Raw genomic sequence first — 115,343 nt, 5'->3', positions numbered from 1 at the left:
CGGTGCTGCTCGGCTCAGGCATGATTACCACCGTGCCTTTATTGATGTTTGCCGCCGGTGCGCGGCGGATTCCGCTTTCGATGCTCGGTATGCTGCAATATTTTTCGCCGGTGCTGCAATTGTTGGCGGGTTTGCTGCTGTTCGGCGAAGCCTTCGATGCCAACCGCCTGATCGGCTACGGCTGGGTGTGGCTGGGCGTGGTGCTGTATTTGCTGGCAGTATGGCGGCAGTATCGCGCGGCAGGGCATAAGGTTTAGACGCCCAATTCCGAATGAAAAGGCAACAGGCTGTCTGAAACTTTCAGACGGCCTGTCATGGTAAAACACTTATTCAAAAAAATTATATTTCAACCCAAACGGTATTTATACACGACTGCGGTTTGCCTCAGCCAATAACGCCAGCAATTCTTCGGTCTTGTCCCAACCGATGCAGGCGTCGGTGATGCTTTGGCCGTAAGTTTCGGGCTTGTCCTGACGGCCTTCCACCAAATGGCTTTCCACCATCACACCCATAATATTGTTTTCGCCGTTGCGGATTTGCTGCGCCACATCTTCAGCCACCTCCATTTGGCGTTTGTAGTCTTTACGGCTGTTGGCATGGCTGAAATCCACCATCAGTTTGGGCGACACGCCGGCTTTTTCGAGCTGGGCGGCGGCTTCTTTCACATGCCCGGCGCTGTAATTCGGCTCTTTGCCGCCGCGCAGAATCACATGGCAATCCGGGTTGCCGCTGGTATGCACGATGGCGGAATGGCCGGTTTTGGTAACCGACAAAAAGTGGTGCGGATGCGAAGCCGCGCCGATGGCATCGATGGCAATTTTCAGGTTGCCGTCGGTGCCGTTCTTAAAGCCAACCGGACACGACAAACCACTGGCCAGCTCGCGATGCACCTGGCTTTCGGTGGTGCGCGCACCGATGGCACCCCATGAAATCAAATCAGCATAATATTGCGGCGTAATCATGTCGAGAAACTCGGTAGAGGCCGGCATACCCATATCGTTCAGCGTGAGCAGCAGCTTGCGGGCTTGACGCAGGCCGAAATTGATGTCGAACGTACCGTCTAAATGCGGATCGTTAATCAGCCCTTTCCAGCCCACGGTAGTGCGCGGTTTTTCAAAATACACGCGCATCACAATCAACAATTCTTTTTCGTATTTTTTGCGCAGCGGCAGCAAACGTTCGGCGTATTCGAGCGCGGCTTTGGGGTCGTGAATCGAACAGGGGCCGATAATCACCAGCAAGCGGTTGTCTTCACCGTGAACCAACTTGGCAACTTCATGGCGGGTTTGGTAAACCAAATCGGCAGCAGTTTCACTAATAGGCAGCTCGTAAAGATGGGCAATCGGCGGCAGCAGTTCTTTAACTTCTTTGATTTTAACGTCGTCTGTTTGGTGGCGTGGCGGAGTCATGATTGTTCTTTTCTATATAAATGAATCAGGCTGCAAAGATTAGCGGCTCATACGGGCTATGGCAAGCATAAAAACCTTTTTTTAGCTATTTTATTGTGTAAATCTATGATTTTTGTTTTTATGAGAATTTAAATTTTTCAATTTAATAAATACTGGAATTTTATATCAATAAAATAAATATTAAAACTTACCGGCCAACATATATCCGATACACTCAGGCAGCGGTAACCGGATTTTTGCCTGTTTCTCTCGAAACGAAACCTTTACAAAACTACCTTAAGGTCGTCTGAAATATCCGATTATCGTCATTCCCGTGTAGGCGAGAATCCAGTCGTTTGTTTGTAAGTTGTTGAAATAAAATAATTGATGGTTTTAAGGCTGGATTTCTGCCTACGCGGGAATGACGGAATTTAAAAGCATTTCAGACGGCCTTAAGGTGGTTTTGTAAAGGTCTCAGTCTATACCCAATCAATTTAAGAAGAATTGCCCCATCATAACCAAACCTGATGAAATGGAGTTACTAAATAATTGGTTTAACTATAGAAATATAGGAATTTAATCGTAGTGAAAATACACAAAAGAAAAACCTAAACAATTATATTGTTTAGGTTTAAGAAATTTGGCTCCCCGACCTGGGCTCGAACCAGGGACCTGCGGATTAACAGTCCGTCGCTCTACCGACTGAGCTATCGGGGAAAATTTAAAGAATTAAATTATACTTGCTTTAGTAAAACTCTGTCAAATATTTTCATTAAGCAAGTCTACCACTGCGAACAATATTTTATCCGAAACCTTATTCAGACATGTTGGATTCACTTAACTTTCACTACGGAGTAGCCGAACCTTAGCTTGAAGAAAACGGTGTTACAAGCCGCTAAAGCGGTAACGAAATCACTTTCGTATGTATGCTGCCTCGTATCAAATGAGTGAATTCACTTCTTAAAATATAGATTACAACGGTAAAAACCCAGCGCAACCAAACAACAGGCGGATTGCAACAAAGCCGGCTCTTTCTTACAAAATATCGGCAATGTGTTTAGCCGCGCGTTTGGCATCCAGCAGAATCAAGCCCAATTTGCCGCTTTCCCGGGCCATCAAAGCCAAAACCGCATTGCTGCCTGCTTGGCTCAGTAAAACATAACCGTTCGAACCTTTCACCATCACCTGGTCAAGCTCGCCGCAAGCCAGCTCGTGCACGGCGCGGTTACCCAATGCCAGCAAAGTTGCAGACATGGCACCCACGCGGTCGGCATTCAGGTTGCTGGGCAACAGGGTCGCAATCGGCAAGCCGTCGGTTGAAATCACCGCAGAGGCGGTAATATCGGTAGATGTATTGTTCAAATCGCTTAACACAGAAATCAATAATTGTTCACGCATTTTTTATCCTATCTCACTAAAGTGGACAGGCCGTCTGAAAATCAGCCTGTCGGGTGAATGTTTACAGTATTGGTTTAATGCCGCCCGTAACGGTTATGCAATACTTTCACCAAAGTAACAAACTCTTCTTTGTTTAAATCGGGCAGGCCGCCGATAACCAAAATCAGTTTGCTCATGCCGATATAGAGGGGGAAGAAAGTTAATTCGCTTTGGCCGGAAGGGTCGCAAATACCCCACGCGCTGTGGTGGATATGCAGGTTGTTTTTAATCAGCAGCTGGTGTTTGTCAACAACGGCTGCAATTTCACCAGCCAGAATACCCACTTCTTCCGCCGCTTCGTGATGGAAACCGGCGTTGGCAAAATACAAACCGTTTTCGTCTGCCAACAAGGCCTTACCTGAATTCGACAACTTGGCCAACAGCTCGGGCAACTCTTCGTCGGTCAGGTTGGTGTCTTCACTGCCGACATTCTCGTCACCGTATAAAAACTCCAAACGCTGAAGGCGGTAAAGCAGGTTTAACGCGCTGTCGATATCGCTGGTATCTGCCCAAGCCAAAAGTTTTTCGCTGCTAATGGTTTCGGCAGGATTCGCCCGCAACAAACCGTATAATAGCGTCCGGCTGGCGCTGGGCGTATCTCCCGAAACCGCATAATATGCACCGGCCGGCGTGATTTTAGGGTACAAATTTGATTGTAAAGAAAGTGTGGATTCCATCTTATACCTCTAATCCCGGGTCAATTGAAAAGAGCATTGCACTAACCAATTGTTTGACATCGTCTTCTCGGCGTGCATCGATTTCAAATACCGGTACATTAAAATTATTCTGTGCCAAATATTTTTGATATACATCCACCCCCGGCAAGGAACGGATATCCATTTTGGTAACGCCTACAACCAGCGGAGCGGTTTTCAGCAATTCACGGAAAGCATCCAAGAAAAACTGCAAGTCTTTCAAAGGATTGGTTCGCGTGTTATCCAACAGCAAGATCAAGCCCATACTCCCTTGGCTCAAAATCTCCCACATAAAGTTGAAACGCTCCTGCCCCGGCGTGCCATATAGGTGGACTTTGGTTTCTTCGTCCAAACGGATAACACCATAATCCATAGCAACCGTTGTATAGCCTTTGCGTACCAAGGTCATATCGGAAGCATCGGCATCGGTTTGTACCGGCGGTTCGTCGGACAATGCGGAGATAGCCGTTGTTTTACCCACGCCTACGGGGCCGGTAAAAATAATTTTATTCTCTTTCATTTATAACCCCTTAAATTATTTCTTGCCGATAAGTTTGCGCATCAGGCGCTGCAACAGGCTGCGCGGCTGCTCGGCAGACGGGCTGACTGCTTTTTGGGCGTCTTTGCTCATTTGGTTGTCGGGAACTTCGCCGCCTACTTTCATGCCTTCCGCGGATACATTGGCCGGTTTGTCTTGATTGGTGAATTCGGCATCGGTAGCCAAAAAGCCGGTAACGTAGGTTGCGGCCAGATAGTTGAGGATATCCGGCATTTCCAAGGGCATAACTTTATAAAGAATGTTCAGGTTAACTGATGTTTTGGTCAAAAATGCCGATAGTCGCATAGACTCCGGCACCGGAGCCAAACGGGTCAGGTTGGGCCAGCGTTTGAGTGTAAATACGGTTTGCGGCGTCATCGGATAAATCAGGCGGCCTTGCGCCGTCCAAATAGCCATTTGCCACAGGCACGACATAATCGTTACTTTGGCTTTTTCTTTCCACTGGGGATTATCAGGCACCGCTTTGCAAACTACCGCAAGGTTGTCGTCTTTGCTCAGCTTTTCAAGTTCGGTTGCACTCACCGTCAGCAATACGCGCTGGATACTGGGGAACACTATCAATACCGGCTTGCCTTCATGCAAAACGGCAATATCCTGACTGCCTTGGCTGGCGAATCTTAAAGCACCCAGCAAGCCTTTTTGCGGATTAAAGCGGTGGATGGTTGCCTTGCGTGCGCCGTCTGCTCCTACGCCGCCCGAAGTTTCGTGCTGTTTCTGCTCGGAAAATTCAAAAATCCCGCCGCCTTGCGACAAACTTCTCAAAATCGGGAACAGGGTATCGAATTTAATCGGCTTGGCCAGATAGGGCGTGGTAACGTTTGGCTCTTTCGCCGAAAACATGGCCACCGGAACGTTGGGATAAGCTTCTTTTGCTTTTTTCCAGCTGGCAATACCCTGCTCGGTATCGGTATCCACCAAAACCAAATCCGGTTGTTCCGCCGATTCGGCAGTAACGATTTCGTAATTGGTGGTGTTGTGCATTTTAAATGCCATACGGAAAACGGCTTCTTGTTGCTCGCCCATCTCTTGCAGCATGATCCGTACGGTTTTTACTTTCGGTAACAGGTTGTCCATTATCGGCACTCTTTAAAAAAGTATTTACTATTTAGACTGTTGATTCACTCGGCGTAACAACCGGCTCATCGCCAAAACAACTTCCTCAGGCAGGCTTGCCACACGTTCGCGGAGCAGGCGCAAGAATTGTTCCAAACGGGACCAATCTTCTGCGCGCTCGTAAAGGTCGAACAGCATGACATACAGCTGGGATTCTTGCGGATATTGCAATACTGCCTGCTCCAAAGTGCCGATGGCCTGATCCAATTGGCCGTACATCAGCAAAGATTCCACTTCTTTGATTGCCTCTTCGGCCGGTGAGGAATTTGCGCTGATAAGCGAATCGTCTTTTTGCACCAAATCACGGTACTTGGATTTCAGTTGCAGGGAAGTTGGTTGTAAATAACCTCTTGCCAGTCCGATTTCACGAACTTTCTGTTCAGACGGCCCCTTTTCCAAATCGTCGAATACTTCGTGGTATCCCAGGCTGTAACCCCAGCCCAGCATACGCTCTTTTACCTGACGACCGTATTGCCCTAATGTGTAATACAATTTCCACAAGTGTTTTGCAAACTGGTTGACTTCTTCGTTTTGATAGTCGAGCTTCAACGCGTCGATAATCAGACTTGCGGGTTTAGCCGATTTTTGAATGGCTTTGTTATATTGGCGCAGAGCGGTTTCGTAATCCACTTTGCCCCTTAGAATCTTGGCGCTCTTTTCCGGCTTCACGAAACCGATAACCGCGCCCATTTCTTCTTCCGTTACGCTGTCCAAATCGGCATTGCGGCCGATAACGATCGGTGTGCGGGTGTCTGCGCCTGTTTCGCCGGCATGGCCTGCGTTAGCGGTATTGATGGTTAAAGTGGGTGCAGATACTGCGGATTGGATTTCGTCCAAGCCGGTTTTTTCACCGATTTGGCGCGACACTTCCTGCATGCTCCAACCCAAACGGCGTTCTGCCATAACGCGCAATTGCAGGTGCGTAGCATTGGCAACCAGGCCTGCTTTTACATATTCGGCCACACTTTCTTCAGGCAGAACGTTACCGTGCCGCTCCAGCGTGTCGGCCAGCAGATCGATGTCGCCGGTACGCAGGCTCAAGCCCACCAATTCGTGCACGAGTTTTTCGGGCGCGCCGTCGGTCAGCCCGTTCAGATAACCGGCCAAAGAGGCGGCCGCTTTGCTTTCATAGCCGAACTGTTTGTAAACTTGGTATTCCGTCAGCGGATCGACTTCTTGGGCGGATACGGCTGCGGTTGATGCTTCGGTTTGGCCTACGCTGTCCCAACCCCAATCGTTGTTTTCGGTTTCCGACACCGACTGGGAAACCTGGCTCATCCAATCCCCACCGTCCGAAGCGTGTTCCCCGCTTTCCGTGCGACGGCCGGATTCAGACGGCCTGCCTGTTTTTTGCTTTTTTTGCACCGCCCGTACTTTGTTTGTAGCGAACAAACAATAAAACGAGCAAAGCCGAAAGCATTACTATGATTAAAAGTGAATAATCCAAGGATATCTCCCGATACGTGTTGCAGCCCGAACAAATTAATTCAAAACGGATTTCGTATTAAAAGCGGGCATACATAAAGTAATACTGTCCCCTTAAGTGCATTATGATAACATGATTTAACCGATTATTACATCAAAACGTATCGGCACGTCATTAATGTGGGTATTAATGCAACTCAAACCAAGCTATCGATTCCACATGCGCTGTTTGGGCGAACATATTCATCACGCCTGCCGCTTTGAAGCGGTAGCCCTTGCCGGCTAATACAGCGGCATCTCTGGCCAACGTAGACGGATTGCAAGATACATAAACTATCCTTTTCGGTAAATAGGGTGCGTGTAAAGCCTGTACGACGGCATAAGCGCCGCTGCGGGGCGGATCGAGCAGCATTTTATCGAAATGCCCCCATTGCGCCACTGTGGCGGGCGTGGTGTCAAACAGGTCTGCCTGCCGGAACGTTGCATGGCGGCAACCGTTTGATGTTGCGTTCTCGCGGGCGCGGCTTACCAAATAATCCGCCCCTTCCAAGCCGACAACCGTGGCACCGCTTTTTGCAATGGGCAGGGTAAAATTACCCAACCCGCAAAACAAATCGGCCACGCGCTCGTTGGGCCGTACATCAAGCAGCCTTAAGGCGCGCGCCACCATCAGTGCGTTCATTTCGGCGTTGATTTGGGTGAAATCGCCGGGGCGGAAAGGCATTTCCACATCGAATTCGGGCAGACGGTAAGCCAGCTTCGGTGCACTTTCGGGGCAAAGCGGATAAGCTGCTTTGTTGCCGTGCTGTACCCATATCTGCCATTTTCTACTGCTTTGGTTAAGGCCGTCTGAAAACTCTTCAAGCAGTTTGCGGGCGGCTTTGTTCGGTATTTCCTGCATACAGACATTCAAAACCGTCAGCTGTTCCCCGACGGCGCATTCTATATAGTTAACCCGTCCGTTTATCTTAACAAAATCCTGCATCAGCCGGTTCAGGCCGGGCAGTATGCGGGAAACATGATCGGGCAGCACGGGGCAGCTTTCTACCGCCACCACATCATGGCTTTGCTTTGCCTGAAAACCCACGCCGATGCGCCCCTGTTTATCTGCGGCCACGCTGAAGCGTACCCTGTGGCGGTATGCCCATGCGCTGCCGTAAACCGGCGGCAGGATTTGTTCGGGCAACACTTTGCCTATCCGTAACAGTTGCTCTTCTAATATTCTCTGTTTAAAGGCAATTTGCGCACCGTGCGAAGCGTGTTGCAATACGCAGCCGCCGCATGTGTCGAAATAACAACACTTGGGTGCAACCCGTTCTTCAGACGGCCTGATAATGTTTGTTGCCACCGCTTCGTCAAACTGTTTTTTGCTGCGGGTAACGCGGAATGCCACCCGCTCGGTCGGCAGTGCGCCTTTAATAAAAACCGTTTTGCCGTTTACACGGGCAACTCCCCTGCCCTCGTAATCTATCGAAAACACGTCGGCCGTATTATTTAATTCAACTACTTGTTTCATTTTCTGAGCCGTAAAATACGGGCCGGAATGCCGTTTTCGGCGCGCCCTTATCCCAAAACGGTGTATTTTCTCACAAAAATCTGCGGATTACGGTATGATTCGTGCAAGTTTTACCCCTTGAATCATAACAACACAGCTACTTAACGATGAAAAAAATCAGTTTCGGCCTCGTTGCCGCGTCTTTTTGCGCCGCCGCTGCGGCCAACACACCGGTTCCCGACCACCAGCCTATGTCGGCAGGACAACACGTTGTTATTAACATTCCCCAGCAGCGCCTGTTCCTCTATACCGACGGCAAACTAACCAAAGTTTACCCCGTTGCAGTAGGCAAGGCGGCTACGCAAACGAATTTGGGCGAGCACAAAATCGGTGCAAAAGCATTCAACCCCACTTGGCATATTCCCAAAAGCATCCAAAAGGAGCGCAACGACGGTGTGAAAACCGTTCCGCCCGGCCCGAACAATCCGCTGGGGCCGGTGTTTGTGCGCATGGGTGACCCCAAGCTCGGTTTGGGCATTCACGGCACCAACGCCCCGGCCAGCGTGCCCGGGGTGCGCAGTCACGGCTGCGTGCGTATGAAATCACCCGACGCGCTGGAATTCGCCAAAACCATTACCAGCGGCTCGCCTGCTTCGGTTATCTATCAGATGGCCGCATTGAACACCGATGCCAACAACAACCTCTGGCTGGCCGCCTACCGCGACCCCTATAACCAAAAAAACCTCAACACCGAAGCCTTGCGCAAAAGCATCAACGCTTGGGCGAAAGCACACGGCAAAACCGTCAACCCCAAGCGGGTGGACGCGATTTTGAAAAACCGCACCGGCCAGATCAATTGTTTAACCTGTGCCAAAGGCGTGAAAGTGAAAGGCCCGCTGCAATCGCTGGCTTGGAACAGCGGCTCGGCCGCCCACACCAAACCGAAAGTGGCGCCGCCGCCCGCGCCGGTTAAAGACGAAGTGTTGCCGGCGGGAACCGAAATCGAAGTGGATGCCGGAACCGACAAACCCGTTACTCCTGCCGCTCCCACAGCACCCGCTTCCGCGCCGGCAACAGCGCCGCAGCCGCCGAAAGCGCCCGAGGCTCCCTACCAACCCGTGCGCCCCGCTCCCGAACAGTATCAGAAATATAAAGAACCGACGGATACGCTGTTTTAACCTTACACTGCGGCACAATCCGCTACCGGAAGGCCGTCTGAAACGTTTTCAGACGGCCTGTGTTTATTCATGGTTTCCGGTTGGGGCGTGCAGTCAGAAGGCTTTTTGTGTTTTATCTGTTTTTGTTAGAATGCAGGCGGTTGCCGCGGTTGCAGCCGCATCTTGAACTTTCCACCGTTTCAGACGGCCTCGTGTGCGCCATCGGGCCGGGGCCGTCTGAAATTGTTTGCCATGTATAAAATCATTCCCATTGTCCACATTCTATCCAAGCTCGGCGTATTGTTTTCGATATTGCTCTTGGTGCCCACGTTCGTATCGTATCTGTTTCTCGACGATGCCCTGCACGCGTTCGGCTCGACTGCGCTGGTTACCATTATCGCTTCGTGCGCCGTCTGGCTGCTAACGCTGCAATACCACCGCGAATTGCGCGTGCGCGACGGTTTTACGCTGGTGTGTATGCTGTGGGTGGGCTTCGCGCTGGTGGCGGCCATGCCGTTTTATCTGTATTTTCCGCACATGAGCTACACCGATGCGCTGTTTGAGGCCATGTCGGGCTTAACCACCACCGGCTCCACCGTTATCAACAGCCTGGACACGCTCGCCCCTTCCATCAACTTTTGGCGGCATATGCTCAACTGGCTGGGCGGCATGGGGATTATCGTGCTGGCCGTAGCCATTCTGCCCATGCTCGGCGTGGGCGGCACCCAGCTTTTCAAGGCCGAAATCCCGGGCATCGACAAAGACAGTAAAATGGCGCCGCGCATTTCCCAAGTGGCGAAGAAACTCTGGCTAACCTACGCCTGCGGCACCTGCGTGGTGCTTTTGGCGCTGCATTTTGCCGGCATGAACTGGTTCGATGCGTTCTGCCATGCCATGTCCACCATTTCGCTGGGCGGATTTTCCACCCACAACGACAGCATTGCATATTTCAATTCGCAAACCATCGAGCTGATCGTGATGGCGGGCACCCTGTTCGGCGCCGTGAATTTTGTTACCCATTTCTCGGCTTTCGGCGCCCGCTCGCCCCGCCGTTATTGGCAAGACGAAGAATTCCGCATCATCGTCGGCGTGCTTTTTGCCAGCATCGCCGCCGTGAGCCTCTATTTGTGGCACAAACAATATTACCCCTCTTTGGAAGAGGCGCTGCGCTACACGGCCTTCAATTTTATTTCGGTGAGCCTTTCCAGCGGCTTCACCAACACCGATTTCGGCACTTGGCCGCTGATTACCGCGCTGTGGATGTTTTTTCTCGCCAATATCCTGCCCAGCTCCGGCTCGATGGGCGGCGGCATTAAAAACGTGCGCGCCATTATTCTGGCCAAATTCAGCCTGCGCGAAATGCTGTTGCTGCTCCACCCCAACGCCGTGCGCAACGTTAAGGTAAACGGCCGCACCATCCCCGAACGCACCGCGCTCACGGTGATGGCTTTTATTTTCGTGTATTTTATGACGGTGGTGCTGTTTACCTTTTTCATGATGATTGCAGGCATGGACTTCATCTCGGCCTTCGGCGCCGTTATCGCCTGCATCACCAACTCCGGCCCGGGTTTGGGTTCGGTCGGCCCTGCATATAACTATGCGGCCTTAACCGACATTCAAAAATGGCTGTGCACCGCCGTGATGCTGCTTGGGCGTTTGGAAATTTTCACCGTTTTGATTTTGTTTACCCCGCCTTATTGGAAAAAATAAAGGGGCTGAAGTAGATTAACAGTCATGATAGACTGCCGAAATAAAGATAACTAACTGTAAATTAAAAGAGAATATCCAAAGAAAACTGCCTGAATATTTCATATTGGAAGTAACGGCACGTTCGGTAGCCGATATCTTGTATACAGTCCAATACCACCAACCCCTTTTACCGCAAAATCCGCCTTGTTATTCAGTCACCATTTAGCTTTGGAAGCAGATCACATCTTTGAAGGTTCTGTAAAGTTGGATGAAAGTTACTTTGGCGGAAAACGTAAGGGGAAACGCAGCAGGGACTCTGCCGGCAACGTAGTGTTTTTCGGCATTCTCAAACGCGGTGCAAAGTTTATACGGTTATGGTAGACAATACAAAAAGAGAAAGTTTACCCCCTGTTATGAAAAGAAAATTACGCCGGGCAGCGTGGTTTATACAGATCGTATGAGTAGCTATGATGTGCTGGCTGTTAGCGGTTTTCACCATCCAAGAATTAACCATGGCAAGCAATTTACCAACTGGCGGAACCACATTATAGTGGATTAAAATAAGAATGCCGAAGTAGGGTAAAACGATTCTTTAGCATATCGCCCAATTGCAAGTTTGAATGCAGTTATTTCATTTCGGAGTTTTTATTTGAATTCACTATAACAGCATAGAAAATTTTTGGAATCCGACGAAGCGTGTCTTACGGAAATACAACGGAATTGACCAGAAATCGTTACTCTTGTTCTTAAAAGAATGTGAGTTTCGTTTTAACTTTGGTGTACCAAAGCAACAGTTAAAAATCCTGCAGTGGGAAAAGGTCGGGTTGTTTACATCACAGATTGAGAATGAAGCCTGCAAAACCTCAAAAGGCGTATCGCCCTTCAGGCTTTTGTGCGGCTTAACCGTGTTATAAAAATTCACAAAGCGGCATAACTCTTTTCGCCGGTGTTCCGTATCTTGAAATGGTATTTTATCGTGCCACATCTCCATCAGGGTGCGGATCACCCGTTCGGCTTTGCCGTTGGTCTGCGGTCGGGCGATGCGGGTGAATTTTTGTTCTATATTGTTTTGTACGCAGGCCAAGCCAAAGGGATGTCCCGCATTGCCCCGGTATTCCGCACCGTTGTCAGAATAAGCGCATTCAACGGTATAAGGACAGCAATCTATAACGTCGTGCAACAGAAACTTAGCCGCACTGGCTACGGTACGATCCGGCAGAATGGCTGTATAAAGTTCCCGGGAAAAGTCGTCAATCGCAATAAACAGATAATCGCGTGGGTCGGTTACTTTTTGGTTTTGCAACAAAGGAAGGCGTTTGGTGTCGAAATGTACCATTTCGCCCTGATAGGACTTGTTGTAGCGCTTTGCCTGCTTCTTGAGCTTCTCTTCGATTGCGCGCTCGACTTTGGCCAGGCGCTTCATGCCGTATTTGGCTTGCTTGAAGCGGTTGTTGGTGCTTTTTTTTGCGGTACCAGCAACTGTACTCTTGCGGCTTTCAGAATGCGGTAATGGTTACCCTGCTGACCATATAACGCTGATTTTATCCTGAGTGTAAGCCCGCCAAATGGCTTGCCGGTGATGTGGAGTGAGCCAAGTATTTTTATGCATGTTCATATCAGTATTGTCCTTTAATACTGTAAACAACACGATCAATTCCTACATCTCAGGCTACTGATGCTGATGCTTCAGACATTGATTCCTGTCAGTTTGGCGGTAACGGAAGCGGTTCAATCGAAGGCGAAAAGCTGCAAGATCTGATGGAATTTAGGCTTAGTAATTTTACTGAACTTTTGATACGTATTTTTTAATCCTATTTTAGTAGCTTACATTATATTTGGTGATTTTGCTTCCTAAGCCCCAAACATATTTTTGGGATTTATGAGAATTGTCAAGAATTTTGAAAAACATGGACAAACCCCTTATATTATTGATAATAATAAAAAACATTAGCAATCATTTCAGCAAAAAATAAAAGCCGTTTAGCATATAAGGTGTAAACAATCCAACTTCTCACAACAGAAAGGCCTCAACACAAGTATGTTACCAACACACTCAGCTACAGGTTCATGCTGAAAAATCTTTGTTTATTAACTTTAAATTTTAAAATTTTAAGTTTTTGGCCGATATTTTGTTTTTGTGCCTGTTTATGGGTTAGAGTGCTTGCACTTTCAATTTAAATGAATTACATTCTGTTACATAAAGTGATTAACATCACCATGCCAAGTACACAAAGGCATATATTAAATAGAGAGAGAATTTCCGGCATTACCAAAAACAGGCTGCTTTGAAGGCAGCCTGTTTTATTTGCACTTTTGAAACCTTTCGCCCTAGCGGTGCAGAATGATCTCCAGCACGAATTTACTGCCCACATAAGCCAGCATCAGGCTGACGAAACCGATTATCGTCCACACGGCGGCTTTTTTGCCGCGCCATGCGGTCATGCCGTGTTTCAACAGCAGGCCGCCGTAAATCAGCCACGAGAGTATGCCGAACACTGATTTATGGGTGAACGCAAACGGTTTGCCGAACACGGTTTCGGCGAAAAACGTGCCGCTTATTACGGAATAGGTCAGCAGCAGAAAACCCGCCCATATGCCTTGGAACATCAGCTTTTCAAGGCTCAGCAGGGGTGGCAGAAAAGATACCAAAGGCGAAAATTTTTTCTTGTGCAGGTTGCGGTTCAACAGCAAAACCAGCACCGCCAGCAAAGTTACGATACCGAACAGCCCGTAGGCCAGCAGCGATGCGCCCACATGCAGCATAAACGGCCAATCGCTGATTTGGTAGCCGGTAAACTTACCGGGGAACACCGCCGCAAGCAGCAGCGACAACGCCGCACACGGGTAGAGCAGCAATTGCAGCCCGCGCAGGTTATAGAAGAAGCTGCCCAGGCAATACATCATCAGCATCAGCCACACAATCAGGCTCACCGAATAGCCGAAACCCATCACCAGCACCCTGTCGTGCAGCACGGGCAAAAACAGCACCGCGCCCTGCAACAGCAATGCGGGGGCGAGCACCGCCAATTCCGTTTTCAGCGGATAAGGCCGGCCGTCGCGCTTCTTGTGGTGCAGCCATACGAATACCGCCATTCCCGCATACAGCAGCATCAGGCAAATCAATACTATCGGCATGACAAACTTTCTTTTGCACGCATACTCACGAAGCTGCGTGTGGTGTAAAATAAACCGATTTTATCAAAAACGGCGGCGCCTATTGAAACTTTAATGCGGTTTTGCCGTTTTCAGACGGCCTCAAGCCCTGCCGCCCGCCCCGATTCTAAGGACACCCATGTTAGACAACTTAACCAGCCGCTTTGGCAATGTGCTGAAAAACATCCGCGGCCAAGCCAAGCTCACCGAAGACAATATTAAAGAAGCCCTGCGCGAAGTGCGCCTCGCCCTGCTCGAGGCCGACGTTGCCCTGCCCGTGGTGAAAGAGTTCATCAACAACGTTAAAGAAAAAGCACTCGGCCACGAAATCACCGGCAGCCTCACGCCCGACCAAGCCTTTATCGGCGTGGTAAACGATGCCCTTATCGAATTGATGGGCAAAGAAAACAGCACGCTCAACCTCGCCGTTTCGCCGCCCGCCGTGGTGCTGATGGCCGGTTTGCAGGGCGCGGGCAAAACCACCACCGTGGGCAAACTTTCGCGCCTGCTGAAAAACGACCACAAAAAGAAAATCCTTGTGGTTTCCGCCGACGTTTACCGCCCTGCCGCCATCGAGCAGCTGAAGCTTTTGGCCGAACAAGTGGGCGTGGATTTCTTTCCTTCCGAAACCAGCCAGCAACCCGTCGATATCGCCAAGGCGGCCGTGGACTATGCCAAAAAGCATTTCTACGACGTATTGATGGTCGATACCGCCGGCCGCCTGGCAATCGACGAAGAAATGATGAACGAAATCAAAGCCCTCCACGCAGCGGTCAACCCTATCGAAACCCTGTTTGTGGTGGACGCCATGCTCGGCCAAGACGCGGTGAATACCGCCCAGGCCTTTAACGAAGCCCTGCCGCTGACCGGCGTGATTCTCACCAAGATGGACGGCGATTCGCGCGGCGGCGCGGCCTTGTCGGTGCGGCAGGTAACCGGCAAGCCGATTAAATTCATCGGTATCGGCGAAAAAGTAACCGGCCTTGAGCCGTTCCACCCCGACCGCATCGCCAGCCGCATTCTCGGCATGGGCGACGTGTTGAGCCTGATCGAAGACGTGCAGAAAGGCATCGACGAAGAAGCCGCCGCCAAAATGGCGAAAAAGCTGCACAAAGGCAAGGGCTTCGATTTGAACGATTTCAAAGAACAAATCCAGCAGATGCGTAATATGGGCGGCTTGGAAAACCTGATGTCAAAAATGCCGGGCGAACTCGGCCAGCTTTCCAAACAGATTCCCGAAGGCACCGCCGAAAAAGCCATGGGGCATGTGGAAGCCATCATCAACTCCATGACGCCGAAAGAACGTGCCAACCCGGCCTTAATCAAGGCCAGCCGCAAGCGCCGCATCGCGGCCGGCTCGGGCACTTCGGTGCAGGAGGTAAACAAAATGCTCAAGCAGTTCGAGCAGTCGCAGCAGATGATAAAGATGTTCAGCGGCAAAGGCATGGCCAAGCTGATGCGCATGGCCAAAGGCATGAAGGGCATGAAAGGGATGTTTCCGGGTATGTAGCCGAAGACCTTTGCAAAAAAGCCGTTTTAATCTTAAATGTATGATATTTCGTCATACTCGGGCTTGACCCGAGTATCTGTTATTTCTTTTGAAACAAAAAGATGCTCGGGTCAAGCCCGAGCATGACGCAAGTGTTTTAAGGTGTCTAAACAAATTTTGCAAAGGTCTCAGCCGGTTTTGATGCCCCGGCCGTTGAGGCCGTCTGAAAACCAAAAAGCCGTTCCTTTTTTTCGGGAACGGCTTTTTCTTTTTAGTTTTAACAGGCACTTACGCTTACAAATCCGTCATCGCCATCAGGCTGGCATTACCGCCCGCGGCGGTAGTGTTGGTGCTGCACGAAACTTCTTCAAACACTTGGTAAATATCCAAACCGTTTTCAGACGGCAGCACTTTAATCAACGCGCCGTCTGAAGCGGCCAGCGACTGTTTGTATTCCGCCGGCAGCGGCGAGAGTGCGGCCACATGGCGGATGCCGCTTTGCTCGGGGCGGGTGTGCACTTCCAGCAGGCCGCCAAGCTGCTCCGCATGGGCGGCCAGCGGATGGCCGGATTCGACCACGGAACGGATACCGTTGGCAGCCAGCGCAATCAGCGCGGCGAAACCTTGCGCCAAATCGCCGCCATACAGCCACACACGGCCAGGCGCATGCCAGCTTAAAACGTTGCGTTCGCCGGTGGGGCCGGCCAGCACGGCTTCGGCACCGCGCAGGCTGAGGATTCGGGCGGTGCCGAGGTCGGCGGCCAGCCTCACTTTCAGCTCTTGCGGCAGCGGCAGGTTGTGCAGCAGGCTTTCCAAGCGTTTGAGCGCGGTTTCGTCGGCTTGGCCGATGCGGCTCAGATGCGGCACTTTCCACTGCGGCAGGCGGGTGAGGCGTTGCAGGTAGAAGGGGCCGCCCGCTTTCGGGCCGGTGCCGGACAAGCCGTGGCCGCCGAAAGGCTGCACGCCGACCACCGCGCCGACGATATTGCGGTTGACATACACGTTGCCCGCTTCGATACGGCTCTTGATGTGCTCGATGGTGCCGTCGATGCGGCTGTGGATGCCGTGGGTTAAGGCATAGCCTTTGGCATTGATTTGGCTGATTAAATCGTCGAGGCCGTCTGAACGGTAGCGGACAACGTGCAATACTGGGCCGAACACTTCGCGCTGCAATTGGTCGAGATTGTCCAGCTCGAACAGGGTGGGCGGCACAAACGTGCCGTTGCCGGCGTTTTCAGACGGCCTGATTTGATGGCAGGCGCGCGCGCTGCCTTTCATTTTTTCGATATGCGCCAACAGGTTGGCCTGCGCTTCGGCATCAATCACGGGGCCGGTGTCGGTGTTTAGCTGCTGCGGGTTGCCCACGCACAGCTCGTTCATCGCGCCTTTAATCATGCCCACCATGCGGTCGGCCACTTCTTCCTGCACGCACAAAATGCGCAGCGCCGAGCAGCGTTGGCCGGCCGAATCGAAAGCGGAATTGAGCACATCGGCGCATACTTGCTCGGCCAGCGCGGTGCTGTCGGCAATCATGGCGTTTTGGCCTCCGGTTTCGGCAATCAGCACGGGGTTGTCGCTGCGTTTGGCCAAAGTTTGGTTAATCAGGCGCGCCACTTCGGTGGAGCCGGTGAAAATCACGCCGTTGATGCGCGTATCCTGCGTGAGCGCCGCGCCGACATCCCCCGCGCCCAACACCAGTTGCAGGGCTTCGGGCGGCACGCCCGCCTCGTGCAGCAGGCGCACGGCATAATGGGCAATCAGGCCGGTTTGCTCGGCGGGTTTGGCCACAACGGTATTGCCTGCGGCCAGCGCCGCCGCCACTTCGCCCACGAAAATCGCTAGCGGGAAGTTCCACGGGCTGATAGCCGCCACCGTGCCCAGAGGTTTGGCGTCTTGTGGCAGGGTTTGCTCGGCTTCGTCGGCATAGTAGCGGCAGAAATCCACCGCTTCGCGCACTTCGGCGACGGCGTTGTTCAGCGTTTTGCCCGCTTCGCGCACGGCCAGCATCATCAGCGCGGCGGTATTCGCTTCGAGCAGGTCGGCAAAACGGCGCAGGCAGGCGGCGCGCTGGGCGGCGGAAGTGCCGTCCCAAAGGCTTTGTGCGGCCACGGCGGCGCCCACCGCTTCCTGCACCAGCGCGGCATCGGCAAACGATACGCTGCCGACCACGTCGCTATGGTCGGCGGGGTTTTGCACGGGGCGGGCGGGCTGCACTTCGCGGCTTTGGCCGTTGATTAAAGAGGCCGTCTGAAAACTTTGGCCGGCGGCCTGGTTCATTAAGGTTTGCAATTGCTGCAACACGTTTTCGTTGCTCAAATCCACGCCGTAGGAATTCAGACGGCCTGAGCCGTACAGCTCGCGCGGCAGCGGCAAGGCGCTGTGGCGGCGCACGCCCTGCTCGGCCACCGTGTCGAACGGGCTGCGGATTAATTCTTCGATGCTGATTTTTTCATCGACGATTTGGTTCACAAACGACGAATTGGCGCCGTTTTCGAGCAGGCGGCGCACCAGATAGGCCAGCAGGGTTTCGTGCGTGCCCACCGGCGCGTAAATGCGCACGCGGCGGCCGAGGTTCTGCGCGCCGACCACTTGGTCGTACAGCGTTTCGCCCATGCCGTGCAGACATTGGAATTCAAACTCTTTGCCCTCGCCCATCTGGTAAACCGCCGCCAGCGTGTAGGCGTTGTGGGTGGCAAACTGCGGGAACACGGCATCTTGCGCCTCAAGCAGCTTGCGCGCGCAGGCCAGGTAGGAAATATCGGTGTGCACTTTGCGGGTGTAAACAGGATAGCCGTCGAGGCCGTCCACCTGCGCCCATTTGATTTCGCTGTCCCAATACGCGCCTTTTACCAAGCGTATCATCAGTCTTTGCTTGTTGCGCCGCGCCAAATCCACCAGATAATCAATCACAAACGGGCAGCGCTTCTGATAAGCCTGCACCACGAAACCGATGCCGTTGAAACCCGCCAAATCGGGGTCGGACACCAGCGCTTCCATCAAATCCAGCGACAGCTCCAAACGGTTGGCTTCTTCGGCGTCGATATTCAGGCCGATGTTGTAAGACTTCGCCAGCATAAACAGCTGCTTGAGCTTGGGCAGCAGCTCGCCCGTCACGCGATCGTGTTGGGCGCGCACATAACGCGGGTGGATGGCGGAAAGTTTCACCGAAATGCCGTTGCCTTCATACACGCCCGCGTTTTGCGCGTCTTTGCCGATGGCGTGGATGGCGTTCACATAATCCTGATAATAGCGGTCGGCATCGGCCTCGGTCATCGCCGCCTCACCCAGCATATCGAATGAAAAACGGTAGCCCGATTTTTCGCGCTCTTTGCCGTTTTGCAGCGCCTCTTCGATGGTTTGGCCGGTAACAAACTGCTTGCCCAGCATACGCATGGCGTAATCCACGCCCTTGCGGATAAGCGGCTCGCCGCCCTTGCCCAGCATACGGGTTAAGGCCGCGCCCAAACCCTGCTCGCTGGTGGGCGTGGTGAGTTTGCCGGTAATCAGCAGGCCCCATGCGGCAGCGTTAACGAATAACGACGGGCTGTTGTTGAGGTGGCTTTTCCAATCGCCGTCTGCAAGCTTGTCTTGGATTAATTTGTTGCGGGTGGCGTTGTCGGGAATGCGCAGCAGCGCTTCGGCCAAACACATCAGCGCCACGCCCTCTTCGCTGGAAAGGGAAAATTCGTGCATCAGCGCATCCACACCGCTGGCTTTTTTGCGGTTTTCGCGCACTTGGGCAACAAGGCGGCGCGCCAGTTGCGAAGCACCGTTTTGCTCGGCGGCACTCATCTGCGCACGCTGGAGCATATCCTGCACCGCCTCGGCTTCATCGCGGCGGTAGGCTTGGGTAACGGCTTGGCGCAGGGCGGTTTGCTGCGGGAGGGCAAAGCGGAACATATTTTTCTCCATTTTTTTTGGTTTCAGACGGCCTTTAAAGCAAAGGCCGTCTGAAAAAAGCGGTAGGCAAAATGATGATTATCTTGAATCAATAGTTTACCAAAGCTTACAAAAAGGCGGTAGCAGGATATGCAAACCGCCGTCATCGCAAAAAAGCCTGCCTGCGGGGCATTTGCAGACAGGCCGGGTTGTATATCCGCAAGCATTGTGCCGCCGTTTGCGCCCGTGGGGAAACAACGGCGGATGCGTATTTTCAGACGGCCTCCGATGCCCGGCCGGAAGCGGCAACGCATTGCGGCATCCGAACCTTTTCCGTTTACGGTTCGGCCTTCACCGCTTTCAGCACCACTTTGCCGTTATCGTCGAGCCATTCCAGCTGCGTGCCGCTGATGCGGTAGGTTCGGTGTGAATCGATGGCGGCACCGAGGCGGCTGTCGATCTCCATATATTGCTTGTCCACACAAGCTTTCAGAGTGCTGGCGGCATCTGAAAAAATCAGGCGGTTGCCGCTTTGGCGGTAGCGCCCGAAAAGGTTGTTGCAGCCGCCGTCGGTGCGGAAATGCCCGTCGGCCAGCAAAGTGATGCTTACCCCTTCGGGCATGGCGGCGGAACCGGCTTCCTGCACCCGCCATTTACCCGCCAAATCGGCGGAAGGCGCGGCGGCGCAGGCTGCCAGCAGCAAAGCTGCTAATAAAGTAATAGGTTTCATTGAACAGTCCTTTCTCGTATCGGCCATGTTCTGCCGGCACAAGAGCCGTATGGCCAAACAACGCGGCAGGCAACAAGTTTCTGTCAGGCCCAAGCGGGGTCGCATTAATCGGCAACCGCTTGTTTATCCGCATTTTCCGCCCTGCGTGCCTTGAGCACCGTGTTGCCGTTTTCATCCAGCCATTCCAACTGCGTGCCGCTGATGCGGTAAGACACGGTTTGCCGAACGGCGGCGGCCAAGCGGTCGTCCAGCCTCATCAGCGGTGCGGCACAGGCTTTTTCGGTAAAGCCGGCACTCATCGAAAGCCGCCCGCCGCTCTGCCGGTATCAGCCCGAAGCGTGGTTGCAGCCGCCGTCTGCAACAAACAGGCCGTCCTGCTGAAATTCTATCGTTATCCGTCCGGCAACGGCGGCGGAACCGGCTTCCTGTACCCGCCATTTGCCCGCCAAACCGGCGGAAGGCGCGGCACAGGCGGCAAGCAGCAGCAAAGCAAACGGCAGCAGGGGGTTCACGGTTATCCTTTCCGGTTCGGGCGGGTTTCAGACGGCCTGTTGCGGCAGGCCGCAGGCTTTATATCGGTTTGACCCCGCAAACCGCGCAGGGTTCGCCCGCCTGCTCATTCCAGCGCCGCCACGGTAATCTTAGACAGGCCGTCTGAAAAGCCTTTGGCATAGCGGTGCGGAATCAGGCCGCCCACTTTGCCGTTCTGCACCACGGCCTCATAAGCGCAAACCTGCCGCTCTTCGGGCAGAATGTTCAGCGAATAATCGGCGTTCAAAAGCGGAGAGATGCGGCTGAACAGACGCCACAACACGCGGCTGCCGTCGGGCAGGTTGAAGGCCGCCTGAAAACGGGTGTTGCCTTCGTTGCAGCCGACATGGAAGCGCTCGTAGTCGAACGGCGCGTCGTCGGGAAACGGCGCCGCGCTGGCGAAACCGAAAATACGGTCGTGCGCGCACAGGCTCTGGCGGGCATAAGGCCACACGTTTTCACGCAGAAACAACTGGTCGGCGAAATGGCGGGAAACCAAAGGCTTATTGAGATAGGCTTCGATTTTGCCGCGCATATCGGGCACGCTGCCCGCCGCCGCGCCCCACAGCCCGGCCAGTATCAGCTCGGTGTGGGTGCCGGCGTCGCGCAGGGTGTGGAACAGCTTGCCGCTGTTTATCCATTCTTGCACCGCGCGCGCTTCGCGCTGCGAAATCACCGAATCGGCATCGCGGAAAATCACCCGTTCGGCTTCGGAGTCGTCCATCGCCAGAAAACGCCACATCGCGCCCGGCCATGATTGGGCAGCACCGTCTATCCGCACAATTTCGGCGCCGTTTGCCCGCAGGCGCTGCACGGCCGTTTCGGGCACGCTGCCGTCGATATAGAAGCGGCACGTCCAGCACGGGTAGATTTCGCCCGCCAATTCGGTGTTCATCACCGCCGGTTCGATATATTCGGAACTCGCGCCGAACAGCGAAAAAGCGATGATGTTTTTGCCGCCGCGGTTTTCGCGGGTTTGCGGCGGCTCGGGCTGTGCGGCTATGCTTTTGTCGCGCAGCTGCAAGGCTTGCAGGCCGTAGGTGCGGCAGTTCGCCCAATCGCCGAGGCCGCCATAGGCGTGGGCGAGCGCATCGAGCGAATTGATGTGCTGCGGGTTGCGCTGCAAAGCCCTTTTGGCATAGTCGATGCCCTCCTGCCACAGACCGCCTTTTACCGCTGCGGTGGCGGCATCGCTCAGCGGCGCAACGGCTTTGGGAATCAGCGCATGGGCCTTGGCGGCTTCGCGCACGGCCTCGGGGTAGCGTCCGGCGGCCATATGCTGTTTGAACGCGGCGGAAATCCGGTCTAACTGCTGCTGGGTTTTCTGCAATTTGGGCGGCAGCGGTTTGCTCATAATGTGTTTTCCCTTTTTCAGACGGCCTGAAGACAGTTTTTCAAAGGTTCCGGCCTGTTATTTAAAGGCGTAATGATAATGTAGCCGGCGCCGTTAACGGCAGGCCGTCTGAAAAATTCGCTGCAAACGGCGCGGTGCCTGTTGCGGCAGGCCGACAACCGCGCTTTCCTCCGGCTCCGCAAGTTTTTATAAACATGTAAACCGTGCGCCATAAGCTTCTTTAGAATAAATGCTCGCCTGCCTTTCCGGCCGTTCGCCCGCCCGGCCGGCAATCCGAACATTCGCATCAAAAACGGCCTTTTTTTGATATTTTGCTGGACATTTAGCAGCAAGTTGGTAAAAATAGCCGGATATATTTTTTTGTTACCGCCTGTAAAACGGTGCCGCATTCCCGCCGTGCAGCGCGGCGGTTTTTTCCGCTGCACGGCTTTAAAGTCACAAGCAGGTTAACGCTTATCCGGTTTTTGTTAACCCGCTATCACGAGCAAAAGGAACCACGATGGACTTACGCAAACTGAAAAAATTAATCGACCTGGTTGAAGAATCGGGCATCGCCGAAATCGAAGTAACCGAAGGCGAAGAAAAAGTGCGCATCACCCGCTCCGCACCGCAGCAGGCCGTTTACGCCGCGCCCGCGCCTGTGCACCATGCCGCACCCGCCGCCGCGCCCGCACCCGCTGCTGCCGCGCCTGCCGCTGCGGCAGCCCCCGCCGCACGCGATTTGTCGGCCGCCCAAAAATCGCCGATGGTCGGCACGTTCTACCGCGCACCCAGCCCCTCGTCTCCCCCGTTTGTGGAAGTGGGCCAAAGCGTTAAAGCGGGCGAAACCCTGTGCATCATCGAAGCGATGAAGCTGATGAACGAAATCGAAGCCGAAAAATCCGGCGTAATCAAAGAAATTCTGGTTGAAAACGGCCAGCCGGTAGAATACGGCGAACCGCTGTTTATCATCGAATAACCTTTTCAGACGGCCTTAACCCGGCTTAAGGCCGTCTGAAACGCTTGCTATATTCAGAACAAAGCCGCGCGCTTGGAAACCTCTTCTGAAAGAATCCCTATGCTGAAAAAAGTATTGATTGCCAACCGTGGCGAAATCGCGCTCCGCGTGTTACGCGCCTGCCGCGAAATGGGCATCGCCACCGTTGCCGTGCACTCCGAAGCGGATAAAGACAGCCTGCACGTGAAGCTGGCCGACGAATCCGTGTGCATCGGCCCCGCCCCTTCCCCGCAAAGCTATCTCAACATTCCCGCCCTCATCGCCGCCGCCGAAGTAACCGGTGCCGACGCCATCCACCCCGGCTACGGTTTTCTGGCCGAAAACGCCAATTTCGCCGAACAGGTGGAACAGTCCGGCTTCGTGTTCATCGGCCCGCGCCCCGACACCATCCGCCTGATGGGCGACAAAGTATCGGCCAAACACGCCATGATCGAAGCGGGCGTGCCCTGCGTGCCCGGCTCCGACGGCGCCCTGCCCGACGATGACGCCGAAATTCTCAAAATCGCCGACAAAGTGGGCTTTCCCGTGATTATCAAAGCATCAGGCGGCGGCGGCGGACGCGGTATGCGCGTGGTCGAGAAAAAAGAAGACCTGCTCAAATCGGTGGAAATGACCAAAACCGAAGCCGGCATGGCCTTCGGCAACCCCATGGTTTACATGGAACGCTACCTGCAAAAACCGCGCCACGTCGAAATCCAGGTTTTGGCCGACGAACACGGCAACGCCATTTATCTGGGCGAGCGCGACTGCTCCATGCAGCGCCGCCACCAGAAAGTTATCGAAGAAGCCCCCGCTCCCGGCATCACCGACAAAGAGCGCAAAAAAATCGGCGAAGCCTGCGTGGCCGCCTGCAAACGCATCGGCTACCGCGGCGCAGGCACGTTTGAGTTTCTGTATGAAGACGGCGAATTTTTCTTTATCGAAATGAACACCCGCGTGCAGGTGGAACACCCCGTTACCGAGCTGATTACCGGCGTGGACATCGTGCAGGAACAAATCCGCGTTGCCAGCGGCCTGCCCCTGCAATACAAGCAGAAAGACATCGTGCTCGAAGGCCATGCGTTCGAGTGCCGCATCAACGCCGAAGACCCCTACAACTTCATCCCCAGCCCCGGCCTGATAGAAAGCTGCCACCTGCCCGGCGGCTTGGGCATCCGTGTCGACAGCCACATCTATCAGGGCTACCGCATCCCGCCCAACTACGACAGCTTAATCGGCAAAATCTGCGTACACGGCAAAACCCGCGAGCAGGCCATGGCCAAAATGCGCGTGGCACTGGCCGAGCTGGCCGTAACCGGCATCAAAACCAATACCCCGCTGCACCGCGATCTGTTTGTCGACCCCGGCTTCCAAGAAGGCGGCGTGAGCATCCATTATCTGGAGCATTGGCTGGAGGCCAGAAAAGCCAAACAGCAATCCTAGCCGCAAATGCAAACCGCCCGGACATCCGGGCGGTTTTTTCATCATGCCGCCAAGAAAACAGGCCGTCTGAAATATTTTCAGACGGCCTGCCGTGCCTTAAACGGCTAAACATCAATCATCATCGCGATCGTGTTTATAGCGTTTGTGGTGGTAGCCTTTTTTACCGTATTTTTTATAACTTGCATGATGAGGGCGGTATTTGCGTTTTCTGTCGTCGTCATCATTGTCGTCATAATAATAATGGTTGTGCGTGTTGCGGTAAACCACGCGGCGCTGTTTTTCACGCTCGGCCGCTTCACGCTTCTGGTTGCGCTTGGCGTAAAGATTACCCGCCGTGCCGCCTACTGCGGCGCCGATCAGCGTGCTTTCCATATTATTGCCGGCAGCACTGCCGATTACGCCGCCCACGGCAGCGCCCACAATCGTAGCCGTTGTGCGGTCGGTCATGCGTGCCTGCGCCACCGGCGCCAGCACCAGCGCCGAAGCAGCCAACACGGTTATCATAGATTTGCGGACCATATTCATAGAAAATCTCCGTATTATTTCGGGAAAAACGGTTGCCTTTTACCACAAAATGCAGCGATTGCCGATAAAATGCAGACAAACGGCTTATTAAAGTAACCGATTACATCATACCCGCACGCCGTTTAAAGATATGCACTCACAATGTAATATTATGCAGCCCTTTGTCATGCTCGAGCCGTTTTCAGACGGCCTGAGACCTTTCAGGAACCCAAACCATGCCCTACCGCTACTGCCGCCCCCTGCCCGAAACCCCGCTCGACATCGTCGGCGACGTTCACGGCGAAATCGACGCCCTGCAAGCCCTGCTGCACCACCTCGGCTACCGCGAAAACGGCAGCCATCCGCAAGGCAGAAAGCTCGTGTTCGTAGGCGATTTGTGCGATCGCGGCCCAAACAGCCCTGCCGTGCTCGCATGGTTTCTGCAGATGCACGACGCAGGCAATGCCTTTGCCGTTTTGGGCAACCACGAACTCAACGCCCTGATGCACGACCCCAAAGACGGCTCCGGCTGGTTTTTTCCCGAACGCGAAGCCAAAGACGCCGCCCTTTACGCCCCGTGGCACACCCTGCCGCCTTCCGAACGCCCCGCCCTTGAAAGCCGTTTGGCAGAGCTGCCGCTGATATTGGAACGCAGCGATGTGCGCATCGTGCACGCCGCCTGGCTGCCCTACACCTTTGCGCGGCTCGAAGAAGCCTGCGGCGAAAGCCTCACCGAACAATACCATCGTTTCGACCGCGAACTGAACACGCAACTTCAAACCGCCCCTTGGTATGCCGACTATCTGCACGAACAGCAACGCTACGCCGAAGCCGCCGAAAACCCGCAACAAACACCGCCGCCCATGCCCGCCACCGCACAATACGAACTCAACCGCAGCCGCCTGCACCCGATACGCGCACTCACCAGCGGCGTCGAACAAATCGCCCCACAACCGTTTTACGCCGGCGGCCGCTGGCGTTACACCGCCCGCAGCAGCTGGTGGAACGATTACCGCGAACCCGTTCCCGTGCTGATCGGCCACTACTGGCGCAGCTGGCAGCCCCAACCGCCCGCGCCCGACCGCGAAAACATTCTGCCCGCGGCAGGCAACGCATGGCACGGCGCCGAACGCAACGTGTTCTGCACCGACTTTTCCGCCGGTGCGCGCTGGCGCGACCGCAAACAGCAAATCCCGCCCGCACAATCCTGCTTCAGGCTCGCCGCCATGCGCTGGCCGGAGCGGGTGTTGGTGTTCGACAACGGCGACATCGAAAAAACAGTATAAGCATCATGAACAGGCCGTCTAAAACATTTTTTCAGACGGCCTGCCGTTTTTCGGTTAACGCCGGAAAACCAACTTAACGGCATACCCCGCATTAGACAAAACGCGATACCTTATGCATAATCGGCACAACATTCCGCAAACATAAACCGCCCGCAAAAACCGAAAGGAAAAACATGAGGATAACCACCTTAGCTGTTACCGTTGCCGCCATCGGCCTGAGCGCCTGCGGCACCTTAAACGGCAAATCGGCACACGAAATGGTGCAGCATTCCATCGAGCGCAGCCTCACCAAAGATTACAGCTACAACTACCACGGCGAAATCAAAGCCTACATCAGCCCGCCCGACAAAGGCGAAGCGCCCGATACCGCAGCCGCAGTTGCAGCCGCGTCTGCCCCGCCCGTTGCGGCAGCTTCCGAGACCGCCGCGCAAACCGGTGAAGACGAAACACCGGAAACCCCCGCCCTGCTCGGCAGCAAAGCGGCCGATTGGTTGCAGGCCAACCCCGCCCTCGCCCGCTATCTGGAAAACGGCTGTCTGAAATACACCGGTGCGGTGGATTTGCGCCGCAAGCAGATCGAATTCATTCCCGAGCTAACCTTCAACAACCACAACGAAAGCAGCAGCATGCGCATGCCCATGCTGTTTGACGGCAACGATATGAGCCTCACTGCGGATATGCCCGCCAGCATTCCCGTGATTCTGAATTTCTTTGTCGAGCCCAAACTGCGCGAGCGCCTGATAAACGAACCGCTGCGCATCACGTTAACCGACGCGGCCGAGAGCTTCGACACAGACGGCAAAATCAAACAACTTCCCGTCAAATCAGCCGTAAAAGCCGCCTATATTGCCATTTTGCGCGCCTACGGCGATATTCCCGCACAATACTACACCGCCCTGCCGCCGGACAGCTACGCCAAACAGGCAGGTGCGAAATACCGCATCCGCTATGTGGAAGACGCCGCATTTGAGAAACTGTATCTTCAGGCGGCAGCCAAACACTTCCGCCGGGAACTCGACCGCCTGCAAAAAGAAACCCCTGAAAAAGGCATCGGCGCCGAAAAATACGAAGAGTTGAAACAATGGGCCGATTCTTTGGCCGATACCGAAGAACTCCCGTCAAACGCATCGCTGCTGGGCACACCGATACTGACCGACTGGTATCTCGACCGCAAAGGCCGCATGGTGGGCATGCGCTCTTTCCTGCAAGCCAACGGCAAAGAAAAAGCCTTAAACATCAGCTCGGTGTTTTATATGCATGATTTCAACCGGCCTAAATTCACCTTCAAGCCCAAGCAGGGCAAAACCATCAGCTGGAAAGAATTGGCCGACGCCGTTACCGCGCAGAAAAACGCCCGCTACGGCAAAGATGAAAACGAAGACGGCGGCGAAATCGGCGAACCCAACCGGATTTACGAAAAAACGGTGCGCTGATGCGCGTTGGAACAAACGGCAGGGCAACCAACCGCCCCGCCGTTTCTAAAATGGCAAAGGCCGAAACCTTTGCAAAAAAGTCGTTTTAATCCTGAATTTATTTACATTTCGTCATACTCGGGCTTGACCCGAGTATCTCTTTTTCTTCTAAAACAAACAGATGATCGGGTTGAGCATGAGCATGACGCAAGTGTTTTAAGGTATCGAAAAGAATTTTACAAAGGTTTCAGGCCGAGACCTTTGCAAAAAACCAAGTCAAACCTGAAAACGTTTGTATCTCGTCATTAGCTTCGCAAGTCCGCTGCGCGGGGGTGAGCGCAGCGGACTTGCGAAGCTAATGACGATAACTGGGTGTTTCAGACGGCCTAAACTAATTTTGCAAAAGTCTCAGGCCGTCTGAAAAATATTTTTCAGACGGCCTGAAATACATCACCTGCCTTATACCACGGTAAAGTTGGCTTGGTTGATTTCCAAATCTTTATCGAGCGTGGCAAAGTGGATGCCGTCGGCCTTGCCGCTGCCGTCGCTGTCGTAGGTGAGATGGCCGGTGTCGGCGTGGTAGCGGACGTATTGTTCCCATTCTTCCATCGTGTTGGCGGTAAGGCTCTCGAAAATGCTGCTGTGCAGTTCGATGATGTCGAAGCCTGCGGCAAAGTCGGTGATGGTGTCGGTGCTGCCGTTTAAAACGCTGTCGAACACGAATGTGTCGCGCCCGTCGCCGCCGGTGAGGGTGTCGCTGCCCGCCCCGCCGATGATGCGGTCGTCGCCCGCACCGCCGTTAAGCAGGTTGTCTGCGCCGTTGCCGGTGAGGGTGTTGTTCAGGCCGTTGCCGTTGCCGGTGATGGCGGTGGTGCCTATCAGGGTGAGGGCTTCGAGGTGGTTGCCGAGGGTGTGGTCGGTGCTGCTGTACACATGATCCTCGCCTTCGTTTTCGGCTTCGATAACGGTGTCGCCGATGTCGTCGGTTACGTAGGTGTCGTTGCCCGAGCCGCCGGTTAGGGTGTCGGCGCCGCTGCCGCCGTCGAGATAGTCGTTACCTGCCCCGCCGTTTAAGGTGTCGTTGCCCGCACCGCCGGCAATATTGTTGTCGGCGTTGTTACCGGTGAGTACGTCGTCGTGTTCGGAGCCGATCAGGTTTTCTATCTGCGTGCCGTAGCCGATGAAGGCTTGGCCTTCGGTGTAGGTGTTCAGCGTAACGGTGGCGCTGCTGTTGCCACTGAGCGCGGCATCGGCGTCCAGCCCGAAATAGCTGCGCATATCGTAGGTGTTGCTGCCGGTTACGGCGAAGGTTTTTTCCAGATTGCCGCCGGTGTAAATCCACGAGCCGGGTGTGAGATTGACGTTTACGCCCTGTTTTTCGGCGGAAGCGTCGAAAGTGTCGACACCGCCTGCATCCCAGATGTAGCGGTCGGCATCTTGGCTGTACATATTGTAGTTTTTGAAGGTGTAGGTGTCGTCGCCGGTGCGCACGTTTTGGTTGATGCCGAAGGCGTAATGCAGATAGGCCAAATCGTAGGTGCGCAATTCGCCTTTGACTAAAAACAGGGCGTTGTTGACATAGGCGTTATACGACATATTGGAAAACTCGAGGGTTTCTTCTTTTTTGTAATCGCCGGTAAAGCCGGCGGAAGTGTGCGCCATGCCGAGGGTGTGGGTTACTTCGTGCAGCACGGTGTAGTGGACGAACTCCTTGCCCCACGACATATAGTTGTGGCGGCTGTTCCACGCGATCAGGCCGCCGTTGTAGGCGATGGCCGACGCACCTTCGAAGCCGTTGGTCAGGTTGCCCATAAAATAGTTGGTGTTGGCTTCGGCCATGCTGCCCACTTCAACGAATTCGATGTTGGTTACGGCGCTGATTTCTTTATAAGCATTGCGCACGATTGCCTGCAAATCCGACGAATAGGTGCTCATCGTGCTGCGGTCGATATAGTTATTGTAATTCTCAGGCAGACCGGCAACTTCGTCGAGCGTCATAAAGTGGTATTTGACCACGGCGGGGCCGTCGGTGTTGCCGCCGAAAGCGATGCCGTAGCTGCCGCCGTTGAGGCTGCCGGTTTTCTGAATGAAATACGGGAAGTTATACCCTTCGGCGGTGTGGTCGCTGTTGACCGCCGAACCGTTCATTTTGCCGTGCGCGCTGACGAACGCACCGCTGTTTTGATTCGGCGCGGCGTAGGTTTCTCTGTCGGCAACGGTGATGCTGCCGCCTGCGCCATCGGTGGCGCCCAACACGGCGCGCACGGTGTGGGTTTCGGCGTTTGCCAGGTCTTCCGTGAGCACTTTGGTGCTGAAGGTGAGGTCGTCGCCAACGCGTGTGGTGTAGATTTTGCCGCCCGCCTCCAGCGTTACGGTATCGCCCGCTTTGGCGCTGCCGCCCACCGTGCCGCTGATCAGGGTTTGTCCGGCTTCGGCTCCGGCCACCACATACAGGCCGTCTGAATTCTGTTCGATATAGGGGCTGTCGAACGTAACCGATTTCACCTGCACTTGCGCGTAACGCGAAAGCGTGTTGATGCGGTAGGCATTGCTGCCGGTTTCCACCAAATCAAGCAGATTCGGGTCGGCATCCACTTTAAAAGCCAGCGTTTGGCCGTTTAACGCCGCCAATTCTCGGGTGGGGATATCCAGATAAAAACTGCGGTCGGCCTTAACGCCTGCGGTATAGCTTTTTTCGCCTATGGTTACGGTGATTTGGCGCAGCCGCTCGCTGTTCATGCCTTCGGCAAACACGCCGTCAACCTCGATTATGCCGCCGATGCGGGTGGTTTCGGCCTGCGGCAGGCCGGCGGTGAAATTGTTGCCGATATGGGTGATGTCGATGTTGGCGGCGGCTTCGGCGGCCACTTCGTAGCTGCGCGCGGCCGAGGCTTGGGAGCCGTTTAATCCGCTCACGGCAGCCAGCACGGTGTAGCCGTTGTTGGAAAGCAGTTTTCCGGCGGCAACCGATGTGCTGAAGCTGTAATCGCTGTTTACTTCGGTGCGTAAGGTTTCTCCGCCCACCGTTAAGGTTACGGTTTGGCCGGGCCGGGCATCCGCGCCCGACACGCGGCCGGAAATTTCGATTGGCTGCCCGGCTTCGGTTACGTTGATGAAGTCGTCGGCAGTTACCGCATTGAGGCTGATGCCGATGTCGCCCGATTTCACGCTGTAACCGAGGCTGGCTCGGGCGGAACCGGTGCTGCCGGCATCATCGGCTGTGTTAACGGAGGCGTGAATCACGGGCACGGCGGCGGCCAGCAGCGCACCGGACACGTTAACGGCAAATGTGCCGCTGCCGTCAACATTGGCTTGGTAATGCGCGCCGTTAACGGTTAGGGTAACGGTGTCGCCCGCCTTGAATTCGCCGCTCACCTTGCCTGAAACGCTTACTTCGCCGCTTTTTTCGCTCTCACCGATGATGTTGCCGGCGGCGATGTCGTTTAATTCGATGGTCGGCGCGGGGGCTACGGTGTCCACATCATAGCTGCCGCTTGCCGTGTGCTCGGCGGCATTGCCGTAAACATCAGTTGCGCGGACGTGGGCGCTGATGTTCAGACGGCCTTCATTAACGGCCAGCGTGGTAGCGGGCAGTTGCAAGGCCCAATGGCCGTCTGAAACCACGGGTGTGTAGGTGGTGCCGTTGATGGTGATGCCGACGGCGATGCTGTCTTTAGAAACGGTTGCGCCTGCGGTGAGCGTGCCTTCAATCAACACGGCTTCAGGCAGTTTTGCCGCATTGACGGCGTTGCCGCCGTTGATGCTGCCGATGGCGATTTCGATTTCGGGCGGCGTGGTTTGATAGGTGTAGCCCTGCGTGGCGGCGGCAACTTCGGCAGTGCGCCCGGCCTTATCTTTAACCGCACCTGTTGCGCTCACTTCGGTGTTGGCCGCCATCACTTCGGCCGGCACTTCCACGCTGAACGTTACGCCTTTCAGCTCGGCGCGGTATTCGTTGCCGCCCACGGTAACGGTTACCGACTGCACGTCGTCGCCGTCGGCCAGGCGGGTAACCCTGCCGGAAACGGTAACCGCCGCCTGCGCCGCCTCGCTGCCGTTGAGCACGTTGTCGCCCGTTATCGCGTCGAACACAATCACGCCTGCGGGCGGGGTTTTGTCGAGAACGATCATGCGGGAAGCGCTGGCGTTGCCGCTGCCTTCGTTGCCTGCTTCGTCTATGCGCTGCACGCTGGCAATAACGGCATAGCGGCCTTCTTTTCCGTCGGGGAACACGCGGGCGGTTTCCACTTCGACGCTGTACGTGCCGTCGACCTCTAGGGTGGCGGTGTATTCGATTTTGTTAACGGTTACGGTTACGGGGGCTCCCGTTTTGCCGTCGGTTACTTTGCCAGAAACCGTGAGGGTGGGCTTCGCCAGATCGTCGCCGTCCACCACGTTGTCGCCCGTTACTGCGTCGATGGTAATCGCGGTGTTGTTCGTAAAATCGACGCTGTATGCCTGCGAATCGGAAACCGTTACCGCCATTCCGTCGTCGCCCGTGGCGCTAACCGATGCGGTGAGCGTGCCGGTGGCGCTGCGGGTGTTGCTGTTGATGCCGAAAAAGGCTGCGCCCACATTCGTGCTGAACAGGCCGTCTGAAACCACGGCGGTGGTGCGCTGCGTGCCCACACTCAAGGTAACTTCGGCACCGTTTTCCACGTTTTCCACGCGGCCGGAAAGGGTAATGGCGTTGCTGTCGGCTTCGGCTTTGCCGATGATGCCGTCGCCGGCAACCTTATCGAGCGTGATCACGGGCGCAGGCACGGCATTGAGATAGCTGCGGGTGTGTTCCGCCGTGCCGACATTGCCGGCCGCATCAATCACTTCGGCGCGCACGGCCACTTCGCTTGCCGCCGCCAGCTGTCCGGCCGGAATATCGGCGCGGTAGCCGTTGCCGTTCACTTCGGCGGCATAATCCACACCGTTCACGCTCACGGTAACGCTGCTGATCCGCTCGTCGGGTTGCACGCCCGTTACCGTGCCCAAAACCGTGTGGGTGGTTTGCGCGCGCTCGGTGCGGTTGAGCACATCATCGCCCGCAATCACATCAATCGAAACCGCCACGTCGGGCGCCTGCAAATCGCGGGTATAGCTTTGGCTGGTTTCGGCGGTGGCGGTGTTGCCCGCATCGTCGGCAGAGGTTACGCTGGCTTTCACAATATTGTAATTGCCGGTTTTCATATCGGCGCCGGAAAAATCCACCGAGAAGCCGCCGTCTTTCACCTTCGCCCAAATATCGATCCAGTTAACCGTGCCGCAGCTTTCGCAGCCGCACGACACCAGCACGCTTTCGCCGTCGGCCACGTCGGTTACTTTGCCGCTCACCGTTACCGTGCCTTCCGCTTCGCTGATGTTGAGCACATTATCACCGGCGATTTTGTCCAAACTGATGGCGGGGCGGTATTCGGTATCGACACGGTAGGCGCGCTCCGCCGTGGCGGTGGCGCTGTTTTGCGCGTTGTCGGAAGTGGTGAGCGCAGCCGACACCTTGCCGTGGTTGAGCAGGGTTTTGGTGTCCACCGCCACTGCAAACGCGCCGCCCGCAACCGTGCCGCGATAAAGTGCCTCACCCACCGCCAACACGATTTCATCGTTTTCGCGGGCGTTTTCCACTTTGCCCGAAACCACCGTGGTTTCGGTTTGCGATTCGGCCAGGTTGATGATGTCGTCTTGCGCGATGGCATCGAAACGGATAACGGGGGCGGTGATTTCGGTGTCCACCGCATAAGTTTTCACCGCCTCTGCTTTGGCGGTGTTACCCGCCGCATCGGCTGTTTCAACAGATACGCGGACTTCGCCTGCCGCGGCCAAAACCGCGCCGTCAACTGGCACGCTGAATGTGCCGTTTCGAACGGTTGAGGTGTAATTTTTATCGCCAACGGCAACCGTTACCGTGTCGCCTTCACGGGCGTTTTCTACCGCGCCGGAAACCGTTACCGGGGCTTGCGATTCGGCGGCGTTGATGATGTCGTCGCCCGCCAGCGTATGCAAAGTAATCACCGGCTGCGGCAAGGTAACCGCAGGAGTGGAGGGCGTTTCTGTTTTTCCGTCTGTTTCAGACGGCTGTTCGGGCGTAACCGCAGGCGCAGAGGGTTCTTCCGTGTTTCCAACTGTTTCAGACGGCTGCTCGGGCGTAACCGCAGGCGCAGAGGGTTCTTCTGTTTTTCCAACCGTTTCAGACGGCTGTTCGGGCGTAACCGCAGGTGCGGAGGGGTCTTCCGTGTTTCCGGCCGTTTCAGACGGCTGTTCGGGCGTAACCGCAGGTGCGGAGGGGTCTTCCGTGTTTCCAACCGTTTCAGACGGCTGTTCGGATTCGGTTGCGGGCGTGGACGGCTCTACTGGTTGGGAAGCGGCTTCCGAAGATGTTTCCGAAGGGTTCTGCACGGCGGCAGGTTGCGCTTGTGCAACCCCGTCTGCCGTGTCGCCGCCGCGCCTGGCCGCAGTCAAGCCCACTGCGGCCAGGCCGGAAGCCACCACCGCCGCGCCCCACAACTTCGCGCCGCTTGTGCCGCCGCCCACGGCCACTTCTTCCGCCACCGGCTGCGCCGCCTGCCGCCACGCCGCTTCATCGGCGGCGGTGGCGAAAGTGTTGCCCGCCTGCACGGTGTATTGCTGGTTTTGTATCGGCAAGCTCGTGCGGTAGCCCTGCAATACCAAATCGGGCGCACTGCCGCGCGTTTCGCCGGCATACACCCACAAATCGTCGCCCACCCACTCGACATCGGGCTGCGCCACCAGGTTGCCTTGCTCATCTAACAGTTGATACGCCGTGCCGGGCTGCGCCTGCACGGTAGCGGGCTGGTTGGGCTGTATCTTCACGGTTTCCGTTTTGCCGTTGCGGGTGATGCTGAGTGTGTAAGCTTTCATAGGTTTTCCGTAAAACAATGTGAAATATGTTGTATTAAAGTTGTGCATTATAGATTAAAGTTTGCCGCCTGTAGATATTCGGTATTTTTTTCAAAACAAACGGCATAAAACTGACATAAAATAACAACAGTAATCATAATGAAGTTTATCTTCAAATTTACTTATTCAGACGGCCTATTTCGGATTTCAACCGCTTACTTTCACCCCGAGGCCGTCTGAAAACATATTTTTCGATGCTTATTGCAGGATATCATTGAGATTCGCAGCGTATTGGAATAATATTAACCGCTGAAACACCCGAATACGCCGCAACAGCCACTACAATCGGAAAATAACGGAGAACCGCCATGCCTCACCCCTCGAAGCACGCATCTATGAATATCAGCCTGATTCAGGCGCGCGAAGCCCTGATGACGCAGTTCCGCCCTATTCTGCACAACGTCGGCCTAACCGACCAGCAATGGCGCATCATCCGCCTTTTGGCCGAAAACGGCACGCTGGATTTCCAAGACCTGGCCAACCAAGCCTGCATTCTGCGCCCCAGCCTCACCGGCATCCTCACCCGCCTTGAAAAAGCCGACCTTCTGGTGCGCCTGAAGCCCTCCAACGACCAGCGCCGCGTTTATTTGAAACTCACCGCCGAGGGCGAACAACTCTACCACTCGCTCGGCGCCGAAGTCGACAAATGCTACGACCGCATCGAAACCGTGTTTTCAAAAGAAAAAATGCTGCAACTGCAAAGCCTTTTGGCCGAACTCTCCCACATCGGCGAGCATCTCGACAAACCATAACCCCTACGCCATGACCGACACACACACCGCAACACACCCCCTGCAACAACCTTTCCGCGACGCCATGGCCTCATGCGCCGCCGGCGTGCACGTTATCACCACCGACGGCAGCGCGGGGCGTTACGGTATCACCATGACCGCCGTCGCCCCCATCACCGACGAACCGCCCACCGTGCTACTGTGCATCAACCGCCAGTCGGCCATCATCCCCATACTTTCCGCCAACAGCCACTTGTGTATCAACGTGTTATCCGCCCACCAGCAAGACATCGCCGAACACTTCGCCGGCCTCACCCCGCTGTCGCCCGAAGAACGCTTCGAATACCACATCTGGCACCGCGGCCAAACCGGCCAGCTGCAAGTGGAAGGCGCACTCGCCCACCTGCACGGCAAAATCACCGCCCAACACGACATCGGCACCCACCATGTGTTTTATGTGGAAATCGGCGAAATCAAGGTGCACGACACCGCCGCACCCGCCTTGGTTTACTTTCGCAGAAACTTCAACAGCCTGAAATAAAGCGGGCCGCAGAAACCTTGGTAAAAAATCTAAGGCCGAGACCTTTGCAAAAAACCAAAACTCCTCTAAATTCTCCTAAAGAATTCAGAGGAGTTTTTTATGAACAGCTTTTTCCACCAACAAGCCCAAATAATGATGAGCAAACATATCGACAGCTACCCGTTGCTCAAAATTAACCAGCTACTCGATTGGCAGCCCATCGAACAACTTCTCAACCGGCAAAAGACCCGTTACATCCGCGACCACCGCGGTCGCCCCGCCTATCCGCTACTGCCCATGCTCAAAGCCGTATTGCTCGGCCAATGGCACAGCCTTTCCGATCCGGAATTGGAACGCTGTTTAGCCACCCGTCTGGATTTCTACTTCTTCTGCGGGTTTGATGAGGTCTCCTTACCTGACCACAGCACCCTCTGCCGTTTCCGCAATTGGCTGGCACAGGATGACACCTTAGCCCGGCTTCTCGAACTGATTAACTGCCAGCTGACCCAAAAAGGCTTAAAAATAGAGAAAGCCCCGGCGGCAGTAATTGACGCCACCATCATCCAAACTGCCGGAGGCAAACAGCGTCAGGCTATCGAAACCGATGAAAACGGCATCACCGCCGAAACCTTGCCCAGCAAAGATAAGGATGCGCGCTGGGTGAAGAAAGAGGGCAAATTCACCTTGGGCTACAAACAACACACCCGCACCGATTCAGAAGGCTATATCGAGAAACTGCACATCACTCCGGCCAACGCCCATGAATGCAACCATTTCGAACCGCTGTTGGACGGCATCGCACCCGGAACAACCGTCTATGCCGATAAAGGGTATGACAGTAAAGCCAACCGGGAACATCTGCAAAGCAAACAGCTATCCGACGGCATTATGCGTAAGGCACACCGGGGCAAACCTTTAACGGAGCATGAGAAACAGCGCAATACGCAGCTGTCGAAAGTGCGTTATGTGGTCGAGCAAACCTTCGGTACGCTGCACCGGAAGTTCGGCTGTAAAAGAGCGCGTTATTTTGGCTTACGGAAAGTGCTGGCGCAAAGCCATTTGAAAGCGGTGTGCCTGAACCTGCTAAAGGCAGCCAACAGGCTTCGTGTGCCTGCTGCTGCCTGAAAAGGCAATGGACACCCCGATAAAGGGGCTAATTGAGGGAAATATGGACGAGAAACACGTCTGAAAATGCAAAAACGGTTACCTTGATTGTTCAGGTAACCGTTTGGATGGAGTAGCTGGTATTTCGCAAAGGTCTCAGGCCGTCTGAAAAAACGTTTTCAGACGGCCTTATGGCAATTTCCCTATTCTGCCGAATGCTGCGCCTTATGCTGCAAAGCTTCCATATCAATGACCCTGTCGGCCGACTCTATCGTTTCCTTGCGGTGCGCCACCATAATTTTGGTGATATTCAGAAACTTCAAATTGTTATTAATCGCCTGCTCGTTCTCCATATCCAGATGGCTGGTAGCTTCGTCGAGAAACAGGATTTTCGGCTCGCGGTAAAGCGCCCGCGCCAGAATAATCCGCTGCTTCTGCCCGCCCGAGAGGGCGTTGCCCATGTCGCCGATCAGGGTTTCGTAACCCATCGGCATCTGCATGATGTCTTCGTGTATCATCGCCATCGCCGCGCATTGCACGATTTTCTGCTGGTCGGGCGTTTCGTCGAAAAAGCAGATGTTTTCGCTGATGGAGCCGGCAAACAATACGTCGTCCTGCGTTACGGTGCCGCTCAGGCCGCGGATAAAGCGCGGCGAAAGTTGGTGGATGTCGTGGCCGTTAACCAGCACCTTGCCGGATTCGGGCGTAAGGTTGCCGATTAAGATATTCATCAGCGTGGTTTTGCCGCAGCCCGAGCTGCCGGTAAACGCCAGCGATTCGCCTTGTTTGATGTTCAGACTGATGTTTTTCAAAATATACGGCTCGGTTTCGGAATAGCGGAACGATACGTCGTCTACCACGATATCGATATCGCCTTCGATTTCGGGAATATAGATTTCCTTGGTTTTTTCCGTTTCTGTTTCGGTAAGCACAATGTCGGCCAAACGCTCGGCATGCAGGCTGAGCATGCGGATTTTGATGTATTGGTCGACCAGTTCGCCCACGCGGGTTTCAAATTGGTTTTTATACGCCCAGAAAGCGGTCAGCGCGCCGACGGTAAAGCCGCCGTCCAAGATTTTATCTGCGCCTAGGTAAACAATCAGAATACCTTCCACGCCGAATAAAAGCTTGTTGGCGAAATCGAAGATGTTGGTCAGCTTTTGTTTGGTCAAATCGGTATTCACCGTATCGACAAACAGAGTCATCCAAGAGCTGTGCCGCTGTTCGTTTTTTTCAAACAGCTTCACCGTGTGGATGCCGCGCACCGTTTCCATAAAATAGGTGTTCTGCTTGGCATCGTGCACAATGTTTTCTTCGGTGGCGTTGCGCAACGGGTAATAAGCGGCAATGCGGATAATGATGTATAAAACCAAAGCGATTAACACCACCGTTGTCAGCAGCCAACTGTAATAAAACATCAACACCAGCGTAAACACGGCCATGATGCCGCTCAGCACGGTTTTAAAGGCGGTGGACGTTAAGGTTTCCTGAATATTGTCGATGGCATGGAAGCGGGAAATCACATCGCCCAAATGGCGCTTGGTGAAATAATCGGCAGGCAACTCCAGCAATCTTTTGAAGATATTCGCTTTCCACTGCACATTCAGCGTGGTGGTCAGATGCATGTTTACCCATGCCTGCAACAGGCCGGTAAGCTGTTCCAGTATTTTGAGAAGACCGAAACCCAACACCAGCGTTATCAGCAGGTTTCTATCGGCGGTAACGATCACATGGTCGATTACCCACTGCATCAGAAACGGGCTGACCAAGCCGAAAATTTCCAGCGCAAATGCCAACAGCAGCACCTGCGCCAGCGAGCGCTTGATGCCGGTAACGCCCCTTAACAAAGTGAGGATTTTGATTTTCTGTTTGTCTTCTTTGGCCTCGAAATGCGTGTTCGGCCACAACTCCAGCGCAATGCCGGTAAACTTCTGCGATACCTCTTCCTGCTTGATTTTACGCATCCCCACAGCGGGGTCCATAATCATAATGCCGTCTTTAACCACCTCTTTCAGCACCACGAAATGGTTTAAGTCCCAGTGCAGGATACAGGGCGTGCGCAGATTGGGCAGGTCGTCCAAATCCAAACGCAGGGCGCGCGAAGTCAGGTTCAAATCATTGGCGAAACGCACGATGTCGGCCAAAGTCAAACCTTTTTGCGACAACGAATATTTTTGCCGCATCGTACGCAAATCGGTATGGTAGCCGTGATAGCCGGCAATCGCGGTTAAGCATGCCAAGCCGCACTCGGCAATCTCGGTTTGCAAAACAATCGGCAGCTTTTTGCTGAAACCGAACGACAAACGTTCTACATAACTCATCGCGTCAATTTCCCCGTGATACTGTAAAGCGGGTCGAGCACCCATTCATAAAGCTTTTTACGCTCGTGCAGAATATCAGCCTCGGCCACCATGCCGATTTGCAGCGGCTTTTCTTGGCCATATACCTTTACCGTTTGTTTTGCCAATTTCACCTTTACCAAATACACCGGCTCGTTTGCCTGCGCCTGTATCGCCTGGTTTTCACTGTCGGCAGACACACCGCCCAAACTGGCCAACTCCTGCTTGCCCAAAGCCGTTTTCGCAATCGAAATAATCTTGCCCTCTGCATGGCCGAACTTTTGGTAAGGATAAGCCTGATAGCGCAGCACCACCCTATCGTTGGGATTGATAAACCCCGCAGCCCGGCTCGGCACATACAGATTCGCCACCAACTCGGTTTTACCCGGCACAATACTCATCAACAATTGCGAAGGGCTAACCTGCTGCCCCACTTCCACATTGGAAGTGCTCACATAACCCGACTTACTGGCATGAATCGTCTGCTCCTGCTGCAAATCCAGGTTCAGCCCTTCCTGAGTAATTTCCGACACCGTGCGGTTAAGCTGGCTAAGCTCCGTTTTCTGTTTGTCCGGCAAATCTGCCAACGTCTGCCTTTGCGTATTCAATTCGCGCAACACGCCCGCCTCTTCCCGCTTGAGCGCATCCAACTGCGATTCCTGATTCAAATGCTCGTTTTCATATTCGATCATCTGCTGCTCGGAAATAAAGCCCTTTTTCAGCAAAGGCCGGTATTTCCCGATAATCTGCGCCGCCAATTCCACCCGCTTGGCCTGCCCTTTAATCTGGCTGCGCACATCGGCCAACTGGCTCTCCAACCTCGCCACCGCGTCGGTTAACGAGCGCGCCTCGCCCTGCTGCACTTTTTTCTGCCGCTCGATTTCCTGCAACAGCATATCCTTCTTCATTTCCGCCTCTTTAACCAGCCTGGCGCGCACATCCCCGCCGCCGCTGTATCTCGGCGTAGAAACCGTCAGCAACTCGTCTCCCTGCTTCACATAATCGCCGTCGTTAACCTTTTTGGCCGTTACTACACCCGTATCCGGCGCATACACCCGCACCATCCCCGACACAGGCAAAAGCTGCCCCTCCACCGTGGTTTTGCGCGTATAGCTGCCGAAAAAGGCGAAAACAATCAGCGTAAACGCCCCCGCCGCCGCACAGCCCGTTAAAAATACAAAAGAAAACGGCCGCGACAACACCACATGCCCCGTCCACTTATTCTTCTTCGCCTCGAAAATTTCGGGGCGGAAAAAACTGTTGTTTTCAGCCATTTGCAATACCCAAAAGCCTAATAATCGAAAACCTGAAAAACCAAACGAGGTTCAGACCAAAAAAAATGGGCATTAGTTCAAATTAATTTTTAAATAAGAAAAAGGCATATGAAAACGGAAAATAAAAGCAACGAAACTATCCTTATAAATAAAAATATTTCACTCAGCACAAACCGTCTGCCGGAGAAGCAGATACATGAAGGCCGTCTGAAAAGTTTTCAGACGGCATCCGACAACGTAGAGTATGCGGAGTATGCGGCAAAACCGCGTACGCGGTATCAAGGTTCAAACAACGCGTGCGCACCCGAGGGCGCACATACCCTACGCTTGCTAACTTATTAAAGTTTAAAGAAAGAATGCAAATAATGTATATGGCAGTAGCAGTAAACGTGGGAGTGAGGAAAAAGTCGCGCTCGCGGCATCAAAGTTCAAGCACCGCATGCAAACCCGATAGCATGCACAGTACACTTGCTACCATAATCAGCTATCTTCAGATTTACCAAATATTTTCACGAATAAAATAAAAATAACAGATGCAAACAAAACCATTAATAACAATCTAGAAATTTCATATTCCAAAGTGAAATAGGAAAAAACAAAAAAACAATGAAATATATAAAAAACTGAAACAATATACGACCACTATAGACTTTCATATCAACACCAATTAAATATTACAATTAATTGATAACATAATTGAAGCCGAGATTTTTCTCCAACTATGTTATCAATACCACTTATTAAATTACCACCACCCGGTAGCTAAATAAGTTGCAGCCCCCCAAGTGCACCAACCCCTGCGCCGCCTAAAGCGCCAGGAACTGCGCCAGCACCACCGGCACCGGCAAAACCTCCAGCTACAGCACCACTTGCCGTACTTCTTGCAAATTCTTTCCAACTCCAAGCACCTCCGGCAATCAAATCCAACTCGGCAGCAGTCAATTCGCGAACACCCAATTCATAGCTAACACTGTCATTTACGACTCCTTAATAAAAATAGTTAAAAGGAAAGAGAAACATCCCTTATCAGGCGTTCTCGTTATGTTTTAGGGTACAACCCAAATTTTGTTCCGGCAAACCGGTTTATTTTTTGAAAAGAAAAATTAAATTTTATCTACCCTGTAAGGATATGAATATGTTTTAATACATTTGATTTGATATTTTCATATGTTTTTTAATTACCCAAAATTAAAAACAAAGCCGTCTGAAAAGTTTTTCAGACGGCCTGAAAATTATAACACCGCACGTACGGTTACGCCGCCTTAAGCGGATAACCGTACGTACGTCGAAAACAGTTAACTACCGAAATATCCAATAGTATAACCGATAGCATAAGCTGGGCTAAGAGCAAATAATATCTTGTTCGGGTTGAATTTTCCGCCGCCAGCAACTTGTTCCAAATCATGCAACTCTAATTCGCGCATATTTGCAGTAATTTTAGCATTCATAAGATTTCCTTTCAATTTTTCAAATTTAACCAAAGTACCGTTTAGCTTCTTTTATCTGACCTTCCATCATTGAAACCCAAAGTTACTACACCAACAACAACACCCGCCAAAAATTTTACCCAGCCGCCAGAAACCTGTTCCAACTCATTGTTTTTCAGCTCTTGCATAATCATTGCTCCTATATAAAGTTAAGTTTAAATAAGCTCTCAAATAACTCTAAGAGAGTATTTATTTGAGGTTATACTTCAAAATTTGTTCCATTTTTCTTTGTGATTTTTTTTAAAGTTTTATTTATTTTTATCTACCCAAATTTCAAATTAAATTAAATATTTCAAATAGTTAACATTTAAACATAATAAAATAGACTCTAGACTAGCAGAATAGCTCTGTTAGACTAGAAAAATGAAATATAACACCAAGTTAAGTGACTATCAGCTCAAAAAATCATCAAGCATTTTTGTGTCGATATAGAAGCCTCAAAAACCGCTTTGCTGACAGGCTTCAACCGCAATACCATCAACTACTGGTATAGCATTTTCAGGCACGAAATATACCGCTACCAAAGCGAGCAAAAAGACCCGTTATACGGCAGCATAGAGGTTAATGAAAGCTATTTTGGTGCCAAACGGCAGAGCGGTTTCCATGGCAAGTTAAAGTGTGGCAGAGGAACGCTTTAACAACCCGTCTTTGGTATTTTCGAAAGAGACGGCAGAGTTTATACCGAAATCGTTTCTGATTGTAAAAAGCAAACACTTCAATCTGTTATATTGGGAAAGGTCTCTCTGGAGAGCGTTATTTATTCTGATAGCTGGCGCGGTTATGGCGGCTTGGTCGATGTCGGCTACTCTAAACATTTGCGCGTCAATCACGGACAAAATGAGTTTGCAGATGGTACCAGGCACATCAATGGTATTGAAAGCTTCTGGAGTTTTACCAAACGAAGGCTCGCCAAATTCAACGGCGTAACCAAAAACTTTGATTTGCACCTGAAGGAAGGCGAATGGCGATGGAACCGAAACTCTGATGAACTGAGTCACGAACTTTGGGGGCTTTTAAAGTAAATTTATATAAAGCTGCTAGTCTAGAGCCTTTAATAATATGGATTTATATCCGGTTATAAATATATAGGCCATCTGAAAAGGTTTTCAGACGGCCTTAATAATCAAAACCTGAACAATGCGTGTGTGAATATTACACACTTACACCCTTAGGGTGTATAGAAGCAGCGTCTTATACAAACTGCATTTGCTATCAACCGGCAACAATCCCTATCTATGCTTTAGGAAGCATACGCCCATACCGATTGAGATTCCGCCATCTTTGTAGTTCCTTCAACAAATTATTTAGCAAATTACCGCCACCCACCTGTTTTAGCTCATATAATTTCAATTCTTTCATAGTTATACTCCTTCTTTGATAAGGTAGAAAACTGCCTCTCCAAACAATCATTATGTTGTCGGCAAAACCGAAAATAATACGGTTTATGCGTTTATCCATTTTTAGCTTAACCAGTTCAGCTCCTAATATCTTTTACCAAGAACCACCGCCGCCGCCACCAAATCCACCCCCCGGCTCAAATCCGCTCCTCGGCTTTTTCCTGCCAAACAACCAATCGAAAATATTACCGCCTGCTATATTTTTTAACTCATACAAGTTCAACTCTTTCATATAAATACCTCTCTTTATTTTCAACAATATTTAATGATGTTTAATTAAGAATTAATATCGAGAATGCTTAACGCCAAAGTAGTGATATTGCTGCCGCCGGTAGGTGTGGAAAATTTTACCTTGCCGCTCAGCAAATCCTGTATCTGCTTTCCGGTTTGGCCGGCTTCTGTGTCTTTTACCAAGAACCGATGCTGCCGCCACCAAGCCCTCTTTGGGGTTTCTTTTTGCCAAACAACCAGTCAAAAATATTACCGCCTGCTACGTTTTCAAGCTCGTTTCTATTCAACTCTTTCATGATTCCTGATCCTTTCAAAATAAACCATCAATACCGCGAATGCTTAAATGCCAAAGTTGTGATATTGCTGCCGCCGGTGGGTGTGGAAAGTTTTACTTTACCGCTCAGCAAATCCTGCCTGTTCGGGCTGTCGACCACATTGCCGTCGGCGGTATTGCGGAAAAACACCACACCGCCGCCCGATATGTAACATTCTTCGGATTTTTTCAATTCCTTCATTATCAAATTCCTTCCCATCTGCTTGAATATGAAGCCGCCTGCATCTAAATAACATAGAGTTTTTTCAAACGGCCTCTAAATTTATCAATCCCTACATCAATTCCGGCTTAGGAATCGGTTCTGGCAAAGGAATACCCGGCCCCGGGAGGATACGCGGTTTTTTAATAATAATAATCGGCAGCTTCTCCAACCAATCTAATAATGATGGTGGATAAGATGGGGAAACCAATCCGCCTGTAACCTGACTGGCTTCATTTCGGGTAAGCTCTTGCATCATAAACTCCTTTTTAAATATTAAATTCATATTGCCAAACACGGTTAAACAAATTATGCTTTAAAGTCGCCAAGGCCAACGTATTCTCGGAAGGCGGATAAGCGGGGTAACACATCCGCCAGTAGCAATGCCTCCTACCACCTGTTGAAACTCTTGGTTACTCAATTCTTTCATGGCCAAAAAAATCCTTTCTCTTTAAATCATACTGTACCGACATTCAAAACCTTGAACTGCCTCCTGCTCCCGAGAAAGAACCCCTAAACACCGTATCTATTTTTTTGGTAATCCAATTGCCGCCGGACACCTTCTCCAGCGCTTCTTTGCCGATTTCTTTCACTGTAAACACTCCTAGAAAACCCAAACAAAACTATTTCATATAACGCCAAATCTTTTTCCACCAGTTGGGCGTAAAAAATGACCGCCCGCCTGCTACATTTTTTAATTCATGCTGATTCAGTTGTTTCATCGTAAATACACCTTCAGAAGATATATGAAATAGAAACCGTTATTAACGTTTCGGCAATTATTTTTTATCGGCGGGGCTCTTCCGTTTCAAAGCCCTTTACCGCTTCAGATAAAAGACTTATCTCCATTTAAGGGCTCCGCCCTTTACATCATTAATTTATAAAAGCGTAGCGGGATTAACACCTCGGAACCCACGTTCTATATATTCCCGCATCAGTTTATTCCACTCATCCGGGTGTAAGTCCCAATAAGAATGTACAACTCCTCCAAAGACTCTATGTAATCCATGTTGATCCAATTGTTTCATCATAAACTCCTTTTATTAAATTAAATTTAAAGTACCATTACCGATTAAACTCTTTAAGTTTAAAACAACCGCCTTTTAAAGGGATTACTACTTTCATTCCCAGCTAGATATTCCTTCATCAACTTATCCCACATAGTCGGGCAACCAAAATCTACAACTCCTCCAGAGACTTTATTTAATCCATGTTGATCCAATTGTTTCATCATAAACTCCTTTTATTTAATTAAATTCAAATTAAAGTACCATTACCAACTAAACTCTTTAAGTTTAAAACAACGGAACATTAGTAGGGAGCTTGGGCAACCACGGCCAAGGCCAAGGGGGCGTGCAACCACCATTAACAATACCACCAGTTACCTGTTGAAGCTCTTTTTTGCTTAGTGTTTTCATAATCAAAACCTCCTTAAAATCTAAAAATAGAACTGTTTTGTACTTTTCAAAATATGCATTCCGGCTGGCTATATCTCAGCCTTCTCCTATTTTTTATTACAATTCTTAAAGAATCCACCATTTGGGAGGAGGCAAACGCCAAAACATTCCGCCCGATACTTGCTTCATTTCATGTTGTTTCAATTGTTTCATAAACATACCTCTTCATATAATTTAAAGATAAAAACTAGACAGAAAACTCAAGAAAAACTTCATTCAATCATTTTCCACCTAAAATTTTCTTCGCCAACCAAAGCGCCAGCCACGGACGTACTAGACCACCAACTACATTTTTCAATTCACATTGATTCAACTCTTTCATAGCGTTCTCCATTTAATAAAACTTAAATCAAAATCGATTAAATTTTGAAAATTCGGGATTCAATTTAAAATCCCTACCTCTCAAGGAGCCTCAAAATCCAAACAGAATAAAATCAAACCATTCAAGCAACCGACACATCAAGCCGACCGCCTGCTCTAGTTTTCACTTTCTCGAAAGCCTCCTAACAAATTCCTTCGAAAAACTAAGAACGAGACAAAAACTCAAGAAAAGCTTCATTCACTCATTTTTTACCCCAAATTCTCTCCACCAACCAAAGTGCCGGCAACACCGGACCTGTTGGGACTGACCATATTCTTGTACCACCGGCTACATCTTTTAATTCATATTGATTCAACTCTTTCATAGTGTTCTCCATTTAATAAAACTTAAATTAACATCGGTATTAAATTCTGAAAATTTGAGATTCAATTTACCCCCCAAGGGGCCTCAAATCCGAACAGAATAAAACCAAACCATTCAGGCAACCGGCATATCAAGCCAACCGCCTGCTCCAGTTTTTCACTGCCTCGAAAGACTCCTAGCGGATTCCTTCGAGAAACAACTTAGTTGTTTTTAGCGGCATCAATGCCATTGGAAAAACCTTTGCCCACTTCTTTCCAAAAATCCTTCCAGTCTTTGCGGAATTCTTTCCAGTCTTTGCTTAAGTCATCTAGATTGTAACCGCCGGCTACTTGCTCCATTTCATATTGGTTCAGTTTTTTCATAACCATCTCCTAAAAACATTGAAATCAAAAAACAGGTAACCCATTATCGGGTTCCATGGTCTGTGTGAGGACCGTTTTTGAATTTTGTTCGTTTAATTTTGTTTAGTTTTCGTAAAAAAGAATCAATTAATTCATATGTTAATAAAATAAGGAAGACTTGCCGAACACTATGAATAACAACAACTTCTTTTCGAAAATACAGCATGCCGAGAGTTACGACATGCGAGCAACCCCATATAAATGTAAATACATAACTCTAAAAATTATTCTTTTCAGAATCATATTACCCGCACCCTTCAAACGGAATAATAAAACTGTCGGTTTTATTATTCCGTTTAAATTAATTGCAAAAAAATTAAACTAATCCGGAAGGAACTACTCTAATATATCTGTCCATATTTCATTATCATTATTCTCTATGCTGAAATTGAAAACCCTGCCATTGTTTTTCTTGTTTGCTTTTATCACGCCCGCAGCCAACGGTTTTACCCTGCTGGATGCATGGCGGGCCGCTTTGGATTATTCCGCCGATTTTTCCGCTGCCAAACACGAGCGCAATGCGGAATCTGAAAAGAAAAATCAGGCGCGGGCGGAACTGCTGCCTCAGGTTAGTGTCGGCGCCAGCTATCAAAGGCAACCCTATTCTCTTTCGTCCACAACCAAAAGCTACGGCTGGAACGTGCAAGCCACGCAGGTTTTGTTCGATAGAACGCGCTTTGCCCAATACAAGCAGGGCAAGATTGCTGCCGAAATGGCAGATTCACGCTTAGACGGCAAGGAAGACCAATTGAGAATGGATGTGGCGAAAGCCTATTTCGATATTTTGCTGAATAAAGACAAACTCGCGGCCATCACTGATGAAAAAAACGCTTATGCCCGCCAGCTTGAGCGGGCGCAGGAAATGTTTAAACAAGGTGCAGCCACCATTTTGGATACCCATGAGGCCAAATCAGGATACGATGCGGCTCTGGCAAAAGAAATCGATACCATGACCCAATTGCAAGTGGCTGAAAACACTTTGGCCAATCTCACCGGCTTGGATCCCAGCCAAATCAGCCCGGTGAAAAACGATAAGGCTTTATTCGATTTGATCGGCGAAACGCAAGAGCAGGAATGGCAGGCTTTGGCCGAACTGCACAATCCAGAATGGCAGTTGCAGCGCAAAACGCTGGAGGATGCAACCCAAGCGTTAAAGGCTGCCAAAGGCAGCCGCCTGCCCACACTAACTGTTAACGGTGGTTATCAAGACAACTACAACACTTACCGCACCCAAGATTATTTCGGCAACAGTTTTGATACGGACTATCGCAGCAAAGGCGGCATGCTTAATGTACAACTGAGCGTGCCGCTATTTAGCGGCGGTAAAATTTCCAGCCAAATCCGCGAAGCCGCCTCACGGGAAATGCAGAATAAAGACCTGCTCACCGCCACCGAGCGGAAAGTGCAACTGGCAGTAAGGCAGGCTTATCAAACCACCCGCAGCAGTAAAATCCAAACGCTTGCCCAACAGCGCCTTTTGGAAACCAACCGCGCCAAACTGGAAGCCACCCAACTGGGACGGCAGGTAGGAGTTCGTAATAATTTGGAAGAAACCCAAGCACAGCAGGAAAAAGCTGATGCAGAACAGAAACTTGCCGAAGCCAAATACACCTATATCCAGGCTTATTTGCAATTGCTGCAAAACGCCGGAGTGTTGGGGGACGAAGAGAAAATAAGCAAAGTAGGCACAATGCTGTTTTAAATTTAAAAGTTATAATCTTAACTATTACCCATCTTTTCCATTGATTTTCAGGCAGCCTCATGAATATAAATACAACTCTTGTCTTTTACCTGCAAAACCGAAAAAACCTTACAAACTATGCGGCAAGCGCACCTTTACGCTACAATTCCCCCAACAGCCACCCGCCGTGCAACGCTTATGAAATGCCCTTTCTGCCACAACCCCAACACCCAAGTTACCGATTCGCGGCTTTTGGAAGAAACCAACAGCATCCGCCGCCGCCGCTGCCCCGCCTGCGGGCAGCGTTTCGGCACGTTTGAAACGGTGGAAATGCGTATGCCGCAGATTATCAAAAGCACCGGCAGCCGCGTGGCGTTCAACCCCCACAAACTGCGCACCAGCCTGGAGCGCGCGCTGCACAAACGCCCGATAGACGCGGAAACCATAGACGACACCGTTGCGCTTATCGAACAGCGTTTATACGGGCTGGGGCATAAAGAAGTGTCGTCGCAGCTTGTGGGCGAAATGGCGATGGAAGAGCTGGCGAAAATCGACCAAGTGGCTTATGTGCGCTTCGCTTCGGTGTATAAGAGTTTCAACGATGTGTCGGAATTCACCCAAGCCATCGCCACTCTGCCCCAAGACAGCGAAGGCAAGCATTAAGCGTTTAAGTTTGATATACTGAAAACCGTTTTTTCACAACACATACGGAACCTGATTTGATGAAACCCTATGCTTTTGTTTTGGTTGCCGCCGCCGTTTTAGGTTTGGGCGCATGCAGCCAGAAAGTCGAAACTTCCGTGCCTGCCGACAGCGCGCAGGCATCCGCAGCCTCCGATGCCGCATCCGCCGTGCAAACCCTCACCGGCAGCGACGGCAAAATCAGCATCGTGATCCAGGGCAGCAATTTTGCCGATGCTTCGGGCGGCGAGCTGCCCGCAGGCGTAACCGCGGGCGAACTCACGCTGCTGCAACGCGACGACACCCGCGACATCACCCTGTATGTTGCCAATCTCGGCGCGCCCAAAACCGATGCCAAAACCTATTTCGCCAACCTGAAAGCCGCGCTTGGTGCCGACAAATCGCTGAGCGACGTGCAAACCGGTGCCGCCACCGACACGCGCATGAACTACCGCTTCGCCCAAAACGGCGCAGACAACGCGCTGCTGCGCGAAAACTGCATCGCCATTTACGAAACCGGCCTGTATAACGTGTGCGCCTCGAGCAGCACCGCCAGCCAGGAAGAATTGGCGGCTGTTTTGAAAGAAGTGAATTTAGCGAAATAACGCCGTCAGGCCGTCTGAAAACCGGAAACGCAGCGATGGCCGGTCAATATCGCAATGCGGCAACGTGCAATAGTGCCGCTGCGGAAAGTTGATCCGGCAATATGTGCGGCCGGTTTTCAGACGGCCTGAAACCTTTACAGCAGACACAAAACCCCAACCGAGGCCGTCTGAAAATGTTTGACGCAAACGATACGCAAATGATGCACACCGCCCTTGCCCTCGCCAGACAAGGGCGTTTTTCCACTTCGCCCAATCCGCGCGTAGGCTGCGTGGTGGCGCACGGCGCGCAGATTGTGGGGCAGGGTTTCCATGTGCGGGCGGGCGAACCCCATGCGGAAGTGCATGCCCTGCGCCAGGCCGGAAACATGGCGCGCGGCGCCACCGCCTATGTTACGCTGGAGCCTTGCAGCCACTACGGCCGCACCCCGCCCTGTGCCGAAGCGCTGATTCGGGCGGGCGTATCGCGCGTGGTCGCGGCCATGTCCGACCCCAATCCGCAGGTGGCGGGCAAAGGCTTGGCGATGCTGCGCGAAGCGGGCATACAGGTGGATTGCGGCCTGCTCGAAACCGAAGCGCGCGCCTTAAACCGAGGCTTTCTCTCGCGTATCGAACGCGGCCGCCCCTTCGTGCGTTTGAAATGCGCCGCCAGCCTCGATGGCAAAACGGCGCTTTCAGACGGCCGCAGCCAATGGATTACCGGCCCCGAAGCGCGCGCCGACGTGCAGATGCTGCGCGCCGAAAGCTGTGCCGTAATCACCGGCGTCGGTACGGTGCTGGCCGACAATCCGCAACTGAACGTGCGCGCCTTTCCAACCCTGCGCCAGCCCGCCCGCGTGATTCTCGACAGCCGCCTGCAAACCCCGCTCTCCAGCCGCGTGGTGCAGGACGGCGGCAGCCCCACGCTCATCGCCACTTTAAACAATTGCCATCAATCTTTGCAAAAATACACAAACCATCAGCATTTGCAAATTTTAAGGCCGTCTGAAAGCAACCGGCGCATAAACTTGCACAATCTACTGGCTTTACTGGCAGAAAAAGGCTACGGCGAAGTGATGGTGGAAGCCGGCGCCGTATTGGCGGGTGCATTCATCGAAGCCGGCCTGGTTGATGAAATCGTGCTCTACCAAGCGCCGAAAATTTTAGGCGGAAACGGCAAGGGTTTGTTTTCTTTAGAAGAAAACCCGAAATCGCTTACCGAGCCGCCGCTTTGGCAAACTGTGTCGGTAACGCCGCTGGGCAACGACATCAAATGGGTTTTGCAAAAATAACTTGTTTTATTGTAAATATTTTGAAATATCACACAAGCGTTACTTTCACTGCCGTCAAGATGCAAATTTTTGTAAACCGAATCCGCGCCTTTACAATACGAAACCGCCCGCCGCCAAGCCGGGCGGTTTCGGCTTTTTCAGACATTTTATTCTTTTGTAATATCCATTCAAATACTTATCGGCAAACATCAGCCCGCTCCGCACGATTTCTTAAAAAAGCCGCCGCTCTCTTTTGTTTGTCATATATTAACAAGAGCGGCTATCATTTGTGTTGTTGTGTAAACTTCCCGTCATACGCCTGTTTCGATGAAACCGACACCTCCGAAAACAGTCTGATTATGTGAATCTGCATCTTAGAATTTCTTTTTTCTTATCACACGAGAATACCTTCATGAAAAATACCACCATTCAAAAATTCGCCGACAAATCAGCCAAAATCGGCATTGTCGGCCTGGGTTACGTCGGCCTGCCGCTGATGCTGCGCTATGTGGACATCGGCTATCAGGTGTTGGGTTTCGACATCGACGAAGAAAAAGTGCGCAAACTCAACAACGGCGAAAGCTATATCGAGCACATTCCCGCCGACAAAATCGCCGCCGCCAAAAACAGCCTGTTTGAAGCCACCACCGATTTCTCGCGCATCGGCGAAGTGGAAGCGGTGATTCTGTGCGTGCCCACCCCGCTCAACAAATACCGCGAGCCGGATATGAGCTTCGTTATCGACACCACCGACGCCGTGAAACCTTATCTGCGCGCTGGCCAAGTGTTGTCGCTGGAATCCACCACCTATCCCGGCACCACCGAAGAAGAACTGCTGCCGCGCGTGGAAGAAGGCGGCCTGAAAGTGGGCGAGAACGTATTCTTGGTGTATTCGCCCGAGCGCGAAGACCCGGGCAACCCCGATTTTGAAACCCGCACCATTCCGAAAGTTATCGGCGGCCACACCCCCGCCTGTTTGGAAGTGGGCATTGCGCTTTACCAGCCGGCCATCGACAAAGTGGTGCCGGTAAGCTCCACCAAAGCGGCCGAGCTGACCAAGCTGTTGGAAAACATCCACCGCGCCGTCAACATCGGCCTGGTAAACGAGATGAAAATCGTGGCCGACAAAATGGACATCGACATCCACGAGGTGATTTCCGCCGCCGCCACCAAACCGTTCGGCTTCGTGGCCTACTATCCCGGCCCCGGCCTGGGCGGCCACTGCATTCCCATCGACCCTTTCTATTTGACTTGGAAGGCGCGCGAATATGGTGTGAACACCCGCTTTATCGAGCTGGCGGGCGAAGTGAACTCGGCCATGCCCGAATATGTGGTCAACAAAACCGCGCTGGCGCTCAACGACCACAACCGCTCCATCAAAGGCAGCAAAATTTTGGTTTTGGGCATCGCCTATAAGAAAAACGTGGACGATATGCGCGAAAGCCCATCGGTCGAAGTGATGGAACTCTTGCGCGATTTGGGCGCGGAAGTGTCTTACAGCGACCCGCACGTGCCCGTGTTCCCGAAAATGCGCGAACACAAATTCGACCTGAAGAGCGAGCCGTTAACGGCCGAAAACGTGGCGAAGTTCGACTGTGTGGTGCTGGCCACCGACCACGACAAATTCGACTACGACCTGCTCAAACAGCACGCCAAACTGATTATCGACACCCGCGGCAAATACCAGGGCAAAGCCGATAACGTAGTGAAAGCATAAAGTTAAAGGGAGGCCGTCTGAAAAGACTGTGTTTTTCAGACGGCCTCTATCATAGGATTCAAACATGTACGAAACCATTCAAAACCGAAAAATCAAATTTGCGCTGGTCGGCTGCGGCCGCATTTCCAACAACCATTTCGGCTCGTTCGAAACCCTGAAAGACGATTGCGAAGTGGTGGCCGTGTGCGACACCAACCCCGAAAACCTGCAAAAAGCCGTAGAGCGCACCGGCGCCAAAGGCTACGCCTCCTACACCGAAATGCTGGCCGCCACCGACGCCGACATCATCGTGCTCACCACCCCCTCGGGCCAACACCCCGAGCAGGCCGTTGAGGCCGTTGAAGCCGGTTTCCACGTGGTTACCGAAAAGCCGATGGCAACCCGCCTGCACGACGGCGAGCGCATGGTGAAAGCGGCCGACAAAGCAGGCAAACGCCTGTTTGTGGTGAAGCAAAACCGCCTGAACGCCACCCTGCAAATGCTCAAACGCGCCGTAGAAGAAAAACGCTTCGGCAAAATCTGCATGGTGCACCTCAACGTTTTCTGGACACGCCCGCAGGAATATTACGACCAAGGCGGCGGCTGGCGCGGCACTTGGGAATTCGACGGCGGCGCGTTTATGAACCAGGCCAGCCACTACGTCGACCTGATGGAATGGCTCATCGGCCCGGTGCAGGATGTTCAGGCCATGGTTTCCACTCACCGCGACATCGAAACCGAAGACACCGGCGTGGTCAACATCCGCTGGCGCAACGGCGCGCTCGGCTCGATGGCCGTAACCATGTGCACCTACCCGAAAAACCTCGAAGGCTCGATTACCATTTTGGGCGAAACCGGCACCGTGCGCATCGGCGGCGTGGCGGTCAACGAAATTCAGGAATGGAACTTCGCCGACAGCCGCGACTACGACGAGCAGGTGAAAACCGCCAACTACGAAACCACTTCGGTTTACGGCTTCGGCCACCCGCTCTACTACAAAAACGTGATCGACGTGATGCGCGGCACCGCCCAGCCGATTACCGACGGCCGCGAAGGCCTCAAATCGCTGGAGCTGCTGATTGCCGCCTACCTTTCCGCGCGCGACAACAAAACCGTGTCGCTGCCGCTGGTTTACTGATAAGGCCGTCTGAAAATGAAAATCGCAGTAGCGGGCGCAGGCATCATCGGCGCATGCACCGCTTGGGCGGCGGCCAAACAAGGCCATGCCGTTACCCTGTTCGAGCAGGACAGCGTGATGGCGCACACCAGCCAATCGTCGTCGAAGCTGCTGCACGGCGGCCTGCGCTATCTCGAAACGGGGCAGTTTGCCTTGGTGAAAAAAGCCCTGCACGCCCGCCGCTTCTGGCTGGCGCAAGCCCCGCACCTGTGCCGCCCGCTGGAATTGCTGTTTCCCGTTTACGAAGGGCGCGGCCGCCCGAAATGGCAGATCGGCATCGGCACCAAACTGTATGACTTTCTGGCCGCAGGCAGCGGCTTTCCGCGCAGCCGCTGGCTAAGCAAAGCCGAAACGCTCGAGCGCAGCCCCGCCCTGCTTTCAGACGGCCTCAAAGGCGCATTCTCGTTCTACGACGCACAAATGGACGATTTCGCACTGGGCCGCTGGGTGGTGGATCAATGCCGCAGTTTGGGCGTAAACGTGGAAGAGCGGCATAAAATCGAAACCCTGGCCGAACTCGACGGTTTCGATCGCATCGCCAACGCCACCGGCCCGTGGGCGATGGCGCTGCGCCGGCAGCAGGGCGGAGAACCCGCCTACACCATCGACTGGGTGCGCGGCAGCCACATCTTTATCGACCGCGAACAAAAACAGGCGCTGATGCTGCCGATTCCGCAAGAAAAACGGATTTTCTTCGTGCTGCCCTACCAAGGCAAAACCCTGATCGGCACCACCGAAATCCGCCAAAACCACCCCGAAGCGGAAAGGCCGTCTGAAACCGAAACCGATTACCTTTTGGCCGCCTACAACGCCTACCACAGCGAAAAACTCACGGCGGCGGATGTGAGCGGCAGCTTTTCGGGCGTGCGCCCCCTGCTCAAAAGCGCCGCCAACCCGAGCGACGCCACCCGCGAATGGGCGTTCGAGCGCATAGGCAACGTGCTGCACATCTACGGCGGTAAATGGACGACGGCGCAGCTTCAGGGCGAAGCGGCCTTACAGGAGTTATTGAAATGAGCAACTACACCGTACACCCCAGCGCCATCGTTGACGAAGGCGCGAAAATCGGCGCCGGCAGCCGCATCTGGCATTTCGTGCACATCTGCGGCGGCGCCGAAATCGGCGAAAACTGCTCGTTCGGGCAAAACGTGTTTGTGGGCAACCGCGTGAAAATCGGCGACAACTGCAAAATCCAAAACAACGTTTCCGTTTACGACAACGTTTATCTCGAAGAAGGCGTGTTCTGCGGCCCCAGCATGGTGTTCACCAATGTGTACAACCCGCGCTCCTTAATCGAGCGCAAAAGCGAATACCGCGACACGCTGGTGAAAAAAGGCGCCACGCTGGGCGCCAACTGCACCATCGTTTGCGGCATCACCATCGGCCGTTTCGCCTTCGTGGGTGCGGGCGCGGTGGTAAACAAAGACGTGCCCGACTACGCCCTGATGGTCGGCGTGCCCGCCCGCCAGATCGGCTGGATGAGCGAATACGGCGAGCAGCTCGACCTGCCCGTGAGCGGCAACGGCAGCGCCGTCTGCTCCCACACAGGCGCCGTTTATACGCTTTCAGACGGCCGCTTGAGCAAATCAGAATAATATTCCAATCAAATACGCGAAGGACAAACACCATGCAGTTTATCGACCTCGCCGCGCAACAGGCGCGCATCAAACCGCAAATTGATGCCAACATCCAAAAAGTGCTCGCCCACGGTGCCTATATTCTCGGCCCCGAAGTGGCCGAGCTTGAAGAACAGTTGAAAGCCTACTGCGGCGCGCAATACTGCATCAGCGTGGCCAACGGCACCGATGCGCTGCAAATCGCGCTGATGGCCTTGGGCGTGGGCGCGGGCGACGAAGTGATCACCCCCGGTTTCACCTACATCGCCACCGCCGAAACCGTGGCGCTGTTGGGCGCCAAGCCGGTGTATGTGGATGTGATCGAATCCACCTACAACATCGACCCCGCCAAGCTCGAAGCTGCGATTACGCCGCGTACCAAAGCCATTATCCCCGTTTCGCTTTACGGCCAATGCGCCGACTTCGATGCCATCAACGAAATCGCCGCCAAACACAACCTGCCCGTGATTGAAGATGCCGCGCAAAGTTTCGGCGCCACCTACAAAGGCCGCAAATCCTGCAACCTCACCACCATCGCCTGCACCAGCTTCTTCCCCAGCAAACCGCTGGGCTGCTACGGCGACGGCGGCGCGGTGTTTACCAACGACGAAGAGCTGGCAACCGTTATCCGCCAGATTGCCCGCCACGGCCAAGACCGCCGCTACCACCATATCCGCGTGGGCGTAAACAGCCGTCTCGACACCTTGCAGGCCGCGATTCTGCTGCCCAAACTGGCCATACTCGAAGAAGAAATGCAGCTGCGCCAGCAGGTAGCCGCCTGGTATGCCGCCGCCCTTGCCGAGGCCGGCATCGCCGCCCCGTTTGTTGAGGCGCACAACCGCAGCGCCTACGCGCAATACACCGTGCGCGTGAAAAACCGCGACGCGGTGCAGGCCAAGCTGAAAGAAGCAGGCATTCCCACCGCCGTGCACTATCCGATTCCGCTCAACAAACAGCCCGCAGTGGCCAGCGATGCCGTGCTGCCCGTGGGCGACAAAGTTGCCGAAGAAGTGATGAGCCTGCCCATGCACCCGTATCTGACCGAAGCGCAGGTGCGGCAGGTGGCCGAAGCGCTCAAAGCCGCCGTTTGATGGGTTTCAGACGGCCTATAAAAATAGGCAGGCGCTTTCGGAACGCACGCGTTGTGATGTTCCGAAGGCCGTCTGAAAAACTTTTGCAGCAAAACAAAATTAAACAAAATTAAAACGAAACAAGGCGACGAAGCCGCAGACACTACAAATAGTGCGGAACCGATTCTGTTGCCGCTTCAGCGGCTTACCAAATCGTTCTCTTCGAGCCGGGCGAGGCAATGCTGTATCGTTTTTATTTTGTTTCACCTGAGAAGCGTTGCCCGACTACGCTTCTGTTATTTTATGAATGCACGAAAATTATTGGGCTACGCGCTCGGCCCCGTAGGCAGCGCCGCCATCGGAATCGTTTCCCTGCCGCTGATTTCTTGGTATTACCCTGCCGAAGACATCGGCCGTATCGTGCTGCTGCAAACCGTGTCGGCACTCACCCTCACGCTGGCCGGTTTGGGTTTGGACCAGTCGTATATCCGCGAATACCACGCCGCCGAAAACAAAGCCGCCCTGTTTAAAGCCGTGATTGTGCCGCCGCTGCTGCTGACCCTGCTGTTTTGCGGCGGCGTGGCGGTATGGCGGCTGTCGTGGCCGTCTGAAGCGGTGCTCGAAATCAGCAGCAGCGTTTTGGGTTTGCTGTGTTTGGTGTTTTTTACCAGCTCGGTGCTGTCGCGCTATTTCGCGCTGATTCTGCGCATGCAGGAAAAAGCCTTCGCCTTTTCCATCAGCCAGCTCACGCCGAAAGTGCTGATTTTGGTGTTTGTGCTGGTTTATGTGGCCGCCGCCCTGCCCACCGACACCCTGACGCTGGTGCTGGCCTATGCGTTGTCGCAGGCGGTAACGGTGGGCATTTTGGCCCTGCAAACGCGCCGCGAGCTGAAAGCCGCCGCTGCCGCACCGCTGTCGGCTCCGCTGCTGAAAGAAAGCCTGCGCTACGGCGTGCCGCTGGCTTTGGGCGGGCTGGCCTATTGGGGCTTTACCTCGATAGACCGTTTTCTGCTGAAAGAGCTGGCGGGGCTGTCGGAGCTGGGCGTGTATTCGATGGCGGTGAGTTTCGGCGCGATTGCGCTGATTTTCCAGAATATTTTTTCGGTTATCTGGGCACCGATGGTGTTCAGATGGGTGAAAGAAAACACCAACTTGGATAAAATCGGCGGTATCACCGAATCGATGACCGGCCTGATCGCCGCACTCATCTGCATTGTGGGGATTTTTTCGCCGCTGGTTACTTGGATACTGCCCGAAAAATATGCGCCGGTGCAGTTTATCCTGCTCTCGAGCATGCTGTTTCCGCTGCTCTACACCTTAACCGAAGTAACCGGCATCGGCATCAACGTGAGCAAAAAAACCTGGCTGATTACGGTGTTTTCGATAACCGCCCTGCTGGTGAACGCCGCGCTTTTATATGTTTTGGTGCCCGCCTTGGGCGCGAAAGGTGCGGCCATGTCCACCGCCGTGGCTTTCTGGGTGTTTTCGGTGTTGAAAAGCGAGGCTTCGGCCCGCTTGTGGCTGCCGCTGCCGCGCGCCAAACTCTACGGCACCACCTTTGCCTGCCTGGCGGTATGCCTGGTTTACACTTATTTCGGCAACAGCGGCAATTATTATATTTTCGCCCTGTTCTGGCTGGCCGCATTGGCCGCGCTGTATCGGAAACACCGCGCCGCCATCGGCGCTTTAACGGCGAAAGCGAAAGGCCGTCTGAAAAGATAAGCCGCACCCGAAAACCTAACGGACTTTAATAATAACAAGGCAATACATTATGCACGTTTTAATCATTCCCTCTTGGTATCCTTCCGGCCCCGGCGATATCAACGGTATTTTCTTCCAGCAGCAGGCGCAGGCCTTGCAGCGCGCCGGCGTGCAGGTGGGCGTGATCGCCCCCGTTTTCCGCTCGATGCGCGGTGAGCCAAAGTCGATTTTCACCGGCGGCTACGGCGTGCGCAGCTTTGTTGAAGCGCACATCCCCACCTATCTTTATAAAAGCATGTATTTCTTTCCGCGCACCGCCATCGACCGCAGCCGCTGGCTGAAGGCGGGCTGGAAACTCTTCCGCCGCTATGTGCGCGAACACGGCCGCCCCGACATCATCCACGCCCACAGCATGAACTACGGCGGCATTCTAGCGCACGAAATCCACAGCGAAACCGGCATTCCCTATGTGCTCACCGAACACAGCTCCACTTATGCGCGCAAACTGGTGCGCGACTGGCAGCGCGACGCCATGATGCGTTCGGCAAAACAATGCGCCGCCCGCATCGCCGTGAGCCGCGATTTCTGCCGCCTGCTCGAAAGCGAATACGACGGGCTGGATTGGCAGTATATCCCCAACATCCTGCCGGCCAAATTCGCCGAGCCTTTCGATGCGGCAAACAAACCGCAGAACGACGGTTTTACGTTTTGCTCGGTTGCCCACCTCAACTACAACAAAGGCTACGACATTCTGCTGCCCGCCTTTGCCGAAGCGCTGAAAAAGCACCCCGGCCTCAAGCTGAAAATCGGCGGCACCGGCCTGGCCGATGCGCAACTGCACGAACTGACCCGCAAACTCGGCATCGGAAATTCGGTTACGTTTTTGGGCAAACTGCAAAACGAAGAAGTGCTGGCCCTGATGCGCCAAAGCGATGCTTTCGTGCTGGCCAGCCGCCACGAAACCTTCGGCGTGGTCTTCATTGAAGCCTTGTCGCAGGGGCTGCCCGTTATCGCCACCCGCTGCGGCGGGCCGAACTCTACCGTTACCCCCGAAAACGGCCTGCTGGTGCCCACCGAAAACATCGGTGCGCTGGCCGGCGCGCTGGTGGAACTGTATGAAAACCGCGGCCGCTACGATGCCGCCGTGCTGCGCGAAAACTGTTTGAACGAATACGGCGAACAAAGTGTAATCGGGCAAATCAAAGCGCAATACCGCGCCGTGCTTAATACTGCGCACAACTAACGGGGCAGGCGATGAAAGTTAAAAACATCCATCTGTATATGCTGCTGGTTTACGGCATGCTGGGCGCCTATATGGTCGGCCCGGCGATGTCGTATTTTCTCGGCATCCAACGTATCGACAACCTTTTAACCATTCTGTTTATCCTCTGCACGGTGCTTGCCGTCCTGCTCGAAAACAAACGCTTTCCTTCGGGCATCGCCGTGCTGCTTGCGGGCTTGGCCGTGATGGCGGGCTGGAGCGCGCTGCATTTGGTGATTTCGCCGATTACCGGCTCCCAGTTTGTCGATTTGATGTTTTTCCTCTCGCTGCCGTGTTTTTTCTACCTGCTCTACCAAATCGTTGCGCACTCGCCCAACCCGCTGGGCTTTATCCAGCGGCTGATTCTGTTTTTTGCGGCGTTTATCTGTATTCCGCCTTTTTTCGAAATCGGCGCAGGCATTCAGTTTGTTACCGCTATCGAAGAGCTGGCGCTGGAAGCGGGTGCGGTGAAAGGGTTGTTTTTCAACCCCAACAACCTCGCCACCACCGCCGTGTGCCTCACGCCCGCCGTGTTGGTGTTTTTCACGCAGCTGGGCCGCAACCGCAAAGAGGTGCTGGTCGGCTGGGGCTTGTTTGCGCTGCTCGGCCTGGTGATTTTCGCCAGTGTGTCGCGCACCGCCATCGCCTGTTATTTTCTGGTTGCCCTGTTAACGCTGCTCTACCGTAAAAACGGCTTGGCCACCGTGTTTTCCATCGTGCTGCTTTACCTGCTGGTGGCCATGATTCCGCAATATGCGGTGCAGGATTTTCTGCTCTCGTTAAACAGCAACGAATTTTTAGAGCGTTTTTCCACCCGCATTTATCTCTTTTTATACGATTTCGGCAGCGACAATTCAGTTTCTTCGCGCCAGGAAATCTACAACCACTTTTGGAACAATATTCCCGCCCTGTTCACCGGCTACGGCCCGAAAAACTTCGGCGAATTTTTCGGCGGCCACATCGGCAGCAGTTTGGGGTTTGAAAACCCGCACAGTTTCGTTATCGAGCTTTATCTGGGCTTCGGCATCGTGTCGCTGCTGGGTTTCCTGCTTTATGTGGCAGGCTACACCACCCTGTTTGCAGCGGCGGGCGGCATCAGCGGCAAGGTGCGTATGTTTGCCCTAACCGGCATGGCCGTGTTTTTAATCGGCGGGTTTATTCCTTCGTCTATTCTGCGGCTGCCTTTTATCTGGCTGCCCTGCTTTCTGCTGGCCGTTTATTTCTTCGGACGCAGGCCGTCTGAAAACGTTTACTCTGCTGAAACTTATAATAAAAGGTATTGATTCATGAAAATCATTCTAGCCACCTCGATGAGCGGCTTGGGCGGCACGGAAAACGCCACCTACCGTTTGGGGCGTTTGTTGTGCAACAAGGGACACGAAGTGCTGCTGGCCTCTTCAGACGGCCCGCTGGTCGGCGATTGCCGCGAAGCGGGCATGAAGTGGCAGCCCATTGATTTCTATAACGGCGGCGGGTTGGGTTATTTGAAGGGAATGCAGGCGTTTTTCAAACTGGTGCGGCAGGAAAAACCCGATATCGTCCACTGCCAGATGGCGCGCATCGTGCCCGCCTGCGCCGTAGCCGCCAAACTTGCGTCGCCGCGCACCAAGGTGTTTTGGCACGCCCGCGGCCTGGTGGCGGAAACCTATCCGAAAGTGGTGAAGATTTTCCGCAGGCTGGGCGTGTATATCATCGCCAACTGCAAACACGAACGCGACAAATTAATCCGCCACGGCTTTCCCGCAAACCGCGTCACCTATACTTACAACGCCCTGCACAAAGTGGATTATGTGCCCGAAAAGGCTGAAAAAGATTATGTAACGCTGGGCACGCTCTCAAGGCTCGACTATCTGCGCGCGGTGGATCAAACGCTGGATATTTTCAAAATACTGCTCGACCGCCACCTGCCCGTCCGCCTCAACATCGCGGGCGTGGGCGAAGACATGGACAAACTCAAAGCGCAGGCCGATCGTTTGGGCGTGGCCGACAAAGTAACTTTTCTCGGCGGCGTGCGCAATCTGACCGAATATTTCAAAGAAGTGGATATTTTGCTGAACAACCCCCGCTGCCCCGGCGACAGCTGCGCGGGTGTGGGCAACAATGTGCTGGAGGCGGGGCTGTATGAAACCCCCGTCGTGACCTACAACATGGGCGGCATCACCGAAATGGTAATACAGGGCGAAACGGGCTACTGCTTCAAGCTCGGCGACGAACAGGGCTTTGCCGACGCCGTGGAAAAACTGGTTTACGACAAACCCTTGCGGCAGCAGTTGGGCAAGGCGTTAAACAAACACGTTAACGCTTTGTGTTCCGACGAAGAAATCTACCGGACCACGATGGAAGCATACCGCATATAAACACCTGCGGCGGCCTTTCGGTAAAGGCCGTCTGAAAAACCTTGCCTGCCGTTAAAGTTTATTTGCATACCGGCAGGCATCTTTTACATCGTTTTTATGTCCAACTGTAATTAACAAATGCAAAAACTATCGCACCCATGAAAATTATCATCACAACTTCAATGAGCGGCCTGGGCGGCACCGAACACGCAGCGTTCCGTTTGGGCAAGCTGTTGCACGAACACGGCCATACCGTGGTTCTGGCTTCTTCAGACGGCCCTTTGGTTGCGGAAGCCAAAGCTGTGGGGATGAAATGGTACGATATTGATTTCTACAACGGCAAAAGCGGCTATCTGAAAGGAATGCTGGCCTACACCCGCATGCTCGCCAAAGAGCGGCCCGACATCGTGCACTGCCAGATGGCGCGCATCGTACCTGCCTGCGCCATAGCCGCCAAAATCGTTTCGCCCAAAACCAAAGTGTTTTACCACGCCCGCGGCCTCGACCCCGAAACCTATCCGAAAATCGCCAAACTGTTCGACAGGCTCGGCGTGTATATCATCGGCAACTGCAAACACGAGCGCGACAAATTGATACGCCACGGTTTCCCCGCCGCACGCATTGCCTACACCTACAACGCCCTGCCCGAAAAAGCGGCCGCCGTTCAAGAAAAAACAGCCAAAGATTATGTGATGCTCGGCACGCTCTCGCGCCTGAGCCGCACCCGTGCCGTACACTTGACCATCGACATCGTGAAAGCGCTGCTCGACCGCGGCGTGCCGGTCAAGCTCTCGGTGGCCGGCATAGGCGAAGAAACAGACAACCTCAAAGCGCAGGCGCAAAACCTGGGCATTGCCGAACATGTGAGCTTTCTCGGCGGCGTGCGCGACTTGGGCGCTTATTTCAAAGAAGTCGATATCCTGCTCAACACGCCCGTTTTAATCGGCGATCACGGCGCGGGCGTAGGCAACAATATTCTGGAAGCCGGCTTATACGAAACCCCCGTGGTTTCATATGATGCGGCGGGTATTTCCGAAATGGTGGTCGACGGCGAAACCGGCCGCTGCATACCGTTTGAAGACAAAGCGGCCTTTGCCGGTGCCGTTGAGAAGCTGGCCGCCAGCCCCGAACTGCGCCGGCGCATGGGCAAAGCCCTGCACGACCGCGTAACGCACCTGTGTTCCGACGAAGAAATATACCGCACCACCTTGGCCGCCTATAATATGTAAATACAGGAAACCGCTATGAAAATTGCCATCGTTGCCCCCTACTGTTCGTTGCCGGGCGAGCCTAATTTCAACCGTTTCTGGTATTTGGCCGTATTATTGGCGCAATCCCACGACGTGCTGCTGCTCACCAGTAACTTCAAGCATCTGAACAAATCTTTCAGACGGCCCGAAATGGCCGAAGAATCTTCGCAAGGCCGTCTGAAAGTGAAGCTGCTCAAAGAAAGCGGCTACACCAAAAACGTATCGCTCGCCCGCGTGCAAAGCCATCATGTGCTGGTGAAAGATTTCGAACAGTGGCTGCAAAACTGCCGGCCGGGCGAATGGGACGTGGTTTATTCCGCCTACCCGCTGATCGCCACCAATATCCTTTTGGGCAAGCATAAAGCGCGCTTGGGCTACAAACTGATTGTCGATGTGCAGGACGTTTGGCCGGAGGCTTTCTCTTCGGTTATCCCCGCCCTGAAAAAAATCCCCCACAACCTGCTGCCGTTCGCTTCGCGCGCCAACGCCGCCTACGCTTACGCCGACGGCTTGGTGGCCGTGTCGCAAAGCTATCTCGACCGTGCCAAAGAAGCCAACCCCGGCGCACCCGGCGAAGTGGTGTATATCGGTGCGGATTACGACAAACTGGGCAGCGCCCAACCCAAACCGTTTAGCGGCGATAAAACCCGCTTCTTCTATTTGGGCACCCTCAGCTACAGCTACGATATGGAAACCGTGTGCAAAGGCATACAGCGTTTGGCCGAAGCGGGCGAAAACGTCGAGCTGCACATCATGGGCGGCGGCCCCGATTTGGAAAAACTCAAACAATACGAATCCGAGGCGGTGAAGTTTTACGGCTATATCCCCTATGCCGAAATGATGTCGGTTGCCAAAGGCTGCGACATTGCCGTGAACCCTATCCATTCGTATGCCATGCAGTCGGTTACCAACAAGCTTTCCGACTATATGGCGCTGGAAAAGCCCATACTGAACAGTCAGGTAAGCAGCGAAATCGACGAAATCCTCACCCTGCTGCCGCACGCAAACTACCGCTCGGGCGACGTGGAAAGCTTTACCGCCGCCGCCCGCCAAATCCTGCAACACAAAAACGATCCGGTTAACAGCGAAGAAATCGTGCGCCGCTTCAAGCGCGATATCGCCTACCAAAAAATCGTCCGCTTAGTAGAACAATTGGGGAGCCGACAATGAATATGCTGATAAAACGCCTTTTCGACATCGCTGCCTCGGCTGCCGGGCTGATTGTTTTATCGCCCGTGTTGCTGGTTTTGGCCTATTTAATCCGCAAAAACCTCGGCTCGCCCGTGTTTTTCACCCAAGAGCGGCCGGGCAAAGACGGCAAGCCGTTCAAAATGATTAAATTCCGCTCCATGCGCGATGCCGTTGATGCAAACGGCAACCCGCTGCCCGACAGCGAGCGGCTCACCCCGTTCGGCAGAAAGCTGCGCGCCACCAGCCTCGACGAGCTGCCCGAGTTGTGGAACGTGCTCAAAGGCGACATGAGCCTGGTCGGCCCGCGCCCGCTGCTGATGAAATACCTGCCGCTTTATAACGAATTCCAATACCGCCGCCACGAAATGAAACCGGGCATCACCGGCTGGGCGCAGGTAAACGGGCGCAACGCGATTTCGTGGGACGACAAATTTGCTTATGATGTATGGTATATAGATAACCAAAGCTTTTGGCTCGATATCAAAATCCTGATGCTCACCGTAAAAAAAGTATTTGTAAGGGAAGGCATCAATGCCGGAGAAGACGTAACCATGCCCACTTTCAAGGGCAACAACCCGACAGGCGACAACGACCATGACAACCAATAAAAACGTACTCATTTTATCCGCCGGCCGCCGCGTAGAGCTTGTGCAGGACTTCCAAGCCGAAGCCGCCAAGTTTTCAGACGGCATCAAGGTGCTGGCCACCGACCTGAACCCCCGTATGTCGCCCGCCTGCCATGTGGCCGACGGCGCGTTCAGCGTGCCGCCGATTTCCGCCGAAAACTATATCGACAGCATTTTCGATTTGGCGCTTGAGCAAAACATCGGCCTGATTATCCCCACCATCGACACCGAGCTGCAAAAACTCGCCGATGCGCGCCGCCGTTTCGAAGAAGCGGGCATCCACATCATCGTTTCCGACTCGGAGCTGGTAACCATCTGCCGCGACAAGCGTTTCACCGCCAGCCTCTTCAACCACTGCGACATCGACACACCCGAAATCTACGAGCGCGAAAACCTCACCTTCCCCTGCTTTGCCAAACCCTACGACGGCAGCCGCAGCATCGGCGCGAAATATATCCACACCGCCGAAGATTTGTCTTACGACATGCTCAAAGACCCGAAAATCATCTTCTGCCAATATATCGACATCACCAACGAATTCACCGAATTCACCGTTGATCTCTATTACGACCGTTCGGGCCGTCTGAAATGCGCCGTGCCGCGCGAACGCCTCGAAGTGCGCACCGGCGAAGTGAGCAAAGGCGCCACCCGCCGCAACGGCCTTTATACGCTGCTGATCGACAAAATGTCGCATCTCGAAGGTGCGCGCGGCTGCATCACCGCCCAGTTTTTCTGCAAAGGCAGCACGGTTTACGGCATCGAAATCAACCCGCGCTTCGGCGGCGGCTTCCCGCTCACCTATGCCGCCGGCGGCAACTATCCCGGCTGGCTGATGCGCGAATACCTCTACGGCGAAAAAATCCCGTTTTTCGACGAATGGGAAAACAACCTGATTATGCTGCGCTACGACGCCAAAGTTTTGGTTCGCGACAAATAACGGCCGAACAACGGCACTCCGCCTTGCCGCACAAACACCCGCCTCACACCCGAACCGAACTTAAACAACGAGTATGCCGTCTGAAAACAAATAACCGGGTTTGCCGTATGCACCGGCCTGAAAATTCAAGCCTCAACTTTAAATCACCTTTCAAACAAAGGATTGCACAATGACCAGAATTCTCTTTATGGGTCGGAAAAAAGTTTCCGCAGGCCTCTTGGAATTTTTATCCGCCCAAAGCGGCATCGAAATCGTCGGCGTGTTAACCGACAGCCACCTGCAAGGTTCGCCCACCACGGCGGTGGCCAAACGTTTGGGGCTGCCGCTCTACACCTTCGACACGGCGCTCGAAGCCATGCGCGAAGGCCGTCTGAAATACGATTTGGGCTTATCGGTATTATATTGGCGCAAACTGCGCGACGAATTTTTAACCGTGCCCGCGCGCGGCACCATCAACTTCCACCCCGCCATCCTGCCCGAATACAAAGGCACGGGCGGCTATAACCTGGCGATTATGGACGGCCTCTCCGAATGGGGCATTTCCGCCCACTACATCGACGACTCCATCGACACCGGCGATTTAATCGAAGTGGTACGCTTTGCGATGGACCCCGACACCGCCACCGCGCAATCGCTCGAACGCGAATCGATGCAGGTGCTCGACGGTTTTGCCAAACGCCTGATTATGCAGGCGGTTGAGAGCGAAGCCAAACTGCCCACCTTCCCGAATATCGGCGGCGAATACACCAGCCGTGCCGAAATGGAAGCCATGAAAGAAGTCCGCCCCGGCGACGATGTGGGCAGAAAAATCCGTGCGTTCTGGTTCCCCCCCTACGACGGTGCCTACGTCGAAATCGACGGTCAGAAATACACCCTGGTCGACCGCCGCATTTTGGAAGAAGTCGCCCCCAAAGATTCCACCAGCCTTTTTGCAGGATCAGCCGATGCTTAACACTTCTATCGCCCCGTGGCCCAGCTTCACCCAAGAAGAGGCCGACGCCGTTTCGCGCGTTTTACTGTCTAACAAAGTGAACTACTGGACAGGCACCGAATGCCGCGAGTTTGAAAAAGAATTTGCCGCATGGTGCGGTACAGAATACGCCGTTGCGCTGGGCAACGGCACGCTGGCGCTCGACGTTGCCCTCAAAGCGATGGGCATCGGCGCGGGCGACGACGTGATTGTTACCTCGCGCACGTTTCTCGCCTCCGCCTCCGCCATCGTAACCGCCGGCGCCAACCCCGTGTTTGCCGATGTGGATTTGAACAGCCAGAACATTTCCGCCGAAACCGTTCAGGCGGCCTTAACGCCGAACACCAAAGCCATCATCGTGGTGCACTTGGCCGGTATGCCCGCCGAAATGGACGGCATCATGGCGCTGGCCGAACAGCACAAACTGTGGGTTATCGAAGACTGCGCCCAAGCGCACGGCGCCAAATACAAAGGCAAACCCGTCGGCTCCATCGGCCATGTCGGCGCGTGGTCGTTCTGCCAAGACAAAATCATGACCACCGGCGGTGAGGGCGGCATGGTTACCACCAACGATAAAGATTTGTGGTCGAAAATGTGGTCGTATAAAGACCACGGCAAAAGCTACGATGCCGTTTATAACCGCCAACACCCGCCCGGCTTCCGCTGGCTGCACGAGAGCTTCGGCACCAACTGGCGCATGATGGAGATGCAGGCGGTTATCGGCCGCATCCAGCTCAAGCGCATGAGCGATTGGACGGCCAAACGCCAAGCCAACGCCGCGCAACTCGAAGCGGTGCTCAAACCGTTTGCCTGCATCCGCTTGGTAAACGTGCCCGACTATATCGAACACGCGCAATATAAATTTTATGCGTTTGTGAAACCGGAAAACCTGAAAGCGGGCTGGAGCCGCGACCGCATCGTCGAAGCCTTGGCCGAACGCAAAGTGCCCTGCTATCAGGGCAGCTGCTCGGAAGTGTATTTGGAAAAAGCCTTCGACAACACGCCGTGGCGGCCGAAAGAGCGGCTGAAAAACGCCGTTGAATTGGGCGACACCAGCCTGATGTTTCTGGTACACCCGACCATCACGCCCGAAGAAATGGCGTTTTGCTGCAAAAACATACAGGAAGTGCTCGCAGAAGCAACCGCATGAAAGTTTTCAGGCGGCCTCAGCCTTCTGAAGGCCGTCTGAAAAAACACTGTTATCCCGATCGAGAATACGCTTTTCCAAAACAATAACAACCGGATAATAAAACGATGAACTTGGAAACCTTACTTGCATTGCCCCGCAATGTGAAAAAAACCTTTTTCGTTATCCACGATACTCTGGTGATTTTTGTGGCTTTTTGGTTTGCCCAAAGCCTGAAAGCCAATTATTTCAACGAATGGGGCAGCTTTGCCAACTGGCTGGCGTTCGCCGCCACCGCCGTGCTGACCATTTTGCTGTTTGTGCGGCTGGGCCTCTACCGCGCCGTTACCCGCTATGTGAGCACCCGCATCCTCAGCACCGCCGTGCTCGGCTGCGTGGCCTCGGCGTTTATTTTCCTGTTCAGCGTGCTGCTGTTCGAGCAGCGGCTGCGGCTGGCCCTGCCGGTGGTGTATTTCCTGATGCTGGTGGTGCTGGTAACCAGCTCGCGCATCATTTTGAAAGCCTTTCTCACCGACCGCAGCCACCGCAAACAAATGGCGCCCGTGATTATCTACGGTGCGGGGCAGTCGGGCCGCCAGCTGCTCGAAGCCATCAAACAGGTTAACGAATACAACGCCGTGGCGTTTGTGGACGACAACCCCGCCATCCAGCGCACCACCATTTACGACCTGCCCGTTTACAGGCCGTCTGAAATCGAAGACTTAATCAAACGCTACGGTGTGGAAAAAATCCTACTGGCGATTCCCAGCGCCTCGCAGGAACAGCGCAAACTGATTATCGAACGCCTCAAAGCCCTGCCGTGCGAAGTGCTGGCGATTCCCGGCATGAAAGATTTGGTCGACGGCAAAATCAGCATCAGCTCGCTGAAAAAAGTGTCGGTGGTGGATTTGCTCGGCCGCGACCCCGTCGCCCCGCGCCCCGAACTGATGAGCGCCGACATTTCCGGCAAAGTGGTGCTGGTAACCGGCGCGGGCGGTTCCATCGGCTCCGAGCTGTGCCGCCAGATTATCCGCTACCGCCCCGCCAAACTGCTGCTGTTTGAATTGTCGGAATTTTCGCTTTACAGCATCGACAAAGAGCTGAACGAATTTCAGACGGCCTCGGGCATGAATATCGAAATCGTGCCGCTTTTGGGTTCGGTGCAGCACCGCAACCGTCTCTTCAGCATCATGCAGGCTTACGGCGTGCAAACCGTGTATCACGCCGCCGCCTACAAGCATGTGCCGATGGTCGAATTCAACACCATCGAAGGCGTGCGCAACAATGTGTACGGCACGCTCTTCTGCGCGCAGGCCGCCGTGGATGCGGGTGTGGAAACCTTCGTTTTGATTTCCACCGACAAAGCCGTGCGCCCCACCAACACCATGGGAGCGAGCAAACGCATGGCCGAGCTGTGTTTGCAGGCATTGGCCGCCGAACCCGGCCAGCAAACCCGTTTCTGCATGGTGCGCTTCGGCAACGTGCTCGGCTCTTCCGGCTCGGTGGTGCCCGTGTTTGAAAAACAAATCGCCCAAGGCGGCCCGATTACGCTTACCCACGAAGACATCACCCGCTACTTCATGACCATTCCCGAAGCCGCGCAGCTGGTGATTCAGGCGGGCGCGATGGGCAAAGGCGGCGACGTGTTCGTGCTCGACATGGGCGAGTCGGTAAAAATCATCGACCTGGCCAAGCAGATGATCCGCCTGAGCGGTTTGGAAGTGAAAGACGACCAAAACCCCGACGGCGACATCGAAATCAAAATCACCGGCCTGCGCCCGGGCGAAAAATTATATGAAGAATTGTTAATCGGCGACGAAGTGCAAAAAACCACTCATCCCCGCATTATGACCGCCAGCGAAGTAATGCTGCCGTGGGAAGCGTTATCCGACATACTTAACCGTATGGATTCGGCATGCAGGCAAATGAACCAAATGGCGCTGCGGCAACTCTTATTAGAAGCGCCCACCGGCTTTGCACCCAAAGACGATATCTGCGATTTAGTGTGGTTACAGAACCGCAAGGCCGTCTGAAACACTATTCTTTTTCAGACGGCCTCAACAACCTTTTCATCAATGGAAGATAAAACGTGAATATCCCGAAACTCACCGCCATCAGCTTATCATTGCTCGCTTTCGCAGGCTGTACCGTTATCCCCGGCTCCGGCCTGCCCACCCGCAACAAAACCATAGTGTACGAAGAAGGCGAAAGCCGGGCCGACACCAACATCAGCAACCGCATCAGCATCCACCCGATTACCCCCGGCCTGCTCGACCGCATGGAAGAAGCGCCGCGCCGCGCCCTGAGCAACCCCGCGCTCGACCGCCAAAAAGCCGACTACCGCTACCGCATCGGCAGCGGCGACGTGCTGAACATCTTGGTTTGGCACCACCCCGATCTGAACACCCCCTCCACCGACAGCCTCAGCCCCGACAGCAAACAGGTGAGCAACGGCGCCTGGGTTGACGAGTCCGGCTATCTGGCCTACCCGCTGGCCGGCAAAATCTACGCTCGCGGCAAAACCCTGCCCGAGCTGCAATCCATACTCACCAGCCGTCTGAAACGCTACATCAAAAACCCGCAGGTTTCGGTGAACGTGGCCGAATTCCGCTCGCAACGCGTTTCCGTGTCCGGCGCCGTAAGCAAACCCGGCCAGTTCCCGTTAACCAACGTGCCGCTCACCCTGCTTGACGTTATCGACCAAGCCGGCGGCGCCGCCGGCAATGCCGACACCAACAACATCAAATGGACGCAAAACGGCGTAGAACGCACCATTTCGCTGCAAGACATCCGCCAACACGGCGATTTGTCGCAAAACCTGCTCTTGCGCGGCGGTGATGTCATCTATGTGCCCACCAACGAAAACAGCCGTATCCATGTGATGGGCGAAGTCGGCAAACAAGCCTCCCTGCCCCTGGGCAACTACGGCCTGACCCTTACCCAGGCGCTGGGCAACGCGGGCGGCATGAACCAAGTAACCGCCAACGCCTCGGGCGTGTTCGTTATCCGCAATATGCCGACCGACCGCGAAAAACCCATACACGTTTACCAGCTTAACCTGAAAGACGCCTCGGCCTACGCCATGGCCAACCGCTTCAAACTGCGCGCCAACGATGTGGTATATGTTACCGCCGCGCCGGTTGCCCGCTGGAACCGCGTCGTTTCGCAAGTTACCGCGTCGATCAGCAACGTTTACTACATCGACAATATTTTCGGCGGCAACTAACGAATCTCGGCCAGATGTATCAGAAGATTTTAATCGTGTGCATAGGCAATATCTGCCGCTCGCCCACCGCCGAGCGGCTGTTGCAGCAGAAAATGCCCCACCTGCAAGTGTCGTCGGCAGGATTGAGGGCGCTGGCGGGCAAAGATGCCGACCTACAGGCCATACGCACCGCCCTTCGCCGCGGCGTGGTTATCGCCGGCCACACCGCCCGCCAATTAACGGCCGCCATGTGTGAAGAAGCCGATTTGATTTTGGTGATGGAACCCTGGCATATCGACGGCGTGGCCGACGTATTGCCCGCAGCCCGCAGCAAAACCATGTTGTTCGGCCAATGGCTGCCTAAAAAAAGCATACCCGACCCCTACGGGCAAACCGACGAAGTGTTTGAAACGGTTTACCGCCAGATTGACGATGCCGCCGAGCAATGGGCGTTCAAACTGATGGTCAGGCCTTGAGGCCGGCCGGTAAAACCCACAACAAAAAATAGAAATGAAAAGGAATTTCCGAACATGGCAAAACAATACCCACAATATCCGCACCCACCGCAAAACAGCGGCGGCGAAATCGACGTAGGCCAACAGCTGCGCAACCTGCTCCACTATAAATACCCGATTGCCATCGCCGTTTTGGCCGGCGGCTTTTTGGGCGCACTCTACAGCCTGGCCGCCACCCCCGTTTACCGCGCCGATGCCATGCTGGAAATCGAAACCAAGCAAAACCAGATTCTGACCGAAATCAGCAACCTGTTCTCGCCCGAAAACAGCAACCTCACGTTTGAAGGCGAACTGGAGCTGGCGCAGTCGCGGCTGGTGCTGGGCAAAACCGTCGACGACCTGCAACTTGCCCAAACCGTTACGCCGAAATATTTCCCCATTGTCGGCAGCCTGGTGCACAACCTCAGCAGCGACACCGAACCCGAGCTGAAAATCCACACGTTTGATGTGGAGCCGGACTGGCTTAACGAAGCATTCGTGCTTACCGCCCAAAACAGCAAAAGCTACACCGTCGAGCTGCCCGACGGGCGCACGCTCAACGGCAAAGTCGGCCAGGCGCTGAAACTCAGCCCGCAAACCACGCTTCAGGTCAACCAGATTCTGGCCGACGACGGCCAGCGCTTTACGCTGGTGAAACATTCCAAACTCAGCGCGATCGAAAACCTCAAGCAAAACCTGACCGTATCGAGCAAAGGCAAAACCAGCCCGATTATCAACTTGGCCTACAAAGGCACCGAGCCGGACAAAATCACCAAAATCCTGAACAGCATCGCCGATAACTACGTCAACCAAAATATCAACCGCGACGTTCAGGTGGCCGCCAGCGGCTTGGCCTTTATCAGCGACGAGCTGCCGCGCCTGAAAGCCACCTTGCAGGAAGCCGAAAACAAATTAAACGAATACCGCAAAAAAAGCGGCTCGCTCGATATCCCCGTCGAATCGAAAGGCGCGCTCGAAAGCCTGGTAAACATCGAAACCCAAATTACCAACCTGCGCACCGAAGAAGCCGGGCTGGCCGAACTCTACACCCAAGAGCACCCCACCTATAAAGCCGTGCTCGACAAACTGGCCGTGCTCGAAAAAGCCAAAAGCAGAATCAACCAGCAAATCGCCGAGCTGCCCAACACCCAGCAGGAAGTTATCCGCCTGACCCGCGACGTGGAAACCAACCAAACCACCTACACCCAACTGTTGGCCAAACAGCAGGAACTCAACATCATGAAGGCCAGCACCCAGGGTAACGTGTGGATTGTCGACTACGCCGACGTGCCCGAAAAACCCGTTGCCCCGCGCAAAGCCGTGATTACCCTGTTGGCCGCCATGACCGCCGGCGTATTGACCGCAGGCTGGTTCCTGCTGCGTTCCGCCCTGCGCCACGGCATCACCAAGCCCGAGGAAATCGAAGCGATGGGCATGGATGTTGCCGCGATTATTCCGCTTTCCAAAGCGCAGAGTAAGCGTGACACCCTGCGCAGCAAGCTCAAATCGTTTTCAGGCAACCGCGCCAACTACCTGCTGGGCGTGGAAGCGCCCACCGACGCCGCGGTGGAAGCCCTGCGCGCCCTGCGCACCAACATCTATTTCTCGATGATAGATGCCAAAAACAATATCCTGATGATTACCGGCACCTCACCCAACGTGGGCAAATCGTTCGTGGCCGCCAACCTGGCCACCGTAATGGCGCAGTCGGGCAAAAAAGTGCTGCTGATTGATGCCGATATGCGCAAAGGCTATCTCGACGAACTGTTTTCCATCTGCCCCGAAAAAGGCTTGTCCGACATTCTCGAAGGCAGGCTTTCCCCCGGCCAGGCCGTGCAGGAAACCGAAATCCCCAACCTGAGCTTTATCGGCCACGGCCCCCTGCCCGAAAACCCGTCGGAGCTGCTGCTCGACGGCCGGCTCGCCACGCTGCTGAGCCGCGCCCGCCAGCGTTATGATTATGTGGTTATCGACACCCCGCCGGTATTGTCGGTAACCGATGCCAACATTGTCGGCCAACAAGCAGGCACCACGCTCTTGGTGGCGCGCTACAACGCCACCTCCGCCCGCGAACTCGATATCAGCGCCAACCGCCTGGCCCAAAGCAACATCAAGGTCAGCGGCGTGATACTCAACGGCATGCGCAGCGAAGGCCGCAGCGGCTACGGCTATTATGCTGCCTATACGCGCAAGGCCGATAAAAAATAACCCGCAAACACCAAGGCCGTCTGAAAACGTTTCAGACGGCCTTATCGTTCGGATTAGTTTCAAATATAGTGAATTCAAATAAAAACTCCGAAATGAAATAACTGCATTCAAACTTGCAATTGGGCGATATGCTAAAGAATCGTTTTACCCTACTTCGGCATTCTTATTTTAATCCACTATATATAGTGAACAAGCCTAATAAAAAGCCCCGTCATACTCGGGCTTGACCCGAGTATCTTGAGTTTCAATGTCATGAGATACTCGGGTCAAGCCAAAGTATAACAAAACAGTTGTTAAGCAATTGGTTTTCCATACAAAACCTGCGTTTGCCGCTTTGCTTTTTAATGATGCCCTTTTGCCTCGCCCACCAATTGATACACCGCACCGCAATACGGGCACTCTATGGTGCTGTTCGACTGGATGGGCAGAAACACGCGCGGGTGGCCGTTCCACGTTTCGTTTTGGGGGCCGGAGCAATGCAGCGGCAAATCATGCGGGGTGATGGTGATGGCAGCGTTTTGGTCGGTCATATTTTTTCCTTTGCGAAAAACCGTTTAATATTCTCAACGGCAGATATTACGACAAGGCCGCGGTGTTGAAAAGTGCCGCAAACGGCTATCGGGCGTATCCTGCAACAGAAAAACTTATGCTGACGCGGCGCTTCCGCACCGGAGCGGGCTAAAGTTTTTTTCGCTATAACAAAGCAAATCGTTTAAACTTCGGGTTTCCGCGCCTTTCAGACGGCTCGAACCCTTTGCAACACGGAGCATGAGATGAAAATCTTCTACACCCTCATCAAAATCATCATCTTATTGATATTCTTAATTCTCGCCGTCAGCAACACGCAAAGCGTACAATTTTTCTATCTGCCCGCACAAGCCATTGACCTGCCGCTGATTTTGGTATTGTTCGGCGCCTTCGTTATCGGCTCGGTGTTCGGCATTTTCGCACTCTTCGGCCGCCTGCTGGCCCTGCGCAGCGAAAACAACCGCCTGCGCGCCGAAGTGAAAAAATCCGCCCGCACCACCGCCGCCGATTTGGCCGTGCCGCAGCCGCAAAACCCCGCGCCCGCCCCGCTCGAACGCAAGGAATAAACCCGCATGGAAAACGAAATCTGGATACTGCTGCTGCCGATTATCCTGTTGCCGGTTTTCTTCGCCATGGGCTGGTTCGCCGCGCGCGTCGATATGAAAACCGTGCTCAAACAGGCCAAAACCGTACCCGGCGGCTTTTATAAAAGCCTCGATGCCCTCGTTGACCGCAACAGCGGCAAAGCCGCGCGCGAACTGGCCGAAGTGATCGACCAGCAGCCGCAGTCTTACGACTTGAACCTCACGCTGGGCAAACTCTACCGCCAGCGCGGCGAAAACGACAAAGCCATCAATATGCACCAAGCCCTGCTCGATTCGCCCGACACCGTGGGCGACAAACGCGAGCGCGTGCTGTTCGAGCTGGGGCTGAACTACCAAAGTGCCGGCCTGGTCGACCGCGCCGAGCAGATTTTCACCGGCCTGCAAAACGGCAACATGGCCAAAGAAGCCCGCCAAGTGCTGCTGAGCATCTACCAGCAAGACCGCGACTGGGAAAAAGCCATCGAAACGGCGCAGCTGTTAAGCCACGACGAACAAACCTACCAATTCGAAATCGCCCAATTCTATTGCGAGCTGGCGCAGGCCGCGCTGTTCCAGTCCGACTTCGACACCGCCCGCCGCCACGTACACAACGCCTTGAACGCCAACAAAAAATGCACCCGTGCCAACATGATTTTGGGCGACATCGAGCAAAAGCAAGGCCACTACGCCGCCGCCGTCGAAGCCTACACCGCCATCGAAAAGCAAAACCACGCCTATCTGAGCATGGTCGGCGAACGGCTCTACGACGCCTACGACGCGCTGGGCAAACCGCAGGAAGGCTTGAGCGTGCTCATCGGCTATATGCAAACCTTCCCGCAACTCGACCTGATCAACGTGATTTACGACAAATCGCTGCTGCTCAACGGCGAAGCCGCCGCCAACCAAACCGCCGTGGATCTGGTGCGCAAAAAGCCCGATCTCAGCGGCGTTTACCGCCTGCTCGGCCTGCAACTGAGCGGCCTGCACCCCGAATGGAAAGCCGACGCCGACATGATGCGCGCCATCGTCGGCCGCCAGCTGCAAAAAGCCGTGATGTACCGCTGCCGCAACTGCCATTTCAAATCGCAAGTATTCTTCTGGCACTGCCCCGCGTGCAACAAATGGGAAACCTTCACCCCCAACCGCATCGAAGTATAAATTTTCAGACGGCCCGGCCGCACGCCCAGAGGCCGTCTGAAAAACTTCCGACACCCTTCTTTCACCGCCGGAACCCACCGCCATGACCGTCAACCCCGCCGACTTCGACCCGCAAGACCCTGCCGCCTTTCTCTATGCCCTCGCTTCCGCCTACCTCGAACACAGCGAAGCGCACGGCATCGAAACACTCAACGACGAACAGCACACCCTACTGGCCTATTGCTATCTCGACAGCCAAGTGCAGGAAGGCGGCTTCGTGCAACTGATTGCCGCTGGTTACGGCGAATATATAGTAGATTAAAATAAGAATGCCGAAGTAGGGTAAAACGATTCTTTAGCATATCGCCCAATTGCAAGTTTGAATGCAGTTATTTCATTTCGGAGTTTTTATTTGAATTCACTATATCTTCATGAACCCGCTCGCCGACAGCCTGCGCCGCTGGCGCATCAAACCCACCCCCAAAATCATCGACCAGGCCAAAGCCCTCTATGCGCAGCACGGCAGCGCCATCGAACGGCTCGCCGATGAAGACACCCCGCCCGACACCATCCGCACCCGTTTCGATATGTTTGAAGAGTTGGACGGTGCCTACTACGATGCCGCCGACGAAGACATCGCCGCCGCCGCAGAATATGTGCGCGCCAATTGGCAGAAATTTGCACCGCCGGCACAATAACCCGAACCAACTTGAGAATATCTTTCCGCCACACCCGGGCTTGGCCCGGGCATAACAGAAGTATTCCCCATGCCGGTATAAGTTTTGCAAAAGATTCAGTGTAGAAAATCCCAGCGTTGTTTACACTTTTCGTTTTTTGCATGAGAACCTATTTTGGAATTTTTGAAAGTCGTCAAAAATACCGAAAGACATGACAAAGTCGCATAGTTCTTGAGAATACTCAAAAATCACGAATCAACCCATTTTATAGTGAATTAAAATAAGAATTCCGAACTTTACTCCCCCTTACCAGCAGAAAAAAATGGCCTACCCGATAGAACTCCGACAAAAAGCAATCGAATATTACCGGCAATGCCAAAATGCAAGCCAAGTCTGCCGTGTATACGGTATCAGCGACAAAACGCTGAGCAGTTGGCTGCGACTCTATGAACAAACAGGTTCACTGGCGCATCAAGTCAAAGGTGGTAATGCCACAAAAATAGACAGGCAACAGCTTTCAGACTATCTCGAACAGCATCCTGATGCCTACCTGCACGAAATCGCAGAACATTTAGGGTGCAGCCCCCCAAATGTCAGCTACCTGCTCAAAGTCATGGGCATCACACGAAAAAAAAGACCACCACATACAAAGAACAAAAGCCCGAACAAGTAGCCGCTTATCAACAAGCATTGAGCCAATATATAGTGAATTCAAATAAAAACTCCGAAATGAAATAACTGCATTCAAACTTGCAATTGGGCGATATGCTAAAGAATCGTTTTACCCTACTTCGGCATTCTTATTTTAATCCACTATACTGACTATCAAGCAGTTTTTCTTGATGAAACAGGGTTCGACACCTTTTTTTACCGCCCTTACGCTTACTCGAAAAAAGGCGTACCCGTCAAAGCACAAATCAGCGGCAGAAAATACCAACGTATTTCATTGGTTGCGGCACAAATCCAAGGTAAAGGCAGCCTGATTGCCCCCATGACCTATTGCGGCACCATGGACGGCAGCCTGTTCGAAGCATGGTTTGAGCAAATGCTGCTGCCCGAACTGACGGAGAAATCCGTCATCATTATGGACAATGCCCGTTTCCACCGTATGGCGGTTTTGACTGAAATGGCGCAGAAGCAGGGACATAAAGTATTGCCCCTTGCTCCTTATTCACCCGAGCTTAATCCGATTGAAAAGGTATGGGCGAATATTAAAAAGCATTTGCGGAAAGTTTTACCTGCCGTGGGAGATTTTATGACTGCACTGCTACGTAGTTCTTATTTTAATTGACTATAACAAAGATAAAAGCTGTTTGCATAAAAGTGTAAGCCACCAGACCTCTTCTAACATCATCACATGGTTACCTGTGAATTCTCCAACACCTTGCATCAAACTGCTTTCTTTCACCCACCCTTTCACCACCTGCACCGGCATTTACAAAACTTGACCCTGAAAACGGTTTGCAGTATATTTCGCGCTAAATTTACCGCCGATTTGACACAGCTTGCGGGCGTTAAACAGCTAAAGCGTAGGTTGCACTTTGTTTGCAGCCCATCCGTTTGCATTCCGGCCCGCTGTGTTACACATCGGGCTTTGTTGTTTTGGATAAACTATGATTACTTTGGACAATGTTTCCAAGCGCTATCAAAACCGCGATAAAACGTGGTTTACCGCCGTGGAGCCGACCTCGCTGCAAATCGAAGCGGGCGAGATTTTCGGCCTGATGGGTTATTCGGGCGCAGGAAAATCCACACTGCTGCGCCTGATCAACCTGCTCGAACGCCCCGATACCGGCACGGTAACGGTGGCCGGGCAGGAGCTGACTTCGTTAAACGCCGCCCAACTGCGCCGTGCGCGGCAAAACATCGGCATGGTGTTCCAGCAGTTTAACCTGCTTTCCAACCGCACCGTGGCCGGCAATGTGGCGTTCCCGCTGGAAATCGCCGGTTGGCCGTCTGAAAAAATCCAAGCTCGGGTGGCGGAATGTCTGGAAATCGTGGGGCTGGAAAACCGTGCCGCCCACTATCCGGCCCAGCTTTCGGGCGGCCAGAAACAGCGTGTGGGCATCGCCCGCGCCCTCGCCCCCAACCCGCAGGTGATACTGGCCGACGAGCCTACCTCCGCGCTCGACCCGGCCACCACCCGCAGCGTGTTGGAATGTTTGGAAGACATCAACAAACGCTTTAATGTAACCATTGTTATCGTTACCCACGAGATGAGCGTGCTGCGCCGCCTGTGCGACCGCGCCGCGCTGCTGCATCAGGGCAAACTGGTGGAAACCGTGTGCGTTAACAACAACCGAATCCACGCCCAATCCGAAATCGGGCGCGAGCTGGTGCGGGAGGACTGACATGGCAGGCTTAACCTTTTCGCAAGCCTTGGAAACCATCGGCCGTATGCGCGGCGAAATCGTGCAGGCTTTATGGGAAACTTTCGTAATGGTGGGTTTGTCGACCGCCTTCGCCACCGTGTTCGGCACCCTGCTGGGCGTGCTGCTGTTCGTTACCGCCAACCGCCAACTGCACTACAACCGCCCCGTCAATCTGGTGTTGGACAATCTGGTTAACCTGATGCGCGCGTTTCCGTTTGTGATTCTGATGATTGCGATGATTCCCGCCACCCGCGCCATTGTCGGCAGCACCATCGGCCCGGTTGCGGCTTCGCTGGTGCTGAGCGTTTCCGGCCTGTTTTACTTTGCCCGCCTGGTCGAACAAAACCTGCGCGAAGTGCCGCGCGGCGTGATCGAAGCCGCCATCAGCATGGGCGCCGCGCCGATGACGGTTATCCGCAAAGTGCTGCTCAACGAAGCCCGCGCAGGCATGGTGTCGAGCATTACCGTGCTGGCCATCGGCCTGCTTTCATACAGCGCGGCGGCCGGCATGATCGGCGGCGGCGGCTTGGGCGACTTGGCCATCCGCTACGGCTATTACCGCTACCAAACCGAAGTTATCATTTTTATCGTGGCCATTTTGGTTTTATTGGTGGTGGTGATTCAGAGTTTGGGCAACTTTATTTCACGCAAACTGGATAAACGCTGATAAACTTTCAGACGGCCTTTTATTTAGATGAAAGGCCGTCTGAAACCTATTTTAAATTTTAAACCGACTTAATTTTGGAGTTCCAACATGCAAGCATCTGCTTTATTCAAAACCTTCTCGGCCGGCGCGCTGGCTTTCGCATTGGCAGCCTGCGGCGGCCAGAAAGAAACCGCTCCCGCAGCCGCTTCCGCTGCATCCCAACCTGCTGCGGCCGGCGCTGAAAAACAAGAAATCGTGTTCGGCACCACCGTCGGCGATTTCGGCGATATGGTGAAAGACCAAATCCAACCCGCGTTGGAGAAAAAAGGCTATAAAGTCAAGCTAATCGAATTCACCGACTATGTGCGCCCCAATCTGGCGCTGGCCGAAGGCGAGCTGGACATCAATATCTTCCAACACAAGCCCTATCTGGACGATTTCAAAAAAGAACACAAGCTCGATATTACCGAAGTGTTCCAAGTGCCGACCGCACCGTTGGGTCTCTACCCCGGCAAGCTCAAATCGCTGGATGAAGTGAAAGACGGCAGCAGCGTTTCCGCCCCCAACGATCCTTCCAACTTCGCCCGCGCCCTGGTGATGCTCAACGAATTGGGCTGGATCAAGCTGAAAGACGGCATCAACCCGTTGACCGCGTCTAAAAACGACATCGCCGAAAACCTGAAAAACATCAATATCGTCGAGCTGGAAGCCGCCCAACTGCCGCGCAGCCGCGCCGACGTTGACTTCGCCATCGTTAACGGCAACTACGCCATGAGCAGCGGCATGAAGCTGACCGAAACCCTGTTCCAAGAGCCGAGCTTCGCTTATGTGAACTGGTCTGCCGTGAAAACCGCCGACAAAGACAGCCAATGGGTGAAAGACGTAACCGACGCCTATAACTCTGACGAATTCAAAACCTACGCCAAACAGCGTTTCGCCGGCTACAAATACCCCGCATCATGGGGCGAGCAAGCCGCCGCAGGCGCGAAAGCCGAAGCAGCTTCTACCGCATCGGCCGCCAAATAATCCCGAAATTTGAAATACCGAACGCCTTCCCTGTTTTGGGAAGGCGTTTTTTATAAAATTATTTAGCTAAACAAGCAGTAATACTTAAGTAAATGCTTCCTTATTTATAGTGGATTAAAATAAGAATGCCGAAGTAGGGTAAAACGATTCTTTAGCATATCGCCCAATTGCAAGTTTGAATGCAGTTATTTCATTTCGGAGTTTTTATTTGAATTCACTATAAAAAATGAGCAATTCAATTCATTCTGCAAAGCTGAGGCTGCACCATATAGACCATACACATATTAACAATAATTAAAGGGGCTCAGGTCATCTGAAATCCTCAACCCCGGCTTTACTACTGTTCACAACACCGCCATCGGATAAGCACCGATCACTTTCACAAACGAAGCGCGCTCTTCCTGCGCGGTAAGCGCGGCCTGCACGTTGGCATCGTCTTTATGGCCTTCGATATCGATGAAAAACAGGTAGTCCCATAAACCCGAACGGCTGGGGCGGCTTTCGAACTTGGTCATCGAAATACCCAATTCGGTAAACGGTTTGAGCAGGGCGCTGACGGCGCCGGCTTTATTGGGCGTGGAAACCACCAGCGAGGTTTTGTCCCGCCCTGTGGGCGTGGTGGCTTGGTGGCCCAACACCAAAAAACGGGTGGTGTTGTTGGGTTCGTCTTCGATGCTGTCGGCCACCTTGGTTAAGCGGTAGAGTTCGGCGGCGGTTTGGCCGGCGATGGCGGCCACCGATTCGTCGCCGGATTCGGCCGCCAAACGGGCTGCTTCGGCGTTGCTCGACACGGAAATCCGCACGGCTTCGGGCAGGTTGCGCCCCAGCCATTCGTGGCATTGGGCTAGCGCTTGGGCGTGGGCGTAAACTTTGGTGATGCCCTGCGTGTTGCTGCTGTTTTTGCGCAGCAGGTGGTGGTGTATGCGCAATACCACTTCGCCGCAGGCTTGCAGCGGGGTAACGGAGAGCAGGTCGAGCGCGCGGCCGACGCTGCCTTCGGTGGAGTTTTCCACCGGCGTAACCACATAATCGGCTTGGCGGGCTTCCACCAAACGGAAACTTTCGTCGATAGTGGTGCAGGCCTGGGTTTGCGCGGCGTGGCCGAAATGCTTAACGGCGGCCTGTTGGGTAAACGTGCCGGCGGGGCCGAGATAGGTGATGGTGAGCGGACGCTCCACCGCCAGGCATTCGCTCATGATTTCGCGAAACAGCCGTGCCACGGCTTCGTCGGGCAGCGGGCCGGCGTTTAAGCCCTGTATGCGGCGCAACACGGCGGCTTCGCGCTCGGGGCGGTAAACCGTGCCGGTGCCTTTCAGTTCGCCGATGGCGCGGGCGTGCCCTGCACGCTCGTTCAAGAGGCGCAGAATGGTGGCGTCGATTTCGTCGATGGCGTTGCGGTGCGGCAAGAGTTGGTCGTCGGCAGACATAATGATTCCGTTGCGGCTGAATGATTATAGAAAAAGCTGATTTTAACATTAATCTGCAAAGGTCTCAGGCCGTCTGAAAACATTTCCCGTTTCAGACGGCCTCATGTTTTATTTCATTTCGCTGCCTTTGTTTTGCACCCAAGCTTCACGCGAACACAGCCACAGCAGGGCAATGCCGACTGCCGTCGACAACAGCATCATGCCCGACATCACCGCCGCCGTGCCGTTGTGCAGCCAGGTGGTGAGCATACCCATCAGCGCACCGATAACCGACTGGCACACGCCCAACACAGCGTTAGCGCTGCCGCCTTCTTCGCGGAAATACGCCATAAAGCAGGCTTGCGTGTTGGCGGTAATCAAGCCCTGCGTGCCCACCGACAGCATCACGCAGCCCACCAGCCACCACATCGGCGGCAGGCCGAGCAGCAGCACCGAGGCAAACATCAGCGCGTTGGCCGCAAGCTGGATAATAATCCCCCATTGGAGGATATCCTGCGCATGGGTGCATCTTTTCAAACGCCATGCGGTGATGCGGTTGAAAGTGGCCATGGTGATGATGTTCATGCCGAACACCCACGCATAGGCATGGGCGGAAATGCCGTAGAGCTTCATATACACAAACGACGATTCGGTTAGAAACGCAAACATCGACGAAAAACTGAACGCCTGAAAAAACAGATACCCCAGCGCGGGTGTGGTGGCGAGCACCCGTTTGTAACGGCCGGCCACCACGCTGAAAATACGGCGGTCTATCGGCTCGGTGCGCGCGGGTTTGGCCAAAAACAGAAAGAGCAAACCCCAAACCACGGCGGCATACGTGCCCAAAAACACAAAAATCGCGCGCCAGCCGCCTATGCTTTCCAACACCGCGCCCAACATCGGCGCCACCAGCGGCGCGGCCATCATAATAATGCCGATTAAGGCGAACATTTGCGCAGCTTGGCGGCCTTCATAGTTATCGCGCACAATCGCGCCCACCACCACAACCGTCATGCCCGCGCCGAACGCCTGTATCAGCCGCAACAGCAATAATTGTTCGGCCGTCTGAATCGCCGTCAGCCCCGCCACGCTGGCGATATACACCAACAGCCCTGTCAAAGCGATGATGCGGCGGCCTTTGATGTCGGAAAGCGATCCGCCCACAATCTGCCCCGCCGCCACGCCGAACAGAAACGTGCTCAAGCTCTGCTCGATGCGGTGGATATCCGCCCCCAGGCTTTGCGCCATCGAAGGTATCGCGGGCAGGTAGGCGTCTATCGAAAACGGCATCAACGCCACCAGCAAGGCCAGTAAAACGGCCATTTGCCGGTCGCCGAGCTCGGTCGGGGTGCGGGGCATAATCTTCTCTCTTTTATCGGGTTGGCGGCTTGCCAAACAAACAAACCGCCCAAAGGCGGTTTGGCAGGTGTTCGGCCTTATTATAGCCGAAATGCCTTATTTTGTTGTATTCCTACACCAAACCCCCGCCGCATATTCAAAATCTTTTATAGTTATGAAAAGAAATGCAAGCGCCGGCGCGGCAAGACAGTTGTGCTGTGTATGATGTTGGCGGAATGGTGTTTTTCAGACGGCATATTCACCGCCGTACCGAAAACGCTTTAACCGATTTAACCGGATAATACGAAAGGAATGTTATGGGCTGGTTAGTAACCATCATTGTGGGCTTTGTTGTGGGCGTGCTGGCAAAAGTGCTGCACCCGGGCAAAGACAACTTGGGCTTTATCATGACCACGCTGCTGGGCATCGGCGGCTCGCTGCTGGCGGGTTGGGTCGGACAGGCCGCAGGTTGGTATGAAGTGGGCCAGCCTGCCGGTTGGATTGCCTCCACCATCGCCGCCGTGGTGATTCTGGCGGTTTACACCCGCGTGATTAAAAAATAATCCGCGCTATAAAAAACAGGCCGTTGATACGGCCTGTTTTTGTTTTCAGACGGCCTGGAATGCCGGTTTGCAGGCCACCATATAGTTGACATCGGTGTTGCCGTTGAGGCTGTAAACTTTGGTGAGCAGGTTGTAGCCCATGCCTTTGGTGTCCACAACATCCAAGCCCGCACGGCGGCACATGCGCGCCAGCTCGGCGGGGGTGATGAACTTCTGCCAGTCGTGCGTGCCGCGCGGTACCAGGCCCAAAATGTATTCCGCTCCGAGAATGGCGTGCACATACGATTTGGGGTTGCGGTTGATGGTGGAAAAAAACACCGTGCCCTCGGGTTTCACCAACTTGGCGCAGGCGGCAACGATGGCGGCGGGGTCGGGAACGTGTTCCATCATTTCCATGCAGGTTACCACATCGAAACTGTGCGGCCGCTCTTCGGCCAAATCCTCCACGCGCACGCAGCGGTAGCCGACATTGCCCACGCCCTGCTCCTGCGCATGGGCTTCCGCCGCCCGCAACGATTTTTCGGCCATATCGATGCCGGTTACCTGCGCGGCGCCGAGTTTGGCCATGCTTTCCGACAAAATGCCGCCGCCGCAGCCCACATCGAGCACAGTTTTGCCCGCCAGTTGGCCGATGGCGTCGATATAGCCCAATCGCAGGGGGTTGATGTCGTGCAGGGGTTTGAATTCACCCGTTTTGTCCCACCATTTGTGGGCGAGCAGGCTGAATTTTTCGATTTCGCCGCTATCGACGTTGTGCTGTGCGTTCGCGCTCATCTGATGATTCCTTATTGATAACGGTTGATTATAACTCAGGCCGTCTGAAAATCCGGCAGCAGCGCCCACAATTCGCGTTTGCGCCCGGCGGCGAGTTTTTTCACCCGCACCTCCAGCTGTGCGGCTTCGCCATGCGCCACGCCGGCGCACACCAGCCGCATCGCCACGGGCTTGTGGATGCGCATATATTTTGCGCCCCTGCCCGATGCGTGCGCCGCAAACCGCGCCTGCGGGCGGTTGCTGATGCCGCAATAGAGCGAACCGTTGCGGCACAACACCAGATACACGCTCCAGCCGCCCGCTTCTTCAATGGCGGGCAGCGCAAAGCGGGCCAGCAGTTGGTTGTGGTTTGCAGCGTTCACGATGGTTTTCAGACGGCCTGCAACGGCCGCTCAAAGATGTTTGAAGGCGTTATTGTATAGCGGAAAAACTTATTTTTGCCATCAGGCGGCACGGCAGGCTCAGCAACGATATGGCAAAACCACTTGCTTAACAGCCGTTCCGTCCTACCCGGGCTTGACCCGAGTATGATGCGTGTACTTTTTATTAAGTTGATTTGCTATGGTATTTTTCATATGCAAGGCCGTCTGAACGCAGCCGCTGCCCGTTTGCGCCGCCATATGAATTATTTTAATATACGCCGGTCCGTTACCGCACAGGCCGTCTGAAACATTATGGAATCCATTATCGAACTGCGCCACCTCAAAACCCTGCTGGCACTTGAAGAAACCGGCAGCGTTTCGTTGGCCGCCAAGCGCGTGTTCCTCACGCAATCCGCCCTGTCGCACCAAATCCGCGCATTGGAAAACTACTATGAAACGCCGCTGTTCGAGCGCAAATCCACACCGCTGCGCTTCACGCCGGCCGGCGAGCGGCTGCTGCAACTGGCGCGCGACCTGCTGCCGCAGGTGGCCGCCGCCGAACGCGACATGGCGCAGATTATCGAAGGCGAAGCGGGCGAACTGCGGCTGGCGGTGGAATGCCACACCTGCTTCGACTGGCTGATGCCCGCCATGGGCGAATTCCGCCCGCTGTGGCCGCAGGTGGAGCTGGACATCGTTTCCGGCTTCCAGGCCGACCCGGTGGGGCTGCTGCTGCAACACCGCGCCGATTTGGCCATCGTTTCCGAAGCCGCCCCGCAGGCGGGCATCGCCTACCAGCCCCTGTTTGCCTACGGCATGGTCGGCATCTGCGCCAAAGACCACCCGCTGGCCGCCAAAGCCGTGTGGGAAGCCGAAGACTTTGCCGGCGAAACGCTGATCACCTATCCCGTGCCCGACGATATGCTCGACCTTTTGCGCAAAGTGCTGCTGCCCAAAGGTATCAACCCGCCGCGCCGCCACAGCGAACTAACCATCGCCATCATCCAGCTTGTGGCCAGCCGCCGCGGCATCGCCGCCCTGCCCTATTGGACGGTGATGCCCTATCTCGAAAAAGGCTATGTGATTTCGCGCCAGATTACCCCCAACGGCCTGCAAAGCGAGCTTTACGCCGCCATGCGCGCGGAAGACGCCGGCAAAACCTATCTGGAAAACTTCTGCCAGATTGTGCGCGAACGCAGCTTCGCCGACCTGCCCGGTTTGAGCGTTTTGGAACTGTGAATCCAATCTAATAAAGATGCCGAGACCTTTGAAAAAATACCTTAAAGGCCGTCTGAAATGTTTAAGTCCCGTCATTCCCGCGCAGCGGGCTTGCGAAGCTAATGATGAAGAATAGGCATTTCAGACGGCCTCAACAACTTGCAAAGATCTCATGCCGAGACCTTTGCAAAATTCTTTTCGATATCTTAAAACACTTGCGTCATGCTCGGGCTTGACGAAGCATAAATGAATTCAGTACGGAAACGTATTTTTGCAAAGACCTCATGCCGTCTGAAAAAGCAGGCCGCCCACATATTTGGAACCCCGCCGCGTTCCTGCTTTATAATCCATCTTTTTCCACCCGCCCCGGCCCGCTATGAAATGGCTTAAACGCACCAAAACCATCACCCAAACCGTTTACCGCTACGGCCTCACCGATCTGGTTGCCGGCCGGGTGCGCCAAAGCTGGCTGCGCTCGCTGTTGCAGAAACTGCCGCAATCGCCCGATGCGCAAAACCAACCCATGCCGGTGCGCCTGCGCGAGGCTTTGGAGCATTTGGGGCCGATATTCGTGAAATTCGGGCAGGTGCTCTCCACCCGCCCCGACCTGATTCCGCATGATTACGCGCAGGAACTCGCCAAACTGCAAGACCGCGTGCCGCCGTTTGATGCCGAATTGTCGCGCCGCCAGATCGAAGCCTCGCTGGGGCAGCCGATTGAGGCGCTGTATGCCGAATTTGAAACCGTGCCGGTGGCCAGCGCCTCGATTGCGCAGGTGCACAAAGCCCGTTTGCACAGCGGCGAAGAGGTGGCGGTGAAAGTGCTGCGCCCCAATTTGGTGCCGGTAATCGAGCAGGATTTGGCGCTGCTGCGCTTCGGCGCGGGCTGGGTGGAGCGGCTGTTTGCCGACGGCAAGCGCTTAAAGCCGCGCGAAGTGGTGGCCGAATTCGACAAATACCTGCACGACGAACTCGATCTGATGCGCGAAGCGGCCAACGCCAGCCAGCTCGGCCGCAACTTCCAAAACAGCACCATGCTGATTATTCCCAAGGTGTATTACGACTATTGCAGCCGCGACGTGCTCACCATCGAATGGATGGACGGCACGCCGGTGGCCGACATCGCCGCCATGAAGGCCAAAGGCATCGACTTGCAGCAACTGGCCCGCTACGGCGTGGAAATCTTCTTTACCCAAGTGTTCCGTTTCGGCTTTTTCCATGCCGATATGCACCCCGGCAATATTTTGGTGGCCGACGACGGCCGCTACATCGCGCTCGATTTCGGCATCGTCGGCAGCCTCACCGATTACGACAAACGCTATCTGGCAATCAATTTCCTCGCCTTTTTTAACCGCGACTACCACCGCGTGGCCACCGCCCACATCGAATCGGGCTGGGTGCCGCCCGACACCCGTGCCGAAGAGCTGGAAGCCGCGGTGCGCTCGGTGTGCGAACCGATTTTCAACAAGCCGCTGTCGCAAATATCGTTCGGCCTGGTGCTGATGCGCCTGTTTGAAGTGAGCCGCCGCTTCAACGTGGAAATCCAGCCGCAGCTCGTGTTGTTGCAGAAAACCCTGCTCAATATCGAAGGTTTGGGCCGCCAGCTCGATCCCGATTTGGATTTGTGGGACACCGCCAAACCGTTTTTAACCAAATGGATGAGCGAGCAGGTCGGCCCCAAAGCATTTATCCGGCAACTGAAAAACGAAGCGCCCGACTGGGCGCAAATCCTGCCCGCACTGCCGCGCAAAATCAACGCGCTGGTCGATGAAACCCGCCAGCAGGAAATGCGCGACGCCTATCTGCATCTGGTGAAAATCCAGCAACGGCAAAGCCTGTGGCTGGCCGTAATCGCGGTGGCGCTGGTGTTGATCGTGCTGTTTAAATAAACACGCCTGATGGTGTTCGATGCCGTCTGAAAAACGCTTTCAGACGGCATCGGTTGCTAAAAACATCTGCGTCATCACAAAATATCTGCATCATTAAATATCCCGTCATACTCGGGCTTGACCCGAGTATCTGTCATTTCCGTTGGGATAAAAAGATACCCGAGTCAAACCCGAGTATGACGGCAACCAACTTTCTTCGGATTCCGCCGCCCTTTTCAGACGGCCTTCGCACCGCCAAAGGCCGTCTGAAATATGCTACAATCGCGCGTTAAATTTCACCTATTTCAGGAATACCCATGAGCTTAAAATGCGGCATCGTCGGCCTGCCCAACGTCGGCAAATCCACCCTGTTCAACGCGCTGACCCAATCGGGCATCGAAGCGGCCAACTACCCCTTCTGCACCATCGAACCCAACGTCGGCATCGTCGAAGTGCCCGACCCGCGCATGGCCGCGCTGGCGAAAATCGTCAACCCGCAGAAAATGCAGCCCGCCATCGTCGAATTCGTCGACATCGCAGGCTTGGTGGCCGGCGCCAGCAAAGGCGAAGGCTTGGGCAACCAGTTTCTCGCCAACATCCGCGAAACCGACGCCATCGTGAACGTGGTGCGCTGCTTTGACGACGACAATATCGTGCACGTTTCCGGCCGCGTCGACCCGATTGCCGACATCGAAACCATCGGCACAGAATTGGCTTTGGCCGACTTGGCCAGTGTGGAAAAAGCCATCGTCCGCGAAGAAAAACGCGCCCGCAGCGGCGACAAAGACGCGCAGAAACTGGTGGATTTGTGCAAAAAACTGCTGCCGCATCTGGACGAAGGCAAGCCCGTGCGCTCATTCGGTCTCGACGCCGAAGAACGCGCCATGTTGCGCCCCCTGTTCCTGCTCACCGCCAAGCCCGCCATGTATGTGGGCAACGTCGCCGAAGACGGCTTTGAAAACAACCCGCACCTCGACCGCCTGAAAGAACTGGCCGCCAAAGAAAACGCGCCCGTCGTCGCCGTGTGCGCCGCGATGGAAAGCGAAATCGCCGAACTCGAAGACGACGAAAAAGCCGAATTCCTTGCCGAAATGGGCTTGGAAGAACCCGGACTCAACCGCTTAATCCGCGCCGGCTACGACCTGCTCGGCCTGCAAACCTATTTCACCGCCGGCGTGAAAGAAGTCCGTGCATGGACAATCCGTAAGGGCGACACCGCCCCGCAAGCCGCAGGCGTTATTCACACCGACTTCGAACGCGGCTTTATCCGCGCGCAAGTGATTGCTTATGATGACTTCGTGGCGCTCGGCGGCGAAGCCAAAGCCAAAGAAGCGGGCAAAATGCGCGTGGAAGGCAAGGAATATGTGGTGCAGGACGGCGATGTGATGCACTTCCTGTTTAATGTGTAAATGACTTTCAGATGGCCTGCTGTAATCATCAGGCCATCTGAAAATAGGAAGTTTGTTTGAATAAAATGTATTTTTGGAATTACCTTAAAGGCAAACCATCTACTTTTTGGTTTTCACTGTTGTCTTTAGTAGTCTCCGCCCTTACGCTTATTTATCTGATTAAGCAAGTCGACTTAAGTCGAGAGCATAATCGAAATAGTGTTAAACCATATTTAAATTTCTATGCCATTGCTGTTGGCAATAACAAAGATGGACTTTATCTTTCAAATGAAGGATTGGGGCCTGCGTTGATTACAGAGATTTCGATTAATGGCAAACGCTATCCTGACTTAAGAAGTTCAGATTGGCAAAAGATTACGAAAGAAACAGGATTAACGTATAGTTGTTTTGCTTTTGGTGCTCTAAAAGAAAAAATGGCAATTCGTGCAGGCGCTGACGACGTTCCTTTAATTGTACTCAGTAAATCAACTGATCTTCCTCCGACTTGCTATCTAGAGTCTCTTGCACTCCAAGAAAAAATTATCCTAAAAGTTAAATATACTTCTATGTATAAGGAATCAGAAGAAACAGCACTTTTATTTAAATTCTAGTTATCTAGTTATTTTTAGTGGGTTGGGCTTTAGTCGCAGTAGGCTGGGCTTTAGCCCAGCACAACCATAGTGTATATCAGTCATTGCCGGCTAAAGCCCGGCCTACGGCGATTACGACAACCTCAATCATAACACAAACATAACCAAACACATTACAAGGCCGTCTGAAAATGCGTACTTATCTTCGCAACCGCGCAGCAGGCGGCTGCTTTTTTCTGACGTTGGTTTTGGAAGACCGCAGCAGTCATTTATTGGTGAAACACATTAACGCCTTCAGGCAGGCATATCGTGATGCCCGTATGCGTTATCGGTTCGAAACACACGCTGTTGCAGTCTTGCCCGACCATGTTCATATGTTAATTACCCTACCGGAAAACCAATCGGATTGCGCACCGATAGTTGCCAACTTGAAAGCTGGTTTTTCCCGACGGTTGCCTAATGATGAATTTGTGAGCAACAGCCGTTTGGCAAAACGGGAGCGCGGTATTTGGCAGCGGCGCTATTGGGAACACACCATCCGAAATCAGCAGGATTTCGCCAACCATATGGATTATATTCATTACAATCCTGTCAAACACGGCTGTGTTGATGCTGTAAAAGATTGGCCTTATTCGACATTTCAGCGGTGTATACAACAGAGAGTTTATCCGCAAGATTGGGGCGGCAACCCCGATGCGGATATTTATACGGATTAATACCGAAAAATTTAAGTAAGACGGGCTTTAGCTCGGCAATAACTGTTATTAATGATTTGCTGGGCTAAAGCCCAGCCTACATAACACCACGGAAACAACATGACCTCCATTATCCAAGACCTCCAATCGCGCGGCTTAATCGCGCAAACCACCGACCTCGAAGCCTTAGACGCTTTGCTCAACGAACAGAAAATCGCGCTCTACTGCGGTTTCGACCCCACCGCCGACAGCCTGCACATCGGCCATCTGCTGCCCGTGTTGGCCTTGCGCCGCTTCCAACTGGCGGGGCATACGCCAGTTGCACTGGTGGGCGGGGCAACGGGTATGATCGGCGATCCGAGTTTCAAAGCCGTTGAGCGCAGCTTGAATACGGCGGAAACGGTGGCGGGCTGGGTGGAAAGCATTCGCAACCAACTCAAACCGTTTTTGAGTTTCGAAGGCGACAACGCCGCGATTATGGCCAACAATGCCGATTGGTTCGGCGGCATGGGCTGCTTGGATTTCCTGCGCGACATCGGCAAGCATTTCTCCGTGAACGCCATGCTGGCGAAAGAATCGGTAAAACAGCGCATCGAACGCGACGATGTGGGCATTTCCTTTACCGAGTTTTCCTATGCCCTGCTGCAAGGCTATGATTTTGCCGAGTTGAACAAACGTCATGGCGTTACCCTGCAAATCGGCGGTTCCGACCAATGGGGCAACATCACTTGGGGCATCGAAACCACGCGCCGTCTGCACCAGAAACAAGTGTTCGGCCTGACCCTGCCGCTGGTAACGAAATCCGACGGCACCAAATTCGGCAAAACCGAAGGCGGCGCGGTATGGCTGAACGCGAAGAAAACCTCGCCGTATCAGTTTTACCAGTTCTGGCTGAAAGTGGCCGATGCCGATGTGTATAAATTCTTGAAATACTTCACATTCTTAACCGTCGAACAGATTGACGAAATCGAAGCGAAAGACAAAGAGAGCGGCACCAAACCCGAAGCGCAACGCATTCTGGCCGAAGAAATGACGCGCCTGATTCACGGCGAAGAAGCCTTGCAAGCGGCGCAGCGCATCACCGAAAGCCTGTTTGCCGAAGACCAAAGCAAGCTCACCGAAGCCGACTTTGAACAACTCGCGCTCGACGGTTTGCCTGCGTTTCAGGTGTCAGGCCGTCTGAACGTGGTGGAAGCGCTGGTAACGGCGCAACTGGCTTCGTCCAACAAAGAAGCGCGCGGTTTCGTGGGCAGCAATGCGGTGTTCTTAAACGGCCAAGCAGCCGAGAAAAACAACCCCGACCACGCGGCGGAAAAACCCGATGATGCTTATTTGTTAACCGATGCACACAAGCGTTTCGGCAAATACACCATCGTGCGCCGCGGCAAACGCAACCATGCACTCTTGGTGTGGAAATAATCTCAGATCGAAGCCTTTGCAAAAATACGTTTTAATCCCGAATTTATTTATGTTTCTTCATACCCGGGCTTGACCCGGGTATCTGTTATTTTCTCTAAAAACAATAAGATGCTCGGGGTAAGCCCGAGCATGACGCAGATTTTTAAGATGCCGGAATAACCCGCAAAGGCTTCAGGCCGTCTGAAAGCGGCCACACCGCCGGATAACCGAATCACACCAATATTCACCCGACACGAAAGCGCTTTATGCCCGAACTGCCCGAAGTCGAAACCACCCTGCGCGGCATCGCGCCCCATATAAACGGCCAAACCGTTGCATCGGTGGCGGTGCGCCAACCCAAGCTGCGTTTTCCCGTTACGCCCGGTTTGGCGGAAATTCTGAGCGGGCAAACGGTGCAAAGCTGCACACGCCGGGCCAAATATCTGCTGATTCATTTTCCTACCGGCCTGCTGCTGGTGCATCTGGGTATGTCGGGCAGCCTGCGGATTTTTACGGCAAACGGCACGCAGGCCGCCGAAGCGGGCAAGCACGACCATCTCGACATCGTTTTTGCCAACGGCACGGTGCTGCGCTACCACGACCCGCGCCGCTTCGGCATGATGCTGTGGTTTGCGGGCGCCGCCGAACACCATCCGCTGTTGGCCGCGCTCGGCCCCGAACCGTTGGGCGACGCATTCGACGCCGCCTATCTCTACGGCAGGCTGCGCACGCAGAAACGCGCCGTGAAGCTCTCGCTGATGGATAATGCGGTGGTGGTGGGCGTGGGCAATATCTACGCCAACGAAAGCCTGTTTAAAGCGGGCATTTCGCCCAAACGCCCCGCCTGCAAAGTCAGCAGGAAAGAATGCGCGAAGCTGGCGGAAGCCATACGCTCGGTGCTGCAACGCGCGATCGCTGCGGGCGGCAGCACCCTGCGCGACTTCGTTGACAGCGAAGGCAAAAGCGGTTATTTCCAGCAGGAATACACGGTTTACGGCCGGCACAACCAGCCCTGCCCGCAATGCGGCCGTTTGATTTTGAAAGAAACGCTGGGGCAGCGCGGCACGTTTTACTGCGGCCACTGCCAAAAATAGCGCCCTTTCAGACGGCCTGAAACCTTGCAAAAATGCCCTAGGGTCTGTCGACATTCAAGTTTACCTTAATTTCAATACGGCAGCAGCAAGGTAAATATTGGCAGCAAAAGATTGGTCGGTTTTTTCTGCGCGCATCGCAATCTTTTTGAATTCTTTGAGTTTGCAAAAAAGTTCTCAATCAAATGTCGCCAGCAATACATCATCTTGTCGTGTTCCCGCTGCAATTTGCGGTTGTTACGCGGCGGAATAACCACCTTACTCCCCCTTTCGGTCAACTCTTCGACCAGCCAGTCGGCATCAAAGGCTTTATCCGCCAATAAAGCATCAAATTCCTTTTCTTTAATCAGCGGTTCTACGCCGCAAATGTCATTGCGCTGACCAGGCATCAGTTTGAAGTCAATCAGGTTCCCCAAAGCATCCACCATAGCCAAAATCTTGGTCGTCATCCCGCCTTTGGATTGGCCGATGGCCTGATTTAGAGTCCCCCTTTTGCACCCTGACCGTGGCGGTGAATTTTGACAATTGTGCCGTCAATCATGACATACTCCATATCGAGATCACGGTTCAGTTCTTCAAAAATATCATGAAAACGGTCGGCCAAGACCCATCTGCGGTAGCGTTTGTGGATACTTTTCCAATTACCGAACTCTTCGGGCAGATCGCGCCAAGGACTGCCGGTACGGATAATCCATAGTATGGCTTCTATAAATAATCGGTTATCGACAGCGGTTCGGCCGGCATCGCCAACTTTTCCTTGGCATAAAGGCTCAATTTTTGCCCACTGTGCATCGGTCAGAATATATCTGGTCATGAGGATAGGATACACTGAAAACTTGAATGTCGACAGACCCTAAGGCCGTCTGAAAACACCGCCCAACTTTACACAGCTTTCCTCGTGCCTTAACCCGCCCCGCGTTCCGCTAACCCCTGCCGCTTGTTATAATCCCCGCCCACACCTTTCACAACCGCCGCACCATGTCCCGACAAAAAGCCCCGATTTCCCTGCGCCTCGCACGCTTGGCCAAGCTTGCCGTTTGGCTGTTTAAAACCGGCCGCAACTTGAGCAACCTCGACGGCAGCGACCCGCAGGCGCGCGACAAGGCACTGATTACGCTGGGTTCCACCGCTTTGCAGGCAGTAGGCGCGAAACTCAACGTTACCACGCCGCCCGAACACTTTCATGTGAGCGGCACGCTGGTGGTGGCCAACCATGTTTCGTGGCTGGATATTTTCGCCATGAGCGCGCTGTTTCCCAGCAGCTTTATCGCCAAACAGGAAATCAGCACCTGGCCCGTGTTAGGCAAAATGGGCCGCAACGCCGGCACGGTGTTTATCAACCGCAATTCGCGCAAAGATGTGGAACCGATCAACCAAGCCATCGCCGCCGCCCTGAAAGCCGGGCAGAACGTCAGCTTTTTCCCCGAGGCCAAAACTTCGTCGGGGCTGGACGTGCTGCCGTTCAAAGCCGCGCTGTTCCAGTCGGCGATGGATGCCGGCGCGCCGATTCAAACCATGGTTTTGCGCTACTACGACCACAACGGCCGCCGCACCGATATCCCCTCTTATGCCAATGTGAGCCTGGCCAAATCGCTATGGCGCATCGTTTCCATGCCCGAGCTGCATATCCGCGTGGATTTCGCCAAACCGATACACCCCGCCGCCCTCCCCGGCCAAGACCGCTTTGCGCTGAAAGATGCCGCCGAAACCTATGTGCGCGAGAAAGTGCTGGAAGACGTAACCGTTTGACAGCAGCCAGCAAACAAAACCTGAGGCCGTCTGAAAATGTTTTCAGACGGCCTCAGGCGTAGAAAAAGGCAGGCTTGTTCAAGCTTGCCGAAACCTTTGCAAAATTGTTCCCGCATACAATAAACACTCCCCTACCCAACCGCCCTATCCGCCCCAAATTACCCACGCCAACCGCCGAAAATATTGTGCGTATTCTGTGGATAACATTAAACCGCCGTTGAAATATAACGGAAAATTTAACATGCTTAAAATTTAAGCACCAAAGCAGACAATCCCGTGAACCTGTTTACCTGCGTGTGCATGGTTTGTGGATAAAACGCTTAAGCCCATTATTTTCCAAAAAAAAATCCAACTGCCTAAAAATTAAGCATTTCCACAAGCGTTTTATCCGCTGCGGCCGAAACGGTATAATCAAAACCACCGTATTCAGGAGGCCGCCATGCACACCTTGTCTGCCGAAGCCCGCACCAACAGGGCGAGGGCGCGTTTGAAAAAAAGCCGCCGCTGGGCCACGGGGCTGTTGCTGCTGGCCTGCGTGCTCTTTGCCGCATCGGCCGCTTATGTCAAACACTATCCCGCGCTCGGTTATGTGAAAGCCTTTGCCGAAGCGGCGATGGTGGGCGCGCTGGCCGACTGGTTCGCCGTTACCGCGCTGTTCCGCCACCCGCTGGGGCTGCCGATTCCGCACACCGCGATTCTGCCGCGCAACCAGCACCGCATTGCCGACGAACTGGGGCGGTTTATCGAAAACAATTTTTTGCAAGGCAGGCCGATTGCATTGCGCGTGTATCAGGCCGCGCCGAGCGAAAAACTGCTGGCGTGGCTGGCCCGGCCGCAAACCCGCGTCCAATGGCTGCCGTGGCTGGCCGCCCAACTGCCCGCGCTCTTCAAAGTGGCCAAACCCGAGCAAACCGCACGTTTTCTGGGTATGCTGCTGGCCGAACAATACAGCGGCGAAAGAATCGGCAAAACGCTTTCAGACGGCCTCAAGGCCCTGAAAGCGCAAGGTTTGCACGAAACGCTGTTTAACGCCGTGCTGAAACAGGCACGCCGCTGGCTGCAAGACCCCGAAACCCGTTTGCTGCTCGAACAAAACCTGCGCGAGTGGGCGGCCAAAATCGAAAGCGACGCACCGAGCGCCTGGGAAAAACTGAAAGCCTCGCTCAAAGGCACGCTGGTAGATAAAGTGGACGGCTGGGTGTCGGAAAAAGCCCTCGACTGGGCCGACGGCTATCTGGCCGCCGCGCTGGCCGACCCGAACCACCGTATCCACCGCAGCTTCAACGAGCAATACGACCGCATGGCCGACGCCCTGAGCCGTTCCCGCCTGTGGCACAAACGGCTGGAACAGGGAAAGATGCAGCTCGCCCAATCCCCCGCCGTGCGCGAAATGCTCGAAAAAAGCTGGCAGAGCCTGCAAACGTGGACGCAAAACGACGTGCAGAAAGCCGATTCGCTGTGGCTGGCGCAACTGAACAAACTGCTCGACCACATGATTGCGCAGGCGCAGCGCTACCCGCAGTTTATGCGCCGCACCGACGTACGCATTTCGCTGATGGTGCGCGATTTCGTGATGCGCTATAAAGACAAGGCGGCCCTGTTTGTGGCCGACAAGGTTAAAGGCTGGGACAGCTCGCAGATGGTGGAAAAACTGGAGCTGAGCGTCGGCCGCGATTTGCAGTTTATCCGCATCAACGGCACGCTGGTCGGCGGCCTGGTGGGGTTGGCGATTTACTGCGTGTCGCAATGGGTGTTTTAACCCGCCGTTGAAAACGCAACCCAAAGGCCGTCTGAAAGCAGCCGCACAATATTTCAGACGGCCTGAACAACTTGCAAAGGCTCCGGCCCATCCGTTAACACCGCTTTCACGTTTCGTCATCAAGTTTTCACACAAGCCCGATAAGCTCTCCTGCTGAACCCGAACAACCAGCAACGGAGCGTTTACCGATGAGCAAGCCCTACCTGATTAAAAACCGCCACGCCGACGACATCAGCAACACCAGCAGCAACCCGGCATTTTCCCAAGTGTTACAAGCCAAACTCTCGCGCCGCAGCCTGCTGCAAGGCAGCGCGGCCGCCGGCGCAGCTGCCGTTTTGCCCCTGGGTTTGCTGCAAAGCAGCGGCGCACAGGCAAAAACCGCCGCCTCATCTGCCCGCGCCCGCCGGCTGGGCTTCAAAAGCGTGCCGTTTTCCACGCAAGACACCGTAGTCGTGCCCGAAGGCTACACCGCCCGCGCCTTCTACAAATGGGGCGACCCCGTAGGCATTGCCGGCAAAATGCCCGCCTTCAAACCCGATGCCTCCAACAGCACACAGGAACAAGCCTATCAGGCCGGCATGCACCACGACGGCATGGCGTTCTTTCCGCTGCCGTTGGGCAGCAACCGCGCCGACCACGGCCTCTTGGCCATGAACCACGAATATATCGACAACGGCCTGCTGTTTCCCGACGGCACCGCCAACTGGGATTTGAACAAAGCCCGCAAAGGCCAAAACGCCATGGGCGTGTCGGTGGTTGAAGTGCGCCGCAGCGGCAACGGCTGGGAAATTGTGCGCCCGTCTGCCTACGCGCGCCGCATCACCGTCAACACCCCGATGAGCATCAGCGGCCCGGCACGCGGCCATGCCCTGATGAAAACCGCAGCCGATTCGCGCGGCACCACCGTATTGGGCACCATGCAAAACTGCGCCAACGGCAAAACCCCGTGGGGCACTTATCTGACCTGCGAAGAAAACTGGAGCGACATCTTCACCAAACCCTCCGGCAATATGACCGCACTGGAAAAGCGTTACGGTATCGGCCGCGAAGAAAAAGAATACCTGTGGAGCGGCGTTGACAACCGCTTCGACAGCGATAAAAACCCTAACGAAGCCAACCGCTTCGGCTGGGTGGTCGAAATCGATCCTTTCAACCCGCAATCCACCCCGCGTAAACACACTGCCCTGGGGCGCATCAAACACGAAGGCGCCGAAGTCACCATTACACCGGGCGGCCGTGTGGCCGTGTATATGGGCGACGACCAGCGCTTCGAATACATCTACAAATTCGTTTCGAAAAACACCTACCGCCCCGACAACGGCAACCGCACCCACAATATGAGCCTGCTGGAAGAAGGCACGCTGTATGTTGCCCGCTTCAATGCCGACGGCAGCGGCGACTGGCTGCCGCTGGTGTACGGCCAAAACGGCCTCACCGCTGAAAACGGTTTTGCCGACCAAGGCGAAGTATTGGTGAAAACCCGCATGGCTGCCGACCTGCTCGGCGCCACCAAAATGGACCGCCCCGAATGGATCAGCGCCGACCCGTTCGCCTCCGGCAGCCTCTACTGCACGCTCACCAACAATAACGAGCGCGGCAAAGAAGGCAAACCCGGCGCCGATGCCGCCAACCCGCGCAACGACAACCGCTTCGGCCACATCATCCGCTGGCAGGAAAAAGGCGGCGACGGCACGCAAACCGCCTTCACATGGGATATTCTGGTGCTGGCCGGCAACAAACAGGCCGCCAAAGCCGAGCACAAAGGCAACATCAAAGGCGACGATTTCGGCAGCCCCGACGGCTTATCGTTCGACCACCGCGGCGTGCTGTGGATTCAAACCGACGTTTCCTCATCAACCATCAACCAAAAAGAATACGCAGGCATGGGCAACAACCAAATGGTCGCCACCATCGTCGGCAGCGGCGAATACCGCCGCTTCCTCACCGCCCCCAGGGGTGCGGAAGTTACCGGCATCGCCTTCACGCCCGACAACAAAACCCTGTTTATCAACATCCAGCACCCCGGCGAACCGAGCGAAGGCTTGAGCGACCCGCACAACCCCAAAGCCGTTTCCTCCTGGCCCGACGGCCCCTCAGGCGGCAGACCGCGTGCTGCCACCGTGGTAATCACCAAAAACGACGGCGGGGTTATCGGCAGCTGATACCGGCGCAACCCGTTGAACACGCTTCACAATAACAGGCCGTCTGAAACTGTGAACGGCACCCCAAAAATTGGACACCCCCTCCAACTTTAAAAGGTGCAGTTTTCTTATGTCCAAATATAACCTACACTTCAAATACCGAGCCGTACTCCATTACCGCGCACCGCAGAGCACTTCAACGTCTCACGCACCCACCTGCGCCGTTGGATAGCCGCCTATCGGCAAGGCGGTATCGCCGCACTCCAACACCCGCAGGCTACGTTTATGAAGACTGAGATCTTTGCAAAATTCTTTTAGGCCGTCTGAAACATCCGATTATCGTCATTCCCGCGCAGGCGGGAATCCAGTCGTTTTTTTCATAAGTTATTGAAATAAAATACTTGATGGTTTTAAGGCTGGATTCCCGCCTGCGCGGGAATGACGGGATACGAACGTTTTCAGGTTTGAATTGGTTATTTTGCAAAGGTCTCAGACTATGAAGACCAAACGCAAAAACCCGTTTATCGTCGACAAACCCGACCACGAAAAAACCCAGGCGGAACTGATTGAAGAGTTACGTTACATGAGGGCGGAGAACGACTACCTAAAGCACATGAAAGCCCTCAACGAAAAGAACGCCGCCAAAGCTGCGAAACTGTTCAAACGTTGAGGGCGAAACACCCGCTGAAATATCTGCTGCACAGTGCCGGCATTCCCAAAAGCAGCTTTCATTACCATATCGGCAAAGCCGATCCCGATGCGGCGGCCAAAACCGCCGTGAGTGAAGTCTATCGCCGACACAAAGGCCGTTACGGTCATCGGCGGATTGCCGCCGTATTGTCGTGGAACAAAAAGAAAGTGCAGCGCATTATGGGTTTGTTGGGACTGAAAGCCAAAGTCCGCAGTAAAAAAGCCTACCGTCCGCAAGCAGTAGGAGAGGCTTCGGACAATATTCTCAATCGAGAGTTTACCGCTGGCAAACCGGCAGACAAATGGCCGACCGATGTGACGGAGTTTAAATGCACAGACGGGAAGCTGTACTTATCGCCGATATTGGATGTGTTTAATCGGGAGATTGTGGCCTATTCTTTAGGCCGCAGAGCAAACAGTAAAATGGTGGCGCAAATGTTGGACCAAGCATTCGGCCGTCTGAAAGGCCAAACGCCGCTGCTGCATTCCGACCAGGGTGTGCTTTACCGCACCGAGGCTTATCGAACGAAATTGGCTGAGAAAGGGATTGTGCAAAGTATGTCGCGCAAAGGTAATTGCTGGGACAATGCGCCGATGGAGAGTTTTTTCGGTACACTGAAAACGGAGAGTTTCTATCAGGAAGGTGCGCTGTCGGTGGCGGAGCTGACAGAGGTAATAGATGATTACATACATTACTACAATCATGAACGGATTAGTTTAAACTTGAAAAAGCTGAGTCCTGTCGGCTACAGAACCCAGCTTGAAAAGGCTGTTTGATAAAGATTCTTAACTTGTCCAAGTATTGGGGGACAGTTCACTGCTTTCAGACGGCCCAATGTTTACAAAACAAATATTCAGCGGCGGTTGCGTTCGTAAACCGGTATCACTTCCGGCAACATTTTGCGGATAGCCTCCATACGCGCATTGTTGGTGGGGTGCGACGAAGTGATGGCGTTCCAAGCGTTGTTGTTGTCGCTCACACGGTTCATTTTCTCCCACACCGAAACGGCGGCCTGCGGGTTGTAGCCCGCTTCCGCCATCAGGCGCACGCCGAGGGCGTCGGCTTCGCGCTCCTGGCTGCGCGAGAACGGCATATTCACGCCGTATTGGCTCAAAAGATCGGAAGAGAGGCCGATGGCATCGCTGCTGATGCCGGTGCTGGCGGCCACAATCGAACCGCCGACATTGGCCGCCAAGCCGGTTAACACCTGCTGGCCGATGGCTTTTTTGCTGTGTTCGAGCAAAGCGTGCGCCATTTCGTGGCCGACTACGGCGGCGATTTCGTCGTTGCTCAGTTTCAGGCGGTCAACCATGCCGGTGTACATCGCCATTTTGCCGCCGGGCATCGCCCAAGCGTTCAGCTCGTTGGATTTGATCACGCTCATCTGCCAGTTGAACGCCACGCCGGTTTGGTTGGCGCGCTCGGCATGGGGGCGCAGGCGGTTAAACACGCTGTGGATGCGGCGCGAGGTTTGCGAAGTGGTGTCGAGCACCTGTTTGCTGCGCGCCTGCTGCATCACCTGGCCGTAGCTTTTGGCCGCGCTTTCGTTGAGGGTGTTGCTGTCGTAGCCCACCATATCGGCCACCGAGGTGCAGCCGGCCAGAGCGGCGGCCAGGGTTGCGGCGGCAATTGCAGAACGTAAGGGGAAAGCTTTTTTCATCGGAATATCCCTGTTTGTTTAAACGGATAAAATCAATATTTTTCAGACGGCCTAGGTCGTGTAGTCAGAATGCTTGCGAAGCGGTTTTTTGAGGAAAAATCCGCAGATGCAAGGCAAAAAGCACAGCAAGATTGAACATCTTGCGGGCATTTTAGCTTTGCAAGTCCGCTACGCTACCTAACGCCGCAGGTGCGGATTTTAACCAAAAATACCGCCGCAACGCTTTCTGACTACACGACCTAATTATATATAAGGCCGTCTGAAAACACTGCAACCACTACATCTGTATCGTGCCGCGCACGGTGATGCTCACTTCTTCGGTGCCCGGGCTGGTGTGTTCCGGCACGGGGGCGGATTCGGCGGTTGCGGCTTTGGCGGCACGCATCGCTTGCACGCCGTTGTCGATCGAGCGGTTGCCGATTTGGCCGAAGTTCAAACGCACGATTTTATAGTTGCGGAAACCCATGGCTTTGGTGAGCGAGGCGGCGCGGTCTTTAAAGCGGGTTAAAGCGGCTTTGCTCACTTCGTCCAACGCGTCTTGGCGGTTTTGTTTCGACACCTTGAACGTGAGGCTTTCCAGATTGGCATCTTTTTGGCTCTCGGCAATCAGCTTGTTGAGGGCTTCGAAGTTTTTGCTTTCCACCTGCACCACCGCCTGCTCTTCCCAGCCGGTTTGCGTGCGCTTGCCTTTGCTGTCGTATTCGTAACGGGGCGAAGCGCTGCGGTGCAGCAATTCGGATTTAAACGGCGAAGCCGAGGCTTTGCGGGTAACGTTGTTGAGTTTTTTCACAAAATTGCCGCTCACGGTTTCGCGGTTGCGGCCTTCTTCATGCACATGCAGGCGCGCCGTCATGGTGTCGCGCAGAAGCTCGACACTGGCGCTTTCGGAAAACTCGACCACATTGTAATGAAGTGTTTCGGCAGAAACGGGCAGTGCGCTGCCGAGCAGAACGGTTAGCAGCGCAACGGGTTTCAATAGGGTTTTCAGCATGGTTTTGGCCTTTGCGGTGAAAGCATTACGGTAATCTGGCAAAAAAGGCGGCACGGGTTGGCGCGATGCCGCCGCAATGCTTGGAACACTATCATTTTTCGGCGTGTTTTCAAACTGTTTTTTGCCGAGCGACCGAAACGGGCAGTCGGGCGGCGGCGCGGGCGGTGGTTTGCTGCCCACCGCTTCTGGGGAAAACCGCTTCGCAAGCATTCTGACTACACGCCTTAAAATGCCGTTTCGGCATAAGCGGCCACAAAGTTGCTGAGGGTTTGCGCCGCTGCTGAAAGCGAACGGTGGCGGCGCCGGTAAAGATAAAAGCGCCGCTCGGCCTGCGGCCGGTTTAACAGCCGCATCTCCAGCCCGTGCTGGCGCACCCAGTCGGCGGCGTAAGGCAGGCAGAACGTGATGCCCAACCCCGCTTTCACCATACCCAGCGCGGTGGAAAGAAAATTCACACGGTGGGCGGGGTGCAGAATATAACTTGCCGCATCGGCCGAAAGCCCGGCGGCCAAGCGGTCGGTGAACGGGCCGCTGAGCGTAATCAGGGTTTCGCCCGCCAAATCCGCCCAAGTAACATCGGCCTGACCGGCCAAGCGGTGGCTGGGCGGCATCACCAGATAAAAAGGCAGCGTGCACAATAGCTCCGATTCGATGTCGCTGCCGTGGCTGCGCTCGGGGCCGATGCCGAAATCGGCTTCGTTGTCTTCCACGCGCTGCAACACTTGTTCGACGCTGCAATCAATCAGGCCGACGCGGATATCGGGGTATTCGCGGTTGAATGCCGCAATCAGCGAGGGCATGGCGGAAGCGGCCAGCTGCTGCGACACGGCAATTTTCACCTGCCCCTGCCTGAGGTTTTTCAGATGGCGCACTTCGGTGTCGAGCAGCGCTACTTCGTTGAAAATGCGCTGTGCCTGCGGCAGCAGGCGGCTGCCCGCTTCCGACAAATGCAGCTGGCGGGTGGTGCGGTCGAACAGTTTCACTTCCAAATTCTGCTCAAGCTCTTTAATCAGGCCGCTGAGTGCCGACTGGGTCAGGTTAAGGGCTTCGGCGGCACGGGTAAAGCTGCCGCAGTCGGCCACGGTGATGAAAGCCTTGAGTTGGCGCAATGTGATATTCATCGCCTTTTCCGATAAATCAATCATAAAAAACTGATTGTCTCACAAATCGCAGCCATTTTATTATGATGGCAAGTTCCGATTGCTGGAATACAAAAATTTCTTGCAAGGTTCAAACGGCATACTTTGCCGCCGCAGAAACCGACAACAATCTACGGAGAAATACGATGGCTGATTTGTTCGACAACCCCATGGGCCTGTGCGGTTTCGAGTTTGTGGAATTCGCTTCGCCCGAGCCGGATGTTTTGGAGCCTTTGTTTGAAAAAATGGGCTTCTCATTGGTGGCGCGCCACCGCTCGAAAGATGTGCTGCTCTACCGCCAGGGCGAGATTAATTTTATCGTGAACCGCGAGCCGAAAAGCGAAGCGGCTTATTTTGCCGCCGAGCACGGCCCTTGCGCCTGCGGCATGGCTTTTCGCGTGCGCGATGCGCATCAGGCTTACCAGCGCGCGCTGCAATTGGGCGCGAAACCCATCGACATCCCCACTTCGGTGATGGAGCTGCGCCTGCCCGCCATCAAGGGCATCGGCGGTGCGCCTCTCTATCTGATAGACCGCTTTGAAGAAGGCAGATCGATTTACGACATCGATTTCGAGTTTCTGCCCGATGTAGAGCGCAAACCTTTCGGTTACGGCCTGAAAATCGTCGACCACCTCACCCACAACGTTTACCGCGGCCGCATGGATTATTGGGCCAAGTTCTACGAAAAACTGTTTAATTTCCAAGAAATCCGCTATTTCGACATCAAAGGCGAATACACCGGCCTCACCAGCCGCGCGATGACCGCGCCCGACGGTTTAATCCGCATTCCGCTCAACGAAGAAGCCAAGCAGGGCGGCGGCCAGATTGAAGAATACCTGATGCAGTTCGGCGGCGAAGGCATCCAGCACATCGCGCTGTTGAGCGACGATTTGCCCGCCACCATTGATCAATTGCGCGCCGCCGGCATTCCGCTGATGACTGCCCCGAAAGACACTTATTACGAGATGCTCGAAGAGCGCCTGCCCGGCCACGGCGAACCGGTGGCCGAGCTGCAATCGCGGGGCATTCTGCTGGACGGCACCACCGAAGGCGGCCAGCCGCGCCTCTTGCTGCAAATTTTTTCCGAAACCCTGCTGGGGCCGGTGTTTTTCGAGTTTATCCAGCGCAAGGGCGACTACCGCGAGGGCTTCGGCGAAGGCAATTTCAAGGCTTTGTTCGAATCGCTGGAGCGCGACCAAATCCGCCGCGGGGCGTTGGAAGTATAAAAACAAAAAATGCGTTTTTCAGACGGCCTGCAAACCGAACAGGCCGTCTGAAACGCCGAAAGCAAAGGAGCAACATCATGGCTTTACTTCAAGGTGTGCACCATGTGGCCTACCGCTGCAAAGATGCCAAAGAAACCGTTGAATGGTATCAAAAGCATCTGGATATGGACTTTGTGTTGGCGATTGCCGAAGACAAAGTGCCCTCAACCGGCGAGCCTGATCCTTATATGCATATTTTTCTGGATATCGGCGGCGGCAATATTCTGGCCTTTTTCGAATTGCCCACCCAACCGGAAATGGGGCGCGACCCCAACACGCCGCTGTGGACGCAGCATCTGGCTTTGAAAGTGGACAGCATGGAAACGCTGCTGCAAACCAAAGAGCGGCTGATTGCCGGCGGCGTGGACGTGCTGGGCCCGGTTAACCACACGCTGTTTCACTCGATTTATTTCTTCGACCCCAACGGCCACCGCATCGAATTGGCCTGCGACGTTACCACGCCGAAAATGAGCCGTGCGCTGGATAAGGTGAAATGGGAAATGCTTAACGAATGGGCTGAAACCAAACGCGCCCCGCAGCACGCCCGCTGGATACACGACGGCACCGAGCCGCCGGAGGTATAGCGGATTAACTTACTTTCGCTACGGCTTGCTGCCTTGTATCGAAAGTAATTGAATCCGCTATATAACGATTTTCCGAATCATACCGATTGTGTTCAGACAGGCGTTCAGGCCGTCTGAAACCTAACATGATATGTAAAGCCAACAGGAGCAAATATGAAATTAGCCACATTGAAACAAGGCGGGCGCGACGGCCGTTTGGCAGTAGTGAGCCGTGATTTGAGCCGTTATGCGCTGCCCGAAATTTTCACCCTGCAAGAGGCTTTGGACGATTGGGATCAGGCTCAAGGCCGTCTGAAAGCCTTATACGACGAATTGAACGCCGATGGCGGCAAAGGCGAACCGTTTGATCCCGGGCAATGCCATTCGCCGCTGCCGCGCGCCTACCAATGGGCGGACGGTTCGGCCTATCTGAACCATGTGGAATTGGTGCGCAAGGCGCGCCATTCCGAAGTGCCCGCTTCGTTTTACCACGACCCCCTGATGTATCAGGGCGGCTCCGACAGCTTTATCGGCCCGCGCGACGAGATTTTCGCCCAACCCGAATGGGGCATTGATTTTGAAGCCGAAGTGGCGGTGGTGAGCGGCGATTTGAAACAAGGCGCCACGCCCGAAGAGGCGGCCCAAGCCATCCGTTTGGTGATGCTGGTGAACGACGTTTCGCTGCGCGGCCTGATTCCCGACGAATTGGCCAAAGGCTTCGGCTTTTTCCAAAGCAAACCGGCCAGCGCCTTCAGCCCGGTGGCGGTAACGCCCGACGAATTGGGTGATGCTTGGCGGGACAGCAAAGTACACCTGCCGCTGCGCGTTACCTTAAACGGCAATCTGTTCGGCTACCCCAACGCCGGCCAAGACATGACCTTCAACTTCGGCCAACTGCTCGCCCACATCACCAAAACCCGCGATGCGGAAGCCGGCACCATCGTCGGTTCGGGCACCGTTTCCAACAAGCAAAACGACCTCTACGGCTCGTCGGTGGAACACGGCGGCGTGGGTTACTGCTGCTTGGCCGAAGTGCGGATGTACGAAACTATCGAGAGCGGCAAGCCGCAAACGCCGTTTATGGATCACGGCGACGTGGTGGAGGTGGAAATGCTCGATGCAAACGGCAACAATATTTTCGGCACCATCATCAACCGCGTAAACACGCAGTATTATAGTGAATTCAAATAAAAACTCCGAAATGAAATAACTGCATTCAAACTTGCAATTGGGCGATATGCTAAAGAATCGTTTTACCCTACTTCGGCATTCTTATTTTAATCCACTATAAAAACAGGCCCGAAGGCCGTCTGAAAACACGGGCTTCGCTTTCAGACGGCCTTCAGGCAACTTTCCGCACGGCATATAAAAAGGATAAGATGCAACTGTTTCGTTTAACCACACACAAAGGATGAGGAAAATGAGCGAACCTTTAACCATAACCACCATGCGCCCGCGCGAGGCGTTGCTGATTTCAATCTTGATTGTGGCGGTGATGGGCGTCACCATGATCGGTTTCGGCTGGGTGCCTCATATTTCGATTGTTTTGGTGATGTGCGGCCTGTTTGCCTACGGCAGGTTTAAAGGCGCGGGCTTCGACGCGATGCAAAAAAGCATGGCCGAAGGCGTGGTGTCGGGCATCGGCGCGATTTATCTGTTTTTCTATATCGGCCTCTTGGTGGCGGCGCTGATGATGTCGGGCGCGATTCCCACCCTGATGTATTACGGTTTCGACCTGATTTCGCCGCATTTTTTCTATATTTCGGCGTTTGTGCTCTGCTCGGTTATCGGCATTTCGCTGGGCAGCGGTTTCACCACCTGCGCCTCCGCCGGCGTGGCCTTTTTGGGCATGACCGAAGCGTTTGACGCCAACCCTGCTATCGTGGCCGGCGCAGTGGTTTCGGGCGCGCTCTTCGGCGACAAAATGTCGCCCCTGTCCGACACCACCACCATCGCCGCCTCGATTGTGGGCGTGGATCTGTTCGACCACATCCGCAACATGATGTTCACCACCATTCCCGCCTGGATATTGACCGCCGTTTTTCTGTGGCTGCTCACCGGCAACGTGGCCGACGCCGATTTGTCGAACATCGCCGCCATGCAGCAGCAACTGGTGGCCAGCGGCCTCGTGCACGGCTATGCCTTATTGCCGTTTGCGGTGCTGATTGTGCTGGCGGTGCGCAAAGTCAACGCCATCTATACCATCATCGCCACCATTTTCACCGCCATCGCCGTTACCTATATCCACAGCAGCCCCACGCTGGGGCAACTGGGCGGCTGGTTTTTCAGCGGCTACAAACCGGCCGAAGGGCTGGATTTGGGCACCGTGGGCAAACTGGTGTCGCGCGGCGGCATGGAAAGCATGTTTTTCAGCCAAACCATCGTCATTCTCGCCTTGAGTTTGGGCGGCCTGCTGCAAGGTTTGGGCGTGCTGCCCGCCTTGCTTGCCGGCGTTACCCACCTGCTCACCGGCGTGGGCCGCGCCACCGCTGCGGCTGCCGCCACCGCCTTCGGCATCAATTTTTTAATCGGCGAACAATATTTGAGCCTGCTGCTCACCGGCAACACTTTCAAGCCGCTGTATGAGCGCCTGAACCTGCACCCGCGCAACCTTGCCCGCACCATCGAAGATTCGGGCACGGTGATTAACCCGCTGGTGCCGTGGGGCGTGTACGGCGTGTTTCTCGCCGGCATCCTCGGCGTGCCGGTGGTGGATTATGTGCCCTATGCCTTCTTCTGCTATTTAAGCCTGATCCTCACCCTGATTTACGGCTTCACCGGCTTTACCATCAGCCGGCTGCCGCAGGAGCAACGGGAGCAGGCGCACTGACCCGGCTGCCGCACCGGCCGTCTGAAAACCGGCGGAAGCGGTGTGCAACCCGCAACCGCTTTCCGTTTCAGACGGCCTGATACCTTTCTCTCCAAGAGGAATCATGATGAAGCTGTTTTCTTATTTCCGCAGCTCCGCCTCTTACCGGGTGCGGATTGCATTGAATCTGAAAAAAATACCCCACGAAACGGATTTCGTGCATCTGCTGAAAAACGGCGGCCAACAGCGCGGCGAGGCGTATGCGGCTTTAAACCCACAAAAACTGGTGCCCGCGCTGGCCACGGAAGAAGGCGTGTTCACCCAATCGCTCGCCATCATCGAATACCTCGAAGAAACCCGTCCCGAACCGCCGCTGCTGCCGGCCGCCGCCGCCGAACGCGCCCGCGTGCGCGCCATTGCACAGCTGATGGCCTGCGACATCCACCCGCTCAACAACCTGCGCGTGCTGCAATACCTGCAAAACCACCTGCAAGCCGACGAAGCTGTAAAAAACGCCTGGTATGCCCATTGGATCAACGAAGGCTTCGGCGCATTGGAACAACTCTTGCAATCGCCGCAAACCGGCCGCTTCTGCCACGGCAACACCCCCACGCTGGCCGACTGCTTCCTAGTGCCGCAAGTGTATAACGCCCAACGCTTCAAGGTGGATTTGGGCGCCTATCCCGAAATCAGCCGCATCAACGCCGAATGTATGCGCCTGCCCGAATTTGCCGCCGCCGCGCCGGAAAACCAACCCGATGCAGAATAACCAGGCCGGGCAGGCCGTCTGAAAACTTTTCAGGCAGGCATACCCGAACACAAAAATATTCAGGAGAAAACCATGAGCAAACTCTACCCCACCGCCCAAGCCGCCCTTGAAGGCGTGGCGGCAAGCGGCCAAACCGTTGCCGTAGGCGGCTTCGGCCTGTGCGGCATTCCCGAGGCACTGATCGCCGCCCTGCGCGACAGCGGCGTCAAAAATCTCACCTGCATCAGCAACAACGCCGGAGTCGACGGCTTCGGCCTCGGCCTGTTGCTCGAAACCCGCCAGATCAAAAAAATGATCGCCTCTTATGTGGGCGAAAACAAAGAGTTCGAGCGCCAGTTTTTAGCGGGCGAACTGGAGGTGGAACTCACCCCGCAGGGCACGCTGGCCGAAAAACTGCGCGCGGGCGGCGCGGGCATTCCCGCCTTTTTCACCAAAACCGGCGTCGGCACCTTAGTGGCCGAAGGCAAGGAAACACGCGAATTCAACGGTGAAGAATATGTGTTGGAGCACTCGCTCACCGCCGATGTTGCGCTGGTGAAAGCGTGGAAAGCCGACCCGTCCGGCAACCTGGTGTTCCGCAAAACCGCGCGCAACTTCAACCCCGACGTGGCCACCGCCGGCCGCATCACCATCGTTGAAGTGGAAGAATTGGTGGAAACCGGCGCGCTCGACCCCGACCACATCCACCTGCCCGGCATCTATGTGCACCGCATCGTGGTGAATGCCACCCCCGAAAAACGCATCGAACAACGCACCGTCAGAGAGGCATAACATGGCTTGGACACGCGAACAAATGGCGCAGCGCGCCGCAAAAGAGCTGCAAGACGGCTTTTATGTCAACCTCGGCATCGGCCTGCCCACGCTGGTGGCCAACTATATTCCCGCCGGCGTCAACGTGATGCTGCAATCCGAAAACGGCCTGCTCGGCATCGGTGCGTTTCCCACCGAGGGCGAAATCGACGCCGATTTGATCAATGCCGGCAAACAAACCGTTACCGCCGCCCCCGGCGCCAGCTTTTTTTCCAGCTCGCAATCGTTTGCCATGATACGCGGCGGCAAAGTGAACCTGGCGATTCTGGGCGCAATGGAAGTATCGGAGCAAGGCGATCTGGCCAACTGGATGATTCCGGGCAAAATGGTCAAAGGTATGGGCGGCGCGATGGATTTGGTGGCCGGCGTGCAGCGTGTGATCGTGCTGATGGAACACACCGCCAAAGGCGGCGCGTTCAAAATCAAACCGCAATGCGAACTGCCGCTCACCGGCAAAAAAGTGGTACACCGCATCATCACCGATTTGGGCGTGCTCGATGTAACTTCAGACGGCCTCAAACTGGTGGAGCTGGCCGACGGCGTGAGCTTTGAAGAGCTGCAAAACCAAACCGGCGTGAAGGTATTGCCGTAACCCGTTTTGTGCCGAAACAACGTTCAGACGGCCTTTGCCCAGAAAGGAAAAAAACATGAACCAAGAAATCGTTATCGTGGCCGCCAAGCGCACCCCGATTGGCAGCTTTGCAGGCAGCCTTTCCACCCTGCGCGCGCCCGAACTGGGTGCGGCGGTTATCAAAGAGTTGTTGGCCGAAACCAAACTGGCGCCCGAACAAATCAGCGAAGTGATTATGGGCAACGTGCTCACCACCGGCGTGGGGCAAAACCCCGCCCGCCAGGCCGCGCTGCTGGCCGGCCTGCCTGTGGAAACCCCCGCAACCACCGTCAACGTGGTGTGCGGTTCCGGCCTGAAAGCCGTGCAGATGGCCGCACAGGCCGTTGCCTGCGGTGATGCCGAAATCGTGATTGCCGGCGGGCAGGAATCCATGTCGCAAAGCCCGCACTTTATCCAAATGCGCGGCGGCGTAAAAATGGGCGACGCCAAGCTCACCGACAGCATGGTTTCAGACGGCCTCACCGACGTCTATCACGGCTATCACATGGGCATCACGGCGGAAAACATTGCCGAACGGCTCGCCATCACGCGCGAAGCGCAAGACGCTTTCGCCTTGGCCTCGCAACACAAGGCCGCTGCCGCCCGTGCCGAAGGCCGGTTCGCCGCCGAAATCACCCCCGTAACCGTGCCGCAACGTAAGGGCGAGCCGCTGGTTGTCGCTGCCGACGAATACATCAAAACCGACAGCACCGCTGAAAAACTGGCCGCACTGCGCCCCGCATTCAAACAAAACGGCACGGTTACCGCCGGCAACGCCTCGGGCATCAACGACGGCGCCGCCGCCGTGGTGGTGATGAGTGCCACAAAAGCCGCCGAACTGGGCTTAGAGCCGCTGGCCGCTATCCGCGCTTATGCCGCCACCGGCATCGCCCCCGAAGTCATGGGGCTGGGGCCGGTGGGTGCGGTGCAGAAAACGCTGGCGAAAGCCGCCTGGCAGATTGGCGAAGTTGATCTGTTCGAGGCTAACGAAGCCTTTGCCGCACAGGCTTTGGGCGTGGTGCAGCAGCTGGAGCTGCCTCCTGAAAAAGTGAACGTGAACGGCGGCGCGATTGCACTTGGTCACCCTATCGGCTCATCTGGCTGCCGCATTTTGGTCACGCTGCTGCACGAAATGAACCGCAGCGGCAAAAGCAAAGGCGTAGCCGCCTTATGCGTAGGCGGCGGCATGGGCTTGGCCGTGGCGGTTGAACAGGTTTGACGGCCACCCGCAGCAACGCCGTGGCAAACGCCGTTTCCCGGGCTTTTGCAAAACCTGCCCGGTTCAGGCCGAAACCTTTGCGAAAATACGTTTTAATCCTGAACCTATTTAATTTTTTTGTCATACACAGGCTGAGACCTTTGCAAAATTCAAATTGCTATCTAAAAAATCTGAACTCCGTCATTCCCGCGTAGGCGGGAATCCAGACGCTTGGCATCTAAGTATTTGTTTAATCAATGCTTCAATATTCCCATCTGGATTCCCGCCTACGCGGGAATGACGGAATCTAAGCATTTCAGACGGCCTTAAGGTATTTTTGCAAAGGTCTCAGGCTTAGCCCGGGTATCTGTTATTTCTTTTGAAACAAAAAGATGCCAGGGCCAATCCCGGGCATGATGCAGAGATTTGAAGATGCTGAAAAGAATTTTGCAAAAGTCTCAGGCCGAGGCTTTTGCAAGTCGTTTAGGCCGTCTGAAACATCTGATTATCGTCATTCCCGCACAGCGGATTTGCGAAGCTAATGACGAAACACAAACGTTTTCGGGTTTGAATTGGCTTCTTGCCAAAACAGCAGACCGAGACCTTTACAAAAAAGCCGTTTTAATCCCGAATGTATGATATAGTGAATTCAAATAAAAACTCCGAAATGAAATAACTGCATTCAAACTTGCAATTGGGCGATATGCTAAAGAATCGTTTTACCCTACTTCGGCATTCTTATTTTAATCCACTATATTTCGTCATACTCGGGCTTGACCCGAGTATCTCTTTTTCTTCTAAAACAAACAGATGCCCGGATCAAGCCCGAGCATGACGCAAGTGTTTTAAGGTGCCTAAAAGAATTTTGCAAAGGTATCAGGCCGTCTGAAAAACATTTTTCAGACGGCCTGTTTGTTTACTGCAAAAACATCAGATGCGCATCGGCATCACGATATATTTGAAGTTCGGGTTGTTCGGAATGGTAAACAGCGTCGAACGGTTGGCATCGCCGAACGCCAGCTGCATATCGTCGGCATGAACGTTGCGCAGCACGTCCATCAGATAACCGATGTTGAAGCCCACTTCCAGCTCTTCGCCCTGATAGGCGATTTCCAATTCTTCGCGCGCTTCTTCCTGCTCGTTATTGCTGCACACCACGCTCAGCAGGCCGGGGCGCAACAGCAGGCGGGCGCCGCGGAATTTTTCGTTGGCCAAAATGGCGGCGCGCTCCAGCGCACCGAGCAATTGGGTGCGACCCACCAGAAAGATTTTGTCGTTGTCCAGCGGAATCACGCGGTTGAAATCGGGAAACTTGCCGTCCACCACCTTGCTCACGATAACGGTGTCGTTGCAGCGGAAACGCACCTGGTTGTTAAGCAGCTCCACGGTAATCGGTTCGGCAGGATGGTTCAGCAGCTTGAACAGCTCCAGCACGGTTTTGCGCGGCAGAATCACTTCGGCTTTGGGCAGGTCGGCATCGATGGTGGTGCAGGAATAGGCCAGGCGGTGGCCGTCGGTGGCAACGAGGCGCAGTTGGTCGCCTTCCACCTGCATCAAAAGGCCGTTAAGGTAATAGCGGATATCTTGCACGGCCATGCTGTATTGTACTTGCGAGAGCATGTTTTTAAAGGCTTCCTGCGGCAGCGAGAAAGCGGCGCTCACGTCTTCGCCCACGCTCATCAGCGGGAAATCTTCGGCAGGCAGGGTTTGCAGAGCGAAACGGGATTTGCCGGCTTTGAGGGTGAGGCGGTTCTGCGCCCAATCCAGCGCCACCAGCGAGCCTTCGGGCAGCGCACGCAGGATGTCCTGCAATTTTTTGGCGTTGGTGGTCACGCGGAAATCTTCGGCCTCGCTGTGGGGGCCGGAGGTGTTAATCTGGATTTCCAAATCGGTTGCCAGAATATTGGTTTGCCCGTGCACGTTTTCGAGCAATATGTTCGACAGAATCGGCAGTGTGTGGCGGCGTTCGACGATGCCGGTTACCGCTTGCAGCGGCTTGAGCAAGGCATCGCGTTCGGCTTGTAAAATCAACATGGTTATCCCTTCAGGCTCTTCAGTTTTGGATAATGATCAACAGTTTTTCGTAATCTTGGGCTAATTCCGGGTCTTCTTCGCGCAGCTTGGCCACCGCTTTCACGCCGTGCATCACGGTGGTGTGGTCGCGCCCGCCGAACGCGTCGCCGATATTGGGCAGGCTCAGGTTGGTCAGTTCTTTGGTCAGGCTCATCGCCACCTGACGCGGGCGGGCAATGTTGCGGGTGCGCTTCTTGCCGAGTATATCACTGATTTTTATACGGTAATATTTTGCCGTGGCATCAATAATCAAATCGGCGGTAATCACTTTATACGAGCTGGCCACGATGTCTTGCAGAGCGTTGCGCGCCAAATCGATATCGATCGGTTTTTTCAGAAAACGGCTGCTGGCGCTCACACGGTTGAACGCGCCTTCGAGTTCGCGCACGTTCGACCTGATCAGGTTGGCGATAAAAAAGGCGGCGTCTTCGTTGAGGGCCACGCCTGCGGCTTCGGCTTTTTTCTGCAAAATCGCCACGCGCATTTCCAATTCGGGCGGTTCCAGCTCTAAGGTCAAACCCCATGAAAAACGCGATTTCAGGCGCGCATCCATGTCTTCGATTTGGGTGGGCAGCACGTCGCAGGTTAAAATCAGCTGCTTTTTCTTGTTATGGAAGTGATTGTAAAGATAGAAGAATTCTTCCATCGTGCGGTCTTTGCCCTTGATAAACTGAATATCGTCGATAATCAGCAGGTCGTATTGCTTGTATTGCTGTTTGAATACATCGTAGCTGTTGGTGCGCACGGCGTTCATAAAGCTGCGCACATAATCGTCGGAGTGCATATAGCGCACTTTGGCATCGGGTTTGTTTTTCAACAACTCGTTGCCGATGGCCTGCACCAGGTGGGTTTTGCCCAAACCCGTGCTGCCGTAAAGGAAAAACGGGTTGTAGCCCTGCCCCGGGTTTTCGGCTATCGACTGGGCGGCGGCGGCGGCAATGCGGTTGCCTTTGCCTTCCACCAGCGTGTCGAAAGTATAGTCGGGCGACAGATTGGTTTGGCTGTGGTGCGTTTCGCCCTGCGCGCGTGCGGGCTGGCTGCGCGCCGTTTCGCTTTTGGGTTTGGCCGCCGGTTTGGCTTCCGTTTCGGCGGCAGGCCTGGGTTGCCCGCCGTCGGGCGGCAGCTGCTTCATGCGTTCGGCCACGATGTCGCGTGCGCTTTTCTTCGGCGTGGCTTTGGCGGCGGCCTCTTTTTTTTCAGACGGCCCGGCCGCACCGCGGCCGTCTGAAACGCTTGGCGCCATGGCATAAGCCTGCCCCTTGCCGGTTTTAAACAGCAACGCGGGCATATCGGGCGCCAGCTCGGCTCGGGCGGCTTCGATGGCGGCGGCGAAACTGTTTTTCAACATATTGACGGCAAACTGGTTTTTGCCATACACCACCCACACGCCGTTTTCTTCGCCTACGGTTAACGGCGCAACCCAGGTTTGAAACTGTTGCACCGGCAAGGTGTCGTGTAGGCGGCGCAAACAGTGCGGCCAAAATTCTGCAAGCGTCATGTCAGGTGCCCGATTATAGCGGTTTTATACAAAACAAATAATGCGAACGCGTTCCGGCAGATACCACACCCGTGCAGCCCCGCAAACGAAACACTTTCGA

101 protein-coding genes, 1 tRNA gene and 8 pseudogenes (1 of these 110 running past the window's edge) are annotated in these 115,343 nt (G+C 54.2%); 68 read left to right on the top strand and 42 right to left on the bottom strand.

All coding sequences use genetic code 11. From position 1 onward, the window contains the following. On the top strand, nucleotides 1–257 hold the 3' portion of the coding sequence (rarD, locus tag H3L92_RS00550) for an EamA family transporter RarD (protein ID WP_085366058.1). Its footprint begins 658 nt before the window's first position; the window shows 257 of its 915 coding nt (coding positions 659–915); its start codon lies beyond the left edge, outside the window; its stop codon occupies nucleotides 255–257. 105 nt (nucleotides 258–362) lie between these two features. Here the strand turns inward: rarD and aroG are convergent, their stop codons facing one another. The 8 genes from aroG to rlmD form a co-directional block, all read right to left on the bottom strand. Then, entirely contained in the window at nucleotides 363–1,409 is a 1,047-nt protein-coding gene (gene aroG, locus H3L92_RS00545; protein ID WP_085366059.1) for a 3-deoxy-7-phosphoheptulonate synthase AroG, read from the bottom strand. 620 nt (nucleotides 1,410–2,029) lie between these two features. Further along, nucleotides 2,030–2,105, bottom strand: a tRNA-Asn gene (locus H3L92_RS00540). Nucleotides 2,106–2,423: 318 nt separating this feature from the next. Further along, on the bottom strand, nucleotides 2,424–2,786 hold the full coding sequence (locus H3L92_RS00535) for a roadblock/LC7 domain-containing protein (RefSeq protein WP_085366060.1): 363 nt from the start codon (nucleotides 2,784–2,786) through the stop codon (nucleotides 2,424–2,426). A 74-nt stretch (nucleotides 2,787–2,860) separates the two neighbouring features. Then, nucleotides 2,861–3,502, bottom strand: a complete 642-nt coding sequence (locus H3L92_RS00530; RefSeq protein ID WP_085366061.1) for a peptidase M23 — start codon at nucleotides 3,500–3,502, stop codon at nucleotides 2,861–2,863. Nucleotide 3,503: 1 nt separating this feature from the next. After that, entirely contained in the window at nucleotides 3,504–4,040 is a 537-nt protein-coding gene (locus H3L92_RS00525; protein ID WP_054617398.1) for a GTP-binding protein, read from the bottom strand. A gap of 15 nt (nucleotides 4,041–4,055) precedes the next feature. Next, nucleotides 4,056–5,153 (bottom strand): DNA-binding transcriptional response regulator, encoded by a 1,098-nt coding sequence (locus H3L92_RS00520; protein WP_085366062.1) that lies wholly within the window; start codon nucleotides 5,151–5,153, stop codon nucleotides 4,056–4,058. 27 nt (nucleotides 5,154–5,180) lie between these two features. Next, nucleotides 5,181–6,557, bottom strand: coding sequence for a tetratricopeptide repeat protein (locus H3L92_RS00515; RefSeq protein ID WP_249025244.1), 1,377 nt, complete (start codon nucleotides 6,555–6,557; stop codon nucleotides 5,181–5,183). A 247-nt stretch (nucleotides 6,558–6,804) separates the two neighbouring features. Then, nucleotides 6,805–8,133 (bottom strand): 23S rRNA (uracil(1939)-C(5))-methyltransferase RlmD, encoded by a 1,329-nt coding sequence (rlmD, locus tag H3L92_RS00510; RefSeq protein ID WP_085366063.1) that lies wholly within the window; start codon nucleotides 8,131–8,133, stop codon nucleotides 6,805–6,807. A gap of 146 nt (nucleotides 8,134–8,279) precedes the next feature. Here rlmD and H3L92_RS00505 point away from each other — a divergent pair, with 146 nt between their 5' ends. The 4 genes and pseudogenes from H3L92_RS00505 to H3L92_RS00490 form a co-directional block, all read left to right on the top strand. Next, nucleotides 8,280–9,290 carry a L,D-transpeptidase gene (locus H3L92_RS00505; protein WP_085366064.1) on the top strand — a complete coding sequence of 337 codons (1,011 nt, stop codon included), beginning with the start codon at nucleotides 8,280–8,282 and terminating at the stop codon, nucleotides 9,288–9,290. Nucleotides 9,291–9,521: 231 nt separating this feature from the next. After that, complete coding sequence (locus H3L92_RS00500; protein WP_085366071.1) at nucleotides 9,522–10,979, top strand: TrkH family potassium uptake protein; 1,458 nt, start codon at nucleotides 9,522–9,524, stop codon at nucleotides 10,977–10,979. A 40-nt stretch (nucleotides 10,980–11,019) separates the two neighbouring features. Beyond that, nucleotides 11,020–11,513 (top strand): annotated as a pseudogene (locus H3L92_RS00495) (IS1595 family transposase); the annotation flags it as partial. Nucleotides 11,514–11,626: 113 nt separating this feature from the next. Further along, nucleotides 11,627–11,779, top strand: a pseudogene (locus tag H3L92_RS00490) (IS1595 family transposase); the annotation flags it as partial. Nucleotides 11,780–11,799: 20 nt separating this feature from the next. On the opposite strand, the pseudogene H3L92_RS13490 reads toward H3L92_RS00490, so the two are convergent. Beyond that, nucleotides 11,800–12,573 (bottom strand): annotated as a pseudogene (locus H3L92_RS13490) (integrase core domain-containing protein); the annotation flags it as partial. Between the two features lie 713 nt (nucleotides 12,574–13,286). After that, nucleotides 13,287–14,093, bottom strand: coding sequence for a cytochrome C assembly family protein (locus H3L92_RS00480; protein WP_085366065.1), 807 nt, complete (start codon nucleotides 14,091–14,093; stop codon nucleotides 13,287–13,289). Between the two features lie 157 nt (nucleotides 14,094–14,250). Here H3L92_RS00480 and ffh point away from each other — a divergent pair, with 157 nt between their 5' ends. Then, the gene (gene ffh / locus H3L92_RS00475; protein WP_085366066.1) at nucleotides 14,251–15,621 is read left to right on the top strand and encodes a signal recognition particle protein; all 1,371 of its coding nucleotides are present in this window, start codon (nucleotides 14,251–14,253) and stop codon (nucleotides 15,619–15,621) included. 273 nt (nucleotides 15,622–15,894) lie between these two features. Here ffh and putA read toward each other — a convergent pair whose 3' ends face one another. The 6 genes and pseudogenes from putA to H3L92_RS00445 form a co-directional block, all read right to left on the bottom strand. Continuing rightward, nucleotides 15,895–19,500 (bottom strand): bifunctional proline dehydrogenase/L-glutamate gamma-semialdehyde dehydrogenase PutA, encoded by a 3,606-nt coding sequence (gene putA / locus H3L92_RS00470; RefSeq protein WP_115336350.1) that lies wholly within the window; start codon nucleotides 19,498–19,500, stop codon nucleotides 15,895–15,897. Between the two features lie 23 nt (nucleotides 19,501–19,523). Beyond that, nucleotides 19,524–19,706, bottom strand: a complete 183-nt coding sequence (locus H3L92_RS00465) for a hypothetical protein (protein ID WP_085366943.1) — start codon at nucleotides 19,704–19,706, stop codon at nucleotides 19,524–19,526. Between the two features lie 110 nt (nucleotides 19,707–19,816). After that, nucleotides 19,817–20,209, bottom strand: coding sequence for an META domain-containing protein (locus tag H3L92_RS00460; RefSeq protein ID WP_158088179.1), 393 nt, complete (start codon nucleotides 20,207–20,209; stop codon nucleotides 19,817–19,819). Between the two features lie 104 nt (nucleotides 20,210–20,313). After that, nucleotides 20,314–20,523 (bottom strand): annotated as a pseudogene (locus tag H3L92_RS00455) (META domain-containing protein); the annotation flags it as partial. Between the two features lie 12 nt (nucleotides 20,524–20,535). After that, nucleotides 20,536–20,721 carry an META domain-containing protein gene (locus tag H3L92_RS00450; protein WP_085366940.1) on the bottom strand — a complete coding sequence of 62 codons (186 nt, stop codon included), beginning with the start codon at nucleotides 20,719–20,721 and terminating at the stop codon, nucleotides 20,536–20,538. Nucleotides 20,722–20,825: 104 nt separating this feature from the next. Continuing rightward, nucleotides 20,826–22,094 (bottom strand): tetratricopeptide repeat protein, encoded by a 1,269-nt coding sequence (locus H3L92_RS00445; RefSeq protein ID WP_085366939.1) that lies wholly within the window; start codon nucleotides 22,092–22,094, stop codon nucleotides 20,826–20,828. 499 nt (nucleotides 22,095–22,593) lie between these two features. On the opposite strand from H3L92_RS00445, the gene accB reads away from it, so the two are divergent. Both accB and accC read left to right on the top strand, forming a co-directional pair. Then, nucleotides 22,594–23,052: an acetyl-CoA carboxylase biotin carboxyl carrier protein gene (accB, locus tag H3L92_RS00440; protein ID WP_085366937.1), complete on the top strand. Its 459-nt coding sequence runs from the start codon at nucleotides 22,594–22,596 to the stop codon at nucleotides 23,050–23,052. 99 nt (nucleotides 23,053–23,151) lie between these two features. Then, on the top strand, nucleotides 23,152–24,513 hold the full coding sequence (accC, locus tag H3L92_RS00435; RefSeq protein WP_085366936.1) for an acetyl-CoA carboxylase biotin carboxylase subunit: 1,362 nt from the start codon (nucleotides 23,152–23,154) through the stop codon (nucleotides 24,511–24,513). Between the two features lie 111 nt (nucleotides 24,514–24,624). On the opposite strand, the gene H3L92_RS00430 is transcribed toward accC, so the two are convergent. Continuing rightward, complete coding sequence (locus tag H3L92_RS00430; RefSeq protein ID WP_085366935.1) at nucleotides 24,625–25,038, bottom strand: glycine zipper domain-containing protein; 414 nt, start codon at nucleotides 25,036–25,038, stop codon at nucleotides 24,625–24,627. Nucleotides 25,039–25,253: 215 nt separating this feature from the next. On the opposite strand from H3L92_RS00430, the gene H3L92_RS00425 reads away from it, so the two are divergent. Together H3L92_RS00425 and H3L92_RS00420 are read left to right on the top strand one after the other, a co-directional pair. Next, on the top strand, nucleotides 25,254–26,303 hold the full coding sequence (locus H3L92_RS00425; RefSeq protein WP_085366934.1) for a metallophosphoesterase: 1,050 nt from the start codon (nucleotides 25,254–25,256) through the stop codon (nucleotides 26,301–26,303). 173 nt (nucleotides 26,304–26,476) lie between these two features. After that, the gene (locus H3L92_RS00420; RefSeq protein ID WP_085366933.1) at nucleotides 26,477–27,736 is read left to right on the top strand and encodes a hypothetical protein; all 1,260 of its coding nucleotides are present in this window, start codon (nucleotides 26,477–26,479) and stop codon (nucleotides 27,734–27,736) included. A gap of 438 nt (nucleotides 27,737–28,174) precedes the next feature. Here H3L92_RS00420 and H3L92_RS00415 read toward each other — a convergent pair whose 3' ends face one another. Then, complete coding sequence (locus H3L92_RS00415; protein ID WP_158088178.1) at nucleotides 28,175–34,582, bottom strand: Ig-like domain-containing protein; 6,408 nt, start codon at nucleotides 34,580–34,582, stop codon at nucleotides 28,175–28,177. 347 nt (nucleotides 34,583–34,929) lie between these two features. On the opposite strand from H3L92_RS00415, the gene hpaR reads away from it, so the two are divergent. The 3 genes from hpaR to H3L92_RS00400 all read left to right on the top strand — a co-directional run bounded on the left by hpaR (nucleotide 34,930) and on the right by H3L92_RS00400 (nucleotide 36,997). Beyond that, nucleotides 34,930–35,373 carry a homoprotocatechuate degradation operon regulator HpaR gene (gene hpaR / locus H3L92_RS00410; RefSeq protein WP_085366931.1) on the top strand — a complete coding sequence of 148 codons (444 nt, stop codon included), beginning with the start codon at nucleotides 34,930–34,932 and terminating at the stop codon, nucleotides 35,371–35,373. 10 nt (nucleotides 35,374–35,383) lie between these two features. Then, nucleotides 35,384–35,893: a 4-hydroxyphenylacetate 3-monooxygenase, reductase component gene (hpaC, locus tag H3L92_RS00405; RefSeq protein ID WP_085366930.1), complete on the top strand. Its 510-nt coding sequence runs from the start codon at nucleotides 35,384–35,386 to the stop codon at nucleotides 35,891–35,893. Between the two features lie 99 nt (nucleotides 35,894–35,992). Continuing rightward, nucleotides 35,993–36,997, top strand: a complete 1,005-nt coding sequence (locus H3L92_RS00400; protein ID WP_174222525.1) for an IS5 family transposase — start codon at nucleotides 35,993–35,995, stop codon at nucleotides 36,995–36,997. A gap of 182 nt (nucleotides 36,998–37,179) precedes the next feature. Here H3L92_RS00400 and H3L92_RS00395 read toward each other — a convergent pair whose 3' ends face one another. From H3L92_RS00395 to H3L92_RS00380, 4 genes are all read right to left on the bottom strand, one after another. Further along, on the bottom strand, nucleotides 37,180–39,297 hold the full coding sequence (locus H3L92_RS00395) for a peptidase domain-containing ABC transporter (protein WP_085367098.1): 2,118 nt from the start codon (nucleotides 39,295–39,297) through the stop codon (nucleotides 37,180–37,182). Next, nucleotides 39,294–40,589, bottom strand: coding sequence for an HlyD family secretion protein (locus H3L92_RS00390; protein WP_085367099.1), 1,296 nt, complete (start codon nucleotides 40,587–40,589; stop codon nucleotides 39,294–39,296). The genes H3L92_RS00395 and H3L92_RS00390 overlap by 4 nt, the downstream gene beginning before the upstream one ends. Nucleotides 40,590–41,884: 1,295 nt before the next feature. After that, entirely contained in the window at nucleotides 41,885–42,037 is a 153-nt protein-coding gene (locus H3L92_RS00385; protein WP_158088182.1) for a hypothetical protein, read from the bottom strand. A 41-nt stretch (nucleotides 42,038–42,078) separates the two neighbouring features. Continuing rightward, a complete protein-coding gene (locus H3L92_RS00380; protein WP_158088183.1) occupies nucleotides 42,079–42,204 on the bottom strand; it encodes a class IIb bacteriocin, lactobin A/cerein 7B family in 126 nt (41 codons plus the stop codon). A gap of 235 nt (nucleotides 42,205–42,439) precedes the next feature. Between H3L92_RS00380 and H3L92_RS00375 the strand changes: the two are divergent. Further along, a pseudogene (locus H3L92_RS00375) lies at nucleotides 42,440–43,098 on the top strand (IS1595 family transposase). Between the two features lie 469 nt (nucleotides 43,099–43,567). Here H3L92_RS00375 and H3L92_RS00370 read toward each other — a convergent pair. The 9 genes from H3L92_RS00370 to H3L92_RS00335 form a co-directional block, all read right to left on the bottom strand. Further along, nucleotides 43,568–43,705 carry a hypothetical protein gene (locus H3L92_RS00370; protein WP_158088157.1) on the bottom strand — a complete coding sequence of 46 codons (138 nt, stop codon included), beginning with the start codon at nucleotides 43,703–43,705 and terminating at the stop codon, nucleotides 43,568–43,570. A 44-nt stretch (nucleotides 43,706–43,749) separates the two neighbouring features. Continuing rightward, nucleotides 43,750–43,887 (bottom strand): hypothetical protein, encoded by a 138-nt coding sequence (locus H3L92_RS00365; protein ID WP_158088156.1) that lies wholly within the window; start codon nucleotides 43,885–43,887, stop codon nucleotides 43,750–43,752. A 140-nt stretch (nucleotides 43,888–44,027) separates the two neighbouring features. Continuing rightward, on the bottom strand, nucleotides 44,028–44,219 hold the full coding sequence (locus tag H3L92_RS00360; protein WP_085366184.1) for a hypothetical protein: 192 nt from the start codon (nucleotides 44,217–44,219) through the stop codon (nucleotides 44,028–44,030). A gap of 91 nt (nucleotides 44,220–44,310) precedes the next feature. Continuing rightward, the gene (locus tag H3L92_RS00355) at nucleotides 44,311–44,523 is read right to left on the bottom strand and encodes a hypothetical protein (RefSeq protein ID WP_143824348.1); all 213 of its coding nucleotides are present in this window, start codon (nucleotides 44,521–44,523) and stop codon (nucleotides 44,311–44,313) included. Nucleotides 44,524–45,324: 801 nt separating this feature from the next. Continuing rightward, the gene (locus tag H3L92_RS00350) at nucleotides 45,325–45,471 is read right to left on the bottom strand and encodes a hypothetical protein (protein ID WP_160149163.1); all 147 of its coding nucleotides are present in this window, start codon (nucleotides 45,469–45,471) and stop codon (nucleotides 45,325–45,327) included. Between the two features lie 61 nt (nucleotides 45,472–45,532). Next, complete coding sequence (locus H3L92_RS13535; RefSeq protein WP_085366183.1) at nucleotides 45,533–45,655, bottom strand: bacteriocin; 123 nt, start codon at nucleotides 45,653–45,655, stop codon at nucleotides 45,533–45,535. 259 nt (nucleotides 45,656–45,914) lie between these two features. Then, nucleotides 45,915–46,016, bottom strand: coding sequence for a bacteriocin (locus H3L92_RS00340; protein ID WP_158088154.1), 102 nt, complete (start codon nucleotides 46,014–46,016; stop codon nucleotides 45,915–45,917). 241 nt (nucleotides 46,017–46,257) lie between these two features. Continuing rightward, the gene (locus H3L92_RS13035; RefSeq protein ID WP_259345788.1) at nucleotides 46,258–46,380 is read right to left on the bottom strand and encodes a hypothetical protein; all 123 of its coding nucleotides are present in this window, start codon (nucleotides 46,378–46,380) and stop codon (nucleotides 46,258–46,260) included. A 199-nt stretch (nucleotides 46,381–46,579) separates the two neighbouring features. Then, complete coding sequence (locus H3L92_RS00335) at nucleotides 46,580–46,741, bottom strand: hypothetical protein (RefSeq protein WP_169710490.1); 162 nt, start codon at nucleotides 46,739–46,741, stop codon at nucleotides 46,580–46,582. Between the two features lie 418 nt (nucleotides 46,742–47,159). On the opposite strand from H3L92_RS00335, the gene H3L92_RS00330 reads away from it, so the two are divergent. The 23 genes from H3L92_RS00330 to H3L92_RS00220 all read left to right on the top strand — a co-directional run bounded on the left by H3L92_RS00330 (nucleotide 47,160) and on the right by H3L92_RS00220 (nucleotide 73,858). Then, nucleotides 47,160–48,482, top strand: a complete 1,323-nt coding sequence (locus H3L92_RS00330) for a TolC family protein (RefSeq protein WP_085366180.1) — start codon at nucleotides 47,160–47,162, stop codon at nucleotides 48,480–48,482. 177 nt (nucleotides 48,483–48,659) lie between these two features. Further along, entirely contained in the window at nucleotides 48,660–49,124 is a 465-nt protein-coding gene (gene nrdR, locus H3L92_RS00325; protein WP_085366179.1) for a transcriptional regulator NrdR, read from the top strand. 59 nt (nucleotides 49,125–49,183) lie between these two features. After that, nucleotides 49,184–49,747, top strand: a complete 564-nt coding sequence (locus H3L92_RS00320) for a cytochrome C (protein WP_085366178.1) — start codon at nucleotides 49,184–49,186, stop codon at nucleotides 49,745–49,747. A gap of 173 nt (nucleotides 49,748–49,920) precedes the next feature. Further along, nucleotides 49,921–51,015 carry a bifunctional diaminohydroxyphosphoribosylaminopyrimidine deaminase/5-amino-6-(5-phosphoribosylamino)uracil reductase RibD gene (gene ribD, locus H3L92_RS00315; protein ID WP_085366189.1) on the top strand — a complete coding sequence of 365 codons (1,095 nt, stop codon included), beginning with the start codon at nucleotides 49,921–49,923 and terminating at the stop codon, nucleotides 51,013–51,015. 391 nt (nucleotides 51,016–51,406) lie between these two features. Beyond that, a complete protein-coding gene (locus H3L92_RS00310; RefSeq protein ID WP_085366177.1) occupies nucleotides 51,407–52,711 on the top strand; it encodes a nucleotide sugar dehydrogenase in 1,305 nt (434 codons plus the stop codon). 64 nt (nucleotides 52,712–52,775) lie between these two features. Then, complete coding sequence (locus H3L92_RS00305) at nucleotides 52,776–53,828, top strand: Gfo/Idh/MocA family protein (protein ID WP_085366176.1); 1,053 nt, start codon at nucleotides 52,776–52,778, stop codon at nucleotides 53,826–53,828. A gap of 15 nt (nucleotides 53,829–53,843) precedes the next feature. Then, nucleotides 53,844–54,884, top strand: a complete 1,041-nt coding sequence (locus H3L92_RS00300; protein WP_085366175.1) for a glycerol-3-phosphate dehydrogenase/oxidase — start codon at nucleotides 53,844–53,846, stop codon at nucleotides 54,882–54,884. After that, nucleotides 54,881–55,462, top strand: coding sequence for an acyltransferase (locus H3L92_RS00295; RefSeq protein WP_085366174.1), 582 nt, complete (start codon nucleotides 54,881–54,883; stop codon nucleotides 55,460–55,462). Before H3L92_RS00300 ends, H3L92_RS00295 begins: the two co-directional genes overlap by 4 nt. Before the next feature lie 32 nt (nucleotides 55,463–55,494). After that, nucleotides 55,495–56,574 (top strand): DegT/DnrJ/EryC1/StrS family aminotransferase, encoded by a 1,080-nt coding sequence (locus H3L92_RS00290; RefSeq protein WP_085366173.1) that lies wholly within the window; start codon nucleotides 55,495–55,497, stop codon nucleotides 56,572–56,574. Between the two features lie 282 nt (nucleotides 56,575–56,856). Then, nucleotides 56,857–58,275 carry a lipopolysaccharide biosynthesis protein gene (locus tag H3L92_RS00285; protein ID WP_085366172.1) on the top strand — a complete coding sequence of 473 codons (1,419 nt, stop codon included), beginning with the start codon at nucleotides 56,857–56,859 and terminating at the stop codon, nucleotides 58,273–58,275. Between the two features lie 49 nt (nucleotides 58,276–58,324). Then, nucleotides 58,325–59,497, top strand: a complete 1,173-nt coding sequence (locus tag H3L92_RS00280) for a glycosyltransferase (protein WP_085366171.1) — start codon at nucleotides 58,325–58,327, stop codon at nucleotides 59,495–59,497. An 11-nt stretch (nucleotides 59,498–59,508) separates the two neighbouring features. After that, nucleotides 59,509–60,798, top strand: coding sequence for an O-antigen ligase family protein (locus H3L92_RS00275; RefSeq protein ID WP_085366170.1), 1,290 nt, complete (start codon nucleotides 59,509–59,511; stop codon nucleotides 60,796–60,798). 3 nt (nucleotides 60,799–60,801) lie between these two features. Continuing rightward, on the top strand, nucleotides 60,802–61,872 hold the full coding sequence (locus H3L92_RS00270) for a glycosyltransferase family 4 protein (RefSeq protein WP_085366169.1): 1,071 nt from the start codon (nucleotides 60,802–60,804) through the stop codon (nucleotides 61,870–61,872). 137 nt (nucleotides 61,873–62,009) lie between these two features. Next, nucleotides 62,010–63,080 carry a glycosyltransferase family 4 protein gene (locus H3L92_RS00265; RefSeq protein WP_085366168.1) on the top strand — a complete coding sequence of 357 codons (1,071 nt, stop codon included), beginning with the start codon at nucleotides 62,010–62,012 and terminating at the stop codon, nucleotides 63,078–63,080. A gap of 15 nt (nucleotides 63,081–63,095) precedes the next feature. Next, nucleotides 63,096–64,271: a glycosyltransferase gene (locus tag H3L92_RS00260; RefSeq protein WP_085366167.1), complete on the top strand. Its 1,176-nt coding sequence runs from the start codon at nucleotides 63,096–63,098 to the stop codon at nucleotides 64,269–64,271. Beyond that, a complete protein-coding gene (locus H3L92_RS00255) occupies nucleotides 64,268–64,900 on the top strand; it encodes a sugar transferase (protein ID WP_085366166.1) in 633 nt (210 codons plus the stop codon). Before H3L92_RS00260 ends, H3L92_RS00255 begins: the two co-directional genes overlap by 4 nt. Then, nucleotides 64,887–65,855, top strand: coding sequence for an ATP-grasp domain-containing protein (locus tag H3L92_RS00250; RefSeq protein WP_085366165.1), 969 nt, complete (start codon nucleotides 64,887–64,889; stop codon nucleotides 65,853–65,855). The genes H3L92_RS00255 and H3L92_RS00250 overlap by 14 nt, the downstream gene beginning before the upstream one ends. Nucleotides 65,856–66,024: 169 nt before the next feature. Further along, entirely contained in the window at nucleotides 66,025–66,807 is a 783-nt protein-coding gene (locus tag H3L92_RS00245) for a formyltransferase family protein (RefSeq protein ID WP_085366164.1), read from the top strand. Beyond that, a complete protein-coding gene (locus H3L92_RS00240) occupies nucleotides 66,800–67,975 on the top strand; it encodes a DegT/DnrJ/EryC1/StrS family aminotransferase (RefSeq protein ID WP_085366163.1) in 1,176 nt (391 codons plus the stop codon). Before H3L92_RS00245 ends, H3L92_RS00240 begins: the two co-directional genes overlap by 8 nt. A 104-nt stretch (nucleotides 67,976–68,079) precedes the next feature. After that, complete coding sequence (locus tag H3L92_RS00235) at nucleotides 68,080–69,984, top strand: polysaccharide biosynthesis protein (RefSeq protein ID WP_085366162.1); 1,905 nt, start codon at nucleotides 68,080–68,082, stop codon at nucleotides 69,982–69,984. 62 nt (nucleotides 69,985–70,046) lie between these two features. Then, on the top strand, nucleotides 70,047–71,177 hold the full coding sequence (locus tag H3L92_RS00230; RefSeq protein WP_085366188.1) for a polysaccharide export protein: 1,131 nt from the start codon (nucleotides 70,047–70,049) through the stop codon (nucleotides 71,175–71,177). A 14-nt stretch (nucleotides 71,178–71,191) separates the two neighbouring features. Next, nucleotides 71,192–71,632, top strand: coding sequence for a low molecular weight protein-tyrosine-phosphatase (locus H3L92_RS00225; RefSeq protein ID WP_085366161.1), 441 nt, complete (start codon nucleotides 71,192–71,194; stop codon nucleotides 71,630–71,632). Between the two features lie 54 nt (nucleotides 71,633–71,686). Beyond that, a complete protein-coding gene (locus tag H3L92_RS00220) occupies nucleotides 71,687–73,858 on the top strand; it encodes a polysaccharide biosynthesis tyrosine autokinase (RefSeq protein WP_085366160.1) in 2,172 nt (723 codons plus the stop codon). 341 nt (nucleotides 73,859–74,199) lie between these two features. Here H3L92_RS00220 and H3L92_RS00215 read toward each other — a convergent pair whose 3' ends face one another. Continuing rightward, nucleotides 74,200–74,388 carry a zinc-finger domain-containing protein gene (locus H3L92_RS00215; RefSeq protein WP_085366159.1) on the bottom strand — a complete coding sequence of 63 codons (189 nt, stop codon included), beginning with the start codon at nucleotides 74,386–74,388 and terminating at the stop codon, nucleotides 74,200–74,202. A gap of 243 nt (nucleotides 74,389–74,631) precedes the next feature. Between H3L92_RS00215 and H3L92_RS00210 the strand changes: the two genes are divergently transcribed. From H3L92_RS00210 to H3L92_RS00170, 8 genes and pseudogenes are all read left to right on the top strand, one after another. Continuing rightward, on the top strand, nucleotides 74,632–74,952 hold the full coding sequence (locus H3L92_RS00210) for a LapA family protein (RefSeq protein WP_085366158.1): 321 nt from the start codon (nucleotides 74,632–74,634) through the stop codon (nucleotides 74,950–74,952). 6 nt (nucleotides 74,953–74,958) lie between these two features. Beyond that, complete coding sequence (gene lapB / locus H3L92_RS00205; RefSeq protein ID WP_085366157.1) at nucleotides 74,959–76,128, top strand: lipopolysaccharide assembly protein LapB; 1,170 nt, start codon at nucleotides 74,959–74,961, stop codon at nucleotides 76,126–76,128. A gap of 82 nt (nucleotides 76,129–76,210) precedes the next feature. Beyond that, a pseudogene (locus H3L92_RS00200) lies at nucleotides 76,211–76,414 on the top strand (hypothetical protein); the annotation flags it as partial. Nucleotides 76,415–76,538: 124 nt separating this feature from the next. Further along, the gene (locus tag H3L92_RS00195) at nucleotides 76,539–76,805 is read left to right on the top strand and encodes a DMP19 family protein (RefSeq protein WP_085366155.1); all 267 of its coding nucleotides are present in this window, start codon (nucleotides 76,539–76,541) and stop codon (nucleotides 76,803–76,805) included. A 301-nt stretch (nucleotides 76,806–77,106) separates the two neighbouring features. Next, nucleotides 77,107–78,075, top strand: a pseudogene (locus H3L92_RS13530) (IS630 family transposase). 322 nt (nucleotides 78,076–78,397) lie between these two features. Further along, the gene (locus H3L92_RS00180) at nucleotides 78,398–79,135 is read left to right on the top strand and encodes a methionine ABC transporter ATP-binding protein (RefSeq protein WP_085366153.1); all 738 of its coding nucleotides are present in this window, start codon (nucleotides 78,398–78,400) and stop codon (nucleotides 79,133–79,135) included. Nucleotide 79,136: 1 nt separating this feature from the next. Further along, nucleotides 79,137–79,823: a methionine ABC transporter permease gene (locus H3L92_RS00175; protein WP_085366152.1), complete on the top strand. Its 687-nt coding sequence runs from the start codon at nucleotides 79,137–79,139 to the stop codon at nucleotides 79,821–79,823. Nucleotides 79,824–79,910: 87 nt separating this feature from the next. Continuing rightward, on the top strand, nucleotides 79,911–80,828 hold the full coding sequence (locus H3L92_RS00170; protein ID WP_085366151.1) for a MetQ/NlpA family ABC transporter substrate-binding protein: 918 nt from the start codon (nucleotides 79,911–79,913) through the stop codon (nucleotides 80,826–80,828). A 344-nt stretch (nucleotides 80,829–81,172) separates the two neighbouring features. Here H3L92_RS00170 and pheA read toward each other — a convergent pair whose 3' ends face one another. Both pheA and H3L92_RS00160 read right to left on the bottom strand, forming a co-directional pair. Next, complete coding sequence (gene pheA, locus H3L92_RS00165) at nucleotides 81,173–82,255, bottom strand: prephenate dehydratase (RefSeq protein WP_085366150.1); 1,083 nt, start codon at nucleotides 82,253–82,255, stop codon at nucleotides 81,173–81,175. Between the two features lie 108 nt (nucleotides 82,256–82,363). Beyond that, complete coding sequence (locus tag H3L92_RS00160) at nucleotides 82,364–83,593, bottom strand: multidrug effflux MFS transporter (protein ID WP_245945446.1); 1,230 nt, start codon at nucleotides 83,591–83,593, stop codon at nucleotides 82,364–82,366. Between the two features lie 296 nt (nucleotides 83,594–83,889). Between H3L92_RS00160 and H3L92_RS00155 the strand changes: the two genes are divergently transcribed. Then, a complete protein-coding gene (locus tag H3L92_RS00155) occupies nucleotides 83,890–84,135 on the top strand; it encodes a GlsB/YeaQ/YmgE family stress response membrane protein (protein WP_085366149.1) in 246 nt (81 codons plus the stop codon). Nucleotides 84,136–84,180: 45 nt separating this feature from the next. Here the strand turns inward: H3L92_RS00155 and ubiG are convergent, their stop codons facing one another. Together ubiG and H3L92_RS00145 are read right to left on the bottom strand one after the other, a co-directional pair. Beyond that, nucleotides 84,181–84,909, bottom strand: coding sequence for a bifunctional 2-polyprenyl-6-hydroxyphenol methylase/3-demethylubiquinol 3-O-methyltransferase UbiG (gene ubiG, locus H3L92_RS00150; RefSeq protein ID WP_085366148.1), 729 nt, complete (start codon nucleotides 84,907–84,909; stop codon nucleotides 84,181–84,183). Between the two features lie 35 nt (nucleotides 84,910–84,944). Continuing rightward, a complete protein-coding gene (locus tag H3L92_RS00145; RefSeq protein WP_372338536.1) occupies nucleotides 84,945–85,271 on the bottom strand; it encodes a GIY-YIG nuclease family protein in 327 nt (108 codons plus the stop codon). Between the two features lie 312 nt (nucleotides 85,272–85,583). On the opposite strand from H3L92_RS00145, the gene H3L92_RS00140 reads away from it, so the two are divergent. From H3L92_RS00140 to mutM, 7 genes are all read left to right on the top strand, one after another. After that, complete coding sequence (locus H3L92_RS00140) at nucleotides 85,584–86,510, top strand: LysR family transcriptional regulator (protein ID WP_085366147.1); 927 nt, start codon at nucleotides 85,584–85,586, stop codon at nucleotides 86,508–86,510. A gap of 355 nt (nucleotides 86,511–86,865) precedes the next feature. Further along, entirely contained in the window at nucleotides 86,866–88,377 is a 1,512-nt protein-coding gene (gene ubiB, locus H3L92_RS00135; protein WP_085366146.1) for a ubiquinone biosynthesis regulatory protein kinase UbiB, read from the top strand. A gap of 296 nt (nucleotides 88,378–88,673) precedes the next feature. Further along, nucleotides 88,674–89,765: a redox-regulated ATPase YchF gene (gene ychF, locus H3L92_RS00130; protein ID WP_085366145.1), complete on the top strand. Its 1,092-nt coding sequence runs from the start codon at nucleotides 88,674–88,676 to the stop codon at nucleotides 89,763–89,765. Nucleotides 89,766–89,830: 65 nt separating this feature from the next. Next, nucleotides 89,831–90,355: a DUF8453 domain-containing protein gene (locus H3L92_RS00125; protein WP_085366144.1), complete on the top strand. Its 525-nt coding sequence runs from the start codon at nucleotides 89,831–89,833 to the stop codon at nucleotides 90,353–90,355. Nucleotides 90,356–90,525: 170 nt separating this feature from the next. After that, the gene (locus H3L92_RS00120) at nucleotides 90,526–91,050 is read left to right on the top strand and encodes an REP-associated tyrosine transposase (protein ID WP_085366143.1); all 525 of its coding nucleotides are present in this window, start codon (nucleotides 90,526–90,528) and stop codon (nucleotides 91,048–91,050) included. A 99-nt stretch (nucleotides 91,051–91,149) separates the two neighbouring features. Then, nucleotides 91,150–92,448 carry a tyrosine--tRNA ligase gene (tyrS, locus tag H3L92_RS00115; protein WP_085366142.1) on the top strand — a complete coding sequence of 433 codons (1,299 nt, stop codon included), beginning with the start codon at nucleotides 91,150–91,152 and terminating at the stop codon, nucleotides 92,446–92,448. 245 nt (nucleotides 92,449–92,693) lie between these two features. Further along, nucleotides 92,694–93,521: a bifunctional DNA-formamidopyrimidine glycosylase/DNA-(apurinic or apyrimidinic site) lyase gene (mutM, locus tag H3L92_RS00110; RefSeq protein ID WP_085366141.1), complete on the top strand. Its 828-nt coding sequence runs from the start codon at nucleotides 92,694–92,696 to the stop codon at nucleotides 93,519–93,521. 60 nt (nucleotides 93,522–93,581) lie between these two features. On the opposite strand, the pseudogene H3L92_RS00105 reads toward mutM, so the two are convergent. Beyond that, nucleotides 93,582–94,332 (bottom strand): annotated as a pseudogene (locus H3L92_RS00105) (IS5 family transposase). Nucleotides 94,333–94,496: 164 nt separating this feature from the next. On the opposite strand from H3L92_RS00105, the gene H3L92_RS00100 reads away from it, so the two are divergent. The 6 genes from H3L92_RS00100 (at nucleotide 94,497) to H3L92_RS00075 (ending at nucleotide 100,634) form a co-directional block, all read left to right on the top strand. Further along, nucleotides 94,497–95,267 carry a 1-acylglycerol-3-phosphate O-acyltransferase gene (locus H3L92_RS00100; protein WP_085367183.1) on the top strand — a complete coding sequence of 257 codons (771 nt, stop codon included), beginning with the start codon at nucleotides 94,497–94,499 and terminating at the stop codon, nucleotides 95,265–95,267. 439 nt (nucleotides 95,268–95,706) lie between these two features. Beyond that, nucleotides 95,707–97,026 (top strand): DUF445 domain-containing protein, encoded by a 1,320-nt coding sequence (locus tag H3L92_RS00095; protein WP_085367184.1) that lies wholly within the window; start codon nucleotides 95,707–95,709, stop codon nucleotides 97,024–97,026. A 188-nt stretch (nucleotides 97,027–97,214) separates the two neighbouring features. After that, a complete protein-coding gene (locus tag H3L92_RS00090; RefSeq protein WP_085367185.1) occupies nucleotides 97,215–99,188 on the top strand; it encodes a PhoX family protein in 1,974 nt (657 codons plus the stop codon). Nucleotides 99,189–99,323: 135 nt separating this feature from the next. Then, a complete protein-coding gene (locus H3L92_RS13525) occupies nucleotides 99,324–99,485 on the top strand; it encodes a helix-turn-helix domain-containing protein (RefSeq protein ID WP_249025255.1) in 162 nt (53 codons plus the stop codon). A 178-nt stretch (nucleotides 99,486–99,663) separates the two neighbouring features. Further along, nucleotides 99,664–99,837: a hypothetical protein gene (locus H3L92_RS00080; protein WP_245945445.1), complete on the top strand. Its 174-nt coding sequence runs from the start codon at nucleotides 99,664–99,666 to the stop codon at nucleotides 99,835–99,837. Further along, entirely contained in the window at nucleotides 99,834–100,634 is an 801-nt protein-coding gene (locus tag H3L92_RS00075; protein WP_085367140.1) for an IS3 family transposase, read from the top strand. Before H3L92_RS00080 ends, H3L92_RS00075 begins: the two co-directional genes overlap by 4 nt. 77 nt (nucleotides 100,635–100,711) lie before the next feature. On the opposite strand, the gene H3L92_RS00070 is transcribed toward H3L92_RS00075, so the two are convergent. From H3L92_RS00070 to H3L92_RS00060, 3 genes are all read right to left on the bottom strand, one after another. Next, nucleotides 100,712–101,518 carry a M48 family metallopeptidase gene (locus tag H3L92_RS00070; protein WP_085365426.1) on the bottom strand — a complete coding sequence of 269 codons (807 nt, stop codon included), beginning with the start codon at nucleotides 101,516–101,518 and terminating at the stop codon, nucleotides 100,712–100,714. A gap of 277 nt (nucleotides 101,519–101,795) precedes the next feature. After that, on the bottom strand, nucleotides 101,796–102,719 hold the full coding sequence (locus H3L92_RS00065; protein ID WP_245945444.1) for an SIMPL domain-containing protein: 924 nt from the start codon (nucleotides 102,717–102,719) through the stop codon (nucleotides 101,796–101,798). Nucleotides 102,720–102,733: 14 nt separating this feature from the next. Next, a complete protein-coding gene (locus H3L92_RS00060; protein WP_085365425.1) occupies nucleotides 102,734–103,630 on the bottom strand; it encodes a LysR family transcriptional regulator in 897 nt (298 codons plus the stop codon). A gap of 164 nt (nucleotides 103,631–103,794) precedes the next feature. Between H3L92_RS00060 and hppD the strand changes: the two genes are divergently transcribed. The 9 genes from hppD to H3L92_RS00015 all read left to right on the top strand — a co-directional run bounded on the left by hppD (nucleotide 103,795) and on the right by H3L92_RS00015 (nucleotide 112,311). Beyond that, complete coding sequence (gene hppD, locus H3L92_RS00055) at nucleotides 103,795–104,874, top strand: 4-hydroxyphenylpyruvate dioxygenase (protein WP_085365424.1); 1,080 nt, start codon at nucleotides 103,795–103,797, stop codon at nucleotides 104,872–104,874. Nucleotides 104,875–104,951: 77 nt separating this feature from the next. Next, on the top strand, nucleotides 104,952–105,497 hold the full coding sequence (locus H3L92_RS00050; protein WP_085365423.1) for a VOC family protein: 546 nt from the start codon (nucleotides 104,952–104,954) through the stop codon (nucleotides 105,495–105,497). Between the two features lie 153 nt (nucleotides 105,498–105,650). After that, on the top strand, nucleotides 105,651–106,667 hold the full coding sequence (locus H3L92_RS00045; protein WP_085365422.1) for a fumarylacetoacetate hydrolase family protein: 1,017 nt from the start codon (nucleotides 105,651–105,653) through the stop codon (nucleotides 106,665–106,667). Nucleotides 106,668–106,896: 229 nt separating this feature from the next. Further along, entirely contained in the window at nucleotides 106,897–108,306 is a 1,410-nt protein-coding gene (gene nhaC / locus H3L92_RS00040; protein WP_085365421.1) for a Na+/H+ antiporter NhaC, read from the top strand. Nucleotides 108,307–108,412: 106 nt separating this feature from the next. Next, nucleotides 108,413–109,054: a maleylacetoacetate isomerase gene (gene maiA, locus H3L92_RS00035; RefSeq protein WP_085365420.1), complete on the top strand. Its 642-nt coding sequence runs from the start codon at nucleotides 108,413–108,415 to the stop codon at nucleotides 109,052–109,054. Between the two features lie 72 nt (nucleotides 109,055–109,126). After that, nucleotides 109,127–109,825: a CoA transferase subunit A gene (locus H3L92_RS00030; RefSeq protein ID WP_085365419.1), complete on the top strand. Its 699-nt coding sequence runs from the start codon at nucleotides 109,127–109,129 to the stop codon at nucleotides 109,823–109,825. Between the two features lies 1 nt (nucleotide 109,826). Beyond that, nucleotides 109,827–110,456 (top strand): 3-oxoacid CoA-transferase subunit B, encoded by a 630-nt coding sequence (locus H3L92_RS00025; protein WP_085365418.1) that lies wholly within the window; start codon nucleotides 109,827–109,829, stop codon nucleotides 110,454–110,456. Between the two features lie 55 nt (nucleotides 110,457–110,511). After that, nucleotides 110,512–111,693 carry an acetyl-CoA C-acetyltransferase gene (locus H3L92_RS00020; RefSeq protein WP_085365417.1) on the top strand — a complete coding sequence of 394 codons (1,182 nt, stop codon included), beginning with the start codon at nucleotides 110,512–110,514 and terminating at the stop codon, nucleotides 111,691–111,693. Nucleotides 111,694–112,104: 411 nt separating this feature from the next. Further along, entirely contained in the window at nucleotides 112,105–112,311 is a 207-nt protein-coding gene (locus H3L92_RS00015) for a hypothetical protein (protein WP_143824315.1), read from the top strand. Between the two features lie 291 nt (nucleotides 112,312–112,602). Here H3L92_RS00015 and dnaN read toward each other — a convergent pair whose 3' ends face one another. Both dnaN and dnaA read right to left on the bottom strand, forming a co-directional pair. Continuing rightward, nucleotides 112,603–113,706 carry a DNA polymerase III subunit beta gene (dnaN, locus tag H3L92_RS00010; RefSeq protein ID WP_085365415.1) on the bottom strand — a complete coding sequence of 368 codons (1,104 nt, stop codon included), beginning with the start codon at nucleotides 113,704–113,706 and terminating at the stop codon, nucleotides 112,603–112,605. Nucleotides 113,707–113,725: 19 nt separating this feature from the next. Beyond that, entirely contained in the window at nucleotides 113,726–115,243 is a 1,518-nt protein-coding gene (gene dnaA, locus H3L92_RS00005) for a chromosomal replication initiator protein DnaA (RefSeq protein ID WP_085365414.1), read from the bottom strand. Between the last annotated feature and the right edge of the window lie 100 nt (nucleotides 115,244–115,343).

The sequence above is a fragment of the Neisseria dentiae genome (genome assembly GCF_014055005.1).
GTDB lineage: Bacteria > Pseudomonadota > Gammaproteobacteria > Burkholderiales > Neisseriaceae > Neisseria > Neisseria dentiae.
This window is presented reverse-complemented; position numbering and strand designations above follow the sequence as displayed.

Coding starts and splice junctions, on each gene's coding strand:
- aroG (WP_085366059.1), bottom strand. CDS start 1,409: ATGACTCCGCCACGCCACCAAACAGACGACGTTAAAATCAAAGAAGTT.
- H3L92_RS00535 (WP_085366060.1), bottom strand. CDS start 2,786: ATGCGTGAACAATTATTGATTTCTGTGTTAAGCGATTTGAACAATACA.
- H3L92_RS00530 (WP_085366061.1), bottom strand. CDS start 3,502: ATGGAATCCACACTTTCTTTACAATCAAATTTGTACCCTAAAATCACG.
- H3L92_RS00525 (WP_054617398.1), bottom strand. CDS start 4,040: ATGAAAGAGAATAAAATTATTTTTACCGGCCCCGTAGGCGTGGGTAAA.
- H3L92_RS00520 (WP_085366062.1), bottom strand. CDS start 5,153: ATGGACAACCTGTTACCGAAAGTAAAAACCGTACGGATCATGCTGCAA.
- rlmD (WP_085366063.1), bottom strand. CDS start 8,133: ATGAAACAAGTAGTTGAATTAAATAATACGGCCGACGTGTTTTCGATA.
- H3L92_RS00505 (WP_085366064.1), top strand. CDS start 8,280: ATGAAAAAAATCAGTTTCGGCCTCGTTGCCGCGTCTTTTTGCGCCGCC.
- H3L92_RS00500 (WP_085366071.1), top strand. CDS start 9,522: ATGTATAAAATCATTCCCATTGTCCACATTCTATCCAAGCTCGGCGTA.
- H3L92_RS00480 (WP_085366065.1), bottom strand. CDS start 14,093: ATGCCGATAGTATTGATTTGCCTGATGCTGCTGTATGCGGGAATGGCG.
- ffh (WP_085366066.1), top strand. CDS start 14,251: ATGTTAGACAACTTAACCAGCCGCTTTGGCAATGTGCTGAAAAACATC.
- putA (WP_115336350.1), bottom strand. CDS start 19,500: ATGTTCCGCTTTGCCCTCCCGCAGCAAACCGCCCTGCGCCAAGCCGTT.
- H3L92_RS00465 (WP_085366943.1), bottom strand. CDS start 19,706: ATGCTTGCGGATATACAACCCGGCCTGTCTGCAAATGCCCCGCAGGCA.
- H3L92_RS00460 (WP_158088179.1), bottom strand. CDS start 20,209: ATGAAACCTATTACTTTATTAGCAGCTTTGCTGCTGGCAGCCTGCGCC.
- H3L92_RS00445 (WP_085366939.1), bottom strand. CDS start 22,094: ATGAGCAAACCGCTGCCGCCCAAATTGCAGAAAACCCAGCAGCAGTTA.
- accB (WP_085366937.1), top strand. CDS start 22,594: ATGGACTTACGCAAACTGAAAAAATTAATCGACCTGGTTGAAGAATCG.
- accC (WP_085366936.1), top strand. CDS start 23,152: ATGCTGAAAAAAGTATTGATTGCCAACCGTGGCGAAATCGCGCTCCGC.
- H3L92_RS00430 (WP_085366935.1), bottom strand. CDS start 25,038: ATGAATATGGTCCGCAAATCTATGATAACCGTGTTGGCTGCTTCGGCG.
- H3L92_RS00425 (WP_085366934.1), top strand. CDS start 25,254: ATGCCCTACCGCTACTGCCGCCCCCTGCCCGAAACCCCGCTCGACATC.
- H3L92_RS00420 (WP_085366933.1), top strand. CDS start 26,477: ATGAGGATAACCACCTTAGCTGTTACCGTTGCCGCCATCGGCCTGAGC.
- H3L92_RS00415 (WP_158088178.1), bottom strand. CDS start 34,582: ATGAAAGCTTACACACTCAGCATCACCCGCAACGGCAAAACGGAAACC.
- hpaR (WP_085366931.1), top strand. CDS start 34,930: ATGCCTCACCCCTCGAAGCACGCATCTATGAATATCAGCCTGATTCAG.
- hpaC (WP_085366930.1), top strand. CDS start 35,384: ATGACCGACACACACACCGCAACACACCCCCTGCAACAACCTTTCCGC.
- H3L92_RS00400 (WP_174222525.1), top strand. CDS start 35,993: ATGAACAGCTTTTTCCACCAACAAGCCCAAATAATGATGAGCAAACAT.
- H3L92_RS00395 (WP_085367098.1), bottom strand. CDS start 39,297: ATGAGTTATGTAGAACGTTTGTCGTTCGGTTTCAGCAAAAAGCTGCCG.
- H3L92_RS00390 (WP_085367099.1), bottom strand. CDS start 40,589: ATGGCTGAAAACAACAGTTTTTTCCGCCCCGAAATTTTCGAGGCGAAG.
- H3L92_RS00385 (WP_158088182.1), bottom strand. CDS start 42,037: ATGAATGCTAAAATTACTGCAAATATGCGCGAATTAGAGTTGCATGAT.
- H3L92_RS00380 (WP_158088183.1), bottom strand. CDS start 42,204: ATGCAAGAGCTGAAAAACAATGAGTTGGAACAGGTTTCTGGCGGCTGG.
- H3L92_RS00370 (WP_158088157.1), bottom strand. CDS start 43,705: ATGAAAGAGTTGAACTTGTATGAGTTAAAAAATATAGCAGGCGGTAAT.
- H3L92_RS00360 (WP_085366184.1), bottom strand. CDS start 44,219: ATGAAGGAATTGAAAAAATCCGAAGAATGTTACATATCGGGCGGCGGT.
- H3L92_RS00355 (WP_143824348.1), bottom strand. CDS start 44,523: ATGAATTTAATATTTAAAAAGGAGTTTATGATGCAAGAGCTTACCCGA.
- H3L92_RS00350 (WP_160149163.1), bottom strand. CDS start 45,471: ATGATGAAACAATTGGATCAACATGGATTAAATAAAGTCTCTGGAGGA.
- H3L92_RS13535 (WP_085366183.1), bottom strand. CDS start 45,655: ATGAAAACACTAAGCAAAAAAGAGCTTCAACAGGTAACTGGTGGTATT.
- H3L92_RS00340 (WP_158088154.1), bottom strand. CDS start 46,016: ATGAAAGAGTTGAATCAATGTGAATTGAAAAATGTAGTTGGTGGTCTA.
- H3L92_RS13035 (WP_259345788.1), bottom strand. CDS start 46,380: ATGAAAGAGTTGAATCAATATGAATTAAAAGATGTAGCCGGTGGTACA.
- H3L92_RS00335 (WP_169710490.1), bottom strand. CDS start 46,741: ATGAAAAAACTGAACCAATATGAAATGGAGCAAGTAGCCGGCGGTTAC.
- H3L92_RS00330 (WP_085366180.1), top strand. CDS start 47,160: ATGCTGAAATTGAAAACCCTGCCATTGTTTTTCTTGTTTGCTTTTATC.
- nrdR (WP_085366179.1), top strand. CDS start 48,660: ATGAAATGCCCTTTCTGCCACAACCCCAACACCCAAGTTACCGATTCG.
- H3L92_RS00320 (WP_085366178.1), top strand. CDS start 49,184: ATGAAACCCTATGCTTTTGTTTTGGTTGCCGCCGCCGTTTTAGGTTTG.
- ribD (WP_085366189.1), top strand. CDS start 49,921: ATGTTTGACGCAAACGATACGCAAATGATGCACACCGCCCTTGCCCTC.
- H3L92_RS00310 (WP_085366177.1), top strand. CDS start 51,407: ATGAAAAATACCACCATTCAAAAATTCGCCGACAAATCAGCCAAAATC.
- H3L92_RS00305 (WP_085366176.1), top strand. CDS start 52,776: ATGTACGAAACCATTCAAAACCGAAAAATCAAATTTGCGCTGGTCGGC.
- H3L92_RS00300 (WP_085366175.1), top strand. CDS start 53,844: ATGAAAATCGCAGTAGCGGGCGCAGGCATCATCGGCGCATGCACCGCT.
- H3L92_RS00295 (WP_085366174.1), top strand. CDS start 54,881: ATGAGCAACTACACCGTACACCCCAGCGCCATCGTTGACGAAGGCGCG.
- H3L92_RS00290 (WP_085366173.1), top strand. CDS start 55,495: ATGCAGTTTATCGACCTCGCCGCGCAACAGGCGCGCATCAAACCGCAA.
- H3L92_RS00285 (WP_085366172.1), top strand. CDS start 56,857: ATGAATGCACGAAAATTATTGGGCTACGCGCTCGGCCCCGTAGGCAGC.
- H3L92_RS00280 (WP_085366171.1), top strand. CDS start 58,325: ATGCACGTTTTAATCATTCCCTCTTGGTATCCTTCCGGCCCCGGCGAT.
- H3L92_RS00275 (WP_085366170.1), top strand. CDS start 59,509: ATGAAAGTTAAAAACATCCATCTGTATATGCTGCTGGTTTACGGCATG.
- H3L92_RS00270 (WP_085366169.1), top strand. CDS start 60,802: ATGAAAATCATTCTAGCCACCTCGATGAGCGGCTTGGGCGGCACGGAA.
- H3L92_RS00265 (WP_085366168.1), top strand. CDS start 62,010: ATGAAAATTATCATCACAACTTCAATGAGCGGCCTGGGCGGCACCGAA.
- H3L92_RS00260 (WP_085366167.1), top strand. CDS start 63,096: ATGAAAATTGCCATCGTTGCCCCCTACTGTTCGTTGCCGGGCGAGCCT.
- H3L92_RS00255 (WP_085366166.1), top strand. CDS start 64,268: ATGAATATGCTGATAAAACGCCTTTTCGACATCGCTGCCTCGGCTGCC.
- H3L92_RS00250 (WP_085366165.1), top strand. CDS start 64,887: ATGACAACCAATAAAAACGTACTCATTTTATCCGCCGGCCGCCGCGTA.
- H3L92_RS00245 (WP_085366164.1), top strand. CDS start 66,025: ATGACCAGAATTCTCTTTATGGGTCGGAAAAAAGTTTCCGCAGGCCTC.
- H3L92_RS00240 (WP_085366163.1), top strand. CDS start 66,800: ATGCTTAACACTTCTATCGCCCCGTGGCCCAGCTTCACCCAAGAAGAG.
- H3L92_RS00235 (WP_085366162.1), top strand. CDS start 68,080: ATGAACTTGGAAACCTTACTTGCATTGCCCCGCAATGTGAAAAAAACC.
- H3L92_RS00225 (WP_085366161.1), top strand. CDS start 71,192: ATGTATCAGAAGATTTTAATCGTGTGCATAGGCAATATCTGCCGCTCG.
- H3L92_RS00220 (WP_085366160.1), top strand. CDS start 71,687: ATGGCAAAACAATACCCACAATATCCGCACCCACCGCAAAACAGCGGC.
- H3L92_RS00215 (WP_085366159.1), bottom strand. CDS start 74,388: ATGACCGACCAAAACGCTGCCATCACCATCACCCCGCATGATTTGCCG.
- H3L92_RS00210 (WP_085366158.1), top strand. CDS start 74,632: ATGAAAATCTTCTACACCCTCATCAAAATCATCATCTTATTGATATTC.
- lapB (WP_085366157.1), top strand. CDS start 74,959: ATGGAAAACGAAATCTGGATACTGCTGCTGCCGATTATCCTGTTGCCG.
- H3L92_RS00195 (WP_085366155.1), top strand. CDS start 76,539: ATGAACCCGCTCGCCGACAGCCTGCGCCGCTGGCGCATCAAACCCACC.
- H3L92_RS00180 (WP_085366153.1), top strand. CDS start 78,398: ATGATTACTTTGGACAATGTTTCCAAGCGCTATCAAAACCGCGATAAA.
- H3L92_RS00175 (WP_085366152.1), top strand. CDS start 79,137: ATGGCAGGCTTAACCTTTTCGCAAGCCTTGGAAACCATCGGCCGTATG.
- H3L92_RS00170 (WP_085366151.1), top strand. CDS start 79,911: ATGCAAGCATCTGCTTTATTCAAAACCTTCTCGGCCGGCGCGCTGGCT.
- pheA (WP_085366150.1), bottom strand. CDS start 82,255: ATGTCTGCCGACGACCAACTCTTGCCGCACCGCAACGCCATCGACGAA.
- H3L92_RS00160 (WP_245945446.1), bottom strand. CDS start 83,593: ATGCCCCGCACCCCGACCGAGCTCGGCGACCGGCAAATGGCCGTTTTA.
- H3L92_RS00155 (WP_085366149.1), top strand. CDS start 83,890: ATGGGCTGGTTAGTAACCATCATTGTGGGCTTTGTTGTGGGCGTGCTG.
- ubiG (WP_085366148.1), bottom strand. CDS start 84,909: ATGAGCGCGAACGCACAGCACAACGTCGATAGCGGCGAAATCGAAAAA.
- H3L92_RS00140 (WP_085366147.1), top strand. CDS start 85,584: ATGGAATCCATTATCGAACTGCGCCACCTCAAAACCCTGCTGGCACTT.
- ubiB (WP_085366146.1), top strand. CDS start 86,866: ATGAAATGGCTTAAACGCACCAAAACCATCACCCAAACCGTTTACCGC.
- ychF (WP_085366145.1), top strand. CDS start 88,674: ATGAGCTTAAAATGCGGCATCGTCGGCCTGCCCAACGTCGGCAAATCC.
- H3L92_RS00125 (WP_085366144.1), top strand. CDS start 89,831: ATGTATTTTTGGAATTACCTTAAAGGCAAACCATCTACTTTTTGGTTT.
- H3L92_RS00120 (WP_085366143.1), top strand. CDS start 90,526: ATGCGTACTTATCTTCGCAACCGCGCAGCAGGCGGCTGCTTTTTTCTG.
- tyrS (WP_085366142.1), top strand. CDS start 91,150: ATGACCTCCATTATCCAAGACCTCCAATCGCGCGGCTTAATCGCGCAA.
- mutM (WP_085366141.1), top strand. CDS start 92,694: ATGCCCGAACTGCCCGAAGTCGAAACCACCCTGCGCGGCATCGCGCCC.
- H3L92_RS00100 (WP_085367183.1), top strand. CDS start 94,497: ATGTCCCGACAAAAAGCCCCGATTTCCCTGCGCCTCGCACGCTTGGCC.
- H3L92_RS00095 (WP_085367184.1), top strand. CDS start 95,707: ATGCACACCTTGTCTGCCGAAGCCCGCACCAACAGGGCGAGGGCGCGT.
- H3L92_RS00090 (WP_085367185.1), top strand. CDS start 97,215: ATGAGCAAGCCCTACCTGATTAAAAACCGCCACGCCGACGACATCAGC.
- H3L92_RS00080 (WP_245945445.1), top strand. CDS start 99,664: ATGAAGACCAAACGCAAAAACCCGTTTATCGTCGACAAACCCGACCAC.
- H3L92_RS00070 (WP_085365426.1), bottom strand. CDS start 101,518: ATGAAAAAAGCTTTCCCCTTACGTTCTGCAATTGCCGCCGCAACCCTG.
- H3L92_RS00065 (WP_245945444.1), bottom strand. CDS start 102,719: ATGCTTGCGAAGCGGTTTTCCCCAGAAGCGGTGGGCAGCAAACCACCG.
- H3L92_RS00060 (WP_085365425.1), bottom strand. CDS start 103,630: ATGAATATCACATTGCGCCAACTCAAGGCTTTCATCACCGTGGCCGAC.
- hppD (WP_085365424.1), top strand. CDS start 103,795: ATGGCTGATTTGTTCGACAACCCCATGGGCCTGTGCGGTTTCGAGTTT.
- H3L92_RS00050 (WP_085365423.1), top strand. CDS start 104,952: ATGGCTTTACTTCAAGGTGTGCACCATGTGGCCTACCGCTGCAAAGAT.
- H3L92_RS00045 (WP_085365422.1), top strand. CDS start 105,651: ATGAAATTAGCCACATTGAAACAAGGCGGGCGCGACGGCCGTTTGGCA.
- nhaC (WP_085365421.1), top strand. CDS start 106,897: ATGAGCGAACCTTTAACCATAACCACCATGCGCCCGCGCGAGGCGTTG.
- maiA (WP_085365420.1), top strand. CDS start 108,413: ATGAAGCTGTTTTCTTATTTCCGCAGCTCCGCCTCTTACCGGGTGCGG.
- H3L92_RS00030 (WP_085365419.1), top strand. CDS start 109,127: ATGAGCAAACTCTACCCCACCGCCCAAGCCGCCCTTGAAGGCGTGGCG.
- H3L92_RS00025 (WP_085365418.1), top strand. CDS start 109,827: ATGGCTTGGACACGCGAACAAATGGCGCAGCGCGCCGCAAAAGAGCTG.
- H3L92_RS00020 (WP_085365417.1), top strand. CDS start 110,512: ATGAACCAAGAAATCGTTATCGTGGCCGCCAAGCGCACCCCGATTGGC.
- H3L92_RS00015 (WP_143824315.1), top strand. CDS start 112,105: ATGCTGAAAAGAATTTTGCAAAAGTCTCAGGCCGAGGCTTTTGCAAGT.
- dnaN (WP_085365415.1), bottom strand. CDS start 113,706: ATGTTGATTTTACAAGCCGAACGCGATGCCTTGCTCAAGCCGCTGCAA.
- dnaA (WP_085365414.1), bottom strand. CDS start 115,243: ATGACGCTTGCAGAATTTTGGCCGCACTGTTTGCGCCGCCTACACGAC.